Genomic DNA, 97,927 nt, shown 5'->3' with positions numbered 1-97,927 from the left:
CCCCTCCCCCGCCGCCGCACCCGCGGCGTCCCGCTCGCCAGCGCCGCGCCCCAGATCGCGCCGAGCAGCACCGCGAACAGCGCCGCCACCGCCGGCACGTTGAGCGCGATGTCGACCATTGCGCTGCCCGTGATGGCGAACAACGCGCAGAGCGGCGCCACCGTCCACCAGTCACGCCGCGCCCGCGCCACCTGCCAGCCGATCGCGGCGAGCGCGAGCAGCAGCAGCGCGAGGCCCGGCCAGCCGGTCTCGATCGCCTGCTGCACGGCTGCGTTGTGCGCCGCGCCGAAATTCCAGTAGAGCGGCGCCACCTCGGGCGTCAGCGTCTGCTGGTTGACGTCGTAGAAGCTGCCGAGGCCATGGCCCCAGACGGGCTGCGCCTGCGCGATGCCGGCATAATGGTCGATCATCGCCCAGCGCGATCCGGCATCCTCGGGCAGATAGGCGGAGCGGTCGCCGACCGGCGTCGCCCAGGCGACGACGCCGAGCAGCACGACCAGCGCCAGCCCCGCCGCAGCGACCAGCCGCAGCGGCGGCCGCCCGTCCTGCCAGCGCCGCCAGCGCCGTACCAGCAGCAGCGCGCCGCCGACGAGCGCGAGCAGCACCGCGCTGCGGCTGCCGGTCAGCGCGCACAGGATGAGCGCCACCGCGCTTCCCGCCAGCGCCGCGCCGCGCAGCGCCGGCGGCTCCGCCTCGGGCGCGAGCGCGAGCCCGCCGGCGAGCAGCGCCAGCGCGGCGAAGACGATCCCCGCCGCATTGGGATTGCCGATCGTGCCGCTGTAGCGGGCGGCGCGGGCGCTGTCGTACAGCCAGTCGAGCGCATCCGCCGCCGCCCACAGCAGATAGACGAGCCCGGCGAGCGTCAGCACCCGCACCAGCCCGCGCGCCGAACCGTCACGATAGGCGAGCAGGCCTGCGACGATCAGCAGCAGCGTCGTCGCCAGCGCCTTGGCGAGCGCGAGGGCGAAGCGGTCGGCGGCCGGATTGACCGGCATCGCCAGCGCGCGGGCGAGGCCGGCGGGGAGCAGGCCGGGCAGCGCCGCCCACAGCAGTGCCGCGGCGAGCAGCACGAACGGCCCGCGCGCGCGCGCCCAGAAGCGCGACTGCGCCGGCGCCAGCGCGAACACCGCGATCGCCAGCGCGGCATCGGCGCAGGCGGCGAGCGCGCTCGACACGCCCTGATTGGCGCCCCCGGCGAGCCATTGCGCGACGAGCAGCCCGGCGAGCGCCGGCGCCGCCCAGCCGAGCCGCTGCCGCGACGTCCTGCCGCTTGCCGGCGTCTCCAGCGCCGCCGCATGATCGGCCACCGGCCCCTCCTTCCGCCGCGCCTGCCGCGGTTTCCCCGACTTGCCTGTCCGCGGCGGTCAAGTCGAGGGGGCGGACATTCAGCTCATGGGGAATAGCGGGAACGGCGATGCTCCCCACTTTTACGTCAGGTGGAAGCTCGGAGCCTTCGATCGCTCGCCTTTCGTTGGCGACTTACCCTTGGACAGAGACGGGCTCGATCAAATCCCAGCGGTTGCCATAGAGGTCTTCGAAGACAGCCACGGTGCCGTAAGGCTCATGACGCGGGGTTTCGACAAACCGTACCCCCCGCTGCGTGTAGGCAAGGTGGTCGCGGGCGAAGTCGTCCGTTTCGAGGAACAGGAACACCCGACCGCCGCTCTGATCCCCGATCGCCTGACGTTGCCTGTCACCGACAGCTCGCGCCAGCAACAGCCCGCTCGCCGAACCGTATGGCGCGACTACGACCCATCGTTTTCCGTCCGCCAACCGGGTGTCCTCGCGCAGTGCAAAGCCCAGTTTCCCGACGAAGAATGACAATGCAGTGTCATAGTCGTCGACGAGGAGCGCGGTCAGGTTCAATCGCTGTGACATTCTGCTGGGCTGCCCCACTTCGGTCGGCGCGCCAACGCCCTTCACGCAACACAGCACGATCGGCCTTCCCGAAGGGGCGCCGATTATGCACATTACGAGGATGAGCAGTTCAGCATCGATCGAAGGCGGATGCCTCTGCGGGGCTTGCCGTTACAGCACGGACGCCGAACCTCTCAACATACGCGTCTGTCATTGTCGTCGCTGTCAGAAGGCAACCGGTGCCGCCTTCTATGCGCGTATCATGATACCCTCGGCCGGGCTCGTCATCGCCGGTCCGGTCGGATGGTTGAGCGCCGACAGCGGCATATATCGCGGGTTCTGCACCGCATGTGGGACGACCCTGTTTTCGGAACGGCGGAGCGCCGGTACGATAGGCTTGTCCATGGGAAGCCTTGACCGGCCAGACTCGTTCGAGCCGACCGAGCATATCTGGACCTCCAGTAAACAGGCGTGGCTCAATCTCGACGACGGCAGACCGCAATATCTTGAGGGACCGCCAGCTTAAGTAGCTTCGAACCGGCAGCGGCGTCCTGCGCGCCGCTGCGCGCCCATCATCCCCGATCACCCCCTGCGATGCCGCCCGGCCTCCACCCCGCGCCTGCCAATCGCCTCTGCCAGCTTGCAAATGTCCCGAAAACGCACGATGCGGTGGCAGATCGCCGGCGGCCTCTGCACGACAGGAGCGCAGCGATCGGCCATGGGTGCGCGCGCCGATTGCCTTCGAGGAGTGTCCGTGCCGCTAGCCCAATCCCAACGATCGACCTTGTGGGGCCTCGCGGCGCTGCTGATCGTCGTCGTGCTGGGATTCGCGCTGTGGACGATGGACGACGACGACGGCAGCTTCCTCGACGCGATTCCGTTCGCGCCGCACCATGCCACCTCCGCCGCCGCGCCCGAGGGCGGCGCGACGCCGCTCGCCGAGGATGCGCTGCCGCTCGACAGCTTCGTGCCGAGCGCGGTGCTGCCGCTGTCGCCGCAGGATGCGCTGGCGCGCAACCTCGCGCTGCCGCTCAGCCATGCGAGCAACCCGCTGGCGCCGTCGTTCGTCGCGGCGTGGCTCGGCGCCGATCTCGACCGGCAGACCGACTGCCTCGCCAAGGCGGTCTATTACGAGGCGAACGGCGAACCGCTCGCCGGCCAGCGCGCGGTCGCGCAGGTGGTGCTCAACCGGCTGCGCCATCCGCGCTATCCCAAGACGATCTGCGCGGTGGTCAACCAGGGGGCGGAGCGGCCGACCGGCTGCCAGTTCAGCTTCACCTGCGACGGCTCGCTCGCCCGCGCGCCCAATCCGGCGCGCTTCAAGCTGGCGCTCGCCGTCGCCGCCGCCGCGCTCAACGGCGCGATCTCGGCGGAGGCGGGGCAGGCGACGCATTACCATACGCTCTACGTCTTCCCGAAATGGGCACCCGAATTGCTGAAGCTCGGCGTGCTCGGCCATCACGTCTTCTACCGCCTGCCGGGCCAGCCCTATGACTATAGCGGCTTCCGCGCCGCCGCCGGGGTGCCGTCCGATGCGGCGCTGGCGGCGCTGCCCGACGTGCCGCCCGCCGACGCCGCCGCCGGCACGACGCCGGTGACGCCGACCGCGACGAGCGGCGCGACCGTCGGCGTCGGCATCGTGCCGCCGACCTATCCCGGGCCGACCGTCACCCCGGGCGATGCGGCGACCGCCGCCGCCGCCACCGCGACGCCGCCGTCGACGAGCCCGAGCCCGCGTGCGACCGCGACCGAGGCGCCGCGCACCTATTTCCCCGAGCGGCGCAGCCAGCGTCCCCATCTCGCGCTGCCGCAATAGCCGCGCCCGTGCCACAGGACCTCCGATGACCCCTGAGACCCCGTCCGCGCCGCGCCCGCGCAAGGTGGCGATCGTCCATTACTGGCTGGTGACGATGCGCGGCGGGGAACGCGTGCTCGAGCGGATCTGCGACCTCTATCCCGACGCCGACATCTTCACCCATGTCGTCGACGAGGGCGCGCTGTCGCAGACGCTCAAGCGCCACCGGATCTTCAGCACCTTCATAGCCAAGCTGCCGCTGGCGAAGACGCAATATCAGAAATACCTGCCGCTGATGCCCGCCGCGCTCGAGGCGCTCGACCTCAGCGCCTATGATCTCGTCATCAGCTGCGAGGCGGGGCCGGCCAAGGGCGTCATCACCCGCCCCGATGCGGTCCATGTTACCTATTGCCATTCGCCGATGCGCTACATCTGGGACCAGTATCACGCCTATCGCAAGGCGAGCGGCAAGCTCGCCGGCCTCTACCTGCGCCTCGTCGCGCCGCGCATGCGCGCCTGGGACCGGATGAGCGCGTCTCGTCCCGACGTGATCATGGCCAACAGCCAGTTCGTCCGCCGCCGCATCGGCAAATTCTGGGGCCGCGAGGCGAGCGTCGTCTATCCGCCGGTCGACGTCGACATCTTCCAGCGCAGCGATGCGGTCAGCGACGAATGCGTCTGGATCAGCCAGCTCGTCCCCTACAAGCGGCCCGACATCGCGGTCGAGGCCTTCACCCGCAGCGGCCGCAAGCTGCACGTCATCGGCGACGGGCCGATGCTCGAGACGCTCAAGGCCAAGGCCGGCCCCAACGTCCGCTTCACGACGCGGATGCGCTTCGACGAGCTGCGCGCCGCTTATGCGCAGGCGCGCGCGCTGATCTTCACCGCCGAGGAGGATTTCGGCATCATCCCGGTCGAATCGCAGGCGGCGGGCCGCCCCGTGGTGGTGTTCGGCCGCGGCGGGGGCACCGAGACGGTGATCGACGGGGAGACCGGCATCCACTTCCACGAACAGACCGCGGACTCGCTGATCGCGGCGATGGACCGGTTCGATGCCTGGTTGCCCGGCTTCGATCCCGAGGCGGCGATCGCCAATGCCAGCCGCTTCGCCCGCGCCAATTTCCTGCGCGACTTCGCCGCCGAAGTCGCCCGCGCCGAACGGCTGGTCGCCGCCGACAGCGTGCTGGCGTCGGCGGAGGCGGGGGCGTCGACCGACACGGCGTTCGCAGCCGACCAGCCACAGACGTGGTAAGCCGACGCGCGGCGTTCACTCAGACCTGCTGGACGAGCCTCTCGATCGTATCCGGCTCCGCGCTGATCAGCCCGAGCAGCACGCGCGCCGGCGCATCGGGCTGAGTGCGGCGCTGCTCCCAATCGCGCAGCGTACCGATCGGCAGGCGATAGGCGCGGGCGAATTGATCCTGCGTCTTGCCCGTCTGTTTGCGGATTGCCGCCACGTCGAGCTCCGGCGAGGGCGTCGCCACCCTGCCCCGGCTGTCATCGCCATTGGCATAAGCGATGGCATCGGCGATCCCCGCCATCATCCCGTCAAATGCGCGCTTTGCCATGTCGGACTCCCAGACTGTCGGTGAGCAGCTTGACGGCGGTGCTGAACGTCTGCTGCTCGGCTTTGGTAAGATTGGATTTCATGTTCTTCGCAAAGACGGTCAGCAGGAACACCGGAACGTCCGCCCCGGCGTAATAGCTGATCACGCGATAGCCGCCGGATTTACCGCCACCCGGTCGCGCGACGCGTAGCTTCCGCGCGCCCCCGCATCCCGGCATGATATCGCCAGCCTCCGGGTTGACGGCAATCAGGTCGACCACCGCCTGACGCTCGACATCCCCCATGCCGGCCTCTTTCGCCGCAGCCAGATAGGCCGGGGTTTCGATCACCGTGTGCACGATGCTCTTGTACGGATAGCCCGTACCGTGTTCAAGCCGCGGATGCGGTTCCGCATGAGGCATGGGGCGGCGCAATGCCGGCGCCGTCAGGTCGGCCAGCGGCCCCATGCCGCTACAAGAGTCGCATGGCACGGTTCGACGGCAAGCGCATCCTGATCACCGGTGGCACGCGCGGGATCGGGCTCGCCGGGGCGCAGCGCATCGTCGCGGAAGGCGGCGCGGTCGTCGTCACCGGGCGCGATGCGGCGCGGGTCGCGGCGGTGGAAGCGCGGCTCGGCACCGGCGCGCAGGGCTTGGTCAACGATGCCGCCGATCCGGATGCGGCCGCGGCGCTCGCCGCTGCCGTGTCGCCGCTCGGCAGGCTCGACGGTCTGTGGCTCAACGCCGCGGTGGCGGTGCTGGCGCCACCCGAGGCGGTCGATGCCGAAAGCTTCGATGCGATGATGGCGGTCAACGTGCGCGGGCCGATGCTGCAGCTCGCCCGGCTGTCGACGCAGCTCAAGCCGGGCGCGGCGGTGGTGGTGACCGCCTCCTCGTCGGCCTATGAGGGCGCGGCGGCCACCGGCCTCTATGCGGCGAGCAAGAGCGCGCTGATCGGCGCGGCGCGATCCTGGGCGACGGCGCTGGCGCCGCGCGGCATCCGCGTCAACGTGCTGGTGCCGGGGCCGATCGACACCGATTTCCGTGCCTTTCTGCCCGAGGCGGCGCGGCGCGGGTTCGAACGGTTCGTCATCGATCAGGTGCCGCTCGGCCGCGCCGGCACCGCCGACGAGGCGGCGGCCGTGGCGCTGTTCCTGCTCTCCGACGATGCGTCCTACGTCACCGGCAGCCAATATGCGGTCGACGGCGGTCTGCTGCGGCGCTGAGCCGCGACGCTATCGTCCGGGAAATCCTGCCGACGCCGGGGGGGCGGCAGCGGTGCGCGTCGGTCGGACGATACCTGCCTCTATAAAGGATGTGACCAATATGGTTCCAATCCTGTTTGAGGTATTGCATGAAGGTTTCGTCACGCCTGCTGGCCGGAGTCGCTGCGATCGTGCTGATCCCCCAATCGGCAGCGGCGCAGACCGGCGCATCCGCATCCGCATCCGATGCGGGCACGACGGCGGAGCAGACCCCCTCGCCCGACAAGGATATCATCGTCACCGGTACGGCGCGGCCGCGCCGGCGGCTGACCACCAGCATCTCGATCAGCGCGGTCGATGCCGCGGATCTCGCCCGGCTGGCGCCGATGAGCAGCGCCGACCTGCTGCGCAACGTGCCCGGGCTGCGCGCCGAATCCTCGGGCGGCGAGGGCAATGCCAATATCGCGGTGCGCGGCCTGCCCGCGGCCGATGGCGGCGCCAAGTTCGTCCAGTTCCAGGAGGACGGGCTGCCGGTGCTCGACTTCGGCGATATCGCCTTCGCCACCGCCGATACCTTCCTGCGCCCCGACTTCACCGTCCAGCGCGTCGAGGTGGTGCGCGGTGGATCGGCGTCCACCTTCACCAGCAACGCGCCCGGCGCGGTGATCAATTACATCAGCAAGACCGGCGACGTCGCCGGCGGGGCGATCGGCGTCAGCCGCGGCATGGATTTTGACCGGACGCGGATCGACGCCGATTACGGCGCCCCGCTCGGCCAGGACTGGACCTTCCATGTCGGCGGCTTCTACCGGATCGGCCGCGGTCTCAAGGATGCCGGCTTCACCGCCGAGCGCGGCGGTCAGCTCAAGGCCAATGTCACGCGCAAATTCGCCAACGGCTTCATCCGGCTCCACGCCAAATTGCTCGACGACCGCACGCCGCTGTTCGTGCCGGCGCCGGTGCGGATCACCGGCACCGCCGACGCGCCCGTCTATACCGCCTTCCCCGGCTTCGACCTGCGCGCGGGCACCGCCCTGTCGCCCTATTTCCGCAACGACCTGGCGATCGGCGCGGACGGCAACCGGATCGCCGCGGACCTCGCCGACGGCTATCGCATCCGCACCCGCGGGGGCGGCGCGCAGGCGTCGTTCGATCTCGGCGACGGCGTCACCGTCTCCGACCTGTTCAACGTCGCGAGCAACGCGGGATCGGCCGCCACCTCCTATCCGGGGCTGGTCGCGCCGCTCGCCACGCTGGCGCAGACGATCGGCGGCAACGGCGCGACGCTGCGCTATGCCAGCGGGCCGCGCGCCGGTCGCGGGATCGCCGACCCCGCCACGCTCAACGGCAACGGCCTCGGCCTCTACGCCCTCACCTTCGGCGTGACGCTGAACGATTTCACCAACGCGACCAATATCCTGTCGCTGACCCGCGATTATCGCGGCGATCACGTCACGGGCAGTATCGCGCTCGGCTATTTCAAGTCGTTCCAGAAGGTGCGGATGGACTGGCATTGGAACAGCTATCTCGAGGAGGCCAAGGGCCGCGATGCCGCGCTGCTCGACGTCTATGACGGCGCCGGCCAGGCGGTGACGCAGCATGGCCTGATCGCTTATGGCGAGCCGATCTGGGGCAATTGCTGCCAGCGTTATTATAATGTCGATTACACGATCGACGCGCCCTATGTCGGCGCCAACATCCAGTTCAGCGGCCTCAACATCGGCGGCAGCATCCGCTTCAACGGTTCGTCCGCCACCGGCAGCTATGCCGGCGCGGCGACCAGCCCGATCGACGTCGACCGCGACGGCCTCCTCCAGCCGCCCGAGCGCGCCGTCCCCGTCGTCCGACTGGCCGCGGCCCAGCCGGTCAACTATCGCAAGCGCTATCTCACCTATTCGGCCGGCGTGAATTACGAGATCGTCCACGATCTGGCGGTGTTCGGGCGGGTGAGCCGCGGCGCGCGCTTCAACGCGGACCATCTGCTGTTCGGGGGCGGCATCCGCCCCGACGGCAGCATCGCCGATGCGGTCGCGGTCAATGACGTCGACCAGCAGGATGCCGGGGTCAAATTCCGCGCTGGCGGAATCTTCGTCAATCTCACCGCCTTCCGCGCGCTCACCGCCGAAACCAACGAGATCGCGATCCCCGTCCAGATGCTGGTCAAGAACCATTACCGGTCCTGCGGCATCGAGGTCGAGGGCGGCATCGACCGCGGCCTCTTCCATCTCGTCGGCGGGGCGACCTATACCCATGCCCGCATCGCCGAGAGCGAGGTGGATCCGACGCTCAACGGCCATATCCCCTATCGGCAGGCGGCGCTGGTCTTCCAGGCGACGCCGTCGATCGAGACCGGCCGCTTCGCCGTCGGCCTCAACGTCACCGGCACCACCGCCTCCTATGCCGGGGATTCCAACACGCTGAAGATGCCGGGCTATACCCTGACCAACGGCTTCATGTCCTATGACGTCACGCCGCGCATCCGGCTGGCGCTCAACGCGCAGAATCTGTTCGACGTCGTCGCGATCAGCGAGGTCGGCCAGGTGCGCGACAGGATGCCGGCGGACGGCATCGACAGCGCCCGCGCCTTTGCCGGACGCAATGTCACCGCCTCGGCGGTGCTGCGCCTGTAGGGGCGGGCGCGCGGCGGGGGCGGTCTCCCGCCCCCTGCGCGCGGCGCTCAGCTCAGCGCGAGATACAGGCCCGCGGCGACCGCCCAGCCGGCGGCTGCGGCGACGGTGGCGATGACCAGCTTGGTGCGGCCCGAATAGGGTTCGACGAACGGTTCGGGGACATGGTCGAGCAGCGCGCCCGCGCCGGTCGGAAAGGCGATCGGCGCGACCGGCTCGGCGGAGAGCGCGCGGCCGAGCATCTCCGGCGTGATCGGCGTGACGAATTCGCAGCCGTAGACGTCGCCGTCCTGCCGCGTCACCCGCGCCTGATGGATGCCGATGCCGGCGAAGCCGATCGACGCCTCGCTGCCGACGGTCAGCGTCGGTCCGCCCGACAGGCGGAAGCCGGTCAGCGACAGATCGTCGATCATCACGTCGTGCGGGCGCGTCACCTGGTCGCGCAGCGTCGCATTGAGCCCGACCGTGAAACGTTTCGAGCCACGGTCGTCGCCGATGATCTGAGCAGGTATCGCCATAATCACACCCTAATCCTTCCCCTATAGTCCTAGCCGGCAAAAGGTAAAGACAGGGTGAACGATGTTTGCCGATACGATTGGGCTGTTTATTATGGTTAGCCGATCATTACTAGAGCGATAGACTAAGATAGTGCGACGGCGGGGATCAGGGCCGCCGCCCCGGCGCGCGAAGCTGCACCGCAGCGAGACACTTGGTGCGGCGCACCATGGCTCCAAGGCTGATGACAGGCCACAAAGGAACGGCTAATCAACGCGATGAGCCGCCGCGGTGCAGCTTGCGGAGCGGGATCGCGTGGGTCCCGCGCCGGCGTGGCATCGGAGCACAGACTATTGGCGTTCGTTGCGGCCGTGCGCCCCGTACCTGTTCCCGGACGCTGCGTCCCGGCGTCGGCGCGCTGACGTGACCGCGCTCACCGTCCCCACCCCTGCCCCCGCCGCGGTGGCCGCGTCGCATCGCACCGCACTCGCCTCGATCCTCGCGGTCGGCGGGCGGCTGCTGTCGCGGCTGATCGATCTCGTCGCGCTGATCGTGCTCGCGCGGCTGCTCCAGCCCGCCGACTTCGGGCTGATCAGCATCGCGATGAGCCTGATCTTCATCGTCGAGGCGGTGATGGAATTGCCGGTGTCGCAGGTGCTGCTCGTCGAGCGCGACATCACCCGATCGATGATGGACACCGCCTTCACGCTCAGCGTGCTGCGCGGCGTCGTGCTCGCGGTGCTGATCGGCGCGGCGGCCTGGCCGTTCGCGATCGTCTACGGCGACATGCGGCTGCTGCCGCTGATCCTCGCGCTGGCGCTGGCGCCGGCGTTCCGCGGCATCAACAATCCACGGCTCGCGTTGTACAATCGCGATCTCGACTTCCGCCGCACCGTCGCCACCGAATTGCTCGGCAAGCTCGTCTCGATCGGCGTGTCGATCGGCGTCGCGGTGGCGACCGGCAGCTATTGGGCGCTCGCGCTCGGCACGATCGCCTCGCCGGTGACCGCGTCGCTGATGTCGTTCGTGCTCGCCCCTTATCGCCCGACCCTGTCGCTCAAGGACTGGCGGCTGTTCCGCAACTTCCTCAGCTGGCTGAGCGGCGCGCAGCTCTTCTCGGCCTTCGCCTGGCAGATGGACCGGCTGGTGCTCGGCCGGCTCGCGCCGACCGCCTCGGTCGGCCGCTTCACGATGGCGGACAGCCTCGCCTCGATCCCCGGGCAGGTGCTGCTCACCCCGATCCTCGGGCCGCTGTCGGCGGGGCTGGTCGCGGTGCGCGACGATCCGGCGCGGCTGCGCCAGGCCTATCTCAAGACCTTCGCCGCGGTCGCGCTGCTCGGTTTCCCGATCCTCGCCGGCACCGCGCTGCTCGCGCATCCGGTGGTCAGCCTCGCGCTTGGCGCGAAATGGGACATGGTCGCGCCGATCCTGCAATGGCTCGCGCTCGCCGGCATTCCCGGGCTGCTGTGGACGCCGCTCAACGCGCTGGCGCTGGCGCTGCGCCGCTCGACGCTGATCTTCAACCGCCAGCTCACCGACTTCCTCGTCAAGGTGCCTTTGGTCATCGCCGGCGCGTGGTTCTTCCTCATCCCCGGCATCGCCGCGGCGCGCGCGGCGGCCGCGCTGGTGCTCGCCGGCATGGCGGTGAAGGCGGCGCGCGACGCGATCGACCTACCGGTCTGGGCGCAGCTCAAGGCGATTCTGCGGCCGGTGATCGGCTGTCTGGTGATGGGCGCGCTGGTCTATCCGGCGACGCAATGGCTGCCCGCCGATCTCGCCAAGCCGTGGCTGGTCGCCGCACTCGCCGGCTTCGCCGCGCTGGGCGCGCTCGGCTTCGGCATGACGGTGCTGCTGCTCTGGCAGCTCGCCGGCCGGCCGCAGGGCGGCGAGGCGATGGTGCTCGGCATCGCCACCAAGATGCTGCGCCGGGGCCGTGGCGGCAGCCCCGCGCCCGCCGCACCGGCGCCGACGCGCGCGCAGGAGGCGGCGCATGCCGATGCCCGCGACCAGATCTTCGCGCTCGCCAACGCCTCGTCGCGCAGCGGCGCCGAGCCCGCGGCGTCGAGCGTCTATCGCATTCTCGATATCCTGATGCAGGCCAATCTCGTCCAGCCGACTGACAATCGCGCGATAGAAGGCGAGCAATATCAGCCGCGTATCAATTTGGTCTGTAGCCGCTGCGGACAATCGACCCCGGTCCGCGGCCATGCCGCGGCGAATATCATCAGCGTTGCCGCGGGCGCCGCAGGGTTTCACATGACCAGCAAGTCGATCGACGTCGCCGGACATTGCGAGCGCTGCCCGTCACCGTCGCGACAAGTCGCGCGACCCTATCCCCGCCGGCCCTGATCCAGCAACGTCGCGGCGCCTGGCCGACGATTATTCAGGCCAGATGTCATTTGCCCGATCCCGTGCCGGCCGAATGTTATGCCATGACCGGACAACAACGTCTCCATCAGATCATCCTGCCGGTTTCGACCACGGCTGACCGGATCAAGGACGCGCCGCGGCCGCGGCTCGGCCGCTGTTTATTTAATATTTACCGTGATCGGCGTGCGCGAATATTGCTATTTGTCGAAAACGCGATCAATGCTTTCCCATTGTTGAACACGGCGGGCAAGCGATTGGGCGTTGCATATCGCAGCGCATCATTGTTAGATGCCGGTACACGTTCACGAGGGAGCCTGTGTTAAATCGTGAGCATGTCGGTTCCTACCCTTGTCATCCTTGCGGCGCTGGTCGGCTTGCTATCGGTCGTGGTCTTGCTCAAGCGGCGGTCGCGGCGACGCAGACGGCGCGCCTACCGCAATTACTATAAAGAGTAAGCGCCGCTTACGGTAAGCGGCTGATATGACGGCGTTTGTCCGCGCAGAGCCGCGACGCGGTCGCAAGCTCCCACCCCTCCGCCCCACCCCGTGCCGGCCTGGCGATCACGCGCCCAAGCCTCTGGGAATCCGGCATTTTGGCTCACGCGAAGACGCGAAGAGGTCGTGTTTCGGGGAAGCGTGGCCCGGTCATTTCGAGGGCAATTGTGACAAGCCGCGATCACCGCAGGCGCGACACCTCCGCGCCTCCGCGTGAACCCATCAACCGCTGCGGATCACGCGACCAATCCGCATCTCCCCTGCGTCCTCTGCGCCTCTGCGCGCCCTATCCGATGAGTGCCCCAACAGGATCACGCGGAGGCGCGGAGGTGTCGCGCTTTGGGGACATCCTGTCGTGTTTCCCGGCGATACGGGATCGGTGGCGGGCGCTGGCGTCGGCGCGGGAGAGCGACTAGACCGGTGCCGCCGGCGTGACCGGCGCGTGTGCGTTCCGATCCCGCCGCCGGTGACCATGCGCCGGCCGTTGCCGTACGGAGGCCGCCATCGCTTCGACACCCAGCGCCGTCCTGCCCGCCGCACCGCCGGAGGTCGCGCCGCGGCGCGCCGGCGTCGACCTGATGCGGCTGGTCGCCTTCGTCGCGGTGGTGCTGATCCATGCGGTCGCCGACGGCGCGAACGACGCCGCCACCGCTGCCGATACGATCGCGGTGCTGGCGCGCTTCGCGGTGCCGTTCTTCTTCGTCGCCTTCGGCTATTTCCTGTCGCCGCGCGCACCGGCGCGCACCGCGATGCGCCTGCTCGTCCGGCTGGCGCCGCCCTTCTTCGTCTGGGCGCTGGTCTATATCCTCTATTTCAAGGGTTCGCTCGCCGAGCTGCGCTCGCCGGCGATGCTGGTGCGGCTGCTGGTCACCGGGCTCGACGGCCAGCATCTCTGGTTCCTGCCCGCGCTCGGCGTCGCCGGCGTGCTGTTCGCTTTGGTGCGCAGCCGGCTCGGCTGGGGTGCGGTGCTCGCGCTGGCGCTGCTCTTCTACGCGCTGGCGCTCGCCTTCGGGCCGTATCGCGGCTGGCTCGGCCTGCCGCGGCCGCCGTTCAACACGCGCAACGGGCCGTTCTTCGGACTGTTGTTCATCACCGCCGGCGCGTGGATGCGCGCGCGCGATATCCGGCCGGCGCTCGCCCCGGCACTGGCGCTGTTCGCGCTCGCCGCCGCGCTCCAGCTCGGGGAGGTCGCCGCGCTCCATGCGCAGGGGACGATCCCCTTCCCGCGCTTCACCGACGATACGGTGATGACCATCCCTTATGGCATCGCCGCCTTCCTCGTCGCGCTGGCGCTGCCGCCGACACTGCACCTGCCGCCGCTGCTCGCGCAGCTCGCGCGGCTCAGCCTCGGCCTCTATGTCGTCCACCTGCTGTTCCTCGACCTTGCCGCGCGGCTGATCGGCCGGGCGACGCTCGCCGTCTGCCTAGTCGATGCACTGCTCGCGGTGATCGCATCGGCGCTGTGCGTGCTGGCGCTCGACCGGCTGCCGTTCACGCAGCGGCTGATCCGTTAGGGGATCGGTCGCATCACCGGCTCGCATCACCGCGTATCCGCTGCGCCGCAGCAGAAAAAATTTGTGCAGGATCGGGACGGATGCCACCAAGCGGCATGACCGAGAAGGAAGCCGCACGCCGGGTGGACGAGGCCATCGCCCATCTCCGCACTTTCGCCGGCTCGATCCGCGGCAGCGACGTCGTCGATCGGGACAGCCGGCTGACCGGCGATGATCTCCATATCGTCCTCGGCGTCTTCGATGACGTGCTCGACAAGGATTACGGGCTGATCAAGCGCCCGGCCGACCCGACGGACTAGCCCTGTCCGGCATCTTCGGGGCTATTCCCCAAGTTGTCACATGATCCGATCCACCGGATGCTCCGGTGGAGCGCCGATGCCGTGCGTGAAAGACCGGGCATCGACAGTAAAGTTGGACAGCAATACTGTTGGATTGCCGCGATTTTATCGGATTATTGGCCCGTTCCATCGGACGAGCCGTTGATATAGCTGGCAAATATACCCTGTCCCGCCTAATCCCGGTCGGGCTGGCAGGGCCTTCGGGCGCTTCGAAGCTTGCGATCACTTAGGGGTAACGCATGAGCGACCGTCGGCACCGATTGGTGTTCTTTTCGACCGATCGGGGCTTTCTCGTCCCGACGATCGTCGCGGCCGAACAGATTACGCGACAGGCGGACGTGATGGCGATCGCCGATGTGATGATCATGCTGATCGACATCGCGCCCGAACAGGGGGCGGCGTTGCAGGCGGCGTTTCCGAAGATCGCCTTCCGCCATATCAGCAAGGACGGCTTCGCGCTGCCCGACGGCGCGGTGTTCAACGAGACGCACGTGCCCAAGGCGGCGCTCGCGCGATTGTCGTCGTCTCGGTATATCGACAGCCAGTACAAGCATGTCGTCTATATCGACGGCGACGTGCAGATCGTCGGATCGATCCTGCCGCTGGTCAGCCACGACGTCGGAGAGGGCCATATCCTCGCCGGGCCCGACGCCGCCGAAATGTGGTGGTCCGAAGCCGGCGGCAGCGCGACGGGCGAGCGGCATTACGTCCGCGGGCTCGGGATCAGCGATCCGCGGCTTTATTTCAACAGCGGCGTGCTGGCGGCGACGCGCGAGACATGGGCGGCCTTCGGCGTGCAGGCGCTCCAGTTCATGCGCGATCGCTCGGCGATCTGCCGCTATCACGACCAGAGCGCGTTGAACGCGATCACCCCGCGCGCCAAGCGCGAATTCCTGTCGCCGCGCTACAATTTCAACCGCTGGTACGGGCTGCTCGGGCTGCGCGAGCGGATGAACCCGGCGATCATCCACTTCACCGGCGCGCAAAAGCCGTGGGCGGACAAATATCCCTCGTACAACGGCGAGTTCAAGGACGCCTATACGACGCTGGTCGCGCGCCATCCGGTGCTCGCGCCCTATTGGGAGACGACGTCGGGCCGCGCCGGGCCGGGGCTCGACCAGCCGCCGCGGCTCGGGCTCGGCTGGGCCCTGCCGTGGCGGGTGCCGCTGCGCCGCAAGCGCGCGCTGCGCTCCTTCCGCAGGACGCCGTATAGCGTCGCCTAAAAACGGGGCGTGATCGGCTCGAAATAGGTTCGGGCAAAGGCGCGGAGGGCGTAGAGGCCCGCATCTCCGATCCCATCCCCGATCAGGCGCGCGACCGACGCGGCAAGCGCATCATCTCCGCGTCCTCCGCGCCTCCGCGCGAACCCAATTCTTCACACAACCGCGGCTATTCGAACTTCCGCGTCAGCGATAGCAGCGCCTTGAACAGCGGCGAGCGGTTGGTCTGGGTGCGCGCCTTGCGGATCTGGCGTTCGACCAGCGGCCGCGGCGCATAGCCGAGGAACAGCAGCCAGCCGAAGCGCGCCGCGCTGCCCGCCCAGCCGAACGGGTGGAGCTCGACCAGCCATTGTGCGGCATCGCTGACGACGCGGTGGCGGCGGTCGGGCGGGCGCGTCGCGGGATCGGCGAAGCGCAGCGCCTGCATGCGATATTCGAGGCTCTGGAACGAGCGCAGCAGCGGCTGGCGGATCGCGACGCCGCGCTGCCCCGCCGCGGTGACGAAGGCGTGTTCGAGCACCCGGTCGAACGCCAGCCAGCGCAGCGCGACATCGGCGCTCCAGCTCTTCTGCGAACTCGCCCAGGCATTGTTGCCATGGACGCGATAGCCGCCGAGCACCGCGGGCAGCGAGCGCACCGCGCCATAGAGCGGCGCGAGCTTGCTGAGATAGCCGTCGGGCGAGCGATAGACGGTGCCGGCGTCGATCGGCATCACCTGGTCGAGGAAGCTGCGGGTGAAGATGTTGCCCGTCGATACCGTCCACGGATACCAGCCCGACCGCGCCGCGGCGCGCAGCACGTCGGCGGGGGCATAGCCGGGCGGGAAATGCGGAAAGGGCATGTTCTGGTCGGCGCCGGTGCCGTCGACCGTCGCCAGCCGGAACTGCACCTTGGCGTCGCCCGGCTCGAGCATGGCAAGCGCCTGGCTGAGGCAGTCGGGCCGCAGCAGGTCGTCGGCGTCGAGGAACAGCAGATAGTCGCCGCGTGCCGCGGCATAGCCGGCGTTGACCGCGGCGACATGGCCGCCCTGCGCCTTCATCACCGCGCGGATGCGGTCGCCATAGCCGGCGATGATCGCGGCGGAATCATCGGTCGAGCCGTCGTCGACGACGATCACCTCGAGCGGCGTGTGATCCTGCGCCAATGCGCTGTCGATCGCGGTGGCGAGGAAGCTGCCGTAATTGTGGTTGATCACCACGATGCTGGCGAGGCGGCCGGTCATCGCCGCCGCTCCCCTACCGCCATGCTGCCGACCGTTCTGGCAAGAGCATCACAATATCGCGCTGGCACGGCTCGGTCCTATCCTGACGGGTCGTATCACCGCGACGCCTGGCTGGATCGGCCTTGCTGATGGCCGCCCCGACGGTGCCGCCGAAATGATTGATATGCCATCGCATGAGCCAATCGGCCTTGGCAAGCAGCGGGACACGGCCTGATAGGACAGAATCGCTTCGATATTCTCGTTTCGTCGCTGAAGCGTCCCGTTTTGGCGCGGGCGGGGGGAATTCGAGGCGCATTGCCGTGGTTCGGCGCCTGTTGTCGCCCTCGTCGGGTTGGCCTGTCGGCGGATCGATGGTCCTTGCAAAGCCGCGGGGACGATGATCCGCGCGGAGGCGCTGAGGCGCAGCATTCTGTCTGGTGATCGTCGGAGGCGTGAGAGCGGCTGCCTCATCCCGACGCAGACCGGCGCGTGAGCCACCGAGCGGAGATCAGCGACACCCGTAGCGACGGGCGACGAAACCCGAACCGCTGGTCGATAGGAAAACCCTCCGCGCCTCCGCGCGAACCACACGGCCGCGGGCGCACGGCGCGTCACCATATCACGCCGAGGCAGGCGTCCTACCCCGCCGCCGTCGCGCCCTCGGCGAGCCGCGTCTCGAAATAGGCGATCGTCTTCTCGAGCCCTTCGCGCAGCTGGACGCGCGGTTCCCAGCCGAGCTCGCGGCGGGCGATCGCAATGTCCGGGCGGCGCTGGCGCGGGTCGTCGGCGGGCAGCGGCAGGTGGACGATCTTCGAGCGCGAGCCGGTCAGCTCGATGACCAGCTGCGCCAGTTCGATCATCGTGAACTCGACCGGATTGCCGATGTTGATCGGCCCGGTCACCGTCTCGGGCGTGTCCATCAGCCGGACGAAGCCGTCGAGCAGGTCGCTGACGTAGCAGAAGGAGCGCGTCTGCTCGCCGTTGCCGAAGATGGTGATGTCGTCCCCGCGCAGCGCCTGGACGATGAAGCTCGACACGACGCGCCCGTCATTGGGGTGCATGCGCGGGCCATAGGTGTTGAAGATCCGCGCCACCTTGATCGTCAGGTGATGCTGGCGGCGATAGTCGAAGAACAACGTCTCGGCGCAGCGCTTGCCCTCGTCGTAGCAGGAGCGGATGCCGATCGGATTGACGTTGCCCCAATAATCCTCGGTCTGCGGGTGGATGCTGGGATCGCCGTAGACTTCGGAGGTCGAGGCCTGGAAGATCTTGGCCTTGGTGCGCTTGGCGAGGCCGAGCATGTTGATCGCGCCGATCACGCTCACCTTGGTGGTCTGCACCGGATCGCGCTGATAGTGGATCGGGCTGGCCGGGCAGGCGAGATTGTAGATCTCGTCGACCTCGACGTAGAGCGGGAAGCTGACGTCGTGGCGCATCAGCTCGAAGCGGTTGTTGTCGCGCAGATGGTCGACGTTGCGCTGCGTGCCGGTGAAGAAATTGTCGACGCACAGCACGCGATGCCCCGCCGCCAGCATCATGTCGCACAGGTGCGAGCCGAGGAAGCCGGCGCCACCCGTGATGAGGATGCGTTTCTCAAGATGCACAAGCGTCTCCGTGGCCGGTCTGGGGCGTGCCGTGCGTCTGCGCATGCCAGCGCCACGCCGAGGCGATGATGTCGCGCAGCGCCGAATGGCGTGCGGTGAAGCCGAGCGCGTCACGCGCCAGCGCGACGTCGGCGACGAGCTGCGGCGGGTCGCCCGGGCGGCGGCCGCCGCGCGGCGCGGCGAGCGGCCGTCCGGAGACCGCGGCGATCTCGGCGAGCACCGCGGCGACCGAATGGCCGTTGCCCGAGCCGAGGTTGAACACGCGGGCCGCCGCCTCGCCGCCGTCCAGCAGCCGGCGCAGCGCGAGCAGATGCGCCGCGGCGAGATCGGCGACATGGATGTAATCGCGGATCGCGGTGCCGTCGGGGGTCGGGAAGTCGCTGCCGAACACCGCGAAATCGGGCAGCCGGCCGAGCAGGTGGAGCATCGCGCGCGGGATCAGATGCGGTTCGTAGTCGCGGTCCTCGCCGAGCTCGCCGTCGAGATCGGCGCCGCTCGCGTTGAAATAGCGCAGCGCGACATAGTCGATGCCATAGGCGGCGGCATGGTCGGCGAGCATCTGTTCGCAGATCAGCTTGGTGCGGCCATAGGGATTGACCGGCTCGGCGGGCGTATCCTCGTCGATCGGCAGCGTCGCCGGGCTGCCATAGACCGCGCAGGTGCTGGAGAAGACGATCCGCGTGCAGCCGGCACGGCGCATGCCGGCGAGCAGGCCGATCATCCCGCCGACGTTATTGTCGTAATAGCGCGCCGGATCGGCGACGGATTCACCGACATAGGCGTCCGCGGCGAAATGGATCACCGCCGCCGCATCATGATCGGCGATCGCCTGCGCCACCGCCGCGCCGTCGCGCACGTCGCCCTCGACCAGCGGCCCCCAGCGCACCCGCGCGGCATCGCCGAGCGTCAGATTGTCGAAGGTCACCGGCACGAAGCCCTCCGCAGCGAGCGCCTTGCACGTGTGGCTGCCGATATAACCGGCCCCGCCCGTCACCAGAATGCGCTTGCCCATCGCCGCTCCTTTCCTCTCGCCGGTCTGATAGCACGGATGACGCAGACGGCCAGCCACGCCGTCCCGGCGTCCGGGACAGCCGGCCGGGCAGCGAGCAGGGTGCGCGCAGAGGCGCGGAGGGGGCGGCCGACATCGAAATCCGAGGTCCCCGTGCAGAAGGGACGCGGATCGGTCGTTTGGAGCTCGGCGTAGGACGGCGTATATTATGGGAATGACCAAGTCCCACGCCACATCGACCAGCACGGTCGTTCGCGATACGAAGACAGGTCGGCTCGTCACGGTTTTCGGCGTCGGCGCGCTCAAGGGTCTGACGCTGAAGAAGGGCGTCGACCTGACGAAGCCCATTGCCTCGCAGGCACTCAAAGGCAGCAAGTCTGGCCGATCGACCACGGCCAAGTCGTAATCGCTCTTGGCAGGCGTTCTTCTCGATACGCACACCCTCTATTGGCTCGTTACCGGCAACGTTCCCCTCATGGAGGAGGCGCTGGTGGCGATCGGTGACAGCCAAGAGGCTGGTGCGCTTCTGGCGTCGCCGATCACGGCATGGGAGCTGGCGGTCGCGTCGCAGAAAACCCGGGTGGCGGATCGTCCACATCTCGGTGATGACGCGCCGGATCACTGGTTCCGCGATGCTGTGGCGGTGACGCGGGCGCGGATGGTGCCGATAGACCAGCGGATTGCCATAGAGGCTGCCAAGGTGGCAGTGGAAACCGGCCACAAAGACCCAGGGGACTGCTTTCTGATCGCAACCGCCCGGGTTCGGAAGGTGCCGTTGGTCACGCGTGACGCGACACTCCGCGCCATATCAGCCGATCGGCCTGACTATCTGGCTGTTGTCGTATGCTGATCCGAATGATGGGCGCGACCGGCCGAACACGTGAGCCGTCCCGGTATAGCATCTCATAGAGAGGCGTGCGTCGCTTGGAATATCATCCCGTCCATAGCCGCCGCGCGCCCTCCGCGCGAACCCTCAGCGCGCGACGCGGCGGACGCCGGCGCGGGCCGGGCGCGGCGCCGGCTGCGCGCGCGGCGCGATGGTGCGCGGTTCGCCGGCGCCGGGGCGGCGCATGCGCCGGCGTCGCGTCGCGACCGGGATCAGCGTCGGCAGCGCGGTGGTGATCGCGAACAGCGTCGCGTTGAACGCGCCGAAATCGACCAGCGTCCCCGCCACCGCGCCGGGGATGAGGCAGATCAGCAGCGCATAGCGCGCGCCAACCACGACGCGGCGGATCTCGTCGCTCGCGCCGCGCAGGCTCGCGGTCATCAGGCGGAGGAAGAACAGTGCCATCATCAGCCCGCCGATCACCCCGGTGCTGCTCAGCACCGCGACGGGCCAGCTAGATGCGCGCGTCGAGCCGACGCCGACGCCATAGCCGCCGGTCGCGACCAGCCCTTCGAGGCTGACGATGTTCCAGCTGCTGCGCTCCGAATAGGAGCTGCTCGACGTCTTCTTGAAGATCAGGCTGTCGACCAGGTCGACGACGCCGTTGAACAGGCTGGGCGTCGCGATCACCAGCGCGGCGACGACGATCGCGCCCGCACCGATGACCAGCAGCTGGATCAGCGCGCGCTTCTCGTCGGCGGGGTGGCGCAGCGCGAGCACGTTGGCGAACACCGCCATCATGCCGAGCACGCCCAGGCCGAGGAACGCCGCCGACGAGGTCGACAGCACGGTGAAGGCGATCAGCGCCAGCGCCAGCGGCGTCTGGATCTTGGCATAGATGCCGCCGAGCGCCTCGCCCAACCGCATGAAATAGATCATCGAGCCGAACGACAGCACCAGCGTGCCGTAGGCGGAGGCTTCGGTGTTGAAGCCGATGACGCGGCGCATGCCGCCGACGTCGTCGCCGTCCATGATGACATAGGTGGCGGTGCGCAGCGGCGCGAGCAGGCCGCTGCCCGCGGTCGCCATGTCGATCATCCCGGCGAGCACCGCCATCGCGCCGCCGATGAAGATCGCCTGATAGACCATCCGCCGCGTCTCGGTCTGCAGCAGCAGCTGGTAGATCGAGATGGTGATCGCGAAGGCGGCGAGCAGATAGAGCGGCTGGGTGATGTTGCCCGAACCGAAGCCCAGCGGGCTGCGCGTGATGTTGTTGAGCCCCATGATCGGCGCGCCGTGGAACAGGAACGGCGCGGTATAGGTGACCATCAGCCCGAAGACGATGAACGCGGTGAGTAGCCCGAGCTTGTTGTAATCGAGCAGGCCGTCGACCAGCAGATGCGGCTTGCGGCAGGCGATGAACGAGCGGACGCAGAGCAAGGCCGAACAGGCGGTGTGCGGCAGGAAGGTGGTGCCGCCGGTGAGGTTGACCGGCAGGATGGCGAGCGAGCCGAAGGCGAGGCTGCAGAAGAACAGATAGAGCGTCCAGCGGATGCCCGACACCGCCGCGGCGAAGAACAGCAGCCAGAAAATTGCGAGAACGACCATCACAGCCCCTAATGCGGCCCCGTCCGGCGCCCGTCCGGCCCGGTCGCGCGGGGCGGCGCGTCCACGCGCGCCCTCCGCCGGCCGGTTTGCCAATCCGGACAAAGACGTAGCATCCCCTGTCCGGCAAGGCTATCCTGCCTGGCGATGACATGGCGGGCGCTTACCAAATATTGATCCCTCGCGGGCGATAATGGGGAGAAGAACGTTGTATCGCATCGCCTTGCCACGTTCCGGTGGCGGGCGCGGCAGGATCGTCCCCGCCGGTCGCGCAGGGTTCCACGATCCGGTGCGTGCAGTCAGGAGTTGATGAGTGGACACCTTCCCCCTGGGGACGCCCGAGAGCAACCGGCCGGGGATCACACGGGTGGTCACCTTCGTCAGCGACCGCGGCTATGTCGCGCAGGCGCTGATCGCCGCCTCGCAGCTCGCCGCCCAGCCCGAAGTCGCGGCGATCGCCGACATCCTCATCTATCTGATCGACATTCCCGAGGACGAACAGCGCGCGATCCAGGCGGCGCTGGCGCCGGCGCGGTTCAACTTCCGCTTCCTCGACAGCCGCCGCTTCCTCACCGACAGCGTCGGCCGGCTGCCCGAACTGCACTGTCCGAGCTCGACGCTCGGCCGGCTGGTGATCGACGCCGAGATCCCGGCGCAATATGATACGGTGATCTACATCGACGGCGACGTGCAGATCGTCGGCCCGGTCGCCGCGCTGATCGGCTTCGACTGTCCGCCCGATACCCTGCTCGCCGGCGCCGACCGGCTCGACAATGGCGGCCGCTATGCCAATCCGCCCGCCTATCTGAAGGGCATCGGCATCGATCGCGTCGCCGATTATTTCAACGCCGGGGTGATGATGGCGCGGCGCGAGACGTGGCGCCAGCTCACCGGCGCGGCGCTGCGCTTCCTCGCCGAGAACCCCGAACGCTGCAAGCACCACGACCAGAGCGCGCTCAACGCGGTGCTCAACGCACCGGGCGGGCCGCGCCGGATGATGCTGCACCCGCGCTACAATTATTCGACCTGGTTCCGCCTCGCCGACCGCGCGCGGGCGATCGCGCCGAGCATCGTCCATTTCACCGGCCCGATCAAACCGTGGAACACGACCGGCGGCCCGTGGGAGCCGGCGCACCGCCGCGTCTATGCCGACTTCCTCGCCGCCCACCCCTATTTCGCCCAATATCTCACCGTCGACGCGAGCCGCGCGATCGATCCCAAATATCGCAGCGGTTCGCCGCTGCTGCGCGCCCGCCGGCTGCTCAAGAGCGGCAAGGAGGCGTTCGATCACCGCTGGCAGGCGGTGCTGCTCAACCGCTTCGCGCAGAGGACTTTTTTCAGCCCGCGCGATTGAGTAGGGAGCGCCGCGAGGCCGCCCCCGCACGCCCGGGGCGGCAGCCGCCGGCGAACGGGTCGGCGGGCACGAGCGGTGCCGGAAGGCCATGGGGGCGGCAATGACGGATGGACAGGTCGGCGGCCGCGGGGTCGGCAGCCGCACGGCGGGCAGCGTGGCATGGCTGATGGCGTCGCGGCTGATGGCCCGCGGTATCGATTTCACCACGCTGATTGTGCTGGCGCGGACGCTGTCGCCGCAGGACTTCGGCCTGATCTCGGTGGCGATGACGCTGATCTTCGTCGTCGAGGCGGTGTCCGAACTGCCGATCGCGCAATCGCTGGTGCGGCTCGACACGATCGGCCGCAGCCATCTCGACACCGCCTTCACCATCGGCGTGCTGCGCGGCCTCGTCCTCGCGCTGATCGTCGCCGCGGCGGCCTGGCCGTTCGCTTGGGCCTATGCCGATCCGCGGCTGGTGCCGCTGATCCTGTTCCTCGCGCTCGCGCCGATTACCCGCGGGCTGCAGAGCCCGGCGATGGTGCAATATGCGAGGCGGATCGATTTTCGCCGCGATCTGGTGATCGAGATCGTCAGCAAGGTGTTCGGCTTCTCGGTCGCGGTGCTGCTCGCGGTGACGACGCGCAGCTATTGGGCGATCGCCGCGGGGACGGTGGTGACGCCGCTCGCCAGCCTCATCCAGTCCTATGCCTTCGCGCCGTTCCGGCCGCGGCTCGGGCTGACGCAATGGCGCAGCTTCGCCGGCTTCCTCGGCTGGGCGAGCCTCGCCCAGGCGCTCGCCGCGCTGAGCTGGCAGTCGGACAAGCTGATCCTCGGCCGCTTCATCGGCAAGGCCGACCTCGGCCGCTTCTCGATGGCGGCAGACCTGTCGTCGGTGCCCGAACAGGTGCTGGTCGCGCCGGCGATGCGGCCGCTGATGGCGGGCTTCGTGACGATGAAGGACTCGCGCGAGCGGATGGCGCGCGCCTATCTGCGCATCTCGCAGACGCTGCTCACCATCGCCGCGCCGGGGATGGTCGGGCTGAGCCTGCTCGCCGGGCAGGTGGTGCCGGTGGTGCTCGGCGGCAATTGGATCCAGGCGATCCCGATGCTGCGCTGGCTGGCGCTCGCGCCGGTGTTCGTCGTCTGGGTGTCGCCGCTCGACCCGATGGCGATGGCGATGGACCGCACCGCGATCTTCCTGCGCCAGCGCGTCGTCGAGATCCTCGTCAAGCTGCCGCTGCTGATCGCGCTGATCTGGCATTATGGCGTGATGGGCGCGGTGATCGGCCGGGTGCTGACCAATGCGATCCTGATGCTGGTGACGATGGGCTATGTGCGGCGGCTGGTCGGCCTGTCGATCGTCGCGCAGCTCGTCGCGCCGTGGCGGATCGCGCTCGCCACCGCGGGGATGGCGGCGGTGGTGCTGGCCTTGCCCGATGCCTTGCGCCACTCGCTGTCGCTGGTCGCGGTGATCGCCACCGTGCTGGTCGGCGCCGCGACCTATGCCGCGCTCCTGCTCGGCAGCTGGATCGCGGTCGGCCGGCCCGAGGGGCCGGAACGGATGGTCGCCGAGCGGCTGGCGCCGGTCGCGCGGCGGTTGGGCTGGGGGTGAGAGGGATCAGCCCTGGCGACGCATATAATCGGCGAACAGCGGCACGCTGAAGTCGAGATAGCCGTGATCCGTGCTGTAGATCATGCCCTTGGCGATGACGCTGGATCGCACGGGACCCAGCGACTTCTGCGTCCGGCTCATCGCCTGGGCGATATCGGCCATGGCATAGGGACCGTCGCCAAGTTGGGCGATGGCCTTCACGAATTGGACTTCCGCTTTCGTCAGGCGATCGATCCGCACCTTGAAGAAGCCGTCGTCGAGCAGCGCGAGCGTTTCCGTATAGGCGTTTTCCGCATCGGCGAGCTGGATTTCGGGGCCCGCCGCATCGTTCCAAACGACGGAAGCCCATTCCTGAAGAAAGAACGGATAGCCTTTGGTGCGTTCGACGATCAAACGGAGGGCATCCGCGGTGATCGTCGCCTGCTCCTCGATGATCGGCTTCTCGATGGCCTGGCCGGCCGACACCGGGTCGAGCGCCCCAATCGGCGGATAGTGGAATAGCCGCTCGGCATAGGATTTGGCTTCGCCTGCCAGGCGGGCGATCTGCGGCAGACCGGCGCCGACCAGAATGACGGGCAAGCCTTCCTGCGCGATCCGGTGCAGCGCCACGATCAAGGCTGATAAATCGGCGTTCGACAGATATTGAACTTCGTCGATCAGCAGCGCCCAGCCCCGCCCCGCGGCCTGTGCGGCCTTGCCGATGACCAGGAACAGATCGGGCAGATCATATTGCAGGTCGCCCGTATCGGCGAGGCCGACTTCCGGTTCGACGCCGACCTCGACTCCGGCGATCTCAATTTTGAAGGCAGCGGCGAAATTCCGCAGTCCCCGCAAGCCGCGGGCGGCGATGTGCTTTGCGGTCGCGACGCCGGACAAGGCGCGCATCACCTTGCGCATTTCCGGATAGAGCAATCGTGCGAGGCTTTCTCCTTCCGGCGACTCCAAACGGGACACCAGCAGTCCCTCGCTTTCAGCGATGCGGCCGATCTCGTTCAGAAGCACGGTCTTGCCGACACCACGCAGGCCAAGCAGCATCATCGATCGGGCGCTTCTGCCCTTGATGGCGCGTCCGCATGATATCCGCGCCTGTTCGAGTACGGCATCCCGGCCGGCGAGCTCCGGTGGACGGCTGCCGGCACCGGGAGCAAAGGGGTTGCGATAGGGATCCACAGGATGACCGTTCGTGAAAGACTAGCAGGGTATAAGATGGGCTAGCGAATCTCACTAGTTTTTGCTAGTAATGTTTAGTCCATCATCCCGGACCCGCCCCCACCCAAGCTGCGCCGCACGGTGGACATCCGCCGGTCCACGCCGCACAACCCCGCCCCGTCCGGAAATCAAGGATCGGCGTCGTCGGCTCCGTCTATGGTCCGGAACAGGGAGAAGGATGTCGATGCGCCTCGATGCGGGCCTGCCCCCCGGCCGGGGGGTGTCGGACAATGCGCCATGGCCGGCGGGGACGCATCGGCTCGTCCGCCGGGCGCGGCGGGCGGGCAAACATGGCTTCTCCCATCAGGGGGTTGCGACTAGACAGCGGCATCTTCCACCTTGGATCACCCGTCCCGCCATGGCGCCGACCGGCCTCGAAGCCGTCTATCTCGACAATCGTGACGGGCTGCTGCGCTTCCTGCGCGCGCGCGGCGCGGGCGAGGCGGCCGAGGACCTCGTCCATGATCTCTGGCTCAAGGTGCGCGGCCGGACCGACGGACCGATCGCCCAGCCGCTCGCCTATCTCTATCGCGCCGCCGACCTGCTGATGATCGACCGCTACCGGTCGGCGCGGCAGGCGGAGCGGCGCGACCAGGCGTGGCAGGACGGCCGCCACGATCCCGCCGGCGCGGTGCCGACGCCCGAACGCGAGGTCGCCGCGCGGCAGGAGGCGGCGCGGGTGACGCAGCTGCTGCGCACGCTCGGCACGCGCAAGGCGACGGTGTTCCGCCGCGCGCGGCTCGACGGCGTGCCGCACCGGACGATCGCCGCCGACCTCGGCATCAGCCTGAGCACGGTCGAGGCCGATCTGCGCGAGGTGACGCGCGCGCTCGCCGCGCTGCGCGGGACGATGCGATGACCGGCCCCGCGACGATCGACGACGAGGCGCTCGACTGGGCGCTGCGCATGGCCGGACCGGATGCCGACTGGGCGGCGTTCACCGACTGGCTCGCCGCGGATGCCGCGCGCGCCGAACGCTATGACCGCGCCGCGCTCGCCGTCGCCGACGCCACCGCCAGCATCGCGCTGGCGATGCCGCCGGCCAATGACGACGACGGGGAGGACCCCATCCCCGCCCCGGCCCCCGCCAGGACGCGCCGGTTCGCCGGCGCGTGGCTCGCGGTCGCGCTCCTCGTCGTCGCGCTCGGCGTCGGCCTGTGGCGCATGCCGCCGCGCAGCCGGACGATCGCCACCGCCGCGGGCGAGCGGCGCAGCGTCGCGCTCGCCGACGGCAGCCGCATCGAGCTGGCGGGCGGAACGCGCCTCCGGCTCGACCCCGCACGGCCGCGCACCGCGACGATCGAGGCGGGCGAGGCGCTGTTCCACGTCCGCCACGATCCCCGCACCCCCTTCCGCGTCGAGGCGAACGGCCTGCCGCTGCAAGACCTTGGCACCGTATTCGATATCCGGTTATTGGGCGGACGGACGCAGGTGGCGGTGGGAGAAGGCGCGGTGATGGTCGACCCGGACGGTGCCGCGCTCACCCTTGCCGCGGGCGAGGGCGTGATCGCCGCGGGCACGACGCTGCGCCGCATCCGGCAGGACGCCGGCGCGGTCGGTGCGTGGCGCGACGGTCGCCTCGCCTATGACGGCGCGACCCTAAGCGCGGTCGCGGAGGATCTGTCGCGCCAGCTCGGCTGGCGGATCACCGTCGCGCCCGCGGTGGCGACGCGGCTGTTCAACGGCACGCTCGAGACGCAGGCGTTCCGCGACGATCCGACGCTGCTCGGCGCGTTGCTCGACGTCGAGGTGCGGCGCGCGCCGGACGGCTGGACGCTGGACCAGCGGTGAGGATCGCGACGCGCGGCCTCGCTGCCTGTGCCGTGCTGCTCGCCCCGACCGCCGTCCGCGCCGCCACGCTGACCATCGACCTGCCCGCCGGCACCGTCGGGCAGCAGGTGACCGCGCTCGGCCGGCAGGCGCGGGTGAGCATCGTCGTGCCCGATGCGGCGCTGTGGGCGCGCACGGTGCCGGCGCTGCGCGGGCGGCTGTCGGTCAAGGCGGCGATCGCCGCGATCGCCGCGCGTGCCGGCGCGCGGGCGGAGCCGGTCGGTGCGCAGGGCTGGCGGCTGCGCCCCGCGCCGCCGGCCGCGCCGCGCCGGCCGCCGCGCCCCCGCCCCGTCCCTGCGCCCGTCCGGCCCGAGGGCGACATCATCGTCACCGCGAGCAAGCGCGACACGACGCAGGACAATTTCGCCGGCCAGGTGTCGACCACCCCCGGTGACGAACTGGAACGCGGCGGGGCGGGCGGCACCGACCGGCTGGTGCAGCGGCTGACCAGCGTCACCTCGACCTATCTCGGCGCCGGGCGCAACAAATTGTTCATCCGCGGCATCGCCGATTCGAGCTTCACCGGCCCGACGCAGGCGACCGTCGGCCAATATTACGGCGACCTGCGGCTCAGCTACAATGCGCCCGACCCCGATCTCCGCCTCGCCGACCTCGCCGCGGTCGAGGTGCTGGAGGGGCCGCAGGGCACGCTCTACGGCGCGGGCTCGCTCGGCGGGCTGATCCGGCTGGTGCCCAATCCGGTGCGGCTCGACCAGCTGTCGGGTTCGGCGGGGGTCGGCGCCTCGGCGACCGCGCACGGCGATCCCGGGCTCGATGCGCAGGGGGTGCTCAACCTGCCGCTCGTCACCGACCGGCTCGGCCTGCGCATCGTCGCCACCGACGCGCTCGAAGGCGGCTATATCGACAAGCCGCTGCTCGGCCGCCGCAACGTCAACCGCACCCGGATCGCCGGCGGGCGGGCGACGCTGCACCTCGCGCTTGGCCCCGACTGGAGCGCCGAGCTGATCGGCATCGGCCAGCGCATCCGCGGCGCCGACAGCCAATATGCCGATCGCACCGGCGCGCCGCTGACCCGGCTCGCCCCCGTCACCGAAGGGTTCAGCGCCGATTACGGCCAGGCGCAGGCGGTGATCGCCGGGCGGATCGGCGCGGTGCAGATCCGCTCGACCAGCGGCATCACCGCGCACGACCTGCTCGAACGCTATGACGCGACGCTGCCCGATGGCCCCGACCGCGTCTTCGTCCAGACCAACCGCACCCGCATGCAGGCGAACGAGACGCGCGCCTGGCACAGCGCCGCGGACGGATCGGGCTGGATCGTCGGTGTCAGCTACATCCACAACCGCACCCGGCTGCTCCGCCTGCTCGGCCCCCCCGATGCGCCGGCGCCGACCACCGGCGTGATCAACAGCGTGCGCGAATGGACGGTCTATGGCGAGGGCAGCGTCCGCCCGCTTGCCGGGCTGCTGCTCACCGGTGGCCTCCGCGCGACGCGGACGACGCTCGACGGCAGTCCCGAGAACGTGTCGGTGGCGGTGCAGGGCAGCGAGACCGCGCAACGCTCGCAGACGATCCTGCTGCCGGGCGGCGCGGCGCTGGTCGACCTCGCGCCCCGCACCAAGCTGTTCCTGCGCTATCAGCAGGGCTTCCGCCCCGGCGGCCTCGCGATCGAGAGTGAATATGTCCGCCAGTTCCGCAACGACCGCGTCGCGACGATCGAGACGGGGGTGCGCCACGGCTGGTCGATCGCCGATCTCAGCGTCACGGTCGCGCGCGCGGCGTGGCGCGACATCCAGGCCGATTTCATCGACAATCGCGGCCTGCCGAGCACCGCCAACATCGGCAACGGCCGGCTGTGGACGGTGGAGGCGACCGGCACGCTGCGCCCGGTGCGCGCGCTGCGGCTGGAGGGCGCGGTGGCGTTCAACGACGGCCGTATCGCGGAGCCGTCCGAGCGGCTGCTCGCGTTGATCGCGACCCCCGACCTGCCGCCGGGATCGCAGGCGATGCGCGCGCAGGCCTCGGCGCGGCTCGAACAGATCCCCAATATCGCCAAGGTCACCGCGCGCGCCGGCGCGGTCTACCAGCAGGCGCTGCGCGGCGCCGGGCTGACGGTGGACGGCTGGCTGCGCTACGTCGGCTCGTCGCGGCTCGGCGTCGGGCCGGTGCTCGGCCAGCGCCAGGGCGACTATCTCGACACCTCGCTCACCGCGCGGCTTGCTCTGGCGCGGTTCGGCGTGACGCTGGGGATGACCAACCTGTTCGACACCCGCGGCAACCGCTTCGCGCTTGGCACCCCCTTCGCCACCGGCCGCGACCAGACCACCCCGCTGCGCCCCCGCACCGTCCGCCTCGGCCTCGATACGCGGTTCTGAGTGGGGTCAGTCGGGTCGGGCAGTCATGCGCGACGAATTACCGCGCGCGGTCCTTCCTCTGGCACTTTTGAAGGAGAGGGCCACGCCAGTCGCGGGCGCATCCTTTTCTCCAAGGTAGAATATTTCGCGCAGAGGCGCAGAGGTGGTCCGTGCGTTACAGCCACGGCCCCTGCCCTCGACCGGTTGTAGGACAGTGCCGCACCTGTAGCGCACGCCCCCCTCCGCGCCTCCGCGTGGTCCTTTTCTTTTTCGCGGTAGATAGGCTCACCCGGAGACGCGAAGACGCTAAGGTGTTGGGGCTACCGCGCACGCGGCCCTTTCTCTCGTATCTTTGCAGACAAGGCCACGCCGGTCGCGGGCGCATCGTCTTCGCGTCTTCGCATCTTCGCGTGACCATCGTCTTCTGAGGCAGGGAGCAGGTTCGCGCGGAGGCGCGGAGGCGCGGAGAGATGTGCCTGCGGCGTTCCGAACCGGTGAGAGGAGCAGGGCCACGCCAGCCGGGCGACGCGCCCCCCCCCGCGTCCTCCGCGCCTCTGCGCGCACCGGGCCGCCCGAAAAAATGCGCAGCCCTGCCAAGGGGTCGGCGTGACGGCTCCGTCTGTCTGAGGATGATGGCGGTCGATCCAGGGTTTTGCGGTGCGGCGGAGGGCGAGGCGCCGGTGCTGCTCGACGTGACGCGGCTCGTCGCGCTGCGCTGGGGCGGCCGGCCGGCGACCGGGATCGATCGGATCTGCCTCGCCTATCTCGCGCATTACGCCGGGACGGCGCGCGCGGTGGTGCAGCATCGCGGCGTGATCCGCATGCTCGGCGCGGCCGCGTCGCGGCGGCTGTTCGCGTGGCTCGCCGCGCCGTCGCGCGGCATCCGCCTCCGGCTCGGCATCGCGCTCGCCGCGGCGCTGGCGCAGGGCGAGCGGCCGCGGCCGGGCAGCTTCTACGTCAACGTCGGCCATACCGATTATGATCTGCCTGCGCATGTCGGCTGGGTCGCGCGGCACCGGCTGCGCGCGATCTATCTGATCCACGACCTGATCCCGATCCGCCACCCGGACCATTGCCGGCCGCACGCGGTCCGCCGCCACACCGGGCGCGTCGCCTCGGCGCTGCGCCACGGTGCCGGCATCGTCGTCGGCAGCGAGGCGGTCGCGCGCGATCTCGCCGCGCATGCGCGCGAGGCGCGGCTGCGCTGCCCACCGGTCGTCGTCGCGCCGCTCGCCGGCGCCGAGCTGCCGCGGGTCGAACCTGGTCCCGCCGCGGGCGACTATTTCCTCTGCGTCGGCACGATCGAGAGCCGCAAGAACCATGCGCTGCTGCTCGCCGTGTGGGAGCGGCTGTGCGCCGCGCAGTGCGATCCGCCGCGACTGGTCATCGCCGGCCGCTGGGGCACGGGCGCCGACGGCGTGCGCGCCGCGCTCGCCGCCTCCGCCATGGCCGGCGGGCGGATCACGATCGTCGAGGCGTGCGACGATGCCGCGCTCGCCGCGCTGATGCAGGGCGCGCGCGCGATGCTGATGCCCTCGCTCGCCGAAGGCTTCGGCCTGCCGATGGCGGAGGCGCTGGCGCTGGGCATACCGGTGATCGCCAGCGACCTGCCCTGTTTCCGCGAGGTCGGCCAAGGCATCCCCTGCCTGCTCGGTCCGCACGACGTCGCCGGCTGGACCGCGCGGATCGCCGGCTTCGATCGCGCCGCGGCGCAGCGGCAGCGGCGGATCGACGCCCTGCGCGGCTATCGCCCGCCGCGCTGGGACCAGCATTTCGCGCAGGTCGACGCCTGGCTGACCACGCTCACCCGCCCCGCCGCGCCCGCCGATGCGGCGCCCGGCCCCGGCCGCCGGCCCCGCGCCGGCCGCCGCCTCGATCTGGGAACCGCCCGCTAGTGCCGTCCATATCCAAGCGTGTCTCGCCGCTGTTCCTCGCGCTGGTGGTGGTGCCGACGCTGCTCGCCGCGCTCTATTTCCTGCTGCTGGCGAGCGACGTCTACGTCTCCGAGGCGCGCTTCGTCGTACGCAGCCCGAGCAAGGCGGCGGTGACCTCGCTGGGGCAGGTGCTGAGCGGCACCGGGCTCAGCGGCGCGACCGAGGAGAGCAATGCGGTCGTCGAATATCTCGAATCGCGCGGCGCGCTCGCCGATGCCAATCGCGACGGCCTGCTGACCCGCGCCTATACCGCGGGATCGATCTTCCTGCTCGACCGGTTCGGCGGGCTGCTGCCCGGCAACCGCGAACGCTTCTTCGATTATTACCTCGGCAAGGTCGAGGTCGAGCCCGATACGACGACGCAGGTGCTCCACCTCAGCGTCAGCGCCTTCGATCCCGATCAGGCGCGCGCGATCAACGAACGGCTGCTCGAACAGTCGGAGGCTCTGGTCAACCGCCTGTCGAGCCGCGCCCGTGCCGACGCGCTCGAGGTCGCCGAAAGCGACGCGCGCGCGGCGCAGGAGCGCGCGCGCACCGCCGCGGTGCGGCTCGCCGCCTATCGCAACCGCGCCGGCATCATCGATCCCGAGAAGGAGGCCGAGGCGCGGCTGCAGGGCATCGCCAAGCTCGACGACGAGCTCGTCTCGGCACGCACCCAGTTGCAGCAGATGGAGGCCTTCACCCCCGCCGCGCCGCAGATCCCCTATCTGCGCACCCAGATCGCGGGACTCGAGAAGGAGATCGCGCGGCGCCGCTCGGGCGTCGCGGGCGGGCGCAATTCGCTGTCCGCGGCGGGCGCGCGCTACCAGTTGCTCCAGCTCGACAGCGAACTCGCCGCCAAGAGCCTCGCCGCGACGCTGATCTCGCTGCAGGACGCGCATGCCGAGGCGGCGCGCAAGCGCGCCTATGTCGAGCGGATCGCCGCGCCGAGCCTGCCCGATTATCCGATCCGGCCACGGCGGCTGGGCGGCGTGCTCGCGGTGTTCGTGCTCGGCCTGCTCGGCTGGGGCATCCTCACCATCCTGCTCGCCGGCATCCGCGAGCATCGCGAGGGATGACCGCCGCGCAGGCCCCCGTCCCCGTCCGGCCGCCGCCGCCGCGGCTGCGCGACAGCCTGCGCGTGCAGGGCCGCGTGCTCGTCGCGCTGCTGCTGCGCGAGATGCTGACCCGCTACGGCCGGCACAATATCGGCTTCCTCTGGCTGTTCGTCGAACCGATGCTGTTCACGCTCGGCGTCGCCGCGCTGTGGACCGCGGCCAAGGCCTATCACGGCAGCAACCTGCCGATCGTCGCCTTCGCGCTGACCGGCTATTCGAGCGTGCTGCTGTGGCGCAACATGCCGGGCCGCTGCATCGGCGCTTTGTGGAGCAACCTGTCGCTGCTCTACCATCGCAACATCCGCGTGCTCGACATCTATGTCGCGCGCGTCCTGCTCGAATTCGGCGGGGCGACGATGTCGTTCGCGGGGCTCAGCGTCCTGTTCATCGTCCTCGGCATGATCGATCCGCCGAAGAACATCCTCGAAGTGGTCGGCGGCTGGCTGCTGATCGCCTGGTTCGGCGGGGCGCTGGCGATCACCCTGGGGGCGCTCAGCCATCAGAGCGAGCTGGTCGACAAGCTCTGGCACCCGGCCTCCTATCTGATCTTCCCGCTGTCGGGATCGGCGTTCCTGGTCGATGCCCTGCCCGCCGCGGCGCAGAAATACGTGCTCTACATTCCGATGGTGCACGGCACCGAGATCGTCCGCGAAGGCTATTTCGGGTCGCGCGTCCATGCGCATTACGACCTCGGCTATATCCTGCCCTTCTGCCTCGTGCTGACCTTTGTCGCGCTGTTCACGACGCAATGGGTGGCGCGGCGGGTGGTGCCCGAATGATCCGGCTGAGCGACGTCCGCAAGGTCTACCACACCCGCTCGGGCGACAATGTCGTGCTCGACGGCGTCGGCTTCAGCCTCGCGATGGGCGAGCGGCTCGGTGTGCTCGGGCGCAACGGCGCGGGCAAGTCGACGATGGTGCGGCTGATCAGCGGCGCCGAACGGCCGACCGCGGGGCGCGTCGAGCGCTATATGTCGGTGTCCTGGCCGCTCGCCTTCGGGGGTGCGTTCCAGCCGACCCTGTCGGGGATCGACAATATCCGCTTCATCAGCCGCATCTATGCGCAGGATTTCCAGCGCAACCTCGCCTTCGTCGCCGAATTTTCCGAACTCGGCCGCTATCTGCACGAACCGGTGCGCAACTATTCGTCGGGGATGCGCGCGCGGCTCGCCTTCGCGATCTCGATGATCATCGAATTCGACTGTTTCCTGATCGACGAGATCGGTGCGGTCGGTGACGCGCGCTTCCACGATCGCTGCAACCACGAATTGTTCGGCAAGCGCGGCGATCGCGCGATGGTGCTGATCAGCCACGATCCCGGCTATCTGCGCGACCATTGCAACCGGTTCGCGCTGCTCCACGGCGGGCGGCTCGCCTTGTTCGACGATTTCGACGAGGCCTATGACCGGTTCCGCGAGGCGATCGGCCTCGTCGCCGCGCCGTCGATCGACGCCGCCGCCGCGGTCGACCGCGCCGCGCTGATCGAGGTCGCGCAGCATCGCGCGCTCGGCGACGAACGCTTCCGGCTGCTGGTGCGCGAGGGCGACTGGCGGCGCGACGCGCGCGACTGGGCCGCGGCGGAGGAGCGCTATGCCGCCGCGCTCGCGCTCCATCCCTATCAGCGCTCCTATTGGGTGCAGCTTGCGCATGTCGCTAAGGAGCGCGGCGCCTTCGCCCGTGCCGAGGCCGCCTATCGCACCGCCTGCGCGCTCGGCGAGCCTGCCGCCGACGTCGTCGAGCATCTCCGCTTCGTCGTCGCGCAGGGCGGCGCCGATCCGGCGGCCTGGCCGATCCACCCCTATCGCAAGGGGGCGGCGGGCACGCAGGTTTCCGGCCGCCCCGATGTCGAGGCGCTCGCCTGGCTGCTCTGGCCCGGCGCGGGCATCGACGATGCGGAGGCGACCGATCTGCTGCGCCGCCACGGCGATGGCGACCGGCTCGCTGCGGCGATGATCGCCGACCCGCGCTTCGCCGCCGCCGCCGAGGTCGCCCCCGCCGCCGGCGTGGATGGCGAGATCCTGCGCGTCCTCGCCTTCGCGCATCGCACGCCCGCCGACGGCGCCGCCGCGGTCGCGCAGCTGCCGCCCGACGCGCCCGCCTGGCCGGTCGCCGCCGCGGCGGGCGCGTTCCGCGACTGGCCGCATGTCCAGCAGGCGCTGACGCCATGAAACACGTGCTGATCGACGGCTATAATCTCGGGCTCGAAAAGGGCACCGGCGTCGCCACCTATGCCCGCAACCTCAGCTACGAACTGGGCAGGCTGGGTCATCGCACCTCGGTGCTCTACGGCCTGCAGGGCCTCGCCGCGCGCGAGCCGCTGCTGCGCGAGATCGGCTTTTTCGATGCCGGCACGGCGCGGCCGCAGGGCCGGCTGCGCGACCTCGCCGGGCTGCTGTCGCCGCGCGCCGCGCGCGCCGCGGCGGTGCCGGTGACCGGACAGGTGGTGACGCGCCAGTTCGACGCGCGGCTGCCGCATCACGACACGCTCTACAATGCGGGCGACGTCTTCCGCCGCGCCAACGGCCGGTTCCACGCCTGGGGCGCGACCACCACGGTGCGCCTGCCCGAGCGGCCCGATCTCGCCCACTGGACCTATCCGCTGCCGCTGCGCGTCGCCGGCGCCGCCAATCTCTACACGCTGCACGACCTCGTGCCGCTGCGGCTGCCCTATGCGACGCTCGACAACAAGCGGCACTATCTCAAGCTGCTGCGCACGCTCGCGCGGCATGCCGACCATCTCGTCACCGTGTCGGAATGTTCGCGCCGCGACATCATCGACCTGACCGGCATCGCCCCCGACCGGGTCACCAACACCTATCAGGCGGTCGACATCCCCGCCCGCTACCTTGCCACCCCCGACGAGCAGGTGGCGCGCGAGGTCGAGGGCGCGATCGGCGCCGGCTATAAGGACTATTTCCTGTTCTGGGGGTCGATCGAGCCCAAGAAGAACATCGGCCGCATCGTCGAGGCCTATATGGCAAGCGGCCTCGCCACGCCGCTGGTCATCGTCGGCGCGCGCGCCTGGCGGGCGGAGGGCGAATTGCGGCTGCTCGACGCGCTCGCCAACGGCAAGCCCGCCAGGGGCGACGTGCGCCGCGGCCGCATCATCCAATTGCCCTATGCGCCCTTCGGCCTGCTCGTCAGCCTGATCCGCGGCGCCAAGGCGGCGCTGTTCCCGTCGCTCTACGAAGGCTTCGGCCTGCCGGTGCTCGAAGCGATGCTGCTCGGCACGCCGGTCCTGTGTTCGGACACCTCGTCGCTGCCCGAGGTGGCGGGCGATGCCGCCATCGCGGTCGACCCCTATGACACCGCGGCGATCACCGCCGGGCTGCACGCGCTCGACGGCGATGCCGGGTTGCGCGCCGATCTCGCCGCGCGCGGCCGCGTCCAGGCGGCGCTCTTCTCGCCCGACCGTTACCGGGCGCGGCTCGCCGCGCTCTACCAGAGGTTCCTGTGATGTCCCTGCCCCCGACCCCCCGATCCGCTGTCGCGCTCCTGCTGCTGCTCGCGACCGGCTGTTCGACGGTCGGCAATTCGGGGCCGAGCGCCAGGGCGATCACTCGCGCCGCCAAAGCGGGCACTGCCAGCGACCGCGGCATCAGCGTCGTCGCGCTCGACGCGGCGACCGCGCAGCGCGCCGCCGCCTACGCCCGCGCGCAGCGCTTCGCCGACGTGTTCGGCTCGGTCGCGCCGACTGGCACGGTGATCGGCATCGGCGACGTGCTCGACATCGCGATCTGGGAAGCGCCGCCCGCGGTATTGTTCGGCGCGACCGCACCCGGTGCCGGCATCGGCAGTGCGGTCGCGCAGAGCGCGGGCATCCCGCAGCAACTGGTTGGCGAGGACGGCACCGTCACCATCCCCTTCGTCGGCAATCTGATGGTGCGCGGCCTCACTCCGCAGGCGGTGGGGCGGCTGATCGTCGCGCGGCTCGCCGGGCGCGCGCACAGCCCGCAGGCGATCGTCCGGCTGGCGCAGAACGACAGCCGCGCGGTGACGGTGATCGGCGAGGTCGGCGCGACCCGCCGCCTGCCGCTCACCCCGCGCGGCGAACGGTTGCTCGATGCGATCGCCGCGGCGGGCGGATCGCGCCAGCCGGTCGCCAAGACGACGATCCAGCTCAGCCGCGCCGGCCGCACCGCCGCGATGCCGCTCGACGCGATCGTCCGCGATCCGACGCAGAACATCACGCTCCAGGCGGGCGACGTCGTCGCCGCGGTGTTCCAGCCGTACAGCTTCGTCGCGCTCGGCGCGGTCGGCCAGAATGCCGAAGTGCCGTTCGAGGGCGGCGGCATCACGCTGGCGCAGGCGCTCGGCCGGATCGGCGGGCTGCGCGACGACCGCGCCGACCGGCGCAGCGTCTTCGTCTTCCGCCTCGAACATCCCGAGGTGCTCGACCCCGCACTCGCGCAGACCGCGAAGCGCACCGCGGCGGGGCTCGTCCCGGTCGTCTACCGGCTCGACCTTGGCGACGGCGCGTCCTTCTTCACCGCGCAGGATTTCGCGATCCGCGACCGCGACGTGCTCTACGTCTCCAACGCGCCGCTCGCCGACCTGCAGAAATTCCTCAACATCGTGTCGAGCGCCGCCTTCTCGATCACCGGCATCAACAACGCGGTGCAATAGCGGCCCGCCGCGTGCCGACCCCGACGATCTGCATCGACGCCCGCTATGTCGGTCCGCGCCCGAGCGGCATCGCCGAGGTCGTACGCGGGCTGATCGACCATGTCCCCGCGCTCGCGCCGGATCTGCGCTTCCTGCTGCTGCGCCACCCCGCGCATCCGGGGCCGCTGAGCGACGCGCCCAACGTCACCGAGCGCGTCGTCACGCAGGCGGCGAACGGTCCGGCGACGATGTGGTGGCTGCCGCGCGTCGTCGACCTGTCGGGCGTCGACCTGTTCCACGCGACCTTCAATATCATGCCCGCAGGCTTACGCATGCCCTGTCTGGTGACGATCCACGACATCATGCGGTTGACCCACCCCGACTGGTGCCGCACCGGCGCGCGTGGTCTGGTCGAGCGGCATTTCTACGGCCACGGCCTGCGCCGCGCGATCCGCTCCGCCGCGGGGATCGCCGCGATCAGCAGCGCCACCGCGGCGGAGCTCGCCGCCTATGACCCGGCGGTGGCAGCACGCACCCAGGTGACGCTGTCGGGCGTCGCCGATCATTTCCGGGTCGCCCCGCCCGACCCGGCCGCGCTCGCCGCGCTCGGGCTCAACCGCCCCTTCGTCCTCACTGTCGGGCAGGACGCGCCGTACAAGAACCACGACGGCGCGCTGCGCGCCTTCGCCGCCGCCTGTGGGGACGATCCCGGCATCGACCTCGTGCTGGTGCAGCGGCGCGGGCCGGGTCGCGCGCGGCTGACCGCGCTCGCCGCCGCGCTCGGGGTTGCGGAGCGCGTCCGCTTCCTCGCCGCGGTCGACGGCGCGGCGCTGCTGACGCTGTACGGCGCGGCGCGGGTGCTGCTCCACCCGTCGCTGATGGAGGGGTTCGGCAATCCGGTTGCCGAGGCGATGGCATGCGGCTGCCCGGTCGTCACCAGTGATCGCTCGTCGATGCCCGAGGTGGCGGGCGGCGCGGCGCTGCTCGCCGACCCGCACGACGTCACCGCGATCGCCGCGCAGCTGCGCGCGGTGCTGCACGCGCCGGGCGTCGCCGCCCGGCTGCGCGCCGCCGGCCTCGCGCGGGTGCGCAGCCTGCGCTGGCAGGATTTCGCCGCGGCCAATCTGGCGCTCTACCGCGAACTGCTTGCCGGAGGCGCGGGTTAGATCGGGCGGGTGCCCCGCCCCACGATCCGCGCCCTCCTTCGCGCTGGGTCCCTTCAGATCAGGCGATCGAGGTCGCGCATGCCTTCGACGACTGCGACGATCTCGACCTGTTCGGCTCCGGCATCATACGCATAGAGGATCAGATAGCGCCCATGCACCAGCGTGCGCGCGCCTGGCCGGATATCCTCGCGCGCCGGGCCGATCTCGGGGAAGTACCGCAGCCGCGCGATCTTGGCATCGAGCGCCAGCAGCAGCCTGTCGGCCGCACGCGTCATCCAACGCGATATAGGCCCATATCCGCTTCAGATTCTCCCGCGCCCGGCGGGACAGGACGATCGTGGTCATCTCACCGCGCGGCGTCGGCGTCGTCCCGGGCTTCCGCGATGATCGCCGTCATGTCGAGGGGACCGGCGATACCGCTGGCCTTGCCCGTGTCCCAGGCGTCGCGCAGCAGGCGCAATTCCTCTGCCCGGAAGGCGCGGCGCTCGTTCCACAGCCGCATCGCGTCGCGCACCACTTCGCTCACCGACGCATATTCGCCCGCCGCTATGGCGGCATGGATCGTCTCCGCCATCGGCTCGGGGACCACGACGGTCATCCTGGCATAAGCACCCATCGTCGACCCCGCATCTTCCGGTCTGTTCATACTATTTCATACCGCCATTGCCGACAAGCGCGGCGCCCGCCCGCTTTTCACCAAGGCTTTGCCCCCGCCGCTCCGTCAACTGGGCGACGCACCAGCGGGAACGAGCGATTTGCCCCAGATCATCCTTGTCTTTTCGAGTGCGGCGACCGCCGAATATCGCGTCGCCGGCATTCCCGCCGCGGCGCGGGCGGTGCAGGCGGTCGGGACGATCGCCGGGCAGGACGATATCCGCCGCTGTTCGATCGTCGCCGGCGACGACTGGCTGCCGAGCGATGCGCTGCTCGCCGAATGCCGCCGCCTCGCGCCGCGGCTGCCGCTCGCCTTCGCCGCGCGGCCCTCGGCGGGCGATATCCTGACGGTGTGCGGCGAGCGGTTCGTCGCGGCGCTGGCGCGGCGGCCGGACGGCGGGCGCGAGCATGTGCTGCCGGCGCTGTTCGACACGCGCACCAGCGCCGCCGCGCCGCCGACGCCCGAGGCGGCGTGGCGGCTGCTGCACCGCGCCGGCCGCACCGTCCTCGCCGCGACCGGCAAGGGCGGCGACGGCATCGTCTCGCGCTACGTCAACCGGCCGATCTCGCGCGCGATCAGCCACCAGCTGCTGCGCTTCCCCGCGGTGACGCCGTTCCACGCCAGCCTCGGCACCGCCGCGCTCGCGCTGGCGATGGCGGTGGCGCTGCTGTTCGGCGGAGCGGCGGGGCTGGTCGCCGGCGGCCTGCTGTTCCAGGCCGCCTCGATCTTCGACGGCGTCGACGGCGAGATCGCCCGCGCCACCTGCCGCAGCTCGGATGCCGGCGCGACGCTCGACAGCGTCATCGACGCCTGCACCAACCTCGCCTTCGTCCTCGGCGTCACCGCCAATGTCGCGATGGCGGGCGACGTGTCGGGCGCGGTCGCCGGCGGCATCGCGCTGGTCAGCCTCGCCGCCGGGCTGCTGCTGATCGGCCGCCACGCCAGCGCGACCGGCGCGGCGATGAACTTCGACGTGATCAAGCTCCACCTGCGCCGCGGCGGCCCGCCCTCGCCGCTGACCGAATTCCTCATCCACCTGACGATGCGCGACTTCTTTGCGGCGATCAGCGCGCTGATGGTGGTCGCCGGGCTGACCCACCTGCTGCTCGTCGCCTTTGCGACGATCGCCTCGGGCTGGCTGGTGGTGACCAGCGTCATCCTCGGCATCATCCGCCGCCGGAGCGGTCTGGCCGCACCGACCTATGGCGGCGGGGCGAGGATCAAGCCGGTGCGGTGAGTGATCTGCCGGTCGTCGCGATCTGCCAATGGCTCGCATATCTACCAGTGGACATATCCCAGCAATTTGCAGGAGCACCATGAGTGGCTAATTTCATTCACGGTGAAGCGAACCGCTCTTCTATGGCTCATCGCGGGGCTGGCGTTGTGGGGCTGGACGAATGCAGGCTGACGCGCGATTGAAGACATCCGTCCAAACCAGCGTACTGCGGATATGATTTGGTGGGACTGGACGGCCAACCGTCGCCGAAAGCTGATTGCTTTGATGCTGGCTCTTGCTGCCAGTCCGTGGCTCCTGATTGGTGAGGTCTTTGAAGATTGGCGAGAAATGGCCGGAGGCACCGCCTTGCTGTTCATCGCGCAAATCGTCGCTTGGTTGCTCTACGTCGGCCTCGCAACGGGGCGCATGCCGTCTGGGTATAGCCGGGCCGAACGGCGCTCAGAGGCGCCGATATGGTTCTGGGCGACAGGTGTGGCTTACGCGGGCGTACTGCTCATGCTCTTGTGGATGATCGTCATCACGATGTCTCTTGGTCTATAGGATTGGCTCCATGGGGAGAGGGGACGTTTCGACTGGGGAGCTTCTCAAAGGTCGAAAATCAGTCCAACGTAGCGCCCGCGTTAAGCCATAAACCGTCTCGCTGGACTTCGTAAGGCGAATGACGGCATCAAATTAGATGAGGGGGCGGGGCAGTGTATCTCTTTGCGATATTGCTGGCATCATCAACGATCGGTGACGCTGTTCAGCCTGAACTGCATCCTTACGGCCACCCCTCACTAGAATATGCTACCAAATCGTGCATCCTCTCGCGCGAGTACCAATCAGACAGCAAGTTGGAAAAAGCGACGCTAGTATTCCAGCCGTTGCCCACGTTCTCCGGCGAGCCAGTGTTAGCTTACGTCATCCGCCCGATAAAAGATAAACCGCTGCCGGATACGGGAGCATATCAAGTCACATTTTCATCTAGTGATGACGTAGCAAAAGGAACCTACAAATACTGGCGAGTTGCCAACGCAAACAAGGAGTTCCTGCTATTCTCAATCGGTGATGAGGCCTACCATGCCCTGCTCAAATCAACCTCGATGGCGGTGAGATTCGGCCAAAGCACGCAATTGAGTTTTGACCTTACCGGTACCGACAAGGCGTTTTCGGCGCTTGCAACGTGCAAAGATGACTTACTTAAGTCGTTTGGCGTGGACGCAGCCCAGCAGCATCGTATCAGCACGCCCGCAGTTGCATTCGGCGGATCACCGATGTCATGGTATTCACCAGATGATTATCCTTTAGACGCTCTACGAGAAAGCTTAAGTGGAACAGCTGTCGTATTATATAAGATTGGAGTGAATGGAAAGGTAAAAGATTGTCAGACCGTCTCTTCGAGCGGATTGCCTTCTATTGATGCGATTACATGCTCGGTAGCACTACAGCGGGGTCGGTATAAGCCAGCTCTTGATAAGGACGGTACGGCCATAGAGACGTATGATGCAGTTCGTATTAACTGGCAAATTCCTCATTGATTGCGGCGGCCATTCTACTTTTGCCCTCTAGGCCTTTAGGGCGTAGGTCGGCTCGCCTATCACGCCAAACCAGATGCGGCCACCCGTCCGCCCTTGCGGGACGCCGTCTAATCCTGCTGCGCCGGCCAAGCCCGCGGTCCTCACATATCCAGGATGCGGTCCGGGCGCAGCCGGCCGGTGAGCAGGTCGCGGACGGCGCGCCAATTGCCCATGACGCGGCCCTTGCGGTCGACCCAGGGTTCGGGGCTGAACGCCTTGACGTGGTTGCTCGCGACGTTGCGCGCCATCAGCCACAAGGCGTCGCGCGGCGTCATCGTGCCCTTGCCGATCAGGTAGAGCGGGTTGGCGACCTGCGAATAGCCGAGCCGGCGGCCCGGGCTGCGCCCGCCCTTCACCCCCTGATGCACGCCGACGAAGGCATGGGTGCGCTCGACCCGGCCGCGGCCGCGCAGCCGGCGCGAGAAATCGACGTCCTCCTGCCAGGCGTAGAGCGGCAGCTTCTCGTCGAAGCGGACGTCGCCGACGGCCGACCGGCGGAACGCCATGTTGCAGCCATAGGTGCCCATCGCCTTGATGAGCGTCGTGTCGATGGCGGGATCCTCGGCGTCATAGGCCTGGATCATCGCGGTCGCGGTCTCGTAATCGACGCCGGCGCTGTGGATGCCGTCGGCGAGCAATTCGCCGCTGGTGCCGACCAGATCGGGATGCGCGGCGAACACCGCGGCAATGCCTTCGAGGCAGCGGCGGCTCGGCACGTAATCGTCGTCGAAGAAGGCGACGATGTCGGGATCGCTGGTCAGCGCGTCGAGCCCGGTGTTGCGCTGGTGGCACGAGCCCTTGGGGCCGCGCAGCACGCGCACCATCGGATCGGCGAAGCCCGGCGGGATGTCGGTATCGGAAGCGATCGAGAAGAGGATCTCGCTCGGGGCGAGTGTCTGGCGGCGGGCGTGGTCGCCCCAGCGGGCGAGCTCGACCGGGCGGCCGACGCTGGCGATGACGATGGCGACCTTCATCGACGACGGGTCCTTGGCTGGAGTCATGCGCGGGCGCCCGTGCAGCGGCGCAGACAGTCGACCAGCAGGTCGCCGGCGCGCGCCCAGGTGAAGGTGGCGGCCTGCGCGCGACCGGCCTCGCGCATCCGCGCGGCGAGCGCGGCGTCGTCGCGCAAGGCCGCGATCTGCGCCTGCCAGGCGGCGGGATCGTCGGGATCGGCGTAGAGCGCGGCGTCGCCGCACACCTCGGGCAGGGCGCCGCAGGGCGCGACCACCGCCGGCGTGCCGAGCAGCATCGCCTCGAGCGGCGGCAGGCCGAAGCCCTCGGTGGTCGACGGCATCGCGAAGCACAAAGCCTGTTCGAGCAACGCGCGCAGCTCGCCGTCGCTGACCATGCCGGTGAAGATCACGTCGTCGGGCAGAAAGGGATAAGCGGCGCGCATCGTCGCCGCGTCGGTCTTGCCGACCAGCACGAGGCGCAGGTCGCGCATCGCCCCCGCGGCGAAGGCGCGCAGCAGCACCGCGATATTCTTGTGCGGCTGCGTCGTCGCCAGCGCAACGACATAGCCGCGCGGCGCGAGGGCGAGCCGGCGCACCGCGGCATCGTCGCTGGCGAAGCCGAGGATATGGTCGACGCCATTGGGGATGACGGTGATCCGCTCCGCCGCCGCGACCTTGTGATCGACGAGCTGCTGTTTGGAGAAATGCGAGACGGTCAGCACCTGCAGGTTGCGGCGGCCGAGCCGCGGCAGCAGGAAGCGGTACCAGCGCACGAAGGGGCGCGAATAGGATTGCGGCGCGGTATAGACCTGCGCATCGTGGATCATCGTGATGCCGCGCGTCGCGGCGAGCGGGCCGACGTTGGACAGCGACAGGATGACGTCGCCCCTGCCCTGCCCCTTCGCCTGCCGGGGCCCCCTCGCCTGCCGGGGCAGGGTGAACTGCTCCCAGATCTGGCCGCCGCGCCGTCCGGCCTGATGCACCGGCAGCCCGGCAACCTGCGGCGCAAGCTCGCCCGCCGGCGCCTCGATGCCGACCCCCGCCGGGAACAGCCGGGCGAGCTCGTCACGGCGCGCACCCAATTGGTGGAGCAAAGCGGTGGCGACGCGCTGCACGCCGGTCGGCCGCGCGAACAGGAAGCGGCCGTTGACGAGCAGTCGCCCGTTCGCGGTATCGCCGGTCGTGTCGGTGCGCGTCACATCCTGTCCCCTGTCCGTCCGCCGGCCGCCCGCGGCGTCAGCGGCTGCCCTTGGCGGCGAGCACCGCCGGGACGGTCATCATCATGATCTTGATGTTGAGGCCGAGCGAGCGATGCCGCGAATAAGCGACATCGAGCGCGACGCGGCGTCGGTAGGTCGTGTCGCTGCGCCCGCTGACCTGCCACAGGCCGGTGATCCCCGGCCGCACCCGGCAATAATCGGCGAAGCGGCGACCGTAGCGCACCACCTCGGCATTGACGATCGGGCGCGGCCCAACGACGCTCATCGTGCCGTTGATCAGGTTGAAGAACTGCGGCAGCTCGTCGAGGCTGCTCTTGCGCAGGAAGCGGCCGAGCGGGGTGATGCGCGGATCGTTGCGCAATTTGTGGTCGCGCGCCCATTCGGCGCGCGCGGCGGGATCGTTGGCGAGCAGTTGCTCGAGCCGGTCGGTCGCATCGACCACCATCGTGCGGAACTTGAGGCAGCGGAATTCGCGCCCGTTGCGGCCGATGCGCGGCTGCGCAAAGATCAGCGGCCCGGGGTCGCTGATATAGATGGCGATCGCCAGTCCGACGAGCAGCGGCGCGAAGACGATGATCGCGACGATGCCGATGGTGAGATCGAGCAGGCGCAGGATCATTTCATTGGCATGACTGGTGGCAGGACGGTCGGATACGCGCAATTCACCGCCCCGGTCTTGGGTCTGATACATGAGACAACCCCTTTACCCGCCCATTCGTACCGCGCGCGTTGCGGTTTGGTTAATGCCGTCGAAATATTCACGCGTCGCGCGTCGTCCTGGCCGGTTTGCCGGCGCTACATCATACCGACCTGATAACGGTAGATATTTCCATCACAAGAGCGTCCCGATGCGGGGCCATAACGGCACAGGTGTGACGATTACACGGTTAATGCTGCAAGCCGGCAACACCGGCCGGCGCCATCGCCCCGGCTAATCGTCGCTCCCGCTGACAAGTGTTTGGGAAATTTCGACATGTCTGCGGGCGAAAGCATAAGAACTGAGGCCCTCCGGCCCCATCCGCCGCTGCGCCGCGACCGCCTGCGCATAGCGCGCCCCGGCATCGCAGAGCAGATGCGCGATCGTGCGCTCGAGCGCATCGACATCGCCGCTCGGATAATAAGAGACCGAATCGGCATCGAAATAATCGCGCAAACCGCCGACGTCGCTGGCGATTGCGGCGACGCCGTTGAGCGCCGCCTCCTGCAATACGGTGATCCCCGAGGCATGGGCATTGGGCGACAGCGGCACCACCGCGATCGTCGCCTGCCGCCACAAAGCGGTCAGCTCGGAATTGGTCGAGACGCCGGCGATCTCGACATTGGCGATGCCGTCGGCGAGCGCGGGCGGGCATTTGGTCGAGACGATGCGCAGCCGCCAGTCAGGATGGCGCGCCACCGCGGCGATCAGCGTCGCCCAGTCGCGATGGACGTCGTTGCCGACCGAGATGATGAGCGGCGCGCCGGCGGGATCGCGCACCGGCGGTGTGATCGTCGCCGCGTTGATCCCGAACAGCACCAGCTCGCGCCGCGTGCCGGGCAGCCGCGTCGCCGCCATCGCCAGATTGTCGCGCGAATGGAAGGTGAGCACGTCGGCACGGCGGATCAGCCGGCGGTAATAAGCGCGGCGCAGCGCCGACAGCCGATCCCAGCGATCGATCAGCCAGACGCTCTGCGCAAGCAGCCTCGGCTGGCGTGCGCGCGGCACGCGCTGCAAGGCGAAGACCTGTGACACCGCGAGATGCTGCGATTCCGTATGCGTCCACACCACGTCCGCGGCGCGCAGCGCGGCGCGGTTGCGCCAGGCGTGGAGGAAATCGAAGCCGAGCACCGCGCGAAAGCCGAGCCGCACCAGCCGGCCGAACCTGCCTTCGGGATGATCGACCGAACTGGTCATCGCCCCGACCATCGGCGCGGCATGGCGATAGCCATAGGCATCGCGCTCGTTGACGCCGATCAGCTGGCCATCGTCGAACCGCCGGCCCCAACGCGCCTCGCCAAAGCCGTAAGCGAGATGGACATGTACCTTCATCGACGATCCCTGCGCGGTGCTGCCCGGGCGTTTACCATCAAGATATTGCAAAAGCCTGACGATAGCTTGATCCGGATCATGGTCGGTCCTTGCGGACATAGGCGCGGACATAGTCCACCGTCATCGCGCGGTCGTCGGGCATGCCGTCGATCGGCCAGCCGCCGCCCGCGCCGAGATTGACCAGCAGCATCTTGGGCTTGAGGTAATCGGGCGCCGAGGCGAAACAGGCGACCTGCCGCCCGTCGAGGAAGACGGTGATCGCCTCCTTCTCGACGCTGACGCCGTAGCGGTGCATCGCGCTGCTGAGCGAACCCGCCGGCACGCGCACCACCTTGGGCCCCTGGTCGCGGCTCTTGCCGTCGGTCCACAGATGCGTGGTGGCGAGGAAGGTGGCGGGATCGCGGCCGTAATGTTCGAGCACGTCGATCTCCGGCGTCGTCTCGCCCTTCTTGCCGAGCGAGCCGAGCCAGAAGGCCGGCCACACGCCATTGCCCGCCGGCAGCTGCGCGCGCATCTCGAAATAGCCGGTGCGCTGGGTGAAGCCATTGCCCTTGGCGTCGCTCGACGACAGCAGCCCGGCCTGCCACTTGCCCTGCGCATTGCGCTTCATGTGGATGGTGAGCTCGCCATTGGCGACCGAGAAGGGAAAGCCCGGTTGCGGGTCGACGAAGGTCGCGCTGCCGAAATCGCCGTTCCACGGCGTATGCGCGGTCCAGCGCGTCCCCGGCCCGTGCGCCGAGACGTCGAGCGTGTCGAACGGCTCGTCGAACGTCGGACGATAGTCCTTGAGGTCGATCCGCGCCGGGCATTGCGGCACCGGCGCGCAGGCGGCGGTGCCGGCGAGCGACAGCGCGGTCGCACCCGCGCCGATCACCGACACGATACGGCGCCGGATATGCGCGCCGCGGGAGCTGGGCAGGATCGGGATCATGGCCACCTTTGCTGTCAGGGGGTTGGAGCATCGTCCTCTCGCGGAGGCGGGTCTGATGCCCGTCTGGCTCTCGCCCGCATCGTCGCTACTACGCACCACCGGGCTTCGGCGATCCGTCGGTAAACGCGCTGGTCACCATTCGTGTAGGGCAAAGCGGTCGATCATGCCAGTCGTGCCGTCCCGCGTCCGATTTTGGCACGGTTCCAAAGCTTAGGCCAAGATCGCCGGACGTGGGGACATGAACGGGTCGATCCGATGCCGCGGCGTGCCATGCCGTTTCAACGCCGCCCTTACCTGCCCCGACGAACTCCGTTATGCCGGCCGTGTGGGAGGGGAAGCAGCATCGTGTCGAACGAAACACACCGTCGTGCGCGGCGCGGCACCCCCATCGCTTGCATGATCATATTGACGGCGCGCGCGCGTCCGGCACACAGAGTGGCCGCAAAGGAATCTCCGTGACTGTGAATGCTTCCCCATCGCGATCATGCATTTGCTACATAGCGAACCAGGGGTATCTGTATCAGTCGCTGGTCAGCGCAATACAGGCGCGGCAGCATTCGCCGGTGCATTGGGACGTGATCGTCTTCGACATGACCGCCGCGCCGGGCGAGGAAAGCCGCCGCATCGCGCATGTCTGCGCCGCCAAGGGGGTGGACTATCGCTGGGCGGACCCGGCGGTGCTCGGCGGACTGCACATCATGAACGCGCGGCTGTTCCTCGACGAGCTGCTGCCCGCCGATTACGCCGAGATCCTCTATCTCGACGGTGATACGCAGGTGGTCGGCGACCTCACCCCGCTGCTCGACTTCCAGCCGCAGCCGGGCGGGCTGTGCGCGGTGCGCGACCCGATGATCTATCTGCGCGGCGTCGACCGGCTGCGCGACGAATTCGAGGATGAGATCCGCGCCTTCGGCGACGATTACGTCAACAGCGGCGTGTTCCGCGTCGACCGGGCGAGCTGGGCGGCGATCTCGCGCGAGGCGCTCGCGCAGATGGGCGATGCGACCAGCGCGCTGCATTTCGAGGACCAGACGGTGATCAACCGCGTCACCGACGGGCGGCGCGACTATGCCTCGCTGCGCTGGAATTTCCCGGGCTTCATCCTCGGCTATGGCCTCGACGCGATCGCACCGCCGGCGATCGTCCATTTCATGTCCAATCCCCGGCCGTGGCAGGGCGCCTATGCGCCATGGGGCCGGTCGTGGAACATCCCCTATCTCGCACTCGCGCGCGAATTCCCCGAGATCAAGGCCTATTGCGCCGCGCTCGATCTGCGCCGCCGCGCCGCCTACAAGGTCAAGCAGATCGCCAAATCCTATGTCGAACGCCGGCTGTGGAACGCGCCCGAGCTGATCGACCATATCCGCCGGCTGGAAGAACGGGCCGACGTGTGAGCGTTGCGCGGGCCTGCGTCGCGGCGCGGGCCGCCGCCTGCGCAGTCCGCGCCGACGGGCCAAGCAAACAAGGGCCGTATCGGCCGCTGCAACTTGGCGCGCGCGGGGGCATGCGGGCGGCAAAGCTCCGGCAATGCTTGGCGCGACCGGCGGCTATGCGACAGGATGCTGGATTATCGCGACCAAAGACGCTACCCGCAGGGTGGACCAGACGGCGCCCCGGCCGCGACGAACGCCCTGCGGAGACAAGCGCGCATCATGACCAGCAGGACCGTCCTTTGATGCTGGGCAGCGCGACGTCCAAGAATCTGGTGATCACCCGCGCCGGGCCGAAGAGCCTGCACGAGGGGTGGCTGACGCCGGCCGCGACGCGCGATTTCGACCTGCTCGTCGCCTCGTTCGATCCCAACAGCCGGCCGCTCGCCGCGCCCGGCACCTTCCACCGCTTCATCCCCGGCACCAAGGTGCAGGGCTGGCGCGCGACGCTGTCCGACAATGCCGACTTCATCGCGCAATATGACTATATCGCGCTGATCGACGACGACATCGATACCGATGCCGACAGCCTCAGCCGATTGTTCGCGCTCGGCGCGGCGGAGGGGTTCACGATCTTCCAGCCGAGCCTGACCTGGGACAGCTATTTCACCTATGCCGGCACGGTGCGGAACCCGTCGTTGCGCTACCGTGCGGTCAATTACATCGAGATGATGGCGCCCTTCTTCGCGACGCGCGCGCTGCAGCAGGTCGCACCGCTGTTCGATTACGGCTGGGAAAGCGGCATCGACCTGATCTGGGGCAGCGCCCTGCCCGCCGCCGACCGCCGCTTCGCGATCGTCGACGCCATCCCCGTCCGCCACACCCGCCCGGTCGGTGCGCTCAAGGAGGCCAACGGCTTCGTCAACCGCACCTATGAATCGGACATCGAGGCGGCACTGGCGCATTTCGCGATGGCCTGGCCGAGCCTCGTCGCCAGCCGCGGCGTCACCGCCACGGGCGCGGACGTCGGTCGCTGGGGGCTCGCCTGGCGCGTGCTCGGCCTGCTCGGGCTGCCGTGGCGCTCGCCGACGCGCGGCGCGTGGCGGCGCACGCTCGACCATATCCGCCACCAGTGGATGCCCCCCCCCGCCTATGTCGAAGCCGTCGGCGACCGCCTCGCCCGCGATGCCGCCGGGCGCTTGCGGTAACTCTGTTCACGCGGAGGGGGTGCCCCTGCCGCGCCGGCGGCCCTTCCTCACGCCAAGGATAGGACCGGGCCACGCCCGCCCCGGACGATATCGCTCCGTGCCTCCGCGTGAACCCAAAATCCATCCGACCGTGACGGAAGGTTCGTCCCGAACCGGCACCACCTCACACCTAGTGTATTTCTTCTGTCTTCATAACACTCTAGACGCCGGTGCACGGTATGTGACCGCTCGCACAAGCAATGGGACCTCTCGATGACGATCAAGCGCGTACGCAAAGCAGTGTTTCCGGTGGCGGGCCTCGGCACGCGCTTCCTGCCCGCGACCAAATCGATGCCCAAGGAGATGCTGACCGTCGTCGACAAGCCGCTGATCCAATATGCGGTCGAGGAAGCGCTGGAAGCGGGGATCGAGCAGATCATCTTCGTCACCGGCCGCGGCAAGGGCGCGCTCGAGGATCATTTCGACATCTCCTACGAGCTCGAGGCGACGATGCGTGCGCGCGGCAAGTCGCTCTCCGCGATCGAGGGCATCCGCCAGAAGCCCGGCTCGCCGGTCTACGTCCGCCAGCAGGAGCCGCTCGGCCTCGGCCATGCCGTCTGGTGCGCGCGCGAGATCGTCGGCGACGAGCCGTTCGCGGTGCTGCTCCCCGACGAGCTGATGGTCGGCAAGCCCGGCTTCATCGCGCAGATGGTCGAGGCCTATAACCAGGTCGGCGGCAATATCGTCGGCGCGCTCGAGGTCGCCGACAGCGAGACCGACAAATACGGCATCATCTCGCCGGGCGCGGTCGACGGCCGCCTCACCGAGGTCAAGGCGCTGGTCGAGAAGCCCAAGGCGGGCAGCGCGCCGTCCAACCTGATGATCCCCGGCCGCTACATCCTGCAGCCCGAGGTGATGCGCATCCTCGAGAGCCAGGAGAAGGGCGCGGGCGGCGAGATCCAGCTGACCGACGCGATGGCGCAGCTGATCGGCCAGCAGCCGTTCCACGGCTTCACCTTCGACGGCGAGCGCTATGATTGCGGCGACAAGGCGGGCTATATCCAGGCCAATCTCGCCCTCGCCCTCGCCCGCGCCGACATCGGCCCCGCGGTGCGCAGCTTCGCCGAAGGCCTGCTGCGCTGAGCTGACGACAGGCCGACATGTCGCGATGTCGACGTGTCGGCTTGTCGATAGGGCATTGCCCGTTCAGCGCCGTGCCGCTCACGGCTGGACGGCGAAGCGCACCGGCCCCGGCGGGGCGAACAGCCGTGCGGGCGGTGAGCCGGCGCGGACGACGATCTGGTCGAGCGGCACCGCATCAGCCGGCGCGGAGGCGGCGAAGACCTGGATGAGCCGATATCCCGCCGCCGGCAGCAGCGTTGCGGGCACCGCCAGCGGCTGGCCGCCGAGATCGGACAGCCAGACGGGGCGGCCGAACCGATAGCTTCGCCGCGGATGGATGACCTGCAGGTCGACCGCCCCGGCATATGGGCCGAGCACCAGCGGAGCATCCCGCCGGAACAGGATGCCGTCGCGATCCTGCACGCGCGCGGCCGCCGCCTCATAAGACGCGCGCGTCGCGACGCTCTCCTCGGTCAGCGTGGTCTGGTCGATCGTCAGCGGGTCGATCCCGGTCATCCGCTTCAGCCGCGCGGCCATCCACTCGATCCGTTTGCCGTCGCCCTCGTCGAGCGGCGCCTCGGCGACATGGCTGTGCCCGACATAGACGAACAGCTTGGCCGCCGGCATGCGGCGATGCAGGGCGGCGAGATTGTCCGCCTCGGCCTGTTCACGCGCCGCGATCCCCGCGGCGCGTGACGGCTGCCCTTTGGGACGTTGCAGGCTGGTCTGCTCATAGCCGGCCGGCTGGTAGCCGATGGCGAGCGCATTGCGCAGGAAGGCGGCATAGACCGGATCGCGGGTGTAAAAACCGGTGCCGATGCGGGCGAAGCCATCGCGGGCGAGCTGCGCGACCGCGGTCGGCTTGCCCGCGCGCGCCGGCTCGTTGCTGAACGTCTCCGCGGCAAGCACCGTATAACCGAGCGGCCGCAGCGCCTGCGCTACCCGCCACGCGAAGGCGCGGTCGCGCGGGCTGCTGTGCGCTTCGTTGAGGATGACGATGCTGGTCGCGCGGGCGCGGCGGACGATCTCGGCCATCGCGTCGCGTCCGACCGACTCGCCGATTGCCGCGTCCCAGCCGGCCTCGCCCGCGCCATGCGGCTGCGCGGTGGCGAGTGTGGCGAGATCGAGCTCGTTGGTGACGGTGGTGCTGACCTGTTCCCACATCTGATAGGCAAGGTCGTCGCGGACCTTGCCCTGCGCGTCGAACGCCGCCGCGGCGAGCATGTCGGTCGCTTGCAGATAGCCGCCTTTGTCATAGGCGGTTATCGCGGCGTCGACCTGATTTTCAGCTGGCTGCGCCGGGGGCGTCTGTGCCGCAAGCAGCGTGGCGAGCAGGATGGTACCCCGGATCACGATCGCCATGGCATGCCCCTCCCTCGCCGGCAGGATGGAGTGTTGTGCGATCCGGGTCCAGCGGCGACATGCGTGCTTTCCGCTGCGGTATAGAGCCGCCTCATCCCGGCCCATGAAGATGTCGAGATGACGGAATGTCGATATGTCGACACGTCGTCAGCTCTGCACCTCCACCTCAATACCCAGAGATCGTCGCAGATGCGCTCTGGTCGCCGCCTCGAAGGCGGTCGGCCAAGCGATGTCCCAGCGTGCGGCGAGCGCCCGCGCATGCGGCAGGAAGGCGGATGCGACGGCGCGATAGGCCGCGATCAGCGACGCCTCGCTCAGATCGGCCTGCGGAAGCCGTTCGAGCAGCGCGAGCTGATCGGGCGGCAACCGGCGCCTCCAGGCGAGCATGCCGCCGTGTCGGCGCGCTCAACCGCCTTGGAGAGGAGCTGGAACAGCGCCATGCGCTGCATCTCGAGACCGGCGCGGGCGGCGAGATACTCCCGCCGGCCGAGCACGACGGGCAGCAGCCCCAGCACGCGCAGGAATTCGTCGATGAGGAAGGCGACGCGCGCGCGATCTGGCCCCGGCCAGTCGCGATGCGCGGCGAGGCGATCGTAGAGGCCGGCGTGGTCGATCAGGCAGCGCGTGCCGTCCTGGGTCTGCCGGAGCGCGCCGGCCTGGTCGGTGAGCAGCAGGTCGATCCGCTCCCACCCCTGCCCGATCGCATTGTGCACCGCGCCACCGCTGCGCGCCTGATACCAGAGGACGAATGGCACCAGGGCGTCGACCTGCACGCGCCAGTGTTGCGCGAAACCGGCCTGATGCTCCGGCGCGACGACGGCGATGAGGTCGACGTCGCTATACGCATCCGCCTCGCCCCGCCCCGCCCGAAGCTGCCGCCGAGCCACAGCGCGTCGAGATGCGGTACATCCTGCACCGCGCGCGTGATGGCGGCGATGAACCGCTCTTGCCACATGATGCGTCCACCTGCCCTGCTATCATAGCGGCAACGCCGGCGCTGCGGGAGGGCATCGCCGTGTCGACCTGTCGACCAGTCGGGATGTCGATAGCTCACGCCGTCGCCCCACGGTGTCGACACGTCGTCATGTCGAACCATCGAGGTGGTGGATGTGCGACGATAGCCTAGGGATCAGCGGAGAATGGAGGCTCGCGCAGAGCCGCAGAGGACGCAGAGAGGCCCGCGGGAGGATAGTTCGGCCTTCTTGTGCTCCGCCGTCGCGGGATCGCCATGCGGCGCAGCTGTCCGGATCGCGTGGACATGGGCCGCTTCCCCCAATGCAACCCCTCCGCGCCTCCGCGTGTACCAAAGCCCGGCCGCTGCGCGGACGGCTGGATAATGGATCACGCGAAGACGCGAAGACGCGAAGAGAAGGGGGGGCACGCGGAGGCGCGCAGGCGCGGAGAGGGACGCGCTAGAGGGAGCGCCCTGTCCTCCAGCGGCGGCTGTGAAGGAGCGATGCACTGGCGCGCAGCCCCTTCGCGTCGTCGCGTCTCCGCGTGATCCTCAAGCGGCGTCACCCACGACCCGGCCGCTCGGAATGCCGCGTCGCTCCCGACCAATGCATCGCGTCGAGTCATCGACGTGTCGACACCACAACACCTCGACAGATCGGCAATGGAATATCGGATGCCAAAGGAGGCTCTCGTGGGATCGCTATGCGGCGCAGCTGTCCGGATCGCGGGGACATGAGCCGCTTCCCCAATGCAACTCCTCCGCGCCTCCGCGTGAATCAAAGCCCGGCCGCTGCGCGGACAGCTGGATAATGGATCACGCAAAGACGCGAAGAGGAGGAAGCTCACGCGGAGGCGCGGAGAGGGACGCGCGGGCGGGAACGCCCTGCCCTACAGCGGCGGCTGGGAAGGAGGAACGCGCTGGCGCGCAGGCCCTTCGCGTCTTCGCGTCTTCGCGTCTTCGCGTGACCCTCAAGCCGCGTTCGCCGCGATCCGGCCGCTCAGGGCACCGCGCTGTTCCTCCACGGGGCAGCACATGAGATGATCAATTTGTCGACACTACGACACGTCGACAGTTCGCGCTACGAAGGCCCGATCGGGCGGCTGGTCTCTCACGGCTCAAGCGTCAGCTCTCACCGTCTCGTGGGGCAGTCCCCTCCCCCACAGACGTTCTGCGCTCTCTCCGCCTCTGCGCGACCAGAACCGGCAGCCACGATCACCAGCGCGGGACGGCACGCGCAACAAGGTCCCAATCGTCAGGTCAGATGATCGACCTGTCGACACCCCAACACGTCAACATTCCACCACGTTGACCGCCAGCCCGCCGAGGCTCGTCTCCTTATACTGCGAGCGCATGTCCTCGCCGGTCTGGCGCATCGTCTCGATCACCGCGTCGAGGCTGACGACGTGGCTGCCGTCGCCGCGCAGCGCGAGATAGGCGGCGTTGATCGCCTTGACCGCGCCCATCGTGTTGCGTTCGATGCACGGGATCTGGACGAGCCCGCCGATCGGGTCGCAGGTCAGGCCGAGGTTGTGCTCCATGCCGATCTCGGCGGCATTCTCGATCTGGCGGTTGCTGCCGCCGAGCACCGCGGCGAGGCCACCCGCCGCCATCGAACAGGCGACGCCGACCTCGCCCTGGCAGCCCATCTCCGCCGCCGAGATCGACGCGCGCTTCTTGTAGAGCATGCCGATCGCCGCCGCGGTGAGCAGGAAGGTGCGGGCGCCCTCCCCGCGCGTCGCCGCGTCGAACTCGCGCGCCACCAGCGTCTCGTAGAAGCGCAGCACCGCGGGCAGCACGCCCGCCGCGCCGTTGGTCGGCGCGGTGACGACGCGGCCGCCGGCGGCATTCTCCTCGTTGACCGCGAGCGCCCACAGGCTGACCCATTCGAACACCTCGGCAGGGTTGCTGCCCGGCACGCAGCCGCTCAACCCTTGCGCGATCGCATGGGCGCGCCGGCGCACCTTGAGCCCGCCGGGCAGCATGCCCTGCTGGGCGATGCCGCGGTCGATACAGGCGTGCATCGCCGCGCGCACCGCGTCGAGGAAGGCGTCGGTCTCCGCCGGGGCGCGCCACGCCTCCTCGTTGGCGCGGACGAGGTCGGCGATGCCGAGCCCGGTCGCATCGCCGAGCGCAAGCAGGTCGGCGCCCGAGCCGAACGGGTGGCGCACCGCGACATTGCCCGCCGCGAGCCGCTCGCCGCGGCGCAGGATCGCCCCGCCGCCGATCGAGAAATAGGTCTCGGTAAGCGTGCCGTCGGCGCATTCGGCGGTGAAGGTCAGGCCGTTGGGATGTTCGGGCAGGAACTCGCGCGGATGGAAGACGATGTCGCCGGGTGCGAAGGCGATCTCGGCGCCGCCGGCGAGCGGCAGCCGGCGTCGCGTCTCGATATCGGCAAGGATCGCCGGCGCGGCATCGGGATCGAGCCGCTCGGGCTGCCAGCCGGCGAGGCCGAGGATCACCGCCGTGTCGGTGGCATGGCCGCGCCCGGTCAGCGCGAGGCTGCCGTAAAGGTCGCAGCGGACGGCGGTGACGCCCTGTCCGACGACCCGCTGGGCGAAATCGAAGGCGGCGCGCATCGGCCCGACGGTATGCGAGCTCGACGGGCCGATGCCGATGGTGAACAGCTCGGCGACGCTGATCGGCCGGTCGAGGCCGCGATCGAGCGGGGGCCGGGGCAGGGGCTGGGGCAGGTCGGTCGGCATGGGCATTCCTCCGCCGGCATAGCCGGCCTGCCCCATCTGTCCCTTGCGCCTGAGATCGTTATCCCGTCGGCGGACGCGGCTGCGCCTCTCTCCAGATGTTTGGCGTCGCTACGGTCCTTTGGCCTGAGAGTTTCCGGGGCGGTTGCTCCTTCGGCGCCGGGGCAGGCCCGGTCTCTCCCGTATCGACCGCGCCGCTATCCGCCGGGTCGGGGCGCCGGGTCAAGCCGGCATCGCGTCTGGGTCGAGGTGACGACATGTCGACGTGACGACACGTCGCGCTCGATAGGGGCGACCGGTGGCGACATGTTGAACTGTCGACATGTCGCAAGCGCCCGCCGTGCAGCGGGCCGGGAGCAGGCGCGGCAGGCAAGGGGGGGGTGCTATTTCCTACTCGAAAGCACGAATGGACACAGGCCGGGACGCCTTTTTCCTAAGGATTCCAGTGCGGGGTGCCAAAAGTTCGTGCTTTCGAGTAGGAAATGCCCATGGCCCGTTCCACCACGCCCGCCCGCCCCGCGTCCGGCTCCGCCGCCGTGCCGCACCGCGACCTGTTCACGCTCGACAGCCCGCTGCACGGCGAGATTCGCGGCGAACGTTCGCTGATGGCCTTCCCGTTCTTCGCGCTCAGCAAGAATGCGTGGATGAAACCGCTGACCTACGACCATGCCACCGTTTCGATCGAGGTGCGTCCATCAGCGAGCGGCGTCGCGACGATCTACGACAAGGAGATCGTCCTCTACATCGCCAGCCTGATGGCGGCGAAGCTCGAGGCGGGCGAGCATGTCGAGCAGGATTTCATCTTCACCGCGCACGACCTGTTCTCGGTGACCGGCTCCAATCACAGCGCGCGGTCGTACAACCGGCTGTCCGAGGCGCTCGAGCGGCTGCAGGGTACGCAGATCAAGACCAATATCGAAGCCGGCGGGGAAGGGGAGGAGGGCTTTTTCTCCTGGCTGTCCGAAGCAAAGCTCCACTATTCGCGCACCAAAAGCGGCGAACGGCGGCTGAAAGCGGTCAAGGTGCGGCTATGCGACTGGCTGTTCCGGGCGATCCTGCTCGATCGTCACGTGCTCGACTATGCCGCCGCCTATTTTCAGCTGGGGCCGATCGAGCGGCGCATCTACGAAGTGGCGCGCTCGACGTGCGAGGAGGAGCTCGATCTCGACCTCGCCACCTTCCGCCTGCAGATCGGCTATCAGAACCCGCTGTCGAACTTCAAGGCGGCGCTCAAGCAGATCGTCGCGACCGACGGCATCCCCGATTATCACCTCGAACTGGTCGAGGGCGACGCGGGCGCAGCGGCGGAGGAGGGCGCGCCGCGCCGGGGCCGCCGCGCGCCGCAGAGCCGGGTGGTGATCACCCCGCGCCCGCAGCCCGGCCAGGCGGTGCTGAGCACGACTCGGGCCATCCTGGAATCGGCCGAGTCGGGCGAATCACCCGATGCCGAACTTGCCGCAACCGATTCGCCGGCCGCGGCCGGCTGATTCGTCCACGCCGCCGAATTGTTACTCGAAAGCACGAATGGGTTGCGGAATTTCTACTCAAAAGCACGAACTTAGCCGCGGCATTGTTACTCGAAAGCACGAATCGCCGGCGCATTTCTACTCGAAAGCACGAACTTTTTTCGGGTTAAATACTCGAAAGCACGAATCGTAGCCGCTTCCAGTGTTGGATTAATGCTGCAACAAAGGGGCGCGGCCAGCGTCGGCCGTGCAGTTTGTTGAGTGGAATGGCCGTGACCCCATAAAGGAAAGCCCGGCACGAGGCCGGGCATCCCAGTATCCGATGACCAGCGTCGCCAAACGCTAAGCCAATTCCCTTGGTAGTCAGGTCACAAGGATACTGCCGAACCCGATCCGGTTCAAGGATGCGCGTTTCGCGCCACGGATTTTTTTGTCCTCGGTCCCGGCCCGTAAGGGGATGGAAGATGACGGCGTTGACCTTCGGGGAAGCGAGCGCGCAATTCTGCGCGCGCGTACGGGGAGACGCGCGTGCCACACGCCGCGTGCCCCATCGCACCGGTGCGCCGGTGCGCCGCGACAGTATCGAAGCGGGGACGTTCGAAGACGTCTTCTTCGCCGCGCCCGCCCCCGGCGAGCCCGACCGCTGGCTGCGCGCCTGCCGCCGCGCACTCGATGCCGGTCGCCGGCTGCGCCGCGAGGCGCGCGCCGGTACGCGGACGCTCAGCGCACGCGAACGGCCGATCGCGGCGCTGACCGGTGCGGCGGTGCGCGTCTTCGAGGAACTGTGCACGCTGGCGCGGCTCCACCGCGGCCGCGTCTTCCCGAGCTACGACTGGCTCGCCGAGGCTACTGCGCTCGGCCGCGCCACCGTAGCGCGCGCGCTCGTGCTGCTCGAGGCGGCGGGCTTCCTCGTCCGCCAGCGCCGCTTCGTCCGGGTCGAGGGGGCGGGGGAGGGGCCGCGCTATCGGCAGACCTCCAACGCTTATCGCGCGCTGCTTCCCGCAACGGTGCTCGGCTATCTGCCGCGCTGGATGCGACCGGCGCCGGCACCGGTCGACCAGCTCGACCACCATCAGGCGCAGGCCGATGCGCAGGCGGTGATGCTTGCAGGGCTTTCGTCGCGCGACCGGGCGCGTGCGACCGTCGATGGCGCGCTCGGCAAGGTCCTTGCCGCACTGGGTGCCGCGATCGATCGAGCCTGCGAGTCTCAAAACCGGTCTGAACCGCCCATGGATTCTATTCATAAGGCAACAAACGAGTTGGCCTTGCCGGCCAACGCCTGCGCCTGACGGCGACAAAGCCGAACAGGGGAAACACAAGAACCGTACACCTGATGGCACCGACAGGAGTGCCGGCTTCGCCGGCACATGCTCCCTAGAAGGAGCAAGCGGATAGGGCGGGGAACGATGACGCCCGATGCGAACGGTGTGATGACGGGGCGCGCTGATTGCGACTCGCTCGCCATCCGACGCACCGACACGTCTATATGTCGAGGACTTGCCACGTCGGCATGTAGACATGTAGGAGGAGGCTATGGCGACCATCGCGATCATCAGTCAGAAGGGCGGCGCGGGTAAGACGACGCTCGCGCTCCACCTAGCCGCCGCGGCGCAGGATGCCGGCCGCGTCGCGCTGATCGTCGACACCGATCCGCAGGCGACCGCGAGCCAATGGGCGGCCTGGCGCGGCGACGCGCCACCCGAGGTGATCGACAGCCCGCCGCCGCGGCTTGCCGCCAAGGTCGCCGCCGCGACCGAGCAGGGCGCCGAGATGATCGTCATCGACACGCCGCCGCATGCCGACAGCGCGGCGCGCGCCGCGGTCGAGGTCGCCGATCTGGTGCTGATCCCGTGCCGGCCGAGCGCGTTCGACCTGTCGGCGATCCAGCCCCCCGCGAAGCTCGTCCAGCTGCTGCGCAACCCCGCCTATGTCGTGTTCACCGCCGGCTCGCCCAATGCGCCGCGCGTCTATCAGGAGGCGGGCGAGCTGGTCGACGGCTTCGGCACGCCGCCCTGTCCGGTGCAGATCCCCGATCGCGCCGCCTATCGCCACGCCAGCGGCGAAGGCCGGACGGTGATGGAATATGAACCCGACGGCAAGGCCGCCGACGACATCCGCCAGCTCTACGCCTGGACCTGTCGCCAGCTCGGCCTGCCCGAGGCGAAGAGCATGAGCCGCAAGCCGAGTTTCGCCAATCTGCGCACCGTCGGCGCGCCGACCCCGCCCGTCGCCCCTCCCGCGCCGGTCGCCGCCCCCGTTCCCGCCGCGGGCGTAGGGCAGGGGCCGGCGAGCCGCCAGGGCCGCAAGCAGATCGCTGGCTTCTTCAGCCCCGAGATGTCGTTCGCGATGCACACGCTCGCCCGCCGCCAGGGCCGCAGTCTGCAGGCGCTGATGGCCGAGGCGTTCAACGACGTGCTGAGGAAGCACGGCGAGAGCCCGATCGGCGACTGAGCGCGCGGGGCGGAGTCTTTCGCGCGGTTCGCCGGCGGAGAGATGTCACCCTCGTTTCGCGCGTATTTCGCTATGGTGGCGAAGCGTTCCCCCCGCCGGCGTCAGACATGGTTTGCGTTAACGCTGACTGCTAACCTAACAGTGTCCAAAACTGGCATCATGCCGTCAGTCTGCTGAATTGATCTTCATCAATCGGTCTTTTACCAACGTCGCGCAATGTCCGTATTTACGGCGACGACGGTGCGCCGTCATCATCGCCAAGTCGATACTGCGACGGGTGCAGAGAACAGACACTACGGTATCATGCCGTCGGGATTGGACGCGATGGTCAGGGAGGGGTTCAAGCCTGAGTTGCAGGGGCTGCGCGCGGTCGCAGTGCTGCTGGTGCTCGTCTTCCATCTCGATCCGGCGTGGCTGAGCGGCGGCTATGTCGGCGTCGATGCCTTTTTCGTGCTGTCGGGTTATTTCATTACCACCGCGCTGGTCGGCGATCTTGAGCGCACCGGCGGGATCGATCTGATCGGCTTCTACGCGCGTCGCTTTCGCCGGCTGCTGCCCGCCGCGGCGCTGGTGCTGGCGGCGATGCTCGTCGGGATCGCCGCATTCCCGCAGGACCAATGGCCGCATATCGCGCGCGAGGTTGCCGCAGCCGCGCTCTACGTCGAGAATCTGTTCCTCGCGCATCATGCGGTCGATTATCTCGCCTTCGACCGGGTCGCGAGCCCGGTGCAGCATTATTGGTCGCTGTCGGTCGAGGAGCAATTCTATCTCGTCTGGCCGGTGATCCTGCTCGGCGCGGCGCAGCTGCGGCGCGCGATCGCGTGGCCGGTGCGCCGCCTCGTCACCGGCACGATTGTGGTGGCGCTGCTCGGCTCGCTCGGCCTTTCGATCACGGCGGGTCATGCGCCCGGCAGCTATTTTCATCCGCAGCTGCGTGTCTGGGAGCTGGCGATGGGGGGGCTTGTCGCCTGTCTACCCGGCTGGTCGAACCGGGTCGCGCGCGGACGCCATGCGGTCGCGGTGCAGGGGGCAGGGCTGGTGCTGCTGACCGGCGCGGCGATCGGCTATTCGGCGACGACGGTGTTCCCCGGTTATGCCGCGCTGGTGCCGACATTCGGTGCGGCGCTGGTCATCCTCGCCGCGCAGGCGGACCGGGGGCGCAACCGGCTGCTCGACAATCCGGCGATGCGCTGGATCGGCGACCGATCCTATGCGATCTATCTATGGCATTGGCCGATCATCGTCGCGGTCCGGTATCGAAGCGACGGGCAGCTCGGGCTGTTCGACATGGTCGGCATCCTGATCGTCGTGCTGCTGCTCGCCGAATTGACCAAGCGGCTGGTCGAGGATCGCTTCCGTCTGCATGGCCGCGGGCGGGCGGGGGTGCGCAGCTTCGTGCCGGTCGCCATCGCCATCGCCGTGCCGCTGCTGCTTGCCGGTGCGCTGCTCGGCTATGTCGCCTGGGATCGCCATCGCTTCGAGCGGGCGCAGCTCGACCCACGCGTCTACCCCGGTGCCGCGGCGCTGACCGGCGCGCCGGTGCCGGCCGCGCCCGTCTTTCCCGCCGCGCATCTTGTGCCGCTCGACATCCCCAGCGTGTATGCCGACGGCTGCAGCCTGCCGTTCGGAGCGAGTGCGATCCGCGCCTGTCCGGCCGGCGTGCTGCGGTCTGCGACGACGATCGCGGTGGTCGGCGACTCCCATGCCGCGCAATGGCTGCCCGCCTTCGATCGGGCCGGGCAGCGGCGCGGCTGGCGGATCGTGCCGCTGACCAAATCCTCCTGCCCGCTGGTCGCAACGCGGATGGTCCATGCCGATGCCGCCTCCTGCGCCGTTTGGGCGCGCAACGTGCTCGCGACGCTTGCCGCGCACCCGCCGGCGGTGATCGTCTATGCGCTCTACCTCGACGGCGAGGTCGGGCAATTGGCCGACGACGATGCGCGGCTGGCGGCGATCCGACCGATGCTCGTGCGGCTTGCCGCACTCGGTTCGCGCGTTATCGTGCTGCGCGATACGCCGCACCTTTCCGTCGATCCGATCGCCGCGCTCGATCGCCCCGCACAGCCGGTGCTGTTGCCGCGTGTCGCCCGGCGCAGTGACATGCTGCGCACCGCAGCTCAGGCGAGCGGTGTGCCGATGCTCGATCTCGACGATTGGATCTGCCCGCGCGGCCAGTGCCGTACGGTGATCGGTAATCTGGTCGTCTGGCGCGACGATCATCATATCACCGCGCATTATGCCGCGACGCTCGCCGCACCGCTCGCCGACCGGCTGGCGCGGCTGCTGCCACATCCCTGTCCCCGTACCGGAGCCGCCGCATGCCCCTGACCACGCGCCCGGCGCGCCGCTACGAAACGCTCGATCTAATGCGCGGCCTCGCCGCCTTTTCGGTGCTGCTGCTGCATTGTTCGCCGCCCGGTTTCTACCTCGCGCCCCACGGCCATCTCGCGGTCGACCTGTTCTTTGCCCTCAGCGGGTTCGTCGTCGCCGCGGCCTATGCGCCCAAGCTCGCCACCGGCATGCGCCTGTCTGCGTTCGCCGCGGTGCGGATGAAGCGATTATACCCGCTGATTTTGCTCGGCGCACTGATCGGGCTCGCGGGCTATATCCGCGCCTATCCGCCGCGCGATCTGGTGATATTGTTCGTCACCGGATTGCTGATGCTGCCGACGCCGCTCGGGAGCGCCGAGGAGGGCCATGCCGCGGTGGCGATCAACCCGCCGAGCTGGAGCCTGTTCTGGGAGCTGCTGGTCAATGCGATCTTCGCGCGCTGGGCGTGGCGCTGGTCGCGGCGCGTGCTGGTCGCGATCCTGCTGGTCAGCGGCGTCGCGCTCGCCGCGCAGGCGCTCTACTACGGCCAGCTGTCGCAGGGCTTCACCTGGGGCAGCTGGTGGGGCGGGGCGGTACGCGTCAGCTTCTCGTTCACGCTCGGCGTCTGGCTCTACCGGATCGAGCGCCCGCGGTGGCGATTGCCGGTGCCGCTGATCGCGCTCGTCACCTTCGGGATTTTCCTGATGCCGGCGCTGGGGGCGTGGAACGGTCTGTTCGACATGCTGTGCGTCGCGCTCGTCTTCCCGCTGCTGCTGATCGTCGGGATCAACAGCCATGCGCCGCGGTGGACCCGCGTCTCGCTGCTGCTCGGCGAGGCGTCTTATCCTGCTTATATCCTGCAGGGCGGCGTCTATCCGCACATCAAGGGGCTGTGGCGGCATCTGCCGGTCGAGGGTGCGGCGATGATCGCGGTGACAGTCGGGATCGCGCTGGTCTTCTTCTTCGGCGCGCTGCTGGTCGCGCGGCCGTACGAGCGACTGGTGCGCGCGCTGCTGCCCGGCGTGCGGCGGGTGGAGATGCCGGCGCAGGCGGTACCGTAGGGGACGGAATTGGCCGGCCGTGCCGATAGGTGAGGTGTCACAATGCCGTCGAGCTCACGCCGGCCTGATGGCGTAGTTCGCCGCTGTGTTTGCAAGCCATTGCCGAGGCTGAGTGAACGGATTTCCTTCTATAATGCTGTGAAGAGAGGGATGGCAGGATATGCCATCTGTCACCGATGTAATACATCGATGGCAGATGGCGCCGCTGCACGGGGCTGTCGTGGATGCTGATTAGCCTGCGATTGAGGGACGAGCTGGTTGAGGAGATCGACCGCGTCGCGCTCGCTCATGGCCAATCCCGCAGTGCGTGGATCGCCCGCGTGCTGACGCAGTCTGCACTTGCCGAAGGCGAGGATGCGCCGCTGGTGCCGGTGAGCCGGCGTGGTCGTCCCGACGAATACGTGCGGGTGACGCTGCGCCTGCACCGGCACGAACTCGAGGCGATCGATGCGGTCGGCGCGCCGCTCCGCCTCAGCCGCAACGAGTGGATCAAGCGCGCCATCCGCTGGCAGCTGTGGGACAGGGCTGGGGTGCTGCGGCTCGCACCGGCAACGGCCACGGAGATCGGCAAGCTGCGCAAGCAGGTGCTCCTCATTGGGCGAAACATCAACCAGGCGGTGCACGCGATGAACGCCGCCAATATGCCGGGCAGTTCACTCGACATCGCGCGGATCGCCGAGCCGTTCATCGACACCTGCGCGGAGCTGAAGTCGCAGCTGTTCGCGCTGCGCCGTGCGCTCAGCCGCTACGTCAGCGGCGAGGTCGCCTACTGGACCCGCGCAGCGGAGGAGCAGGAGACGTGACTTTCCGCCTCTCGCCAGGAACGCTGGACTCGCTGGCGGGCGTGTTCGCGCCGCCCCGTAAACGGCGGTCGCGTGGCGGCGGACGAGGGAAGGGGGGCGCCTGGGACGACGGCGCAATGCTGGCATGTGCCGCCGCGTCGCTGCTGCGCAAGGCCGCGCCGGCGAGCAGCGGTTATCGGCCCAGCGCGCAGGTCAAACAGGCGTTCGGAGGCGGGTCGCATGCGGCGATCAGCGCGCGCGCGCTGCGGACGATGGAGCGCACCGCGCGCGGCGTTCCGGAGGTGATGGTGCGCGTCACCGGCCGCCAGCATGGCGGCGGCCACGTGCTCGCCAACATGTCGTATATCAGCCGCCTCGGCCATGGCGAGGACAAGCAGATCGACCTCCATACCAGCGAGGGCGAGGTGCTCCGCGACGGCCGCGACATGCAGGAGCTGGCGCAGGATTGGCAGGAATGGGAGACCGCCGACGAGGCGCGCCGCAAGGGCGCAACGTCGCTGTCGATGATCCTGTCGATGCCTGCGCACACCGACCCGGACGGCGTGAAAGAGGCGGCACTGGCGTTCGCGCGCGAAGAGTTCGCCAACCGCTCATGGGTTGCGGCGCTGCACGTCGATCGCGATCATCCGCACGTCCATCTGACGGTCGCGCGGCGCGATTTCGACGGCCGCCGCTTCAATCCCGATTCCGACGATCTGCTGCGGTACCGGCAGCGTTTCGCGCAGAAGCTGCGCGACCGCGGCATCGAGGCGAACGCCACGCCGGTGCAGGCGCGCGGCGTCGATGCGAAGCACGAACCGATCGCGGCGCGCAAGGTCCGCGAGCAGGGCGCGGTGCCGCAGATCGACCGTAACCGCGCCGATCGTGCGCGTCGTCTGCACAAAACGGGGCGCCCCGATCCCGCCGAAACCGCGCTGGCGAAGCGGCAGGCGGTGGTGCGCGACACGTTCCAGCGGTCGATCGATGAGCTGCGGACGTCGTCGTCGTTTGTCGATCAGGTGAAGGCGCAAACCTTGCGCAAGTTCATCGCGGCAATGCCGGAGCCGGTGCCGAATGCCCGCGCCCTGCCAGACGATCGTGAGATTGTACCGGCCAGGCGTGGGCGCGAGCAGGTTGTCGTAACCAATGATCCGATCGCTGCGGCACTCGCCCGGACGCAGGCAACGAATGCCCGCATCGCCGCCCGACGCGCCAGTCTGCCACCGCGCGCTATCGATCCCGACAATCCGATCGCCGCGGCGCTTGCCCGGTCGGAGGCCATGACGGCGAAGATAGCGGAACGGCGTGCACAGGAAACCAAAGCTGCCGATCCGGTCATGCTGGCACTGGCACGGCTGGAAGCGGCGAGGGCCGAAATCGAAAAGAGGCACCAAAAGGCCGGCGATGCGGCGGATCCGCTGGCAGCTACGCTGGCCAGAATCAACAAGGCTGCCGAAGCATTGGCGGCGCGGGGGCGGGATGCGGGCGTGGCCGGAACCCCGGGTTGCGATCGGTCGGCGGATCGCACTGCCGCCGAGCGATCGGAGCAGATGCGGGCGCTCGATGAGCCGGAACGCCGGCCCATGCCGGTATATTCGGCTGACAGTGTCGATGAATTCCTGCGTCAGACCCTCGAGCGTGTCCGTGCGCTGGAGCAGGAACGCTGTCGGATGCTGCAGCGCGACCGGTCGCATGACAGAGGCGGGCCTCGTCGGTAACGTTCGATCGGTTGGCAGCGGGCGCTCGGGTTAGCGCGCTTCGATGGGAAGATGCGGTCCCCGAGCAAGGGGACCGCATCCGCCCGATCAGAACCGCAGCCGCACGCCGGTGCTGATGCTCTCCTGATGATCGTCGCGCCCGGTCTGCGACGAGACGGTGCTGAACAGGTCGAGTCGGGTGGTCAGGCGGTAGGCGAGGCCTGCCGCGGCGGTGCCGACCAGATCGGCGCGTGCCGCACCCAGCGCGGTCAGGCCGAGGCCGCCGCCCGCATAGCCGCCGAGCGCCTCGGTCCGGTTGCCCTTGAACTGGTAGCGCAGCCCGAGCGAGACGAACGGCCGCAGCGGCGCCTTCGAGGCATCGCTGCGTGCGAAGGTCAGCCCGGCGTCGGCGAAGCCGGCGACGTGACGGTCGCGCGCGACGCTGAGCGCGAAGACGCTGCCCGTCTCGGTGAGCGCGGCGCGGGTGGTGCGGACCAGCGTCAGCCCGGCACGGGGCCGCAGCGTCCAGTCGGTCGACAGGCCGAGGTCGTAGCTCAGCGACAGGTCGCTGACCCAGCTGTGCAGCCCGTAGCTCGCACTCGCGCTGCCCGCGCCGGGCAGGGCGCGCGTGCTATGTGCCGTGCCGCCATCGTAGAGGATCGCGGCGGTGACGCCGAGCCCGCCGGGGACGGCATAGCGCGCCTCGACACCGGCAACCGCGCCGTTGAGCTTGGTGCGCGCGGCGAGCGCGTCGATCTGCTGGCGGTCGTTGAGATAGCCGGCGAAGGCACCGACGCTCCACGTCGCATCACCGATGCCGATGCCGCCGAGGAAGCCATAGCTCTGACTGCGCGTCGCCGCGGTTCCCGCCGCAGCGTCCGCACCGAGCCGGTGCCAGCCGCCGAGCATCTGCGCGAAGGTGAAGAGGCGGACGTCCTCGCTATCGGTCGCCAGACCCGGCCCGCGCGCGGTCGCGGCGAGCGCGAGCGCATTGTCGACGCCGATCTGGCTCGCCGAGGCATAGGTCTCCGGCGTGAGGCGGGCGAAGGCGGCGGCATCGGACGTGCCGTTGGCGGTGAGCAGCGCCGGGAGCGCGGCGAACAGCGCGCTGTCCGCCGGCTGCGCGACGATCGCGCGGTTGGCGTAGGCGATGCTGCGGCTGATCTGCGCGTTGGTGCCGGCCGGATCGAGGAACTGGCCGAGCAGCTGGAGGCGATCGCCACGCTGGACGACGAAGCCGAACAGGCTGTCGGGCTTGAGGATCGTCGCATAGCTGCCGGTGATGCCGCCGCTGGCGGTGATCAGGTCGTAGCTGGTGCCGGGGCGCAGCGTCCCGCTCGGTGCGAGCTGCAGCGTCGCGCCCGGGGCGATCGTCACCGTACCGTTGACGACGAGCTTGTCGGACACGGTCGGCGTGATCTCGAACAGCGACACCGAGCCCGACTGGAGCGCGACATTGCCGTTGACGGTCATCGTCCCCGGCGACGCGCCGGGGCTGAGGATGCCGGCGACGTTGACATTGCCGTTGACCGTGCCCGCCGAGCCGAAGGTCGCACCGGGCCGGATCAGGAACTGGTCCGCCGACAGCGTCGAGCCCGCCAGCCCGACAAGTCGACCACCCGACATGTCGACAGTGCCGAGCGCGGCATTGCCCGAGACGGTGGCGAAGCCGTCGCTCATCGACAGCGCGGCGACCTGCGCGATGCTGCCGAAGGCGACCGGCGCCGCGGCATTGCCGCCCGAGATCGCGATCGTATTGCGGCCGGCGCCGCCGTCGACCGATCCGGCGAAGCGGCCGGCGATGGTCAGGCGATTGTCGTCGTCGCCGAAGCGGAGCTGGCCGGTGGTCAGCGCCGCATTGGCGAGCACGGCAAGGTTGCCGGTGCCGCCGACCCGGTCGAACGCATAGGTGCCGGCGAGCGACAGCGTGCCGCTGCCTTCGGTGGTCAGTGTCGCGAAGCCGGTCAGCGCGTCGGTCAGCGTCCGGTCGCCGGCAAGGGCGACGGTCGCACTGCCCTGACCACCACCGGCAACGCTGCCGACCAGGGTGCCACCCGCGGCGAGGCGGAAGCGGGTGTTGCCGGTGCCGAGATCGATGACTCCGGCGAGCGTGCCGCCGTCGGCGACGGTGAGCTGCGTATCGGCGGTGGTGAAGGCGAGGGGGGCTGCGGCGCTGCCGAGCGTCCCCGCGACGGTCAGCGCGCTACCGGTCAGCGCGACGCGCTCGAACCCGGTCGCGCTGCCGACCAATGTCACCGGCGCGGCCGTGGTGAAGGCGAGCGTGTCGGTGCCGCTGCCGCCGTCGTAACGGCCCATCGCGACCGACGTACCGAGCGCGAGCGTGTCGTCGCCGCCACCCAGCGCGACGCGGGCGATGTCGCCGTCGACGCGCAGGGTTTCAGCGGCATCCGATCCGGTGACGCCGGTGATGCGATAGCCGGCGAGCGTCAGGTCGGCGCTGGCGCCGTTCAGCGCGAGGCTGGTGAAATCCTGGTCGAGCGTCAGGCGCAGCGTGCCGGTACCGCCGACCGCGAGCCGTTCGAAGCCGGTGCGCGCGCCGATGCCGCTGCGGTCGCCGGCGAGGACGACCGAGTAGAGATCGTCGCCGGCACCACCGTCGACGATACCGGTGACACGGCTGTTCGGCCCTTCGACGAAGGTGTCGTTGCCCGCGCCGAGCGCGACCGCGCCGAGGATGGTGCCGTTGTTGATCACCGTCTCGTCGCCGCTGCTGCCGGTCAGCGCGACCGGGCCGCTGGTCGCCAGCGTATCGCCCGCGGCGACGGTGATGGTGCCGCCAGCCAGGCCGATCGTGTCGAAGCCGAAGCTGCCGAGATAGTTGACGTTGCCCTGGCCGGTCTGGCTGAGGCCCTCGAACCGGACGAACTGCGCGGCGTTGATCGTGCCGCCGCCGGTCGCATCGACGATCAGCATGTCGGTGCCGTCACCGCCGTCGACCGTGCCGGTCAGCGTGGCATTGGCCTGCTGGAGGAAGATGTCGTCGCCGGCGCCGAGGAACACGTCGCCGGTGAGCGTGCCGCGATTCTCGATCCGGTCGTTGCCGCCGCCGAGCGCGATCGAGCCGATGATCGTGCCGGTGTTGACGATGCGGTTGTCGGCGTCGCCGACGGTCTGGATCGCGCCGGCGAGCCGGTCGCTGCCGAGGTAGTAGGACAGGTAATCGTTGCGGGCGAGCGCGGTGCCGTTGCTGCCGCGGATCGTGCCGGCGTTGGTAAGGTCGAGGCCGCCTTCGCTGAAGATGGCGGTGGAAAGCGTGCCGGTCGCCTCGATCGTGCCCGCCGCGGTGTTGGTGATCTGCGTCCGGTTGGTCAGCGTCGTATAGCTGTGCACGGCGAGCGCCGGCGCGCTGCCGTAGACCGGCGCGGCCCCGGCATAGGGATCGGCGGGCAGCGGGGTGCCGCCGCCATTGGCGCGGATCGTACCGCTGTTGGTCAGCGTGACCGCGGTGCGTGGCGCCGCAGCCGTGTTGTAATCCTCCACATAGAGCGCAACGGCGGTGCCGCCATCCGCGGTCGCCGCGATCGTGCCGCTGTTGTCGAGCGATACCGTCGCACCGGCGCTGCCGCCGTAGGAGGAAAGGAACACGGCATTATGGGGGGCAGTGATCGTGCCACTATTGGTCATCGCCAGCGTCGAAGGGGCCGGCGTGTCCGCCGGAGAGGACGTGTAGGGCGTATAATGATCAGCGGTGACCCCGCCGGTGATCGTGCCGCTGTTGGCGATCTTTGCCGACCCGGAGGCCGATAGAGAGAGCGCCGCGGTGCCACCAATGTTGATCAGCGTGCCCGTGTTGGTCACCGCCAGAACATCGTACAGCCTTAGCGCCGGACCGGCCAGTGTGGCGCTGCCGAGCGTGCCGCTGTTGGTGAAGGCGGCGAGCGGTGCCTGCGGGGCAGTGTAATAGGAGCTGCTCGTACCGCTCGACACGCCGCCGAGGATTGTCGCGGTGTTGATGATCGATCCGTCGCCCGAGACGAGCACGGCGGTGGTGACCGGATCGGCGGCAGTGATCGTCACCGTGGTGTCCGTGCCGATCGCGCGCACGCCTTCCCGTTCAAAATTGATCAGCGACGCCGGCATCGTGCCGAGCGCGATGCTGCCGCTGGCTGTGCGCGCGTGGACGAAGGTGTCGATACCGCCGCCGCCGTCAACTGTCCCGCTGACTCCGATGACGTCGTCGATCGCGACCAGCTGATCGTCGCCGCTGCCAAAGCGCAGGTCGCCGGTCAGCGTGCCGCCTTCGGCGATATAGGTGGCGGGGAGAGAGCTGACGCCGCCATAGCTCGAATAGCCGAGGTCGACTGAGCCAGTGATCGTCCCGGCGTTACGGATCGTGCCGCCTGCCATGCGGATCGCCGTGCCTGCCCCGCCGGCGATCGTGCCGCCGGCAAGATTGCTGACGGTGACGCCGTAGGAATAGCCCGAGAAGGAAAGGCCGATCGCCGCGCCGCTCGAGCTGGCGATCCGGCCGGTATTGGTGATGGTGCCGCCATTATAGCCGGCCAGCATCACCGCGGTGCCCGCGACATCGATCGAGCCGCTGTTGGTGAGATCGGTAACGTCGCTGATCCCGATCGCGGTGCCGCCACCGGCCGCCCGGATGATCGCGCCGCTATTGGTGATGCTCAGCGCGCCAGAGATGCCGATGGCATTATCGAGTGTAATCGTGCCGCTGTTGACGACGCTCTTGCCGCCGGAAATCGCGGCGATGATGCTGTAGTTCGGCGTGGCGCGATCACGGACGATGATCGTGCCAGCATTGGTGAAGGTATCATCATTGGTCAGCGCTATCGCCGTATAGGGATAGCTGTAGGAGCTGGCAGCGGGCCGGTCGAGCGTCAGCGCGCCGCGACTGGTGATGACGAGCCCGCGGGCCGCCGGCTGCGTCTCGCCTGGCGCGACCAGCAGCGACGTGACCTGGATCGCCGGCTGGCTGGTGCTGGCGATTGTGGCGTTGAGATCGACGACGCCTTCGCCGGCAAGCGTCAGTGGCGCGATCGAACCGGAGACCTGTGTCGCGCCGCCGGTCAGCGTCAGCGTCGCACCGTCATAGAGATCGTAGCCGATGCCGGCGAAGCCGGGCAGCGTGGTGAGACTGGTCGCGGTATCGCTGCGAACGCGGTAGCGCAGCGTCGAATTGGTTGCCGTGACCGTGCCAGTGATGCCGGCAATCCGCCCGCCGCCGCTGCCAGCGAATTCCGTAACCAGTACGTCATTGGTGCCGAGCGTCAAATTGCCGTTCACCACGCCGCCCGCCAGCGCGAAGAAGCGGTTGGCGCTGTAGCTGCTGCTATAGATGCCGCCGACCAGCCGCACGTCGCCGTTGATCGTGCCGGCATTGGCGATCGTCGCCTGCCACAGTCCGGTTTCTACACCGGCAACACCACCGTTGATCGTGCCGCCGGTGCGATTGTCGAGGGTGCCCGAATAACCGACCAGGACGCCGGTGCCGGGAGAGGTGATCGTCCCGGTGTTGACCAGCCGCGTGTTAATGAGGGCACCGGCGATCTTGCCCTCAATGAGGCCTCTGTTGGTCAAGGCATCACTGGCATATCCTGATAGGAGCAGGCCCGTGCCAGCGGTCGAACGGATCGTCCCGGCGTTGGTGAAGTTGGTGGAGTCGACCGACACGCCGGTATCGGTGGCGGTGATCGTTCCGGTCGCGGTGTTGACGAAGCTACCCGAGCTTTGTGCCGACACGCCGTTGGCCGCTGCGGTGATCGTACCGCTATTCTCGAACCGCGTCGCGTAGGGGCGAAGATCAATCGCATAATCGGTCGCGGTGCCGCCGGTGGCGGTGATCGCCCCGGCGTTGACGAAGCTCGGGCGGTTGTCAGGATCATAGTCGCCGACCCGCACCACCTTGCCGGCGCCGCTCAGGGTCGTCCGGTTGACCACTGTGCCCTTGCCGGTGATCTCCAGCAAACCGGGCGCGGCAAAGCCGTCGGCGAGCGTGGTGGTGATTTCGGTCTCGGGTGCGAGGCTGAGCTGTTCGAAATTGGTCGGCAGCGCAATCACGCGCGCCAGCGTGGTATCGCCGGCAAAGCGGACCTGCACCGTATCGGTGCCGCCGCCGCCGTCGATCACGCCGGTGATGCCGGTCACCAGCCCATTGTTCCAACCGGCGATAAGCGTGTCGCTGCTGGCTCCGAAGGTGACGGAGCCGTTGATCGTACCCGCGCGGGAATCGATCGTGCTGGGGGCGGGAACGAACGCTTGAACCGCAGTGACGATATTGCCGTTGATCGTGCCGGCATTGGTTAGCGTCAGATAGTTATCGGCGCTGATCGCGGTCGCACCGGCGGTGATCCGTCCGGTTGCGGCGTTGGTGATCGAGAGGCTGGTACCGGCGATCGCCGCGCCGCTACCGGTGTTGGCGATCGTGCCGCTATTGGCCAATGTCGCGTTCGACGGTAGATTGGCGAGCGTCGCGGCGCTGCTTGCCGCGGTGATCGTGCCGCTGTTGGCGAGCGTGCGATAAGTGGCATAGCCATAGCCCCAGTCGATCGCACTGCGGGTGCCGCCATCAATGGTGCCGGCATTGTCGAGCGTACTGACCGCGCCACTGATCGCGCCGATCGTCCCCGTCGCGCGATTGGTGATCGCGAAGCTGCCATAGCCGGGGGTGGTGGCGAGCAGCGCAATGCCGCTGGTGCCGGTCAGCGTGCCGCTGTTGTCGATCGTCGCGACCGGGCTGCCATAGCCATAGCCTGTGCTGGTGCTGCGACCAATGACGACCGCATTGCTGCCGGTGACGCTGCCCCCTTGCGCGACGGTGAGGTCGAGCCGGGCGTCATAATAGCCATAGCCAGTCGCCGCCGGTTGCCACAGCAGGCTGACCCCCGGCTGCGTGCCGCCGTCGACCGTGCCGGCGACCGCAACGCTGACGGCGCTGCCGTAACTGGTCGACGGCAGCGCCACCGCGATCCCCGGCCGGCTGCCGCCTTGCACCGTCGCGCCAGCGGGAACGTTGACCGTCGTGCCGTAGGTGGTGACGACGAGCCCGTCGCTGTCGGTGCCGGTGCAGTTGGTGGCGGTGTTCGTCTGGGTGGGATCGGGTGCGCATTGCGCGAACGCGGGCGCGGCCGCGACCATTGCCAGCGCCATGCCACTCGTCTGCAGCGCGCGCACCCGTACCCGCCGCGTCGACGTCATCGTCCCGATCATATTAGAACCCCCCGGTATATGGCGAACGTGGTAAGATGCCGCCGGGGTCCTGTCTAGATGGGTAAAGGTCTATGACGGGTTAAGATGTCTTTTACCGGGATCAGTTGCGATCCACCGCCTTCAGGATCGCCCGCCCATAGGCGGTCTTCTTGAACATCTCGCCCCGCACCCGCGCCTCATCTGCGGAAATAAAGCCCTGCTCGTAGGCGATTTCTTCGAGGCAGGCGATCTGAATGCCCTGACGGTGCTGCAGCGTGCGCACGAACTCCGACGCCTCGAGCAGGCTGTCGTGGGTGCCGGTGTCGAGCCAGGCATAGCCGCGGCCCATCTGCTCGACGTAGAGGTCGCCCGCCTCCATGTAGAGCCGGTTGAGATCAGTGATCTCGAGCTCACCACGGGCCGAAGGCTTGAGGTTGCGAGCCAATTCGACCACGCGATTGTCGTAGAAATAGAGGCCGGTCACCGCATGGTTGGACTTGGGCTGCGCGGGCTTTTCTTCGAGGCTGATGGCCTTGCCGCCTTCGCCGAACTCGACCACGCCATAGCGCTCGGGATCCTCGACACGATAACTGAACACCGTGGCGCCCGTGGGTCTCGCGACGGCGTTGGCGAGCAGTTCGGTGAGATGCGCACCGAAGAAGATATTGTCGCCGAGCACCAGCGCGACATTGTCATCACCGATGAAGTCGGCGCCGATCGTGAACGCCTGCGCGAGGCCGTCGGGACTCGGCTGTTCGGCATAGTCGATGCGCAGCCCGAACGGCGAGCCGTCCCCGAACAGCCGGCGGTAATTGTCGAGATATTCGGGGCTCGAGATGATCAGCACGTCGCGGATGCCGGCGAGCATCAGCACCGACAGCGGATAATAGATCATCGGCTTGTCGTAGACCGGCAGCAACTGCTTGTTGACCGCCAGCGTCGCCGGATGGAGCCGGGTGCCCGAACCCCCGGCGAGAATGATGCCCTTCATTGCGGTACTCCGATCAGTTCGTCGAGAATGTCCGCCAGGGCCGCGTCCCACGGCCGCGGGTCGATGCCGTAAGCGGTGCGGATGGCGTCGTGGCTGAGCAGGGAATTGGCCGGGCGTCGCGCCGGCGTGGGATAGTCGCTGGTCGCGATCCCCTCGACCGCAGCGGTCGGGCCGCCGCGTGCGGCGCTCTGCCGGAAGATCTCGCACGCGAAACCGGCCCAGTCGGTCGCGCCGGCGTTGCTGAAGTGGAAGGTGCCGGTCGGCGCGTGCGGATCGTCGGCGAGCCGCATCGCGATGGTCGCGAGCGCGCCTGCGAGATCGGCCGCGCTGGTCGGGCTGCCCTGCTGGTCGGCGACGACGCGCAACTGGTCGCGGTCGGCCGCGAGGCGCAGCATCGTCCTGACGAAATTGGCGCCGCCCGCCGACACGACCCAGGCGGTGCGGACGATCGCGGCACGCCCGCCGGCGGTGCGCACCGCCAGCTCGCCGCCCAGTTTCGACGCGCCATAGACGCTGAGCGGACCGACCGGATCGTCGACCTGCCACGCGCCCTGCCGGTCGCCGGCGAAGACATAATCGGTCGAGACCTGGACGAGCGGGATCGCCGCCGCGGCGCAGGCGGCGGCAAGCGCGGCGGGGGCGAGCGCGTTGACCGTCCAGGCGGTGACGACGTCGCTCTCCGCCTTGTCGACCGCGGTATAGGCCGCGGCGTTGATCACCGCCGCCCATGGCCGGCCGTCATGCCCCGCGGCGATGGCCGCGGTGAGTGCGGCAGGATCGCCGAGATCGAACGCATCGCGGCCGAGCGCGACCGCGTGCCAGCCGTCCGGCCAGGCATAACGCGCGAGCTCGCGGCCGAGCTGGCCGTTGCCGCCGGTGACGAGGACGGCGCGGGTCATCGCCGCGCCGCCATGTCGACAGGTCGAAGGTTCGACATATCAGGCCGCGATGCCGCGGCGTTCGGAGGCCTTTGCCGCGACGAGCGGCCGCCACCATGACTCGTTATCGAGATACCAGCGGATCGTCTTCTCGATACCGGTCTCGAACGTCTCCTGCGGGCGCCAGCCGAGCTCGTCGTTGATCCGGCTGGCGTCGATCGCATAGCGTTTGTCGTGGCCGGGCCGGTCGGCGACCGAGGTGATCTGTTCGGCATAGGAGCGGCCGTCGTCGCGCGGGCGCAGCCGGTCGAGGATCGCGCAGAGCGTGTGCACCACCTCGATGTTCTGCTTCTCGTTATGCCCGCCGACATTGTAGGTGCGGCCGACCGCGCCGCGCTCGAACACCGCCTGCAGCGCGCGGACGTGATCCTCGACATAGAGCCAGTCGCGCACCTGGTCGCCCTTGCCGTAGACCGGCAGCGGCTCGCCGGCGAGCGCCTTGGCGATCATCAGCGGGATCAGCTTCTCGGGGAAGTGGTAGGGGCCGTAATTGTTCGAGCAATTGGTGATCAGCACCGGCAGGCCATAGGTATGGCCCCAGGCCTGGACGAGATGGTCCGACCCCGCCTTCGACGCCGAATAGGGCGAGCGCGGATCATAGGGCGTCTCTTCGGTGAACAGGCCGGTGTCGCCGAGGCTGCCATAGACCTCGTCGGTCGAAATATGGTGGAAGCGGAACGCCGCACGCGCCGCCTCGTCGAGCGTCTGCCAATAGGAACGCGTCTCGGCGAGCATCGTATAGGTGCCCACGACATTGGTCTGCACGAACGCGCCGGGGCCGTCAATCGAGCGGTCGACATGGCTTTCCGCGGCGAGATGCGTGACGATCTCGGGCCTGAACTCGGCGATCGCGGCGCGGACCGCCGCGGCATCGCAGATGTCGCTCTGGACGAAGCGGTAGCGGTTGCTGTTCGCGACGCGCTCGACGGTCGACAGCGTGCCGGCATAGGTCAGCTTGTCGAAGTTGAGCACCTCGTGGGCGGTGTTCTCGATCAGGTGGCGGACGAGCGCCGAGCCGATGAAGCCGGCCCCGCCGGTGACGAAGATGCGCATGTCTGGGTCCTTCAGGCGAGGGGGGCGAGCGGCCGGCCGTCATAGGGGAAGGGGCTGTCGAAATCGGCGAGAGCCGGCTGGGCCTTGTCCTTGTCGCTGAGCTCGGGGGTGACGCCGGCGGGGAGCGGCCAGTCGATGCCGACGCTGTCCCAGCGAATGCCGCCGTCGGCCTCCGGCGCATAGGTGTCCGAACATTTGTAGGTCACCTCGCAATCGGGCTCGAGCGTGACGAAGCCGTGCGCGAAGCCGATCGGGATGAAGAGCTGGTCGCCGTTCTCGGCGCTGAGTTCGGCGCCGACCCACTGGCCGTAGGTGGGCGAGCCACGCCGCACGTCGACCGCGACGTCGAAGATCCGGCCGCGGATGCAGCGGACGAGCTTGTCCTGCCCGCGCGGCGGGGTCTGGAAGTGGAGGCCGCGCAGGGTATGGGCGGGGGCGGAGAGGGAGTGGTTGTCCTGCACGAAGGTGCAGGTGATGCCGAGCGCGGCGAAGGTCGAGAGATTGTAGGTTTCGGTGAACCAGCCCCGGGCGTCGCCATGGCGCTTCGGCGCGATCAATTGCACGGGATAAGAAGCTTTGGTCATGGCAGGGTCACTATCGGCGGCCTCTGCAATAGGCAATGAACCTCTTGAACCGGCAATTTCCTTATGACCGCAACCCAACATAGAGGCCTCGGCACCATAAACCCGCCTGCTTCTTCACCTGCGGTCATGCGCGACGACATTGGTCGGCCTCAGGTTGCCGCTGGATGAAAAAAACTGAGATCACGCCAGACTAACTGTCTCGCGGGCCTTTGGAAACAGGAGGCAGCCTTCGCGAATGGCAGTTCAGAAATCTGACAGCAGGTCAGGCAGGTGCCAGTCAATGCCACCCGCTGTGGATAGCAGCGTTGCAGGAGTATCCTTGCGGTTGGCACTAGACGACCACTAGGTCCTGCTGTAGGAACAGCAGCAGCAACGAGACTTCAGCTTGATCGTGCCATCTCTACCCACCGCTCCCCGCATCACGGCCCGTATAGCTGCGATTGCCACGCATGTTCCCGATCGAGTGCTCTCCAATGAGCAGCTAGCGGCAATTTTCCCCGATTGGTCAGCCGACAAGATTTTGGAGAAAACTGGGATTCGAGAGCGGCGAATCGCCGCACCGGGTGAGACCGCGCTCGATCTAGCAACGGCTGCGGCGACCACCCTGTTTATGCGCGAACCAGAAGCGCGGGAAGAAATAGATTTTCTCATCCTGTGCACCCAGGCTCCCGATCACGTCCTGCCAACCACTGCTTGCCTCTTGCAAGACCGATTAGGGCTTTCAACTAAGGTTGGAGCGTTGGACATCAATCTTGGCTGTTCGGGATTTGTCTACGGCCTATCACTGGCGGCCGGATTGATCGGGAGCGGGGTCGCTCGGACAGTATTGCTGGTGACGGCCGACACCTACTCAAAGTATATCCATCCTCTCGACAAGAGTGTGCGTACGCTGTTCGGCGATGGTGCTGCAGCCACGTTGATTCGAGGGGGGCAAGAGGCCGATAGCACGCTTGGCCCCTTCGTTTTTGGCACCGATGGTAGCGGTGCCGATCGCCTAATCGTTCCTGCCGGCGCGTTCCGCCGACCGAGTTCCCCCGAAACAGCCATCGAAATCGAGGATCGCTCCGGCAACGTGCGTAGCGAAGACCATCTGTTCATGGATGGGGCGGCTGTCCTAAACTTTACCTTGCGTGAGGTGCCCCGCACCTTTCGACGCCTGCTTGCCCTTTCTGAATTAACGGTCACCGACTTAGATGCGGTGGTTTTGCATCAAGCGAATAAGTTCATGATCGACACGTTGCAGAAGAAGCTGGGCCTTCCCGACGCGCTCGTGCCGCGCCGTTACGAGCTGATTGGCAATACCGTTTCCTCCACGATCCCGTTCGTGCTGGAACAGGAATGGGCTGCCGGGCGGCTCCGCCCAGGCTCAAAGGCGGCGCTGATAGGTTTTGGCGTTGGCTTATCCTGGGCCGGGGCGTTAGTGGGCTTCTGAAACGATAAAGACGGAAACGAGTACGATGTCGCAATTTTACGAAGGAATGGCCGAAATCTTGGATGTCGATGTAACTGATATCGACCCTGGATATGAACTCGGCGAGGCATGGGACTCGTTGGCGATCGTGTCCACTATAGCACTGATTGATGAAGTGTATGATCGATCGGTCAGCCCCGATGCCTTGGGGCAATGCACCACCGTCGGCGAGGTCGAGGCACTCGCGACTGCGGCAGCGTGAGATGACACCCGGGCGTTCCGTTTCTCTCTCTGGCAGCCGGATCGCTGGGGTCGTGTCCTGTGTGCCAGCTCAGCAGGTCGACAACAGGTCGTTTATGACGCGCTTTGGGGACAAGGCAGCCGAAATCGAGAAGATGACCGGCGTGCGCCAACGTCATTGGGTCGATGACGACATGACGACCGCTGATTTGTGCCAGCGTGCGGCGGAACGCCTGCTCGACCAGCTCGGCTGGGAGCGCGACAGTGTGGATGCGATCTTCCTGGTTACACAAACACCGGATTTCCGGTTACCCGCAACCGCGTGCGCGCTACAGGGACGGCTGGGTCTGGGGCAGCACGCACTGGCCTTTGACGTGAACTTAGGCTGCTCGGGTTATCCTTATGGCCTTTGGCTTGCGATGACGACGATCGCCTCGGGTACAGCCCGACGTGTACTGCTCCTGGCCGGCGACACGATCAGCCGGACCGTCGATCCCGAGGACCGCAGTACCGTAATGCTGTTCGGTGATGCTGGCACCGCGACCGCTGTTGAGGCGGACGCCGAGGGCGCGGCGAATTTCATCCTAGGTACCGACGGCACCGGCGAACGTCGTCTCATTATCGCCGGAGGTGCCTATCGCCGGAGTAAGGATAGTGCCGAAGGAATAGGGACGAACGCCGACGCCCTGTACATGGACGGTGGCGCTATCTTCAACTTCACGCTGGCGACGGTACCAAAACTGGTGTCGGCCACTGTGGAGCGCGCCGGGGGGGCAGAGGTCTTTGATGCCTTCCTCTTCCACCAAGCCAACGCCTTCATGTTGCGCCATCTCGCTAAGAAGTCAAAGCTGCCCAGCGACCGGGTGCCGATCAACATTGACCGCTTCGGCAACACCAGCAGCGCAACAATCCCGCTCCTGATGACGACCGACATTGCCGAGCGCCTAACGAGTACGAAAACGCGATTGGGCATGTTCGGTTTTGGTGTAGGGTTTTCCTGGGGATCGGTTGACATCATGGTCAACCCGCTCGCCTGTGCCGAGACAATCTACTTTGCGGGATTACATGAATAGCTTTGACGACGCTTCGGTGCGGCTGTGGAACGAAAACTGGCATCTGCTGGCGCATCGTTCTGAACTGGCTGAGGCACGCGATTTCGTCCGCTTCGATATTTTGGGTCGCGAAGTGGTGCTGTATCATGACGGTGCTTCCGTTATCGCCTTTGACAACCGTTGTCCTCATCGCGGGGCACGCATCTTTGACGGAGATGCCGGGCGGGAGCGCTTTCTCTGCCGCTATCACGGCTGGTCCTATGCCAAAGGGCGTGTATTTGTTGCCGACAAGGCCTCGCTGACGCATTGCTCTCTTGATCAAATATCTCTCAAGACTCTCCAGATCGCCTGGGTTGGCGACTATGCATTCGTATCGCCTGCGCCGGCGCGGTCGCTCGAAGAGCAGATGAGTGGACTTGTCCCAATGCTGGAGACGATGTCCTACGGTATTACTGCACGATGGGATTTTAACCGCTATCTGTACGAATCGGATTGGCGGATTGCGCTGGAAAACGCGCTGGAACCCTATCATGTATCGGCCATTCATCCCGAGACGTTGGCGACGTTGAAGCTAACGCCGGGTGAGAACCAGTACTTTGGATACAACTCGATCTGGTCATCGCCGCTGGGAGATGAACGGATGGTACGACGGATGCGCTCGTTGTCGCGGCTGTTTGATCTGCCACACCAGTTTGAGGGCTATGAGAGCCTTTATCTTTTTCCCTTCACGATGATATCATCGACGTTCGGCTTTTCGCAGTCGATCCAGCATTTCCTGCCATCCTCCATCGCAGAGCGGACGCACTTTACCAGCCGGCTCTTCGCAGGTCGGTTGCGTGCGTCAACCAAGCCCGAGCTGGTGGCACCATTCATTTCGTCCTCTGCCGCGATGAACCGCGCAGTGTTCGAAGAGGATCACTCCATCTGTCAACGCGTGCCGGCGGATACTTGGTCGATGGATCCGCCGCGCTTTTGGTCTGCTTCGGAAGAAAAGCTCATCCATTTCCGGCGCAGCTATCGCGAGGCGGTGTCGACCGCCTGATCCGGGCAACCTATCTTGATCCCGCCATTCGGGCGATGGTCAGCGCGACTGTGTCTTGACTTTCACCCGATCCTGTGCCGCTTTAAAGGACTTTATTTCGGTCACATCCGGATCGAAGGTGCGATCCAACCGATTGTTTAGTCGCGATGCGATCCTAGTGTCGAGGCGACCCTGGAGCCGTGATCCCGGTAGTTCAACTGACGACTTGATGCCCCCGGTTTGTCGTACACCGACTGTGCCAGCAGATGGCACACGCGTTTGTGAATGGGCGGCGCTTCCAAGAGACCACAAAGGTATAGCGGCGATTATTACGTAGGAAGGCCAGTTTTTAATAAGCTTCATAATCGAGACTCCTCTACGATCATGTTTTGATCGGCACAAGCGCAACGCGGTCGATCTGGCCCGATATTGCGGATACGGTGTCAGAGGGGCGCGCTACCAGCGACAACACCTGGGCACGACATCCTTCCGGTACCACAAATTCTCCTGAAAATATTCCGCCCAGCACCGAGGAATTCGGAACGTCGATACGTCCCAATTCACGACCATCTTCACGACAGGTCAGGATCCACTGAGGCGCTGCACTGTTCGGCTGGTCAATCTCCCGACTGTGACCGTTAAGTTGATAACGTCCCGGTGGCAGGATCTGTAGTTGCTCGAGCAGACGCCCGCCCACTGCAGCGGGAACAGTGAAGTCAAACAGACCGCCTGCACGATTGGCCTGGAGAGTCGCGTTAACGTCGTCACCACGTCCGACGACCCATTTGAACGGGACTGCTTCTTCCGTACTTGTGAAATGGGGATCACGTGACCTGCGGCGATCTGCATGTGGATGCGTTGCCGCGAAATAAGTCCAAGCTTGATCATACAATCGACGTTGGATCAAATGATCGATCACCAGCGCCCAAGCGGAATCCGTGACGGGAACAGCAGCGCGTTTGGCCGCAAGGAGAAGTTCGGCGCTCGCGATCTCATCAGGCGCGCTGGTAGCGACATAATCGATGAAACTGCTCCCCCAAGCGGGACGTGTTGAGAGCAGACGCACCAAAGGCAATCGAATGGTGTTATCCGTGATCGCCGCCGCGAGGATCGGAAATAGGAGGTCTGGTGCACGGTCTGACGTGCGCAACGCGATGTCATAGTGTCGCAGCGTAGCGGTGATATCACCGCGCGCCACGGAATCCTCTATAGCCCAAACCTGGGTCCGGAGATCACGCCGCGACAGCGTCTCCGCGTATCGAAAAAGTCGACGTGCTGATGCGACATCGCCACTGATATACTCATTAAGTCCCAAAGTAATGGCGGCGAGGCTTGCCGTTGGATCCTGCTGCAGAGCGAGTTGGGCTAGCCGGGTTGCGCGCGCCCTATCCTGAACATCGGTATTCGCCCCCGACAGGCTTTGTGCCAGTAGCGCTGTGATTCGCCCGTCGCCGGGTGCCAAGACATGGGCATGCTCGATCTGCCCCTTCAGAATCACCGATGCCGTAGTATGGGCGACGCTGGCATAACCGAGCGCTGCGCATGCCAAAAGCAAGACGCCACGGACAGTCCATTCGGCACCGGAACGCCTTTCACGCGGTCGGCGCCGCTTGCTCACGCGCGCTTCGTCCCGTTGTTTTTGCCGGACGTGCGACCATACCCGTAACCATATTCGTAACCGTAGCCGATATAGGCTTTTTTCGCTTCGAACTTCGTCAGCACCACACCCACTACGTGTGCGTGCGCGCCAGCTAGCCGAGAAAGAGCGGTTTTTACCATGCTGGACCGAATGCCGTGTGACTCCACGGCATAGATGACGCCCTCTACGTAGCTGGCAATCAGTGGCGCATCGGCCAGACCCATGACAGGCGGAGAGTCAATGACAACATGGTCATAAGTCTCCAATAACCGCTCGATTAGAATCGACAGTCGTGTTCCGGTCAGTAATTCGGCTGCATTTGGCGGAATTGGTCCCGACGACATCGCAGTAAAGCCGAGTTCGTCCATGTGGAAGACCAGCGGTGTGATGTCGTCCTGCCCCGACAAGAAGTTGCTCAACCCAGCGTCGTGACCGACCCCGCCCAGATGATGGATCGATGGTGACCGCATATCGCCGTCCACCAGGATGACCTTACGGTGAGAGCGGGCCAGTGTCGTGGCAAGCGCGAGCGCGGTGGTGGACTTGCCTTCAGCCGGTCGGGTGGATGTGACAGCGAACGATCGGGGCACACCATGTGCCGTAGTGAACGCAAGATTGGTCTGTACCGCCAGATAGGCGTCGACCATGTCCGACTTGCGATCAATCAGCGCCTCCTTCGGTGTGCCGCTGTCGAGCTTCGGCACCGAGCCCAACAAGGGCAGGCCCAACCGGCGACCTACTTCTTCTGGATCGGCGATCGCCTCGTCAATCTGCTCAAGCGCAAGCGCCAAGCCGGCCCCAATGATCAAGCCGGCCAATATGGCCAGCGCCAGATTAAGAATCAGTCTCGGGCTCGACGGCTTCTGTGGAACGTCGGCCAAATCTACGATCGAGATGTTGTTCACCCCGACTCCGCCGGCGACGCCGATCTCCTTATAACGCTGAAGGATACCGTCGTAGAGGGCGCGGTTGGTATCCACTTCCTGTTGATAAATATTGTATTGGATGCTGCGTCGACGAAGGTCGAGGTAATTGGCCTTCAGTTGCTCTACCCGCTGCTGCAATCCGCGCTCACGCTCCTGCGCCTGCTTATAATCGGCCAGCAGCGAGCCCGAAACCCTGCCCTCTTCGTTGCCAATCGCGCGATCAAGCTGTTCTAGCTGCGCCTTGATCGCGACTGCTGTGGGGTAACCCGGCTCGAACTGTGTCATGAGCCGCTGATAGTCGGCCGAAAGCTCTGCGCGACGTTGACGCAGCGTATTGATCGCTTGGTTACGCAATGCCTCGGGCGAGGCACCGCGATTGCCGGCCTGTTCGTAGCGGGCCTGCGCCTGAATTCGGTCGGCAGTTGCCTGCGCCAGGGCCGAATTGATTGCTGCCAGATCGTCGGCGACGATCGAGCGCTCGCCCGCTGCCCCGCCAGGACCTGGCTGAGAAGGCAAATTAATAATACGCTCGGACGAGGCGTAACCAACGAGTTGACGCTGTGACGCGTCCAGACGTTCCTTTAATTGTCCGAGTTGCCGTTGCAGCAGGTTGCGCCCGTAAGAGGTCGCCTGAACCTTGCGTTCAAGGTTGGTCTGGATGAAATTTTCCGCCCACGCATTGGCAATTTTTGCGGAGAGCGCCGCCTCGGGACTGGTAAATCGGACTTCCACCAAGCGGGAAAGCCGGGTCGGTTCGATCCCCAAATTCTTGAGAAGGATTTCACCAGCGCGTCGTTGACGATCGCTGCGTCCCGACGCGGGATAGCGACCGTTAACAAGTTCGAAAGCAGGCAGCGAACTGGAATCCCGGAACAACCGGAAGAACTTGGGATCGTCTACCAAGCGCAGTTGACTGGCCACCCGCTCAGCGAGGGATCGCGATCGGAGAAGGCCGTATTGGGTTTGGTAGAATTCCTGATCAGCCGCTGTGGCCTCGCGCTGAACGCTCTGGATACCGGTGATCACATCCGATTCACGGGATATCTCAATCGTCGACTGCGCCGTGAACTTAGGCGTCATCAACAACGTGACGATGATACCCGCCAGGATGCACGTGGTCACCGCGCCACCGATAACGTACCGCCAGCGCATAGCGATGCGAAGGTAGTGCCGGAGGACAGGTGTACGATCGGAGGGCATCGTTGAGGCGACGCCACCACCGCTGCCGGAGAGGGGAATGACCATATTCATTGTGGGGCTCGACTATTGCAAGATAGCGATAAGGGGCCCCGCCAGCAGCGGAGACAGGGAGACAAAGTCACGGAACAGGCGCCGTTGCGGAGAATCTCCAACAATGATGACGTCGTTGGCGTAGATCAACGGATCATCATATGCCCCACGCCGAACCTCGGCGATGTTGTACAGGCCAGCCATCTTGTGTCCGTTGACCGTCCGCAGGATGACTACGTCGTCCTGACGGGCATATTCGGACAGCCCCTTGGCAGAGGCAATCACCCGCATCAGCGTCATTTGGTTGGTCACGGGGTAAAGACCGGGTTCCACGACCTGACCATCTACGGTGACGACCTGGCTGACCGAACTCTTGATGTTGACGATCGCTTCAGGGTTACGAACATAGCGCCCACGAAGCGAGGTCTCGATAAGCCGAGCCAATTCACCCGCTGTTTTGCCGCTCGCATCGATCGTGCCAATCAGCGGCATCGAAATCCGACCGCTGGCGTCGACCTGAAGTTCACGGCTGAGGTCTGGCACATTGAAAACGTCGACTTGAATCGTATCGAGCGGGCCAATCAGCGAGGGACGATCGGCCGCGGTAAGGTCAGTGCGGTTGGGAGCGGGCAGGGCACCACTTTCGGGCACGACTGTCAGCCTTGATGTTGAGACCAATGGCTCCCTTCCTCCGCACGCCGAGAGGCTAGCCGCCACGAGAAGGGCGATACAGGTTTTGCGCATGCGCGAGGGACGCTTCCGAACTGACCAAGAGCAAGTGGCTATAGAGGCTAGTCTGCATCCGGTAAAGCTGGGGATCGATGCTGATCGTAGCCCTCTGTCAACCAGCAAGCGGCCAGGACAATTATCGCCATCATCAGCGGTGTCCGTGCGGGATAGTCGAGGAGGCTGGCAATGAAGACCAGCAGCAACGTGGCCGATCCCAGTTTCGGCACCGCATATCGCAGCGCCCCGCCCCTGCGCCACGCCTCCAGGCTTCGCCGGCCCCACCACAGCAGCGCTATCCCCTGCAGCAAGACGCCGATCAGGCCGGTGTCGAGCACCACCTCCAGCCAGTCGTCATGAGCATGATTGAAATAAGTAAGCTTCAGCAGGTGGAAGGGCTCGTGTTGGCGAAACAGCGGATCGAACCCTCCAAGCCCCGCACCGGCTGGGAAATACTCTCGTATCATTGTCATAACAACGGGCAGGCCGCGGCTGCGCATGTCGTCGCCCATGTCAGCCCCGACAAGACGGGTTATCGACACGGCGCGGTCGCTTGAAACAGTGGCAATGGCAAGCACGATGCCGATTACGACGAGGCTGCCGACGAGCAGCAGAACGACCCGGCGTGGCTGACCACTCAATGACTGACGAATGCCGCGCTGGACGATGACCAGCCCGAGACACAAACCGATCACGCCGACGAGAAGTCCGGCACGAGATCCGCTCGCCAGGATCGTCAGCACCAGCAACAGCCCCATCGCCGCCGCCATCGGGCCACGCCAGCCGGGCAAGCGGCCACCGCGATAGGCCCAGACCGGAGCCAGTATGAGGCCCAGCGCGAGAAACAGTGCGAAATGGTTGCGGTTGGCAAAATTGCCGGCGACCTGCCCGACGGAATCGTTGACGAACGGGTTGTCGAAACCGGCACCAATGAGTTTCAGCAAGCCGACAAGCATTGAAGCACAGACGAGGCACAGCACTACTCCTGGCAGCAATGCTCGCTCGTTCGCCGTTAAGGATGCCGTCAGGAAAAGGACGACCACCGGCACGATCAACGACGAGGCCGCATTGGCCGCCGCCCAGGGAACGATTGCCCAGGGTCGCCACGGTTGTACCTGTCCGCTGGCCGCGGCAGCTTCCGCAAAGATTGTGCGGCCGGGAAGAGCCTGCCAAATAGAGGGCGGAAGAGGGACGAGCTGAAGCAGCGCCACGATTGTCGTGGCTCCCACGAGAAGCGCGACAGGACGCAACCGCGGCTCACGCGGCGGGGTCACGAACAGGACGGACACGCCCAGCGTTAGCCATGCGCAGGCGCGTACAACGATCTGTCCACTGACATCGCCACGCGAAGCCCCCCCGGCGAACCAGAGCACGACCAAAAATGACAGGAGCAACGCGAACGGCAGGCTAGCGCGTATGGGCAGGCGAGCGGAATGAACGGACATTGATGGACTCCGGAACGAGCGGACGTCGCACACGCGGTATGCGATCGGTCAGGCGCTTTCAGACGCGCGCAGCAGTCGGTTTCAGGGTAAGCGGCAGGACCTTGCCCGGCCGCCCGTTTTCCAGACTGACCCAGTCGACGATATCGCTGCTGGGCGCGAATTCAACGACAAGCTGGCACAACAACTCGCGGGCCATCTTGACATTTCCCGCACCAATCAGTTCCGCCAGACGCAACAATTGCGGATCCAGCTCGCTCCACGGCAATTTATGCTCGTTTGCCTTCATGATACGGGGATGCGCGGTCGGGAGTGGGTTCGCGCCAATGAGGAGTTCCTCATACAACTTTTCGCCAGGACGCAGGCCGACCACTCGGATTTCGATGTCGCCGTCTGGCCGACCCTCGTCGCGCACCGTGAGGCCCGACAGACGGATCATGTTCCGCGCCATGTCGATTACTCGTACCGGCTCGCCCATATCTAATACGAACACCTCACCGCCCGTCGCCATCGCCCCCGCTTGGAGCACCAGGTGCACGGCTTCCGGGATCGTCATGAAATAACGGGTGATGTCGGGATGCGTGATCGTGATCGGCCCACCCGCTTGGATTTGCCGGGTGAAAAGCGGCACCACTGAACCACTAGACCCCAAGACGTTGCCGAACCGAACAATCGAATAACAGGTGTCGTGATCGTCGAGGCTGCTGAGCCCCTGCAACACCAGTTCGGCTAGCCGCTTGGATGCACCCATAATGTTTGTAGGGCGAACTGCCTTGTCGGTGCTTATGAGCACGAAGTCGCGAACGTTGTAGCGTGCCGCCAACTGCGCGACTGTGGCGGTGCCAATCACATTGTTGCTCAGACCTTGCAGCGGATTGTGCTCTACCAACGGCACATGCTTATACGCCGCTGCGTGGAAGATCATCTGCGGTTTCCACGTTCGCAGGATCGTTTCCATGCGCGTTGTGTCCGTCACTGAGGCGAGGAGCGGGACAAGCCGCTCGCCCCCTGTTGACTGAAGCTCAAGATGTATTTGATACAGCGCATATTCACTGACATCAACGAGCAGTAGCCGCTTGGGCCGCATCGCGATGATCTGCCGGCAAAGCTCGCTTCCGATGGACCCGCCTGCGCCCGTTACAAGAATGACGTTGTCCGCGACATGTTCAAGCAGCGCATTGCTCTCGTACGGCACTGGATCGCGCTGCAGCAGATCGGTGATCGTCACTTCGTGAAGGTCGCTGGCATGAACGGCACCATGTGCCAAGTCCATCAATCCGGGCAGCGTCCGCACCGTCACGCCAAGATCCTTCAAATCAGCGATGATCTGCGTTCGCCGCGTCCGGTTGGCGGATGGGATCGCGAGCAGGATATCGGTGATGCCAAGGCTTTCGATATAATGCCCGAGTTGCTGCGGCGGATAGATGCGTAGGCCGCGAACTCGGCTGTGATGCAGCGATCGATCGTCGTCGACGAAGCCGACGACCTTCATCTCATGACTATTTTCCATGACTCGGGCTAATTGCTGACCAGCCGACCCAGCACCGTAGATCAGGACGCGGTTCCGCGCCGCGGAAGCACGGATCCGACGATAGCGATTACCCAATATGGCGCTTGTAGAAATGCGGGTCACGGCGATCGCAAGATAGAGCAGCGCCGGCTGGATCAGGCCGACCGTGCGCGGGACGCCATCGAAACCGTAAGCTGTAATGAACGAGGAATACAGCAGTCCATAGATGATGCAGGCCATCGCGCACGAGGTCATGGCATCGACACCAGCGTGACGGAATACCATCCGGTAGAGTCCAAAGGCCGCGAAGACAGGAATGGCAATGACGATTGACAACACGATAGCAATCGCGGGTCGGCCGTTCATCGGGACCCACTGGCCAAGTCGCAGATAGTAGGCAATCCACAGCGTCAGCGCACAAAGCGCCGCATCGACCCCCACAGCGATGGCGCGCTTGATCGGTCGCGGAAGCGCCAGCAAAGGGTCGGTAATATTTCGCATCGACTGTGCTCCGCGATGTGGGCAATGGCTTGCCAGCGATGGTGTGGCTGCGGGCGCGTCCTATCGCTTTGTGCACCGTCCGGGAAGCGTCGCCTGCAATCGCGGCGACAGAGCCGGGCTTGATCGCTGCCGCTCATTCCCGCAAACGCCGCAGCGAATGCTCGAAAGATCGCCACAGCTTCGACCAAAAAGCATCTCGCGCCAAGGAAATACGACATCATGCCGGATCGCCTGTTTCTGTCACCACCGCATATGGGCCCGAATGAGCAGCTCTATGTCGACGAGGTATTCCGCTCTAACTGGATTGCTCCGATTGGGCCGTTCGTCGATCGCTTCGAGGACGATCTGGCCGCCCTGACTGGTATGAACGCCATGGTCGCGCTCTCGAGCGGCACGGCCGCGCTCCATCTGGCGCTGCGACTGAGCGGTCTGCGCCCCGGCGACGAGGTATGGGGCTCAACGATGACCTTCATTGGCGGCGTCGCCCCGATCCTCTATGAGCAAGCGCGCCCTGTATTTCTTGATGTTGATGCCAAGACGCTGCTGCTGGATTTGGACCTGCTGGAAGAGCACTTGGCGCAGCGAGCGGGTTCGCGCGACGCCTTGCCGAAGGTCGTCATCTCCACGGACCTTTACGGCAGCGCCATCGACGCTACACGAATGCGGGCGCTGGCGGACCGCTTCGGCTTTTTGTGGATCAGTGACTCTGCCGAATCTGTGGGTTCTCATTGGAACGGCCAGCATGCGGGTTATGGTGCCGACTTCCTGATCCTCTCTTTCAACGGCAACAAGATCATCACCACCAGTGGGGGGGGAGCCCTCGGCTGCGCAGATCCGGCGAAGGCGGCCGAAGCGCGCTTTCTCGCGACGCAGGCGCGTGATCCCGCGCCGCATTATGAGCATACGACGTTCGGCTACAATTATCGCCTGAGTAATGTCTGTGCGGCGATCGGGGTCGCACAGCTGGAGGTACTGGAAGCCCGCGTGGAGGCGCGACGGGCGATCAACGCCGCGTATCGTCGCGCGCTTGGCGACCGGCCTGGCTTCTTCTTACATAATGAGCCGGAGACGGGCCGAGCCAACCGCTGGCTGACCACGATCGAAATCGACCCGATCAAAGCCGGCATCGCCGCCGAAGCCATCCGTCTCGCACTGGAGGCCAAGAACATCGAGAGCAGGCCGGTGTGGAAGCCGATGCATTTGCAGCCAGTTTTCGCATCCGCATCAGCCATCGGTGGTGATTGCGCTGCTCGAGCTTTCGCTCGCGGGCTCTGCTTGCCATCTGGCTCGGCGATGACGCAGGATGACGTCGCGCGGGTCCTTGCCGTCATCGACCGGCTCTCGCGATGACGAAACGCCTGTTCGATCTGGTGGTCGTGACAATCGCAGCCGTGCTTTTGTCGCCGGTGTTCGTCATGGTCGGTTGCTATGTCGCCTGGATGATCGGCTGGCCGATCCTGTTCGCCCAGGATCGGGTCGGGATTGGCGGTAAAGTATTCAAAATGCTAAAGTTTCGCACGATGACCGATGCGCGCGATGCTACCGGTGCGCTGCTGCCAGATTCCGATCGACTTCCTGCCGCAGGTCGCTGGCTGCGCTCGACAAGTCTCGACGAACTGCCCGAATTTTGGAATATCCTGCGCGGAGACATGGCCTTGGTTGGCCCACGCCCGCTGCTCACCCGATACTTACCGCGCTATACGGCGGAGCAGATGCGACGCCACGAAGTACGGCCAGGGCTCACCGGCTTCGCCCAAGTCAATGGGCGCAATGCCCTCTCGTGGGATGAGCGCTTTGCGCTCGATGTATGGTACGTCGATCACGTTTCTCTGTCGCTGGACCTTAAAATACTCTTGCTGACGGTAAAACGGATTTTCGACCGGCAGGGGATCAGTGCGGCCGACAGTGTGACAATGTCGGAGTTCATGGGTACGGGCAACAATGATTGTGAGGTGGTGGAACCACACCGAAACAGGTGATGCATTGGTGCGGAATGTATCGGGCGCGGCTAAAGTCTTGCATACTCTGATTTAATCATACGGAGACGATGCCCTTGTCACTGAAGGACCTAGTCAAGCGCTGGCGCCGTGATCATCGTGCCAAGGCCGCATCTCGTGTAATCGAGATCGCGCCAAGTGAGGAACGACGCCGTATGTTCGTGGCCGCGATGGGGTCCAGCGCGATGCTGTGGTCGTCACGTGGTGCGCAGGCTAGTTGGCAGGCTGAACCGCGTCCAACCCCAAGCGGCGCAGATGGACGGATCAATATCAGGGCATTCGGTGCCCAGGGCGATCGGACCGCCGACGATCTGAAGGCGATTCGGCAAGCAATTGCGGCGGCCGCGAAGAGCGATCAATATCCGGCAAGTGTCTTCATTCCAGCAGGCAACTTCCGGCGTGGTGACAGCATCGCCCTGCCTAACCATATCTGCCTGTTTGGCGAAGGCGTAAGTTCGATCCTTAACAGCCAGAACGATCGAAGCTTTGATAGGCCAATTCTTATAAATGCAGCAGTCAGTGGACTAATTTCCGCCAGGTTGCAGGACTTGACACTTTATGGCGGATCGCACGGTATCAAGCTGGATGCCGAGCAAGAAAATGCCGACCTGCGGCTGCAAAATGTGGGAATGCTTTTGCAGAGCGTCGCCAATATCGAAGCGAACAAGCTGCTCCAGACGACAAAGATTATCAATTGCGTATTCGGTAGCGCGCCGTACGGCATCAAGGTTTCGGGAACGGGCACAAACTGCCTGATCGCCATCGGATCGGAGTGGATCGATCATTCCGAAGGATCGATCTTTCTGCGGGGGGCCGATGGCGTGACGATTGTCGGCGGACGTTTTGAAGGTGGTGGGCGAAAGAATCGCTATTGCATTGATATTGAGAACGCAAGTAATATTCTTTTTGTTGGATGCTTCTTTGAAAACGTACACGAATATTTAGCGCGTTTTCGCTACATTACCGGTAGCGTTGTGTTTGAATCCTGTCACTTTTCGGGAACGAGCGTCTCCGGCGGTCCGCTGCAATCATTCAAGTGGGACATCGCGGATAGCTGGGTCGTGTTTCGCGATTGCCTGAGCGTCCAGCCGATGGGGGTGGGAGGACAGATCACGCTCGAAGGTGGTAACCACGGCATTTTCGCGACGGACGTTCTATATGCGGGATCGGTCCAGTCTGGTCGCTTCCTAGTCCAACCGCGCGATGTTTCAGCCGCTGCGTTTGATCTGATCACGATTCAGGCCGGGTCTGCCGGCGGGGATTGGCAAGTACAGGGATCGCTGACCATCGTCGACTCCCAGGGTCCCGCCGACGCTAGTTCGGGCGACATCCCGGTTATCGTGTCGGCCGCATCGGAAAGCCGTCCACTGGGGCGGAGCGATCTGCGGCTCGTCCGACGCGACGCGACCCATTGGGCGATCGTGCGAGCGAGCGGGACGAAGACGCGGCTGGGTTGGGCGTTCCGATGGGATTGCACCGGAGCGGGAACACCTCCTTCGGTAGCTGCGGCATTGACGCGGTAATCAAAAAGCGGCAGCGGATCACCGCTCGGTGTCCTTTCCAGCGGCCATAGGCGATCTGCTGTCATGCTCCATGATCTATCGATACCGGCTGACGTACGTGCGGCGATCGTCGTGGTGCTGTTTCACCCTACGACGGACGATCTGGCAAATCTGCGAATGCTTGCCCGGGCGGGTATCCATCTCATCATTGTCATCAACGCGCTAGCGAATGAGGCTGTACCTTTACTGCCTGACGGCGACAAGGTGACCGTCATTATGAACGATCATAATGTGGGGTTGGCACGCGCCCTAAATCAGGGAATCGACACCGCGATCGGCGGTGGAGCGGATTATGCCCTGCTCCTCGATCAGGATAGCCGACCGCCTGAAGACTTGCTCGACAAGATGGTCGCGTCAGTGCGTTCTATCGAGGAGCGTTCTGGACGGCGGCTGGCCTGCGCTGCCCCGCTGCTTCTCGATCGGAAGGCAAGCAAGACGTTCGCGCCGCCCAAACCCAACAGCGGAACACTGGCGACATCAGGTTCACTGATCTCCCGCGCGGCGTGGAACAGCATCGGCCCGATGTGGGAGGAATTGTTCATCGACGGCATCGATCATGAATGGTGCTTCCGCGCACGCGCGCGCGGCTTTGATACGATGACGATTCCCGAGGTCGTAATGGAACACGACATGGGAGAAATCGGCGTCAATCTGTCCGGACGGTTCCGCCCCATCCATCGTTCTCCGGTGCGACACTATTTCATCATCCGCAATACGCTATGGCTGACGCGGCGACCTTACATTCCGCGGGTGTGGCGCTTGTCTGAGTTGGTCAAGCTGCTGTATCGCGCGCCCGTCTATGTCATCGTCAGCCGTGATCGACGCGCATCGCTGCGATCGATTGGCAACGCACTGCTAGACGGCATGACGGGATCACGGGCAAGGCAACCGATTTGACCAAGGTCCCGCTGCGAGGGAAAATGTTACAATGAAGCCGGGTTATTATTACGACAACGCGCGGACGGACGTGATTGACATCGTTCCGATAACACGTGCCGACGCTATATTGGAAGTGGGTGGCGGCGACTTCCCGACCCTACACCGACTGGGTGACGAACTTGGGGCTAAAACCTGGGGAGTCGATGTGCGTGCGCCGACAATTCCGTTTGACGGCTTCGTTCTGGGCTCGGTTACCGATCCGGCCGTTGTCGACCGCCTGCCACGAGCGTTTGATCTGGTCATCGCGAACGACGTCATCGAGCACGTTGAAGACACGGAAACGTTCTTCCGTGTGATATATGGCCTTCTTCGTCCCGGTGGCCTGCTGGCGATGTCCGTACCCAATATACGTCAAATCCGAACCGCATATCAGTTGTTTGTCCGTGGCACTTTCCCACGGGACGAGGCCGGGCTGTTCGATCGCACCCATGTCCGGTGGTTCTGCAAAGGTGATGTCGTGAGACTTGCCACGGATGCCGGCTTTACGCTGAAGACATGGCGTGGCTCAGGGCGGCTCGTTCCCTCCGCGCTAGCGCGGACGCCGATGGCCGAGTTTCTTGCACTACAAAATTTGTTTGTCTTCCGGAAGTGACACCATTTATGTACCTGCTTTCCGCGGCGGCTGCCGTCGCGATGACGGCAGCATTTCTGGTGGAGTCCTCATCGTGGTGGATAAAAGGTGCCTGCCCGCCAGGAATGGTGGGGCTGTATGTGAGCCGCTCTAACATCTATCTGTATTTCGGCAGGTTCTTTGCTCTAGCCTATAACGCATTGATCGCTTTCGGCATTGAGAATGGCGCCACGGCACGCCAAGTATCTGGAACACTAGCCATCGGCTTCGGTGCTGCGTTCCTAGCGCATCTCGTCATGTTATCAGGTGGGCGTGCGACGCGGGTGACTATGACGATGCTGGGGCGCATATTGCTGCTGCCGCATCAGCAATGGAACGTGGCTCCTGCTGCAATACCGCGTAACAAGTCTATCGTCTTGGCAACGGCGACGGCATCGCTATGTTTCGGACTTGGCATAAGCCTTCCGCTCCTCCTCGCAGTCTTTGTTCCACAATATAGGATGTCGTTGTCTTACGTGGGGCAGACAGTGAATGCTCTTGGCACTATCTTATTGTTGTTCATGGTCGATCAGCGCCTTTTCCGATCGCTTGATGAAGGCTCATTATTGAATGACCTACCGAGCTATAGCTTGGGAAGAGCAGCAGCGTTCGGTACAGCCGGTGTGATTTGCGCGCTCATCTACGGTAGTTCGATAAATGGATGAAAAAAATGCGATGCAATCTTCCAGCGAGAACGTAAGCGGCACCGTTCTTCATTGGATCATCTTAATTGTAATTGGCATCACAATCGGATGCCTGAGCATAAATACAAAACCGGATCGCTTTGCAGATTTTGATACTTATGTTCTTTATGTAGACCAGCTTGTTCATTTCCCTCCAGACAATTGGTATTTTTTCGAAGCCTTTTCAAATTACTGGCTGTTGTCACTGCATTGGCTGGTGCAATCGATATATGGTGCCGTCGTGGTGGCACATTACGCTTTGGGTGCCACGTTTCTTTTTTTCGCGGCACTGACGTTCGCTGCTGATGACTCGTCATGGAAATCGACGCTTTTCACTTTTGCGCTGCTCGGACCTGCGCTCGCCTTTGTCACGCTGCGCGCCACGCCGGCATATTTCCTAGTCGCGTTGGCCGTTCGCCATGCCATGAAAGACGAAAGACGCGCTTGGCTGTATATGTTCGCAGCGCTAATGTTTCACGCGTCCACGGTGTTAGCGATCGGGCCTTTCATGTTGCTGTACTTCCGTGATCAGCTGCCAACTGCGTTTCGCGCAGACAAGCCGGCTAAGATGTTCATAGTGCTTGTTTCTCTTCTGGTAATTGTTAGTGTTATTGCACCACAAATATCTAACGGCATTATATCTATTATAAAATCCGTACCATTTTTTGAGAAGTATATTGCTTATACAGAGGAAGGTCAAGCAAATGATTATGTAACTAGTATAAATCATTATATATTTCTGGCATTTACCGCTATTTTCACCGGAGGATTTTTCATATTTTCTCCGGCTAAAAACAAGAAATTAAATGTTTATTTGCTTTCATCATTTAGTATCTATTTTGGCTTGTTTTTTATTGCATCTCCAGTCGCCGCTTTCCGCCAGACGCCTTTCTGGCTAATTCCAATGATCGTGATATACCCGTGGGAGCGCGTGGGCGTTCGTTCAATTGGCACGCCGATTTTTGTTTGTTTGTGCGCAGGGCTGTTGTACTTTCAGTTTGGGCAGGTTTATCTGTGACTGTCGCGAAACCACGCGTCCTCGTACTTCTCGCTAGTTTCAACGGTGAGCGGTTTATTGAAGACCAGCTTTCCACCATCTTCCATCAATATGATGTCGATGTTCGTGTGCATGTGCGCGACGATGGCTCGACGGATGCGACCTTGCGCCTGCTTGAAGCGGTGCGTACGAACGAGCCGCGGTTGACGATTGAGCCCGATGACAATCGCACGACCGGCTCGGCAGCGATGAACTTCATTACGATGCTGACGACGACAAATTTTGGTAATGCCGACTATATAGCTTTGGCGGATCAAGATGACCTGTGGCTCTCTGGCAAGCTGGCTCGTGCGGTGCTTCAGCTATCTCGGAACCAAGCTGCCGGTTATTCCGCAAATCTGTCGGCGTTCGATGACCAGGGAAGGCGCCCGCCTTGGCTTGTGCTGAAGCACGGCCCCCAACGAAGATACGACTATCTGTTTCAGGGTGCCTCAGCAGGCTGCACCTATGTCCTGACTCGGGCAGCAGCCGAACGATTGCGGGTCTGGCTTTGTGGAGTCACCTTTCCCATTAACATTGGTGTGTCGCATGATTGGATTATCTACGCCTTCTTTCGTGCTAACAGATTAGGCTGGGTGTGTGATGATGTGGCTCCCATATTGTACCGCCAACATGCCAACAACGTATATGGATCCCGCCGGGGGATTGCTGATCTTCTGGCCAGGGTCAGGCTACTGCGGGATCGTTGGTATCGCAGCCATATCGTATGGCTCGCATCACAGCTAGAGCTTGGAGAACCCGACCGCCTCGTAGCGCGGCGCGTTATACGGTTGTCGCTGCTAGACAGATGCTGGCTGTTTGCATGTGCCGGTCAGTTGCGGCGCCGACCCGCCGACGTGCTGAAACTACGCTTGGCACTGATCACAGGAATTTTTTGACGAATGACCTGCCCGTCACGGCGCCGCTATCTTGGCCGTTGTAACGCCAAGCAGCTTGGCCGGAGCAGCGAAGACTGAGCGTCCGGCCGGTACGTTGCGATACACAATTGAACCCGCTCCGATCATCGCTCCGGCTCCGACTTTGACACGTGGAAGCAGCTTGGCCCCGGTGCCGATCGTGACACCAGTATCAAGCGCCACTCCGCCCGTGAGATCGACATGAGCACTGAGGGTGGAATAATCGCCAATCGTGACATCATGTCCAACGCTGGACAGGGCGTTCACGCTTACGAAACGCCCTAATGTTGCGTCGGCGGAAATAAGTGACAATGGGCAGACGATAGCGCCCTCGCTGATCCGAGCGGTGTTAGCAACAATGGCGCGCGGGTGAATCAACGACGCGAACACGCATCCACGTGCGTTGAGCGATTCAAACACCTTCTGTTTAGTGATTGGGGTGCCGATAGCCATCAACAGCCGGTCACCCGCTACAGGGTAATAATCACTGATCGAACCAAGCATTCCAACGGGATAGTCGAACCCATTCATTGCATTCTCGTCGTCGTCGATAAAGCCTGCGACGGCGGGCAATAGCCCAGAGAGATTGCAATCCTCGGCCCAGTTGATGAGTTCACGCCCAAAACCACCGGCCCCCACGATAATGGTGCGACCCTTTTCCAAATAACATGCTCCGGCTAGATGCGTGCACCATACAAGGTTGTCACGTCACGTGGCAATCGAATTGAACGGATGGGAGATCAATGATGAGCATTTTTGCGGCAGATATGTTGAAAGATCGACATGTGCTGGTCACTGGGGCGTCCTCTGGCTTGGGACGCGCCACGGCTCAGGCGCTTGCGATCGTCGGTGCCCGCCTGACGCTTCTGGGCCGTGACCACGAGCGGTTGGAGGCAACCCAATCGAGTCTGGCGGGTGATGGACATATGGTGCGAGTCGCGCCGCTCTCTGACATTGAAAGTGCGGCCGAAATTGTTAAGTCTGCCGCTACAGACGGTGGGCCAATCGATGGCATCTTTCATAGTGCGGGAACCGAATTGGTTCGACCAATGAGAATGTTCAAAAGCGAACATGCCGCGGAATTATTCGGTCCTGCAATCTACGGCTCGCTCGGTATCGCTCGGGCTGCTGCGTCGCGTGGCATCATGAATGACGGCGCATCAATCGTCTTCATGTCTTCCGTCTCAGGAATGCGTGGGACGGCCGGTATGGTGGGATACTCTGCTGCCAAAGCGGCAGTAGATGGCATGACGCGTAGTCTGGCCTGCGAGCTCTCCTCGCGGCGTATTCGTGTCAATAGTATCGCAGCAGGTGCAATTGTTACAGAAATGCACGGTAGATTGTCCAAGAGTTTGGGAGAGGCGGCGATAGTCGATTATGAGCACCGTCACCTGTTAGGATTTGGTCAGCCTTCTGACATATCTGCTGCCGCTCTTTATTTGATGAGTGACGCATCCGCTTGGGTTACGGGCACTACGATGGTGATAGACGGCGGTTATTCTGCGCAGTGATATTCCTCGACTTTATCTAATTGATGAATTGTAGTTCTATAAAGATAGGTGGGGGAGCGCGTAAGGAGGCGTCTCCCGCCTCGATTGTCAAAATTACCTTCCAGGCTAGTATTTTCATGGCGCGCATGGACACGCGACATTCCCTCCCTGTTTTTAGTTTGATCTGAGCAAAAGCTTCTTCCCGGTCGGGCCTGCGGACAAGGAGAGGGGACATGAAGAAGTCGCGGTAATGAGGAGCGGACTGCCTTTGCTGAAGCGGCGTTCGATGCGGTTGCGATGCCCATCTGACAGGAGCATATCTGTCCGATAACCATGATTCCCGGACACACCCCTAGCCACCGCCGCCGCCGCATGCCACGCTCCCCCCATGCCCCGCCGTCCGCCCGCATC

The 97,927-nt window shown here is 66.4% G+C and carries 81 protein-coding genes, 1 pseudogene and 1 riboswitch; of the genes and pseudogenes, 50 read left to right on the top strand and 32 right to left on the bottom strand.

The genetic code is table 11. From position 1 onward, the window contains the following. Positions 1–1,307: O-antigen ligase family protein (locus BW41_RS05895; RefSeq protein WP_037532377.1), on the bottom strand; the 1,307-nt coding region annotated here is incomplete at its 3' end. A 172-nt stretch (positions 1,308–1,479) separates the two neighbouring features. Next, complete coding sequence (locus BW41_RS05890) at positions 1,480–1,866, bottom strand: VOC family protein (RefSeq protein WP_327195577.1); 387 nt, start codon at positions 1,864–1,866, stop codon at positions 1,480–1,482. 97 nt (positions 1,867–1,963) lie between these two features. On the opposite strand from BW41_RS05890, the gene BW41_RS20440 reads away from it, so the two are divergent. From BW41_RS20440 to BW41_RS05880, 3 genes are all read left to right on the top strand, one after another. After that, positions 1,964–2,383 (top strand): GFA family protein, encoded by a 420-nt coding sequence (locus BW41_RS20440; protein ID WP_327195576.1) that lies wholly within the window; start codon positions 1,964–1,966, stop codon positions 2,381–2,383. 228 nt (positions 2,384–2,611) lie between these two features. Then, positions 2,612–3,673, top strand: a complete 1,062-nt coding sequence (locus BW41_RS20020; RefSeq protein ID WP_235199592.1) for a cell wall hydrolase — start codon at positions 2,612–2,614, stop codon at positions 3,671–3,673. A 25-nt stretch (positions 3,674–3,698) separates the two neighbouring features. Continuing rightward, the gene (locus BW41_RS05880; protein WP_051583292.1) at positions 3,699–4,904 is read left to right on the top strand and encodes a glycosyltransferase; all 1,206 of its coding nucleotides are present in this window, start codon (positions 3,699–3,701) and stop codon (positions 4,902–4,904) included. A 19-nt stretch (positions 4,905–4,923) separates the two neighbouring features. On the opposite strand, the gene BW41_RS05875 is transcribed toward BW41_RS05880, so the two are convergent. Then, the gene (locus BW41_RS05875; RefSeq protein WP_152542144.1) at positions 4,924–5,220 is read right to left on the bottom strand and encodes a helix-turn-helix domain-containing protein; all 297 of its coding nucleotides are present in this window, start codon (positions 5,218–5,220) and stop codon (positions 4,924–4,926) included. Continuing rightward, positions 5,201–5,665, bottom strand: coding sequence for a type II toxin-antitoxin system RelE/ParE family toxin (locus BW41_RS05870; RefSeq protein WP_235199587.1), 465 nt, complete (start codon positions 5,663–5,665; stop codon positions 5,201–5,203). The genes BW41_RS05875 and BW41_RS05870 overlap by 20 nt, the downstream gene beginning before the upstream one ends. 17 nt (positions 5,666–5,682) lie before the next feature. On the opposite strand from BW41_RS05870, the gene BW41_RS05865 reads away from it, so the two are divergent. Both BW41_RS05865 and BW41_RS05860 read left to right on the top strand, forming a co-directional pair. Next, on the top strand, positions 5,683–6,423 hold the full coding sequence (locus BW41_RS05865; RefSeq protein WP_037532371.1) for an SDR family oxidoreductase: 741 nt from the start codon (positions 5,683–5,685) through the stop codon (positions 6,421–6,423). A 128-nt stretch (positions 6,424–6,551) separates the two neighbouring features. Then, complete coding sequence (locus BW41_RS05860) at positions 6,552–9,032, top strand: TonB-dependent receptor domain-containing protein (protein WP_037532369.1); 2,481 nt, start codon at positions 6,552–6,554, stop codon at positions 9,030–9,032. Positions 9,033–9,079: 47 nt separating this feature from the next. On the opposite strand, the gene BW41_RS20015 is transcribed toward BW41_RS05860, so the two are convergent. Continuing rightward, complete coding sequence (locus tag BW41_RS20015) at positions 9,080–9,547, bottom strand: PilZ domain-containing protein (RefSeq protein WP_051583290.1); 468 nt, start codon at positions 9,545–9,547, stop codon at positions 9,080–9,082. Between the two features lie 400 nt (positions 9,548–9,947). Here BW41_RS20015 and BW41_RS05850 point away from each other — a divergent pair, with 400 nt between their 5' ends. The 4 genes from BW41_RS05850 (at position 9,948) to BW41_RS05835 (ending at position 15,463) form a co-directional block, all read left to right on the top strand. After that, complete coding sequence (locus tag BW41_RS05850; protein WP_051583289.1) at positions 9,948–11,873, top strand: oligosaccharide flippase family protein; 1,926 nt, start codon at positions 9,948–9,950, stop codon at positions 11,871–11,873. A gap of 1,018 nt (positions 11,874–12,891) precedes the next feature. Next, positions 12,892–13,902, top strand: coding sequence for an acyltransferase family protein (locus tag BW41_RS20010; protein ID WP_327195578.1), 1,011 nt, complete (start codon positions 12,892–12,894; stop codon positions 13,900–13,902). A gap of 95 nt (positions 13,903–13,997) precedes the next feature. Further along, a complete protein-coding gene (locus BW41_RS05840) occupies positions 13,998–14,201 on the top strand; it encodes a hypothetical protein (protein ID WP_037532368.1) in 204 nt (67 codons plus the stop codon). Between the two features lie 278 nt (positions 14,202–14,479). Then, the gene (locus BW41_RS05835; protein ID WP_037532365.1) at positions 14,480–15,463 is read left to right on the top strand and encodes a glycosyltransferase family 8 protein; all 984 of its coding nucleotides are present in this window, start codon (positions 14,480–14,482) and stop codon (positions 15,461–15,463) included. A 166-nt stretch (positions 15,464–15,629) separates the two neighbouring features. Here the strand turns inward: BW41_RS05835 and BW41_RS05830 are convergent, their stop codons facing one another. From BW41_RS05830 to galE, 3 genes are all read right to left on the bottom strand, one after another. Then, positions 15,630–16,682: a glycosyltransferase family A protein gene (locus BW41_RS05830; RefSeq protein WP_037532363.1), complete on the bottom strand. Its 1,053-nt coding sequence runs from the start codon at positions 16,680–16,682 to the stop codon at positions 15,630–15,632. Positions 16,683–17,299: 617 nt separating this feature from the next. After that, positions 17,300–18,265 carry a UDP-glucuronic acid decarboxylase family protein gene (locus BW41_RS05825; RefSeq protein ID WP_037532361.1) on the bottom strand — a complete coding sequence of 322 codons (966 nt, stop codon included), beginning with the start codon at positions 18,263–18,265 and terminating at the stop codon, positions 17,300–17,302. After that, the gene (galE, locus tag BW41_RS05820) at positions 18,255–19,277 is read right to left on the bottom strand and encodes a UDP-glucose 4-epimerase GalE (protein WP_037532358.1); all 1,023 of its coding nucleotides are present in this window, start codon (positions 19,275–19,277) and stop codon (positions 18,255–18,257) included. The genes BW41_RS05825 and galE overlap by 11 nt, the downstream gene beginning before the upstream one ends. 211 nt (positions 19,278–19,488) lie before the next feature. On the opposite strand from galE, the gene BW41_RS05815 reads away from it, so the two are divergent. Next, positions 19,489–19,680 carry a hypothetical protein gene (locus tag BW41_RS05815; RefSeq protein WP_037532355.1) on the top strand — a complete coding sequence of 64 codons (192 nt, stop codon included), beginning with the start codon at positions 19,489–19,491 and terminating at the stop codon, positions 19,678–19,680. Positions 19,681–19,686: 6 nt separating this feature from the next. Next, positions 19,687–20,124, top strand: a complete 438-nt coding sequence (locus tag BW41_RS05810; RefSeq protein WP_051583287.1) for a type II toxin-antitoxin system VapC family toxin — start codon at positions 19,687–19,689, stop codon at positions 20,122–20,124. A 123-nt stretch (positions 20,125–20,247) separates the two neighbouring features. On the opposite strand, the gene BW41_RS05805 is transcribed toward BW41_RS05810, so the two are convergent. Continuing rightward, the gene (locus tag BW41_RS05805) at positions 20,248–21,708 is read right to left on the bottom strand and encodes a hypothetical protein (RefSeq protein ID WP_051583286.1); all 1,461 of its coding nucleotides are present in this window, start codon (positions 21,706–21,708) and stop codon (positions 20,248–20,250) included. A gap of 310 nt (positions 21,709–22,018) precedes the next feature. Here BW41_RS05805 and BW41_RS20005 point away from each other — a divergent pair, with 310 nt between their 5' ends. Both BW41_RS20005 and BW41_RS05795 read left to right on the top strand, forming a co-directional pair. Next, positions 22,019–23,059 (top strand): glycosyltransferase family 8 protein, encoded by a 1,041-nt coding sequence (locus BW41_RS20005; protein ID WP_051583285.1) that lies wholly within the window; start codon positions 22,019–22,021, stop codon positions 23,057–23,059. A 100-nt stretch (positions 23,060–23,159) separates the two neighbouring features. Continuing rightward, positions 23,160–24,653: a lipopolysaccharide biosynthesis protein gene (locus tag BW41_RS05795; RefSeq protein ID WP_037532353.1), complete on the top strand. Its 1,494-nt coding sequence runs from the start codon at positions 23,160–23,162 to the stop codon at positions 24,651–24,653. A gap of 6 nt (positions 24,654–24,659) precedes the next feature. Here the strand turns inward: BW41_RS05795 and BW41_RS05790 are convergent, their stop codons facing one another. Beyond that, positions 24,660–25,823, bottom strand: a complete 1,164-nt coding sequence (locus tag BW41_RS05790) for an ATP-binding protein (RefSeq protein ID WP_037532350.1) — start codon at positions 25,821–25,823, stop codon at positions 24,660–24,662. 223 nt (positions 25,824–26,046) lie between these two features. On the opposite strand from BW41_RS05790, the gene BW41_RS05785 reads away from it, so the two are divergent. The 10 genes from BW41_RS05785 (at position 26,047) to BW41_RS05740 (ending at position 38,808) form a co-directional block, all read left to right on the top strand. After that, positions 26,047–26,721 carry an RNA polymerase sigma factor gene (locus BW41_RS05785; protein WP_327195574.1) on the top strand — a complete coding sequence of 225 codons (675 nt, stop codon included), beginning with the start codon at positions 26,047–26,049 and terminating at the stop codon, positions 26,719–26,721. Then, on the top strand, positions 26,718–27,653 hold the full coding sequence (locus BW41_RS05780; protein WP_037532346.1) for a FecR family protein: 936 nt from the start codon (positions 26,718–26,720) through the stop codon (positions 27,651–27,653). The genes BW41_RS05785 and BW41_RS05780 overlap by 4 nt, the downstream gene beginning before the upstream one ends. Then, positions 27,650–30,028 (top strand): TonB-dependent receptor, encoded by a 2,379-nt coding sequence (locus BW41_RS05775; RefSeq protein WP_037532345.1) that lies wholly within the window; start codon positions 27,650–27,652, stop codon positions 30,026–30,028. The genes BW41_RS05780 and BW41_RS05775 overlap by 4 nt, the downstream gene beginning before the upstream one ends. Before the next feature lie 611 nt (positions 30,029–30,639). After that, positions 30,640–31,902, top strand: coding sequence for a glycosyltransferase (locus BW41_RS05770; RefSeq protein WP_051583284.1), 1,263 nt, complete (start codon positions 30,640–30,642; stop codon positions 31,900–31,902). Then, positions 31,902–32,999 (top strand): hypothetical protein, encoded by a 1,098-nt coding sequence (locus BW41_RS05765; protein WP_152542141.1) that lies wholly within the window; start codon positions 31,902–31,904, stop codon positions 32,997–32,999. The genes BW41_RS05770 and BW41_RS05765 overlap by 1 nt, the downstream gene beginning before the upstream one ends. Continuing rightward, positions 32,996–33,817, top strand: a complete 822-nt coding sequence (locus BW41_RS05760) for an ABC transporter permease (RefSeq protein ID WP_051583283.1) — start codon at positions 32,996–32,998, stop codon at positions 33,815–33,817. Before BW41_RS05765 ends, BW41_RS05760 begins: the two co-directional genes overlap by 4 nt. Further along, positions 33,814–35,205 (top strand): ABC transporter ATP-binding protein, encoded by a 1,392-nt coding sequence (locus BW41_RS22005; RefSeq protein WP_081792931.1) that lies wholly within the window; start codon positions 33,814–33,816, stop codon positions 35,203–35,205. Before BW41_RS05760 ends, BW41_RS22005 begins: the two co-directional genes overlap by 4 nt. After that, entirely contained in the window at positions 35,202–36,494 is a 1,293-nt protein-coding gene (locus BW41_RS05750; RefSeq protein ID WP_200870356.1) for a glycosyltransferase family 4 protein, read from the top strand. The genes BW41_RS22005 and BW41_RS05750 overlap by 4 nt, the downstream gene beginning before the upstream one ends. Continuing rightward, entirely contained in the window at positions 36,494–37,663 is a 1,170-nt protein-coding gene (locus BW41_RS05745) for a polysaccharide biosynthesis/export family protein (RefSeq protein WP_037532342.1), read from the top strand. Before BW41_RS05750 ends, BW41_RS05745 begins: the two co-directional genes overlap by 1 nt. Before the next feature lie 11 nt (positions 37,664–37,674). Further along, positions 37,675–38,808, top strand: a complete 1,134-nt coding sequence (locus BW41_RS05740) for a glycosyltransferase family 4 protein (protein ID WP_051583282.1) — start codon at positions 37,675–37,677, stop codon at positions 38,806–38,808. 53 nt (positions 38,809–38,861) lie between these two features. Here the strand turns inward: BW41_RS05740 and BW41_RS05735 are convergent, their stop codons facing one another. Together BW41_RS05735 and BW41_RS05730 are read right to left on the bottom strand one after the other, a co-directional pair. Then, positions 38,862–39,083 carry a type II toxin-antitoxin system RelE/ParE family toxin gene (locus BW41_RS05735; RefSeq protein ID WP_200870355.1) on the bottom strand — a complete coding sequence of 74 codons (222 nt, stop codon included), beginning with the start codon at positions 39,081–39,083 and terminating at the stop codon, positions 38,862–38,864. Positions 39,084–39,154: 71 nt separating this feature from the next. Then, entirely contained in the window at positions 39,155–39,454 is a 300-nt protein-coding gene (locus tag BW41_RS05730; RefSeq protein ID WP_152542139.1) for a ribbon-helix-helix domain-containing protein, read from the bottom strand. A 109-nt stretch (positions 39,455–39,563) separates the two neighbouring features. Between BW41_RS05730 and BW41_RS05725 the strand changes: the two genes are divergently transcribed. From BW41_RS05725 to BW41_RS20885, 3 genes are all read left to right on the top strand, one after another. Beyond that, the gene (locus tag BW41_RS05725) at positions 39,564–40,700 is read left to right on the top strand and encodes a CDP-alcohol phosphatidyltransferase family protein (RefSeq protein ID WP_037532336.1); all 1,137 of its coding nucleotides are present in this window, start codon (positions 39,564–39,566) and stop codon (positions 40,698–40,700) included. Positions 40,701–40,913: 213 nt separating this feature from the next. Then, positions 40,914–41,240 (top strand): hypothetical protein, encoded by a 327-nt coding sequence (locus BW41_RS05720; RefSeq protein WP_037532333.1) that lies wholly within the window; start codon positions 40,914–40,916, stop codon positions 41,238–41,240. A 152-nt stretch (positions 41,241–41,392) separates the two neighbouring features. Beyond that, positions 41,393–42,217, top strand: a complete 825-nt coding sequence (locus tag BW41_RS20885; RefSeq protein WP_152542138.1) for an energy transducer TonB — start codon at positions 41,393–41,395, stop codon at positions 42,215–42,217. Positions 42,218–42,357: 140 nt separating this feature from the next. Here the strand turns inward: BW41_RS20885 and BW41_RS05715 are convergent, their stop codons facing one another. From BW41_RS05715 to BW41_RS05695, 5 genes are all read right to left on the bottom strand, one after another. Continuing rightward, complete coding sequence (locus tag BW41_RS05715) at positions 42,358–43,257, bottom strand: glycosyltransferase family 2 protein (protein ID WP_037532331.1); 900 nt, start codon at positions 43,255–43,257, stop codon at positions 42,358–42,360. After that, a complete protein-coding gene (locus tag BW41_RS05710; RefSeq protein WP_051583281.1) occupies positions 43,254–44,408 on the bottom strand; it encodes a glycosyltransferase family 4 protein in 1,155 nt (384 codons plus the stop codon). Before BW41_RS05710 ends, BW41_RS05715 begins: the two co-directional genes overlap by 4 nt. Before the next feature lie 37 nt (positions 44,409–44,445). Further along, on the bottom strand, positions 44,446–45,120 hold the full coding sequence (locus tag BW41_RS05705; RefSeq protein ID WP_081792929.1) for a sugar transferase: 675 nt from the start codon (positions 45,118–45,120) through the stop codon (positions 44,446–44,448). 240 nt (positions 45,121–45,360) lie between these two features. Next, a complete protein-coding gene (locus BW41_RS05700; RefSeq protein WP_037532329.1) occupies positions 45,361–46,458 on the bottom strand; it encodes a glycosyltransferase family 4 protein in 1,098 nt (365 codons plus the stop codon). Positions 46,459–46,534: 76 nt separating this feature from the next. Continuing rightward, positions 46,535–47,389: a glycoside hydrolase family 16 protein gene (locus tag BW41_RS05695; RefSeq protein ID WP_051583280.1), complete on the bottom strand. Its 855-nt coding sequence runs from the start codon at positions 47,387–47,389 to the stop codon at positions 46,535–46,537. Positions 47,390–47,952: 563 nt separating this feature from the next. Here BW41_RS05695 and BW41_RS05690 point away from each other — a divergent pair. The 3 genes from BW41_RS05690 to galU all read left to right on the top strand — a co-directional run bounded on the left by BW41_RS05690 (position 47,953) and on the right by galU (position 51,089). After that, a complete protein-coding gene (locus BW41_RS05690) occupies positions 47,953–48,783 on the top strand; it encodes a glycosyltransferase family 8 protein (RefSeq protein ID WP_037532326.1) in 831 nt (276 codons plus the stop codon). Between the two features lie 281 nt (positions 48,784–49,064). Continuing rightward, on the top strand, positions 49,065–49,967 hold the full coding sequence (locus tag BW41_RS05685) for a hypothetical protein (RefSeq protein WP_051583279.1): 903 nt from the start codon (positions 49,065–49,067) through the stop codon (positions 49,965–49,967). A 252-nt stretch (positions 49,968–50,219) separates the two neighbouring features. Then, a complete protein-coding gene (gene galU / locus BW41_RS05680; RefSeq protein ID WP_037532324.1) occupies positions 50,220–51,089 on the top strand; it encodes a UTP--glucose-1-phosphate uridylyltransferase GalU in 870 nt (289 codons plus the stop codon). 78 nt (positions 51,090–51,167) lie between these two features. On the opposite strand, the gene BW41_RS19995 is transcribed toward galU, so the two are convergent. The 4 genes from BW41_RS19995 to BW41_RS05660 all read right to left on the bottom strand — a co-directional run bounded on the left by BW41_RS19995 (position 51,168) and on the right by BW41_RS05660 (position 56,087). Then, on the bottom strand, positions 51,168–52,430 hold the full coding sequence (locus BW41_RS19995; RefSeq protein ID WP_051583278.1) for a hypothetical protein: 1,263 nt from the start codon (positions 52,428–52,430) through the stop codon (positions 51,168–51,170). 147 nt (positions 52,431–52,577) lie between these two features. After that, positions 52,578–52,796: a hypothetical protein gene (locus tag BW41_RS05670; protein WP_037532322.1), complete on the bottom strand. Its 219-nt coding sequence runs from the start codon at positions 52,794–52,796 to the stop codon at positions 52,578–52,580. Next, the gene (locus BW41_RS05665; RefSeq protein WP_037532319.1) at positions 52,745–53,317 is read right to left on the bottom strand and encodes a hypothetical protein; all 573 of its coding nucleotides are present in this window, start codon (positions 53,315–53,317) and stop codon (positions 52,745–52,747) included. Before BW41_RS05665 ends, BW41_RS05670 begins: the two co-directional genes overlap by 52 nt. Before the next feature lie 1,357 nt (positions 53,318–54,674). Continuing rightward, positions 54,675–56,087: an L-serine ammonia-lyase gene (locus BW41_RS05660; RefSeq protein WP_081792938.1), complete on the bottom strand. Its 1,413-nt coding sequence runs from the start codon at positions 56,085–56,087 to the stop codon at positions 54,675–54,677. A 101-nt stretch (positions 56,088–56,188) separates the two neighbouring features. Then, positions 56,189–56,277: riboswitch (glycine riboswitch) on the bottom strand. Between the two features lie 295 nt (positions 56,278–56,572). Between BW41_RS05660 and BW41_RS05655 the strand changes: the two genes are divergently transcribed. The 8 genes and pseudogenes from BW41_RS05655 (at position 56,573) to BW41_RS05625 (ending at position 65,872) form a co-directional block, all read left to right on the top strand. Then, on the top strand, positions 56,573–57,571 hold the full coding sequence (locus BW41_RS05655; protein ID WP_051583277.1) for a replication initiator protein A: 999 nt from the start codon (positions 56,573–56,575) through the stop codon (positions 57,569–57,571). 443 nt (positions 57,572–58,014) lie between these two features. After that, positions 58,015–58,839, top strand: coding sequence for a helix-turn-helix domain-containing protein (locus tag BW41_RS05650; RefSeq protein WP_051583276.1), 825 nt, complete (start codon positions 58,015–58,017; stop codon positions 58,837–58,839). A gap of 244 nt (positions 58,840–59,083) precedes the next feature. Then, positions 59,084–59,716, top strand: a pseudogene (parA, locus tag BW41_RS05645) (ParA family partition ATPase); the annotation flags it as partial. A gap of 3 nt (positions 59,717–59,719) precedes the next feature. Continuing rightward, a complete protein-coding gene (locus tag BW41_RS22000) occupies positions 59,720–60,001 on the top strand; it encodes a ribbon-helix-helix domain-containing protein (protein ID WP_152542146.1) in 282 nt (93 codons plus the stop codon). A gap of 303 nt (positions 60,002–60,304) precedes the next feature. Then, positions 60,305–62,329, top strand: a complete 2,025-nt coding sequence (locus tag BW41_RS05640) for an acyltransferase family protein (RefSeq protein ID WP_161773117.1) — start codon at positions 60,305–60,307, stop codon at positions 62,327–62,329. Then, positions 62,320–63,372: an acyltransferase family protein gene (locus BW41_RS19990; protein WP_051583275.1), complete on the top strand. Its 1,053-nt coding sequence runs from the start codon at positions 62,320–62,322 to the stop codon at positions 63,370–63,372. The genes BW41_RS05640 and BW41_RS19990 overlap by 10 nt, the downstream gene beginning before the upstream one ends. Before the next feature lie 224 nt (positions 63,373–63,596). Continuing rightward, a complete protein-coding gene (locus tag BW41_RS05630; protein WP_037532313.1) occupies positions 63,597–64,175 on the top strand; it encodes a hypothetical protein in 579 nt (192 codons plus the stop codon). After that, positions 64,172–65,872 carry a relaxase/mobilization nuclease domain-containing protein gene (locus tag BW41_RS05625; protein WP_235199585.1) on the top strand — a complete coding sequence of 567 codons (1,701 nt, stop codon included), beginning with the start codon at positions 64,172–64,174 and terminating at the stop codon, positions 65,870–65,872. The genes BW41_RS05630 and BW41_RS05625 overlap by 4 nt, the downstream gene beginning before the upstream one ends. Before the next feature lie 87 nt (positions 65,873–65,959). Here BW41_RS05625 and BW41_RS05620 read toward each other — a convergent pair whose 3' ends face one another. The 5 genes from BW41_RS05620 to rfbC form a co-directional block, all read right to left on the bottom strand. After that, the gene (locus tag BW41_RS05620; protein ID WP_235199578.1) at positions 65,960–73,027 is read right to left on the bottom strand and encodes an autotransporter outer membrane beta-barrel domain-containing protein; all 7,068 of its coding nucleotides are present in this window, start codon (positions 73,025–73,027) and stop codon (positions 65,960–65,962) included. A 112-nt stretch (positions 73,028–73,139) separates the two neighbouring features. Continuing rightward, positions 73,140–74,009: a glucose-1-phosphate thymidylyltransferase RfbA gene (rfbA, locus tag BW41_RS05615; protein WP_037532308.1), complete on the bottom strand. Its 870-nt coding sequence runs from the start codon at positions 74,007–74,009 to the stop codon at positions 73,140–73,142. Next, positions 74,006–74,908, bottom strand: coding sequence for a dTDP-4-dehydrorhamnose reductase (gene rfbD, locus BW41_RS05610; protein WP_037532305.1), 903 nt, complete (start codon positions 74,906–74,908; stop codon positions 74,006–74,008). Before rfbD ends, rfbA begins: the two co-directional genes overlap by 4 nt. A 39-nt stretch (positions 74,909–74,947) precedes the next feature. Beyond that, the gene (gene rfbB, locus BW41_RS05605; RefSeq protein WP_037532302.1) at positions 74,948–76,000 is read right to left on the bottom strand and encodes a dTDP-glucose 4,6-dehydratase; all 1,053 of its coding nucleotides are present in this window, start codon (positions 75,998–76,000) and stop codon (positions 74,948–74,950) included. 11 nt (positions 76,001–76,011) lie between these two features. Beyond that, positions 76,012–76,584, bottom strand: coding sequence for a dTDP-4-dehydrorhamnose 3,5-epimerase (rfbC, locus tag BW41_RS05600; RefSeq protein WP_037532299.1), 573 nt, complete (start codon positions 76,582–76,584; stop codon positions 76,012–76,014). Between the two features lie 391 nt (positions 76,585–76,975). Here rfbC and BW41_RS05595 point away from each other — a divergent pair, with 391 nt between their 5' ends. Genes BW41_RS05595 through BW41_RS20425 form a run of 4 tightly spaced genes read left to right on the top strand, consistent with a single transcriptional unit; the run spans position 76,976 to position 80,329 of the window. Further along, positions 76,976–78,016, top strand: a complete 1,041-nt coding sequence (locus BW41_RS05595; protein ID WP_235199603.1) for a ketoacyl-ACP synthase III — start codon at positions 76,976–76,978, stop codon at positions 78,014–78,016. Between the two features lie 25 nt (positions 78,017–78,041). After that, entirely contained in the window at positions 78,042–78,257 is a 216-nt protein-coding gene (locus tag BW41_RS05590; protein ID WP_037532297.1) for an acyl carrier protein, read from the top strand. After that, positions 78,166–79,308, top strand: coding sequence for a ketoacyl-ACP synthase III (locus BW41_RS05585; protein WP_327195571.1), 1,143 nt, complete (start codon positions 78,166–78,168; stop codon positions 79,306–79,308). Before BW41_RS05590 ends, BW41_RS05585 begins: the two co-directional genes overlap by 92 nt. Continuing rightward, positions 79,301–80,329, top strand: coding sequence for an aromatic ring-hydroxylating oxygenase subunit alpha (locus BW41_RS20425; RefSeq protein WP_037532290.1), 1,029 nt, complete (start codon positions 79,301–79,303; stop codon positions 80,327–80,329). The genes BW41_RS05585 and BW41_RS20425 overlap by 8 nt, the downstream gene beginning before the upstream one ends. 361 nt (positions 80,330–80,690) lie before the next feature. Here the strand turns inward: BW41_RS20425 and BW41_RS20875 are convergent, their stop codons facing one another. From BW41_RS20875 to BW41_RS05560, 5 genes are all read right to left on the bottom strand, one after another. After that, positions 80,691–81,926, bottom strand: a complete 1,236-nt coding sequence (locus tag BW41_RS20875) for a hypothetical protein (protein ID WP_152542136.1) — start codon at positions 81,924–81,926, stop codon at positions 80,691–80,693. Beyond that, the gene (locus BW41_RS05575; RefSeq protein WP_051583272.1) at positions 81,923–84,124 is read right to left on the bottom strand and encodes a GumC family protein; all 2,202 of its coding nucleotides are present in this window, start codon (positions 84,122–84,124) and stop codon (positions 81,923–81,925) included. Before BW41_RS05575 ends, BW41_RS20875 begins: the two co-directional genes overlap by 4 nt. A 12-nt stretch (positions 84,125–84,136) precedes the next feature. Next, on the bottom strand, positions 84,137–84,754 hold the full coding sequence (locus BW41_RS05570) for a polysaccharide biosynthesis/export family protein (RefSeq protein ID WP_235199575.1): 618 nt from the start codon (positions 84,752–84,754) through the stop codon (positions 84,137–84,139). A 140-nt stretch (positions 84,755–84,894) separates the two neighbouring features. Beyond that, positions 84,895–86,274 (bottom strand): O-antigen ligase family protein, encoded by a 1,380-nt coding sequence (locus BW41_RS05565; protein ID WP_037532288.1) that lies wholly within the window; start codon positions 86,272–86,274, stop codon positions 84,895–84,897. A gap of 58 nt (positions 86,275–86,332) precedes the next feature. Next, complete coding sequence (locus BW41_RS05560; RefSeq protein ID WP_037532287.1) at positions 86,333–88,282, bottom strand: polysaccharide biosynthesis protein; 1,950 nt, start codon at positions 88,280–88,282, stop codon at positions 86,333–86,335. A gap of 219 nt (positions 88,283–88,501) precedes the next feature. Here BW41_RS05560 and BW41_RS05555 point away from each other — a divergent pair, with 219 nt between their 5' ends. From BW41_RS05555 to BW41_RS20405, 8 genes are all read left to right on the top strand, one after another. After that, positions 88,502–89,632: a DegT/DnrJ/EryC1/StrS family aminotransferase gene (locus tag BW41_RS05555; RefSeq protein WP_037532285.1), complete on the top strand. Its 1,131-nt coding sequence runs from the start codon at positions 88,502–88,504 to the stop codon at positions 89,630–89,632. Beyond that, entirely contained in the window at positions 89,629–90,261 is a 633-nt protein-coding gene (locus BW41_RS05550) for a sugar transferase (protein WP_037532283.1), read from the top strand. The genes BW41_RS05555 and BW41_RS05550 overlap by 4 nt, the downstream gene beginning before the upstream one ends. Before the next feature lie 68 nt (positions 90,262–90,329). Continuing rightward, on the top strand, positions 90,330–91,802 hold the full coding sequence (locus BW41_RS20420; RefSeq protein WP_081792924.1) for a right-handed parallel beta-helix repeat-containing protein: 1,473 nt from the start codon (positions 90,330–90,332) through the stop codon (positions 91,800–91,802). 63 nt (positions 91,803–91,865) lie between these two features. After that, positions 91,866–92,738 carry a glycosyltransferase family 2 protein gene (locus BW41_RS05545; RefSeq protein ID WP_037532280.1) on the top strand — a complete coding sequence of 291 codons (873 nt, stop codon included), beginning with the start codon at positions 91,866–91,868 and terminating at the stop codon, positions 92,736–92,738. Between the two features lie 31 nt (positions 92,739–92,769). Further along, entirely contained in the window at positions 92,770–93,372 is a 603-nt protein-coding gene (locus BW41_RS20415) for a class I SAM-dependent methyltransferase (RefSeq protein ID WP_081792923.1), read from the top strand. A gap of 8 nt (positions 93,373–93,380) precedes the next feature. Continuing rightward, positions 93,381–94,055, top strand: a complete 675-nt coding sequence (locus tag BW41_RS20870) for a hypothetical protein (RefSeq protein ID WP_152542133.1) — start codon at positions 93,381–93,383, stop codon at positions 94,053–94,055. 10 nt (positions 94,056–94,065) lie between these two features. After that, positions 94,066–95,091, top strand: a complete 1,026-nt coding sequence (locus tag BW41_RS20410) for an EpsG family protein (RefSeq protein ID WP_161773116.1) — start codon at positions 94,066–94,068, stop codon at positions 95,089–95,091. Further along, positions 95,088–96,008: a glycosyltransferase gene (locus tag BW41_RS20405; protein ID WP_161773115.1), complete on the top strand. Its 921-nt coding sequence runs from the start codon at positions 95,088–95,090 to the stop codon at positions 96,006–96,008. Before BW41_RS20410 ends, BW41_RS20405 begins: the two co-directional genes overlap by 4 nt. 15 nt (positions 96,009–96,023) lie before the next feature. Here the strand turns inward: BW41_RS20405 and BW41_RS20400 are convergent, their stop codons facing one another. Further along, positions 96,024–96,689, bottom strand: coding sequence for an acetyltransferase (locus BW41_RS20400; RefSeq protein ID WP_152542131.1), 666 nt, complete (start codon positions 96,687–96,689; stop codon positions 96,024–96,026). Positions 96,690–96,769: 80 nt separating this feature from the next. Between BW41_RS20400 and BW41_RS20395 the strand changes: the two genes are divergently transcribed. After that, the gene (locus BW41_RS20395; protein WP_200870353.1) at positions 96,770–97,537 is read left to right on the top strand and encodes an SDR family NAD(P)-dependent oxidoreductase; all 768 of its coding nucleotides are present in this window, start codon (positions 96,770–96,772) and stop codon (positions 97,535–97,537) included. Positions 97,538–97,927 lie beyond the last annotated feature (390 nt).

Origin of the sequence: Sphingomonas sp. RIT328, from assembly GCF_000632225.1 — a bacterium.
In the GTDB taxonomy this organism is placed as follows: domain Bacteria; phylum Pseudomonadota; class Alphaproteobacteria; order Sphingomonadales; family Sphingomonadaceae; genus Sphingomonas; species Sphingomonas kyungheensis.
This window is presented reverse-complemented; position numbering and strand designations above follow the sequence as displayed.

Bases quoted from the DNA above. Each gene is read 5' to 3' on its own strand.
- BW41_RS05835 (WP_037532365.1), top strand. From the start codon at position 14,480: ATGAGCGACCGTCGGCACCGATTGGTGTTCTTTTCGACCGATCGGGGC.
- BW41_RS05550 (WP_037532283.1), top strand. From the start codon at position 89,629: ATGACGAAACGCCTGTTCGATCTGGTGGTCGTGACAATCGCAGCCGTG.
- BW41_RS19995 (WP_051583278.1), bottom strand. From the start codon at position 52,430: ATGGCGATCGTGATCCGGGGTACCATCCTGCTCGCCACGCTGCTTGCG.
- BW41_RS05575 (WP_051583272.1), bottom strand. From the start codon at position 84,124: ATGAATATGGTCATTCCCCTCTCCGGCAGCGGTGGTGGCGTCGCCTCA.
- BW41_RS05880 (WP_051583292.1), top strand. From the start codon at position 3,699: ATGACCCCTGAGACCCCGTCCGCGCCGCGCCCGCGCAAGGTGGCGATC.
- BW41_RS05860 (WP_037532369.1), top strand. From the start codon at position 6,552: ATGAAGGTTTCGTCACGCCTGCTGGCCGGAGTCGCTGCGATCGTGCTG.
- BW41_RS05630 (WP_037532313.1), top strand. From the start codon at position 63,597: ATGCTGATTAGCCTGCGATTGAGGGACGAGCTGGTTGAGGAGATCGAC.
- BW41_RS20425 (WP_037532290.1), top strand. From the start codon at position 79,301: ATGAATAGCTTTGACGACGCTTCGGTGCGGCTGTGGAACGAAAACTGG.
- BW41_RS05685 (WP_051583279.1), top strand. From the start codon at position 49,065: ATGCTGGGCAGCGCGACGTCCAAGAATCTGGTGATCACCCGCGCCGGG.
- BW41_RS20415 (WP_081792923.1), top strand. From the start codon at position 92,770: ATGAAGCCGGGTTATTATTACGACAACGCGCGGACGGACGTGATTGAC.
- BW41_RS05770 (WP_051583284.1), top strand. From the start codon at position 30,640: ATGGCGGTCGATCCAGGGTTTTGCGGTGCGGCGGAGGGCGAGGCGCCG.
- BW41_RS05555 (WP_037532285.1), top strand. From the start codon at position 88,502: ATGCCGGATCGCCTGTTTCTGTCACCACCGCATATGGGCCCGAATGAG.
- BW41_RS05785 (WP_327195574.1), top strand. From the start codon at position 26,047: ATGCGCCTCGATGCGGGCCTGCCCCCCGGCCGGGGGGTGTCGGACAAT.
- BW41_RS05695 (WP_051583280.1), bottom strand. From the start codon at position 47,389: ATGATCCCGATCCTGCCCAGCTCCCGCGGCGCGCATATCCGGCGCCGT.
- BW41_RS22005 (WP_081792931.1), top strand. From the start codon at position 33,814: ATGATCCGGCTGAGCGACGTCCGCAAGGTCTACCACACCCGCTCGGGC.
- BW41_RS20015 (WP_051583290.1), bottom strand. From the start codon at position 9,547: ATGGCGATACCTGCTCAGATCATCGGCGACGACCGTGGCTCGAAACGT.
- BW41_RS05760 (WP_051583283.1), top strand. From the start codon at position 32,996: ATGACCGCCGCGCAGGCCCCCGTCCCCGTCCGGCCGCCGCCGCCGCGG.
- BW41_RS22000 (WP_152542146.1), top strand. From the start codon at position 59,720: ATGAGCCGCAAGCCGAGTTTCGCCAATCTGCGCACCGTCGGCGCGCCG.
- BW41_RS05865 (WP_037532371.1), top strand. From the start codon at position 5,683: ATGGCACGGTTCGACGGCAAGCGCATCCTGATCACCGGTGGCACGCGC.
- BW41_RS05660 (WP_081792938.1), bottom strand. From the start codon at position 56,087: ATGCCGACCGACCTGCCCCAGCCCCTGCCCCGGCCCCCGCTCGATCGC.
- BW41_RS05750 (WP_200870356.1), top strand. From the start codon at position 35,202: ATGAAACACGTGCTGATCGACGGCTATAATCTCGGGCTCGAAAAGGGC.
- BW41_RS05590 (WP_037532297.1), top strand. From the start codon at position 78,042: ATGTCGCAATTTTACGAAGGAATGGCCGAAATCTTGGATGTCGATGTA.
- BW41_RS05870 (WP_235199587.1), bottom strand. From the start codon at position 5,665: ATGGGGCCGCTGGCCGACCTGACGGCGCCGGCATTGCGCCGCCCCATG.
- rfbA (WP_037532308.1), bottom strand. From the start codon at position 74,009: ATGAAGGGCATCATTCTCGCCGGGGGTTCGGGCACCCGGCTCCATCCG.
- rfbD (WP_037532305.1), bottom strand. From the start codon at position 74,908: ATGACCCGCGCCGTCCTCGTCACCGGCGGCAACGGCCAGCTCGGCCGC.
- BW41_RS05875 (WP_152542144.1), bottom strand. From the start codon at position 5,220: ATGGCAAAGCGCGCATTTGACGGGATGATGGCGGGGATCGCCGATGCC.
- BW41_RS05655 (WP_051583277.1), top strand. From the start codon at position 56,573: ATGGCCCGTTCCACCACGCCCGCCCGCCCCGCGTCCGGCTCCGCCGCC.
- BW41_RS05640 (WP_161773117.1), top strand. From the start codon at position 60,305: ATGCCGTCGGGATTGGACGCGATGGTCAGGGAGGGGTTCAAGCCTGAG.
- BW41_RS05720 (WP_037532333.1), top strand. From the start codon at position 40,914: ATGATTTGGTGGGACTGGACGGCCAACCGTCGCCGAAAGCTGATTGCT.
- BW41_RS05730 (WP_152542139.1), bottom strand. From the start codon at position 39,454: ATGAACAGACCGGAAGATGCGGGGTCGACGATGGGTGCTTATGCCAGG.
- galE (WP_037532358.1), bottom strand. From the start codon at position 19,277: ATGGGCAAGCGCATTCTGGTGACGGGCGGGGCCGGTTATATCGGCAGC.
- BW41_RS05650 (WP_051583276.1), top strand. From the start codon at position 58,015: ATGACGGCGTTGACCTTCGGGGAAGCGAGCGCGCAATTCTGCGCGCGC.
- BW41_RS05585 (WP_327195571.1), top strand. From the start codon at position 78,166: ATGAAGTGTATGATCGATCGGTCAGCCCCGATGCCTTGGGGCAATGCA.
- BW41_RS20440 (WP_327195576.1), top strand. From the start codon at position 1,964: ATGCACATTACGAGGATGAGCAGTTCAGCATCGATCGAAGGCGGATGC.
- rfbB (WP_037532302.1), bottom strand. From the start codon at position 76,000: ATGCGCATCTTCGTCACCGGCGGGGCCGGCTTCATCGGCTCGGCGCTC.
- BW41_RS05745 (WP_037532342.1), top strand. From the start codon at position 36,494: ATGTCCCTGCCCCCGACCCCCCGATCCGCTGTCGCGCTCCTGCTGCTG.
- BW41_RS05560 (WP_037532287.1), bottom strand. From the start codon at position 88,282: ATGCGAAATATTACCGACCCTTTGCTGGCGCTTCCGCGACCGATCAAG.
- BW41_RS05715 (WP_037532331.1), bottom strand. From the start codon at position 43,257: ATGACTCCAGCCAAGGACCCGTCGTCGATGAAGGTCGCCATCGTCATC.
- BW41_RS05805 (WP_051583286.1), bottom strand. From the start codon at position 21,708: ATGGTCGTTCTCGCAATTTTCTGGCTGCTGTTCTTCGCCGCGGCGGTG.
- BW41_RS20870 (WP_152542133.1), top strand. From the start codon at position 93,381: ATGTACCTGCTTTCCGCGGCGGCTGCCGTCGCGATGACGGCAGCATTT.
- BW41_RS05840 (WP_037532368.1), top strand. From the start codon at position 13,998: ATGACCGAGAAGGAAGCCGCACGCCGGGTGGACGAGGCCATCGCCCAT.
- BW41_RS05700 (WP_037532329.1), bottom strand. From the start codon at position 46,458: ATGAAGGTACATGTCCATCTCGCTTACGGCTTTGGCGAGGCGCGTTGG.
- rfbC (WP_037532299.1), bottom strand. From the start codon at position 76,584: ATGACCAAAGCTTCTTATCCCGTGCAATTGATCGCGCCGAAGCGCCAT.
- galU (WP_037532324.1), top strand. From the start codon at position 50,220: ATGACGATCAAGCGCGTACGCAAAGCAGTGTTTCCGGTGGCGGGCCTC.
- BW41_RS05815 (WP_037532355.1), top strand. From the start codon at position 19,489: ATGACCAAGTCCCACGCCACATCGACCAGCACGGTCGTTCGCGATACG.
- BW41_RS20410 (WP_161773116.1), top strand. From the start codon at position 94,066: ATGCAATCTTCCAGCGAGAACGTAAGCGGCACCGTTCTTCATTGGATC.
- BW41_RS05620 (WP_235199578.1), bottom strand. From the start codon at position 73,027: ATGACGTCGACGCGGCGGGTACGGGTGCGCGCGCTGCAGACGAGTGGC.
- BW41_RS19990 (WP_051583275.1), top strand. From the start codon at position 62,320: ATGCCCCTGACCACGCGCCCGGCGCGCCGCTACGAAACGCTCGATCTA.
- BW41_RS20395 (WP_200870353.1), top strand. From the start codon at position 96,770: ATGATGAGCATTTTTGCGGCAGATATGTTGAAAGATCGACATGTGCTG.
- BW41_RS05735 (WP_200870355.1), bottom strand. From the start codon at position 39,083: ATGACGCGTGCGGCCGACAGGCTGCTGCTGGCGCTCGATGCCAAGATC.
- BW41_RS05545 (WP_037532280.1), top strand. From the start codon at position 91,866: ATGCTCCATGATCTATCGATACCGGCTGACGTACGTGCGGCGATCGTC.
- BW41_RS05795 (WP_037532353.1), top strand. From the start codon at position 23,160: ATGACGGATGGACAGGTCGGCGGCCGCGGGGTCGGCAGCCGCACGGCG.
- BW41_RS05705 (WP_081792929.1), bottom strand. From the start codon at position 45,120: ATGTATCAGACCCAAGACCGGGGCGGTGAATTGCGCGTATCCGACCGT.
- BW41_RS05565 (WP_037532288.1), bottom strand. From the start codon at position 86,274: ATGTCCGTTCATTCCGCTCGCCTGCCCATACGCGCTAGCCTGCCGTTC.
- BW41_RS05830 (WP_037532363.1), bottom strand. From the start codon at position 16,682: ATGACCGGCCGCCTCGCCAGCATCGTGGTGATCAACCACAATTACGGC.
- BW41_RS05780 (WP_037532346.1), top strand. From the start codon at position 26,718: ATGACCGGCCCCGCGACGATCGACGACGAGGCGCTCGACTGGGCGCTG.
- BW41_RS20420 (WP_081792924.1), top strand. From the start codon at position 90,330: ATGCCCTTGTCACTGAAGGACCTAGTCAAGCGCTGGCGCCGTGATCAT.